This window comes from Mycobacterium sp., assembly GCF_965230835.1.
Classification (GTDB): Bacteria; Actinomycetota; Actinomycetes; order Mycobacteriales; family Mycobacteriaceae; genus Mycobacterium.
Window position 1 is genome coordinate 1,672,253 of sequence record NZ_CBDDLW010000002.1, and the last position, 115,343, is coordinate 1,787,595.

At 62.7% G+C, this 115,343-nt stretch carries 104 protein-coding genes and 11 pseudogenes (2 of these 115 running past the window's edge); 41 read left to right on the plus strand and 74 right to left on the minus strand.

Features of this window, described 5'->3' with window-relative positions; translation table 11 throughout:
* From ccsB to hemL, 6 genes are all read right to left on the minus strand, one after another.
* Positions 1-652, minus strand: partial view of a c-type cytochrome biogenesis protein CcsB gene (gene ccsB / locus ACO07W_RS08185; protein WP_421842276.1) — the 5' portion only. It extends 326 nt beyond the left edge of the window; the window shows 652 of its 978 coding nt (coding positions 1-652); its start codon is at positions 650-652; the stop codon falls past the left edge of the window.
* A complete protein-coding gene (gene resB / locus ACO07W_RS08190; protein WP_421845873.1) occupies positions 649-2,253 on the minus strand; it encodes a cytochrome c biogenesis protein ResB in 1,605 nt (534 codons plus the stop codon). The genes ccsB and resB overlap by 4 nt, the downstream gene beginning before the upstream one ends.
* Before the next feature lie 113 nt (positions 2,254-2,366).
* Positions 2,367-3,143 (minus strand): cytochrome c biogenesis CcdA family protein, encoded by a 777-nt coding sequence (locus ACO07W_RS08195; RefSeq protein ID WP_421842278.1) that lies wholly within the window; start codon positions 3,141-3,143, stop codon positions 2,367-2,369.
* A complete protein-coding gene (locus ACO07W_RS08200; RefSeq protein ID WP_421842280.1) occupies positions 3,140-3,778 on the minus strand; it encodes a TlpA disulfide reductase family protein in 639 nt (212 codons plus the stop codon). Before ACO07W_RS08200 ends, ACO07W_RS08195 begins: the two co-directional genes overlap by 4 nt.
* On the minus strand, positions 3,775-4,383 hold the full coding sequence (locus tag ACO07W_RS08205) for a histidine phosphatase family protein (protein ID WP_421842282.1): 609 nt from the start codon (positions 4,381-4,383) through the stop codon (positions 3,775-3,777). Before ACO07W_RS08205 ends, ACO07W_RS08200 begins: the two co-directional genes overlap by 4 nt.
* Positions 4,383-5,747 carry a glutamate-1-semialdehyde 2,1-aminomutase gene (gene hemL / locus ACO07W_RS08210; RefSeq protein ID WP_421842284.1) on the minus strand — a complete coding sequence of 455 codons (1,365 nt, stop codon included), beginning with the start codon at positions 5,745-5,747 and terminating at the stop codon, positions 4,383-4,385. Before hemL ends, ACO07W_RS08205 begins: the two co-directional genes overlap by 1 nt.
* Positions 5,748-5,942: 195 nt before the next feature.
* Between hemL and ACO07W_RS08215 the strand changes: the two genes are divergently transcribed.
* Positions 5,943-6,338, plus strand: coding sequence for a nitroreductase family deazaflavin-dependent oxidoreductase (locus ACO07W_RS08215; RefSeq protein ID WP_421842286.1), 396 nt, complete (start codon positions 5,943-5,945; stop codon positions 6,336-6,338).
* A gap of 36 nt (positions 6,339-6,374) precedes the next feature.
* Here ACO07W_RS08215 and ACO07W_RS08220 read toward each other — a convergent pair whose 3' ends face one another.
* Together ACO07W_RS08220 and ACO07W_RS08225 are read right to left on the minus strand one after the other, a co-directional pair.
* Positions 6,375-7,850 (minus strand): multicopper oxidase family protein, encoded by a 1,476-nt coding sequence (locus tag ACO07W_RS08220; RefSeq protein ID WP_421842288.1) that lies wholly within the window; start codon positions 7,848-7,850, stop codon positions 6,375-6,377.
* Between the two features lie 130 nt (positions 7,851-7,980).
* Complete coding sequence (locus ACO07W_RS08225; RefSeq protein ID WP_421842290.1) at positions 7,981-8,751, minus strand: ArsR family transcriptional regulator; 771 nt, start codon at positions 8,749-8,751, stop codon at positions 7,981-7,983.
* Between the two features lie 86 nt (positions 8,752-8,837).
* Here ACO07W_RS08225 and ACO07W_RS08230 point away from each other — a divergent pair, with 86 nt between their 5' ends.
* Positions 8,838-10,154: an APC family permease gene (locus ACO07W_RS08230; protein ID WP_421842292.1), complete on the plus strand. Its 1,317-nt coding sequence runs from the start codon at positions 8,838-8,840 to the stop codon at positions 10,152-10,154.
* 58 nt (positions 10,155-10,212) lie between these two features.
* Here the strand turns inward: ACO07W_RS08230 and ACO07W_RS08235 are convergent, their stop codons facing one another.
* From ACO07W_RS08235 to ACO07W_RS08260, 6 genes are all read right to left on the minus strand, one after another.
* On the minus strand, positions 10,213-11,067 hold the full coding sequence (locus tag ACO07W_RS08235; RefSeq protein WP_421842294.1) for a cytochrome c biogenesis CcdA family protein: 855 nt from the start codon (positions 11,065-11,067) through the stop codon (positions 10,213-10,215).
* Positions 11,064-11,600 (minus strand): redoxin domain-containing protein, encoded by a 537-nt coding sequence (locus tag ACO07W_RS08240; protein WP_421842296.1) that lies wholly within the window; start codon positions 11,598-11,600, stop codon positions 11,064-11,066. The genes ACO07W_RS08235 and ACO07W_RS08240 overlap by 4 nt, the downstream gene beginning before the upstream one ends.
* Positions 11,597-12,175, minus strand: a complete 579-nt coding sequence (locus ACO07W_RS08245) for a peroxiredoxin-like family protein (protein WP_421842298.1) — start codon at positions 12,173-12,175, stop codon at positions 11,597-11,599. Before ACO07W_RS08245 ends, ACO07W_RS08240 begins: the two co-directional genes overlap by 4 nt.
* 188 nt (positions 12,176-12,363) lie before the next feature.
* Positions 12,364-13,683 (minus strand): MFS transporter, encoded by a 1,320-nt coding sequence (locus ACO07W_RS08250; RefSeq protein WP_421842300.1) that lies wholly within the window; start codon positions 13,681-13,683, stop codon positions 12,364-12,366.
* Between the two features lie 127 nt (positions 13,684-13,810).
* Positions 13,811-14,104 carry a glutaredoxin family protein gene (locus ACO07W_RS08255; protein WP_421842302.1) on the minus strand — a complete coding sequence of 98 codons (294 nt, stop codon included), beginning with the start codon at positions 14,102-14,104 and terminating at the stop codon, positions 13,811-13,813.
* Between the two features lie 225 nt (positions 14,105-14,329).
* Positions 14,330-15,211, minus strand: coding sequence for a haloalkane dehalogenase (locus tag ACO07W_RS08260; RefSeq protein WP_421842304.1), 882 nt, complete (start codon positions 15,209-15,211; stop codon positions 14,330-14,332).
* 98 nt (positions 15,212-15,309) lie between these two features.
* On the opposite strand from ACO07W_RS08260, the gene ACO07W_RS08265 reads away from it, so the two are divergent.
* Together ACO07W_RS08265 and ACO07W_RS08270 are read left to right on the plus strand one after the other, a co-directional pair.
* A complete protein-coding gene (locus ACO07W_RS08265) occupies positions 15,310-15,921 on the plus strand; it encodes a TetR/AcrR family transcriptional regulator (RefSeq protein WP_421842306.1) in 612 nt (203 codons plus the stop codon).
* A gap of 45 nt (positions 15,922-15,966) precedes the next feature.
* Positions 15,967-16,701, plus strand: a complete 735-nt coding sequence (locus ACO07W_RS08270) for a haloacid dehalogenase type II (RefSeq protein ID WP_421842308.1) — start codon at positions 15,967-15,969, stop codon at positions 16,699-16,701.
* A gap of 157 nt (positions 16,702-16,858) precedes the next feature.
* Here ACO07W_RS08270 and ACO07W_RS08275 read toward each other — a convergent pair.
* The 5 genes and pseudogenes from ACO07W_RS08275 to ACO07W_RS08295 all read right to left on the minus strand — a co-directional run bounded on the left by ACO07W_RS08275 (position 16,859) and on the right by ACO07W_RS08295 (position 21,807).
* Positions 16,859-18,752 (minus strand): annotated as a pseudogene (locus ACO07W_RS08275) (PE family protein).
* Positions 18,753-18,856: 104 nt separating this feature from the next.
* Positions 18,857-18,943: pseudogene (locus tag ACO07W_RS08280) on the minus strand (type VII secretion protein EsxI); the annotation flags it as partial.
* Between the two features lie 14 nt (positions 18,944-18,957).
* Positions 18,958-20,186, minus strand: a protein-coding gene (locus ACO07W_RS08285; protein WP_421840068.1) for an IS3 family transposase whose coding sequence is annotated in 2 segments (ribosomal slippage) — positions 18,958-19,871 and positions 19,871-20,186 — 1,230 coding nt in all. Because the reading frame shifts where the segments join, the coding sequence is not laid out codon by codon here.
* A gap of 154 nt (positions 20,187-20,340) precedes the next feature.
* The gene (locus ACO07W_RS08290; RefSeq protein WP_421845874.1) at positions 20,341-20,637 is read right to left on the minus strand and encodes a WXG100 family type VII secretion target; all 297 of its coding nucleotides are present in this window, start codon (positions 20,635-20,637) and stop codon (positions 20,341-20,343) included.
* Positions 20,638-20,739: 102 nt separating this feature from the next.
* Positions 20,740-21,807, minus strand: a complete 1,068-nt coding sequence (locus ACO07W_RS08295) for a PPE family protein (protein WP_421842310.1) — start codon at positions 21,805-21,807, stop codon at positions 20,740-20,742.
* A gap of 410 nt (positions 21,808-22,217) precedes the next feature.
* Between ACO07W_RS08295 and ACO07W_RS08300 the strand changes: the two genes are divergently transcribed.
* Positions 22,218-23,414 carry an acyl-CoA dehydrogenase family protein gene (locus ACO07W_RS08300; RefSeq protein WP_421842312.1) on the plus strand — a complete coding sequence of 399 codons (1,197 nt, stop codon included), beginning with the start codon at positions 22,218-22,220 and terminating at the stop codon, positions 23,412-23,414.
* A 147-nt stretch (positions 23,415-23,561) separates the two neighbouring features.
* Here the strand turns inward: ACO07W_RS08300 and ACO07W_RS08305 are convergent, their stop codons facing one another.
* From ACO07W_RS08305 to ACO07W_RS08345, 9 genes and pseudogenes are all read right to left on the minus strand, one after another.
* Positions 23,562-24,284, minus strand: a complete 723-nt coding sequence (locus ACO07W_RS08305) for a TetR/AcrR family transcriptional regulator (RefSeq protein ID WP_421842314.1) — start codon at positions 24,282-24,284, stop codon at positions 23,562-23,564.
* A gap of 390 nt (positions 24,285-24,674) precedes the next feature.
* Positions 24,675-26,075: an amino acid permease gene (locus ACO07W_RS08310; RefSeq protein ID WP_421845875.1), complete on the minus strand. Its 1,401-nt coding sequence runs from the start codon at positions 26,073-26,075 to the stop codon at positions 24,675-24,677.
* A gap of 402 nt (positions 26,076-26,477) precedes the next feature.
* Positions 26,478-27,209, minus strand: a pseudogene (locus tag ACO07W_RS08315) (SAM-dependent methyltransferase); the annotation flags it as partial.
* Positions 27,195-27,929: pseudogene (locus tag ACO07W_RS08320) on the minus strand (class I SAM-dependent methyltransferase); the annotation flags it as partial. The pseudogenes ACO07W_RS08320 and ACO07W_RS08315, both read right to left, overlap by 15 nt.
* A gap of 489 nt (positions 27,930-28,418) precedes the next feature.
* Positions 28,419-29,696 carry an MFS transporter gene (locus ACO07W_RS08325; RefSeq protein WP_421842316.1) on the minus strand — a complete coding sequence of 426 codons (1,278 nt, stop codon included), beginning with the start codon at positions 29,694-29,696 and terminating at the stop codon, positions 28,419-28,421.
* 85 nt (positions 29,697-29,781) lie between these two features.
* Positions 29,782-30,588: an SDR family NAD(P)-dependent oxidoreductase gene (locus ACO07W_RS08330; protein ID WP_421839996.1), complete on the minus strand. Its 807-nt coding sequence runs from the start codon at positions 30,586-30,588 to the stop codon at positions 29,782-29,784.
* Between the two features lie 49 nt (positions 30,589-30,637).
* On the minus strand, positions 30,638-31,975 hold the full coding sequence (locus tag ACO07W_RS08335) for an IS256 family transposase (RefSeq protein WP_421840121.1): 1,338 nt from the start codon (positions 31,973-31,975) through the stop codon (positions 30,638-30,640).
* Between the two features lie 87 nt (positions 31,976-32,062).
* Positions 32,063-32,194 carry a hypothetical protein gene (locus ACO07W_RS08340; protein WP_421846177.1) on the minus strand — a complete coding sequence of 44 codons (132 nt, stop codon included), beginning with the start codon at positions 32,192-32,194 and terminating at the stop codon, positions 32,063-32,065.
* Between the two features lie 32 nt (positions 32,195-32,226).
* Entirely contained in the window at positions 32,227-33,372 is a 1,146-nt protein-coding gene (locus tag ACO07W_RS08345; protein WP_421842318.1) for an LLM class flavin-dependent oxidoreductase, read from the minus strand.
* A gap of 202 nt (positions 33,373-33,574) precedes the next feature.
* On the opposite strand from ACO07W_RS08345, the gene ACO07W_RS08350 reads away from it, so the two are divergent.
* Positions 33,575-34,444, plus strand: coding sequence for an alpha/beta hydrolase (locus tag ACO07W_RS08350; protein ID WP_421842320.1), 870 nt, complete (start codon positions 33,575-33,577; stop codon positions 34,442-34,444).
* A 58-nt stretch (positions 34,445-34,502) separates the two neighbouring features.
* A pseudogene (locus ACO07W_RS08355) lies at positions 34,503-36,684 on the plus strand (acyltransferase family protein).
* 201 nt (positions 36,685-36,885) lie between these two features.
* Here ACO07W_RS08355 and ACO07W_RS08360 read toward each other — a convergent pair.
* The 7 genes from ACO07W_RS08360 to ACO07W_RS08390 all read right to left on the minus strand — a co-directional run bounded on the left by ACO07W_RS08360 (position 36,886) and on the right by ACO07W_RS08390 (position 43,257).
* Positions 36,886-37,152 (minus strand): hypothetical protein, encoded by a 267-nt coding sequence (locus ACO07W_RS08360; protein WP_421842322.1) that lies wholly within the window; start codon positions 37,150-37,152, stop codon positions 36,886-36,888.
* Positions 37,149-37,694, minus strand: a complete 546-nt coding sequence (locus ACO07W_RS08365; RefSeq protein ID WP_421845876.1) for a DUF3093 domain-containing protein — start codon at positions 37,692-37,694, stop codon at positions 37,149-37,151. Before ACO07W_RS08365 ends, ACO07W_RS08360 begins: the two co-directional genes overlap by 4 nt.
* A gap of 36 nt (positions 37,695-37,730) precedes the next feature.
* Positions 37,731-38,720: a porphobilinogen synthase gene (hemB, locus tag ACO07W_RS08370; protein ID WP_421845877.1), complete on the minus strand. Its 990-nt coding sequence runs from the start codon at positions 38,718-38,720 to the stop codon at positions 37,731-37,733.
* 38 nt (positions 38,721-38,758) lie between these two features.
* The gene (locus tag ACO07W_RS08375) at positions 38,759-40,453 is read right to left on the minus strand and encodes a uroporphyrinogen-III synthase (protein WP_421845878.1); all 1,695 of its coding nucleotides are present in this window, start codon (positions 40,451-40,453) and stop codon (positions 38,759-38,761) included.
* 16 nt (positions 40,454-40,469) lie between these two features.
* The gene (gene hemC / locus ACO07W_RS08380) at positions 40,470-41,432 is read right to left on the minus strand and encodes a hydroxymethylbilane synthase (protein ID WP_421845879.1); all 963 of its coding nucleotides are present in this window, start codon (positions 41,430-41,432) and stop codon (positions 40,470-40,472) included.
* Between the two features lie 12 nt (positions 41,433-41,444).
* Positions 41,445-42,848: a glutamyl-tRNA reductase gene (locus ACO07W_RS08385; RefSeq protein ID WP_421842324.1), complete on the minus strand. Its 1,404-nt coding sequence runs from the start codon at positions 42,846-42,848 to the stop codon at positions 41,445-41,447.
* A 142-nt stretch (positions 42,849-42,990) separates the two neighbouring features.
* Positions 42,991-43,257 carry a glutaredoxin family protein gene (locus ACO07W_RS08390; RefSeq protein WP_421842327.1) on the minus strand — a complete coding sequence of 89 codons (267 nt, stop codon included), beginning with the start codon at positions 43,255-43,257 and terminating at the stop codon, positions 42,991-42,993.
* Positions 43,258-43,473: 216 nt separating this feature from the next.
* Here ACO07W_RS08390 and ACO07W_RS08395 point away from each other — a divergent pair, with 216 nt between their 5' ends.
* Genes ACO07W_RS08395 through ACO07W_RS08405 form a run of 3 tightly spaced genes read left to right on the plus strand, consistent with a single transcriptional unit; the run spans position 43,474 to position 45,875 of the window.
* On the plus strand, positions 43,474-44,403 hold the full coding sequence (locus tag ACO07W_RS08395) for an HAD family hydrolase (RefSeq protein WP_421842329.1): 930 nt from the start codon (positions 43,474-43,476) through the stop codon (positions 44,401-44,403).
* Positions 44,404-44,449: 46 nt separating this feature from the next.
* Positions 44,450-44,950, plus strand: coding sequence for an FAS1-like dehydratase domain-containing protein (locus ACO07W_RS08400; protein ID WP_421842331.1), 501 nt, complete (start codon positions 44,450-44,452; stop codon positions 44,948-44,950).
* Positions 44,951-44,972: 22 nt separating this feature from the next.
* A complete protein-coding gene (locus ACO07W_RS08405; protein ID WP_421845880.1) occupies positions 44,973-45,875 on the plus strand; it encodes a cyclopropane mycolic acid synthase family methyltransferase in 903 nt (300 codons plus the stop codon).
* 154 nt (positions 45,876-46,029) lie between these two features.
* On the opposite strand, the gene ACO07W_RS08410 is transcribed toward ACO07W_RS08405, so the two are convergent.
* The 9 genes from ACO07W_RS08410 to ACO07W_RS08450 all read right to left on the minus strand — a co-directional run bounded on the left by ACO07W_RS08410 (position 46,030) and on the right by ACO07W_RS08450 (position 53,737).
* On the minus strand, positions 46,030-47,097 hold the full coding sequence (locus tag ACO07W_RS08410) for a lysophospholipid acyltransferase family protein (protein ID WP_421842333.1): 1,068 nt from the start codon (positions 47,095-47,097) through the stop codon (positions 46,030-46,032).
* Positions 47,098-47,102: 5 nt separating this feature from the next.
* Positions 47,103-48,224 (minus strand): SDR family oxidoreductase, encoded by a 1,122-nt coding sequence (locus tag ACO07W_RS08415; protein WP_421842335.1) that lies wholly within the window; start codon positions 48,222-48,224, stop codon positions 47,103-47,105.
* Positions 48,225-48,317: 93 nt separating this feature from the next.
* Entirely contained in the window at positions 48,318-48,419 is a 102-nt protein-coding gene (locus ACO07W_RS08420) for a 30S ribosomal protein bS22 (RefSeq protein WP_003402602.1), read from the minus strand.
* A gap of 213 nt (positions 48,420-48,632) precedes the next feature.
* Positions 48,633-48,893 (minus strand): cell division/environmental response transcriptional regulator, encoded by a 261-nt coding sequence (locus tag ACO07W_RS08425; RefSeq protein ID WP_421842338.1) that lies wholly within the window; start codon positions 48,891-48,893, stop codon positions 48,633-48,635.
* Between the two features lie 140 nt (positions 48,894-49,033).
* Positions 49,034-49,909 (minus strand): pyrroline-5-carboxylate reductase, encoded by an 876-nt coding sequence (gene proC, locus ACO07W_RS08430; protein WP_421842340.1) that lies wholly within the window; start codon positions 49,907-49,909, stop codon positions 49,034-49,036.
* A 27-nt stretch (positions 49,910-49,936) separates the two neighbouring features.
* Positions 49,937-50,806, minus strand: a complete 870-nt coding sequence (locus tag ACO07W_RS08435) for a thioesterase family protein (protein ID WP_421842342.1) — start codon at positions 50,804-50,806, stop codon at positions 49,937-49,939.
* Between the two features lie 44 nt (positions 50,807-50,850).
* Complete coding sequence (locus ACO07W_RS08440; RefSeq protein ID WP_421842344.1) at positions 50,851-51,693, minus strand: sugar phosphate isomerase/epimerase family protein; 843 nt, start codon at positions 51,691-51,693, stop codon at positions 50,851-50,853.
* A gap of 17 nt (positions 51,694-51,710) precedes the next feature.
* Entirely contained in the window at positions 51,711-52,721 is a 1,011-nt protein-coding gene (locus ACO07W_RS08445; protein ID WP_421842346.1) for a hypothetical protein, read from the minus strand.
* Complete coding sequence (locus ACO07W_RS08450; protein ID WP_421842348.1) at positions 52,718-53,737, minus strand: hypothetical protein; 1,020 nt, start codon at positions 53,735-53,737, stop codon at positions 52,718-52,720. Before ACO07W_RS08450 ends, ACO07W_RS08445 begins: the two co-directional genes overlap by 4 nt.
* A 145-nt stretch (positions 53,738-53,882) precedes the next feature.
* Between ACO07W_RS08450 and ACO07W_RS08455 the strand changes: the two genes are divergently transcribed.
* A complete protein-coding gene (locus ACO07W_RS08455; RefSeq protein WP_421845881.1) occupies positions 53,883-54,659 on the plus strand; it encodes a hypothetical protein in 777 nt (258 codons plus the stop codon).
* A 249-nt stretch (positions 54,660-54,908) separates the two neighbouring features.
* Here ACO07W_RS08455 and regX read toward each other — a convergent pair whose 3' ends face one another.
* The 7 genes from regX to ACO07W_RS08490 form a co-directional block, all read right to left on the minus strand.
* Positions 54,909-55,592 carry a two-component sensory transduction protein RegX gene (regX, locus tag ACO07W_RS08460; RefSeq protein ID WP_421842350.1) on the minus strand — a complete coding sequence of 228 codons (684 nt, stop codon included), beginning with the start codon at positions 55,590-55,592 and terminating at the stop codon, positions 54,909-54,911.
* A gap of 49 nt (positions 55,593-55,641) precedes the next feature.
* Positions 55,642-56,862 (minus strand): sensor histidine kinase, encoded by a 1,221-nt coding sequence (locus ACO07W_RS08465; RefSeq protein ID WP_421842352.1) that lies wholly within the window; start codon positions 56,860-56,862, stop codon positions 55,642-55,644.
* Positions 56,863-56,972: 110 nt separating this feature from the next.
* A complete protein-coding gene (ltrA, locus tag ACO07W_RS08470; RefSeq protein WP_421840437.1) occupies positions 56,973-58,475 on the minus strand; it encodes a group II intron reverse transcriptase/maturase in 1,503 nt (500 codons plus the stop codon).
* 548 nt (positions 58,476-59,023) lie between these two features.
* Positions 59,024-59,779 (minus strand): phosphoglyceromutase, encoded by a 756-nt coding sequence (locus tag ACO07W_RS08475; RefSeq protein WP_421845882.1) that lies wholly within the window; start codon positions 59,777-59,779, stop codon positions 59,024-59,026.
* A 182-nt stretch (positions 59,780-59,961) separates the two neighbouring features.
* Positions 59,962-60,513, minus strand: a complete 552-nt coding sequence (locus ACO07W_RS08480) for a YbjN domain-containing protein (protein ID WP_421842354.1) — start codon at positions 60,511-60,513, stop codon at positions 59,962-59,964.
* Positions 60,510-61,910: a D-inositol-3-phosphate glycosyltransferase gene (gene mshA, locus ACO07W_RS08485; RefSeq protein WP_421845883.1), complete on the minus strand. Its 1,401-nt coding sequence runs from the start codon at positions 61,908-61,910 to the stop codon at positions 60,510-60,512. The genes ACO07W_RS08480 and mshA overlap by 4 nt, the downstream gene beginning before the upstream one ends.
* 77 nt (positions 61,911-61,987) lie before the next feature.
* Complete coding sequence (locus tag ACO07W_RS08490; protein WP_421842356.1) at positions 61,988-63,316, minus strand: ROK family protein; 1,329 nt, start codon at positions 63,314-63,316, stop codon at positions 61,988-61,990.
* A 177-nt stretch (positions 63,317-63,493) separates the two neighbouring features.
* On the opposite strand from ACO07W_RS08490, the gene ACO07W_RS08495 reads away from it, so the two are divergent.
* Complete coding sequence (locus tag ACO07W_RS08495) at positions 63,494-64,255, plus strand: SDR family NAD(P)-dependent oxidoreductase (RefSeq protein WP_421842358.1); 762 nt, start codon at positions 63,494-63,496, stop codon at positions 64,253-64,255.
* On the opposite strand, the pseudogene ACO07W_RS08500 reads toward ACO07W_RS08495, so the two are convergent.
* Positions 64,230-65,593 (minus strand): annotated as a pseudogene (locus ACO07W_RS08500) (L,D-transpeptidase). The gene ACO07W_RS08495 and the pseudogene ACO07W_RS08500 overlap by 26 nt on opposite strands.
* Before the next feature lie 19 nt (positions 65,594-65,612).
* Positions 65,613-66,734, minus strand: a complete 1,122-nt coding sequence (locus ACO07W_RS08505; RefSeq protein WP_421842360.1) for a UDP-N-acetylmuramate dehydrogenase — start codon at positions 66,732-66,734, stop codon at positions 65,613-65,615.
* A gap of 26 nt (positions 66,735-66,760) precedes the next feature.
* On the opposite strand from ACO07W_RS08505, the gene ACO07W_RS08510 reads away from it, so the two are divergent.
* From ACO07W_RS08510 to ACO07W_RS08520, 3 genes are all read left to right on the plus strand, one after another.
* Entirely contained in the window at positions 66,761-67,285 is a 525-nt protein-coding gene (locus ACO07W_RS08510) for a DUF2505 domain-containing protein (protein ID WP_421842362.1), read from the plus strand.
* Between the two features lie 96 nt (positions 67,286-67,381).
* Positions 67,382-68,224: a carbon-nitrogen hydrolase family protein gene (locus ACO07W_RS08515; protein ID WP_421842364.1), complete on the plus strand. Its 843-nt coding sequence runs from the start codon at positions 67,382-67,384 to the stop codon at positions 68,222-68,224.
* On the plus strand, positions 68,221-69,270 hold the full coding sequence (locus tag ACO07W_RS08520) for an LmeA family phospholipid-binding protein (protein ID WP_421842366.1): 1,050 nt from the start codon (positions 68,221-68,223) through the stop codon (positions 69,268-69,270). The genes ACO07W_RS08515 and ACO07W_RS08520 overlap by 4 nt, the downstream gene beginning before the upstream one ends.
* Positions 69,271-69,293: 23 nt before the next feature.
* Here ACO07W_RS08520 and deoC read toward each other — a convergent pair whose 3' ends face one another.
* The 5 genes from deoC to ACO07W_RS08545 form a co-directional block, all read right to left on the minus strand.
* Positions 69,294-69,980 carry a deoxyribose-phosphate aldolase gene (gene deoC, locus ACO07W_RS08525; protein WP_421842368.1) on the minus strand — a complete coding sequence of 229 codons (687 nt, stop codon included), beginning with the start codon at positions 69,978-69,980 and terminating at the stop codon, positions 69,294-69,296.
* A gap of 101 nt (positions 69,981-70,081) precedes the next feature.
* Positions 70,082-70,369, minus strand: a complete 288-nt coding sequence (locus ACO07W_RS08530) for a DUF2516 family protein (protein WP_421842370.1) — start codon at positions 70,367-70,369, stop codon at positions 70,082-70,084.
* An 81-nt stretch (positions 70,370-70,450) separates the two neighbouring features.
* Positions 70,451-71,071: a heparin-binding hemagglutinin gene (locus ACO07W_RS08535; RefSeq protein ID WP_421842372.1), complete on the minus strand. Its 621-nt coding sequence runs from the start codon at positions 71,069-71,071 to the stop codon at positions 70,451-70,453.
* 362 nt (positions 71,072-71,433) lie between these two features.
* Positions 71,434-71,841, minus strand: coding sequence for a helix-turn-helix domain-containing protein (locus tag ACO07W_RS08540; RefSeq protein ID WP_421842374.1), 408 nt, complete (start codon positions 71,839-71,841; stop codon positions 71,434-71,436).
* Positions 71,842-71,928: 87 nt separating this feature from the next.
* Positions 71,929-73,299: a DUF445 domain-containing protein gene (locus ACO07W_RS08545; protein ID WP_421842376.1), complete on the minus strand. Its 1,371-nt coding sequence runs from the start codon at positions 73,297-73,299 to the stop codon at positions 71,929-71,931.
* A 170-nt stretch (positions 73,300-73,469) separates the two neighbouring features.
* Between ACO07W_RS08545 and istA the strand changes: the two genes are divergently transcribed.
* The 3 genes from istA (at position 73,470) to ACO07W_RS08560 (ending at position 76,317) form a co-directional block, all read left to right on the plus strand.
* A complete protein-coding gene (gene istA, locus ACO07W_RS08550) occupies positions 73,470-74,705 on the plus strand; it encodes an IS21 family transposase (protein WP_421839994.1) in 1,236 nt (411 codons plus the stop codon).
* Positions 74,705-75,496, plus strand: a complete 792-nt coding sequence (gene istB / locus ACO07W_RS08555) for an IS21-like element helper ATPase IstB (protein WP_421839995.1) — start codon at positions 74,705-74,707, stop codon at positions 75,494-75,496. The genes istA and istB overlap by 1 nt, the downstream gene beginning before the upstream one ends.
* A 122-nt stretch (positions 75,497-75,618) precedes the next feature.
* The gene (locus tag ACO07W_RS08560; RefSeq protein ID WP_421842378.1) at positions 75,619-76,317 is read left to right on the plus strand and encodes a TetR/AcrR family transcriptional regulator; all 699 of its coding nucleotides are present in this window, start codon (positions 75,619-75,621) and stop codon (positions 76,315-76,317) included.
* A gap of 288 nt (positions 76,318-76,605) precedes the next feature.
* Here ACO07W_RS08560 and ACO07W_RS08565 read toward each other — a convergent pair whose 3' ends face one another.
* Complete coding sequence (locus tag ACO07W_RS08565) at positions 76,606-77,880, minus strand: IS256 family transposase (RefSeq protein WP_421840071.1); 1,275 nt, start codon at positions 77,878-77,880, stop codon at positions 76,606-76,608.
* A 166-nt stretch (positions 77,881-78,046) separates the two neighbouring features.
* Here ACO07W_RS08565 and pcaA (ACO07W_RS08570) point away from each other — a divergent pair.
* The 3 genes and pseudogenes from pcaA (ACO07W_RS08570) to pcaA (ACO07W_RS08580) all read left to right on the plus strand — a co-directional run.
* A pseudogene (pcaA, locus tag ACO07W_RS08570) lies at positions 78,047-78,301 on the plus strand (cyclopropane mycolic acid synthase PcaA); the annotation flags it as partial.
* 55 nt (positions 78,302-78,356) lie between these two features.
* Positions 78,357-79,501 (plus strand): IS3 family transposase gene (locus tag ACO07W_RS08575; protein ID WP_421840069.1). Its coding sequence is split into 2 segments (ribosomal slippage): positions 78,357-78,624 and positions 78,624-79,501, totalling 1,146 coding nucleotides; the frame shifts between segments, so codons are not numbered across the junction.
* Positions 79,502-79,552: 51 nt separating this feature from the next.
* Positions 79,553-80,197 (plus strand): annotated as a pseudogene (gene pcaA, locus ACO07W_RS08580) (cyclopropane mycolic acid synthase PcaA); the annotation flags it as partial.
* A gap of 168 nt (positions 80,198-80,365) precedes the next feature.
* On the opposite strand, the gene ACO07W_RS08585 reads toward pcaA (ACO07W_RS08580), so the two are convergent.
* The 4 genes and pseudogenes from ACO07W_RS08585 to ACO07W_RS08600 all read right to left on the minus strand — a co-directional run.
* Positions 80,366-81,226 carry a cyclopropane mycolic acid synthase family methyltransferase gene (locus ACO07W_RS08585; protein ID WP_421842380.1) on the minus strand — a complete coding sequence of 287 codons (861 nt, stop codon included), beginning with the start codon at positions 81,224-81,226 and terminating at the stop codon, positions 80,366-80,368.
* A gap of 103 nt (positions 81,227-81,329) precedes the next feature.
* Complete coding sequence (locus ACO07W_RS08590) at positions 81,330-82,193, minus strand: 3-hydroxybutyryl-CoA dehydrogenase (RefSeq protein WP_421842382.1); 864 nt, start codon at positions 82,191-82,193, stop codon at positions 81,330-81,332.
* A gap of 127 nt (positions 82,194-82,320) precedes the next feature.
* Positions 82,321-83,607 (minus strand): isocitrate lyase, encoded by a 1,287-nt coding sequence (gene aceA / locus ACO07W_RS08595; protein ID WP_421842384.1) that lies wholly within the window; start codon positions 83,605-83,607, stop codon positions 82,321-82,323.
* Positions 83,608-83,899: 292 nt separating this feature from the next.
* Positions 83,900-84,580: pseudogene (locus tag ACO07W_RS08600) on the minus strand (acyl-ACP thioesterase domain-containing protein); the annotation flags it as partial.
* 110 nt (positions 84,581-84,690) lie between these two features.
* Here ACO07W_RS08600 and ACO07W_RS08605 point away from each other — a divergent pair.
* On the plus strand, positions 84,691-85,965 hold the full coding sequence (locus ACO07W_RS08605) for an IS256 family transposase (RefSeq protein WP_421840071.1): 1,275 nt from the start codon (positions 84,691-84,693) through the stop codon (positions 85,963-85,965).
* 52 nt (positions 85,966-86,017) lie between these two features.
* Here ACO07W_RS08605 and ACO07W_RS08610 read toward each other — a convergent pair.
* Positions 86,018-86,161, minus strand: a pseudogene (locus ACO07W_RS08610) (acyl-[acyl-carrier-protein] thioesterase); the annotation flags it as partial.
* Positions 86,162-86,323: 162 nt separating this feature from the next.
* On the opposite strand from ACO07W_RS08610, the gene ramB reads away from it, so the two are divergent.
* Both ramB and ACO07W_RS08620 read left to right on the plus strand, forming a co-directional pair.
* Positions 86,324-87,739, plus strand: a complete 1,416-nt coding sequence (gene ramB, locus ACO07W_RS08615; protein ID WP_421842386.1) for an acetate metabolism transcriptional regulator RamB — start codon at positions 86,324-86,326, stop codon at positions 87,737-87,739.
* 5 nt (positions 87,740-87,744) lie between these two features.
* The gene (locus ACO07W_RS08620; RefSeq protein WP_421845884.1) at positions 87,745-88,320 is read left to right on the plus strand and encodes a carboxymuconolactone decarboxylase family protein; all 576 of its coding nucleotides are present in this window, start codon (positions 87,745-87,747) and stop codon (positions 88,318-88,320) included.
* A 21-nt stretch (positions 88,321-88,341) separates the two neighbouring features.
* On the opposite strand, the gene ACO07W_RS08625 is transcribed toward ACO07W_RS08620, so the two are convergent.
* The 6 genes from ACO07W_RS08625 to ACO07W_RS08650 form a co-directional block, all read right to left on the minus strand.
* Positions 88,342-88,626, minus strand: a complete 285-nt coding sequence (locus ACO07W_RS08625) for a hypothetical protein (protein WP_421842388.1) — start codon at positions 88,624-88,626, stop codon at positions 88,342-88,344.
* Positions 88,627-88,633: 7 nt separating this feature from the next.
* On the minus strand, positions 88,634-90,028 hold the full coding sequence (gene lpdA, locus ACO07W_RS08630) for a dihydrolipoyl dehydrogenase (protein ID WP_421842390.1): 1,395 nt from the start codon (positions 90,026-90,028) through the stop codon (positions 88,634-88,636).
* 154 nt (positions 90,029-90,182) lie between these two features.
* Positions 90,183-90,740, minus strand: coding sequence for a hypothetical protein (locus tag ACO07W_RS08635; protein ID WP_421842392.1), 558 nt, complete (start codon positions 90,738-90,740; stop codon positions 90,183-90,185).
* Positions 90,733-91,011, minus strand: coding sequence for a putative holin (locus ACO07W_RS08640; protein ID WP_421842394.1), 279 nt, complete (start codon positions 91,009-91,011; stop codon positions 90,733-90,735). The genes ACO07W_RS08635 and ACO07W_RS08640 overlap by 8 nt, the downstream gene beginning before the upstream one ends.
* Positions 91,012-91,031: 20 nt before the next feature.
* Entirely contained in the window at positions 91,032-91,571 is a 540-nt protein-coding gene (locus ACO07W_RS08645) for a DUF779 domain-containing protein (protein ID WP_421842396.1), read from the minus strand.
* A complete protein-coding gene (locus ACO07W_RS08650) occupies positions 91,571-93,094 on the minus strand; it encodes an aldehyde dehydrogenase family protein (RefSeq protein ID WP_421842398.1) in 1,524 nt (507 codons plus the stop codon). The genes ACO07W_RS08645 and ACO07W_RS08650 overlap by 1 nt, the downstream gene beginning before the upstream one ends.
* 65 nt (positions 93,095-93,159) lie before the next feature.
* On the opposite strand from ACO07W_RS08650, the pseudogene ACO07W_RS08655 reads away from it, so the two are divergent.
* The 14 genes and pseudogenes from ACO07W_RS08655 to ACO07W_RS08720 all read left to right on the plus strand — a co-directional run bounded on the left by ACO07W_RS08655 (position 93,160) and on the right by ACO07W_RS08720 (position 108,778).
* Positions 93,160-95,214, plus strand: a pseudogene (locus ACO07W_RS08655) (prolyl oligopeptidase family serine peptidase).
* 31 nt (positions 95,215-95,245) lie between these two features.
* On the plus strand, positions 95,246-96,157 hold the full coding sequence (locus tag ACO07W_RS08660) for a crotonase/enoyl-CoA hydratase family protein (RefSeq protein WP_421842400.1): 912 nt from the start codon (positions 95,246-95,248) through the stop codon (positions 96,155-96,157).
* Positions 96,158-96,222: 65 nt separating this feature from the next.
* Positions 96,223-96,681, plus strand: coding sequence for a DUF5078 domain-containing protein (locus ACO07W_RS08665; RefSeq protein WP_421845885.1), 459 nt, complete (start codon positions 96,223-96,225; stop codon positions 96,679-96,681).
* A 778-nt stretch (positions 96,682-97,459) separates the two neighbouring features.
* Positions 97,460-97,759 (plus strand): AarF/UbiB family protein, encoded by a 300-nt coding sequence (locus tag ACO07W_RS08670; protein ID WP_421845886.1) that lies wholly within the window; start codon positions 97,460-97,462, stop codon positions 97,757-97,759.
* A 74-nt stretch (positions 97,760-97,833) separates the two neighbouring features.
* Positions 97,834-98,706, plus strand: a complete 873-nt coding sequence (locus tag ACO07W_RS08675; RefSeq protein ID WP_421842402.1) for an AfsR/SARP family transcriptional regulator — start codon at positions 97,834-97,836, stop codon at positions 98,704-98,706.
* Between the two features lie 518 nt (positions 98,707-99,224).
* The gene (locus ACO07W_RS08680) at positions 99,225-99,647 is read left to right on the plus strand and encodes an MmpS family protein (protein ID WP_421842404.1); all 423 of its coding nucleotides are present in this window, start codon (positions 99,225-99,227) and stop codon (positions 99,645-99,647) included.
* Positions 99,644-102,517 (plus strand): RND family transporter, encoded by a 2,874-nt coding sequence (locus tag ACO07W_RS08685; protein WP_421842406.1) that lies wholly within the window; start codon positions 99,644-99,646, stop codon positions 102,515-102,517. The genes ACO07W_RS08680 and ACO07W_RS08685 overlap by 4 nt, the downstream gene beginning before the upstream one ends.
* Positions 102,518-102,699: 182 nt before the next feature.
* Positions 102,700-104,004: an NAD(P)/FAD-dependent oxidoreductase gene (locus ACO07W_RS08690; protein ID WP_421842408.1), complete on the plus strand. Its 1,305-nt coding sequence runs from the start codon at positions 102,700-102,702 to the stop codon at positions 104,002-104,004.
* Positions 103,998-104,696, plus strand: coding sequence for a DUF1365 domain-containing protein (locus tag ACO07W_RS08695; RefSeq protein WP_421842410.1), 699 nt, complete (start codon positions 103,998-104,000; stop codon positions 104,694-104,696). Before ACO07W_RS08690 ends, ACO07W_RS08695 begins: the two co-directional genes overlap by 7 nt.
* A complete protein-coding gene (locus tag ACO07W_RS08700) occupies positions 104,693-105,976 on the plus strand; it encodes a class I SAM-dependent methyltransferase (RefSeq protein ID WP_421842412.1) in 1,284 nt (427 codons plus the stop codon). Before ACO07W_RS08695 ends, ACO07W_RS08700 begins: the two co-directional genes overlap by 4 nt.
* 23 nt (positions 105,977-105,999) lie before the next feature.
* Positions 106,000-106,764, plus strand: coding sequence for a DUF1295 domain-containing protein (locus ACO07W_RS08705; RefSeq protein ID WP_421845887.1), 765 nt, complete (start codon positions 106,000-106,002; stop codon positions 106,762-106,764).
* A 48-nt stretch (positions 106,765-106,812) separates the two neighbouring features.
* The gene (locus ACO07W_RS08710) at positions 106,813-107,376 is read left to right on the plus strand and encodes a sigma-70 family RNA polymerase sigma factor (RefSeq protein WP_421842414.1); all 564 of its coding nucleotides are present in this window, start codon (positions 106,813-106,815) and stop codon (positions 107,374-107,376) included.
* Positions 107,373-108,068 (plus strand): anti-sigma factor, encoded by a 696-nt coding sequence (locus ACO07W_RS08715; RefSeq protein WP_421842416.1) that lies wholly within the window; start codon positions 107,373-107,375, stop codon positions 108,066-108,068. The genes ACO07W_RS08710 and ACO07W_RS08715 overlap by 4 nt, the downstream gene beginning before the upstream one ends.
* A gap of 65 nt (positions 108,069-108,133) precedes the next feature.
* Complete coding sequence (locus ACO07W_RS08720) at positions 108,134-108,778, plus strand: LpqN/LpqT family lipoprotein (RefSeq protein WP_421842418.1); 645 nt, start codon at positions 108,134-108,136, stop codon at positions 108,776-108,778.
* Positions 108,779-108,839: 61 nt separating this feature from the next.
* On the opposite strand, the gene ACO07W_RS08725 is transcribed toward ACO07W_RS08720, so the two are convergent.
* From ACO07W_RS08725 to ACO07W_RS08735, 3 genes are read right to left on the minus strand one after another with little or no spacing between them, the layout of a single operon-like run.
* Positions 108,840-109,691 (minus strand): hypothetical protein, encoded by an 852-nt coding sequence (locus ACO07W_RS08725; protein WP_421842420.1) that lies wholly within the window; start codon positions 109,689-109,691, stop codon positions 108,840-108,842.
* A 29-nt stretch (positions 109,692-109,720) separates the two neighbouring features.
* Complete coding sequence (locus ACO07W_RS08730) at positions 109,721-110,245, minus strand: mycothiol transferase (protein ID WP_421842422.1); 525 nt, start codon at positions 110,243-110,245, stop codon at positions 109,721-109,723.
* Between the two features lie 35 nt (positions 110,246-110,280).
* Positions 110,281-110,649 carry a VOC family protein gene (locus ACO07W_RS08735; RefSeq protein WP_421842424.1) on the minus strand — a complete coding sequence of 123 codons (369 nt, stop codon included), beginning with the start codon at positions 110,647-110,649 and terminating at the stop codon, positions 110,281-110,283.
* A 46-nt stretch (positions 110,650-110,695) separates the two neighbouring features.
* On the opposite strand from ACO07W_RS08735, the gene ACO07W_RS08740 reads away from it, so the two are divergent.
* The 3 genes from ACO07W_RS08740 (at position 110,696) to ACO07W_RS08750 (ending at position 114,536) form a co-directional block, all read left to right on the plus strand.
* On the plus strand, positions 110,696-112,447 hold the full coding sequence (locus ACO07W_RS08740; protein WP_421842426.1) for an N-acyl-D-amino-acid deacylase family protein: 1,752 nt from the start codon (positions 110,696-110,698) through the stop codon (positions 112,445-112,447).
* Positions 112,448-112,542: 95 nt separating this feature from the next.
* Positions 112,543-114,042, plus strand: coding sequence for a PPE family protein (locus tag ACO07W_RS08745; protein ID WP_421842428.1), 1,500 nt, complete (start codon positions 112,543-112,545; stop codon positions 114,040-114,042).
* Between the two features lie 50 nt (positions 114,043-114,092).
* Positions 114,093-114,536, plus strand: coding sequence for a pyridoxamine 5'-phosphate oxidase family protein (locus tag ACO07W_RS08750; protein WP_421842430.1), 444 nt, complete (start codon positions 114,093-114,095; stop codon positions 114,534-114,536).
* A gap of 64 nt (positions 114,537-114,600) precedes the next feature.
* Here ACO07W_RS08750 and groL read toward each other — a convergent pair whose 3' ends face one another.
* A protein-coding gene (groL, locus tag ACO07W_RS08755) for a chaperonin GroEL (protein ID WP_421842432.1) crosses the window boundary here: on the minus strand, positions 114,601-115,343 show its end. 883 nt of this gene lie beyond the right edge of the window; 743 of the gene's 1,626 nt are visible here — the last part of the coding sequence; its start codon lies beyond the right edge, outside the window; it ends in the stop codon at positions 114,601-114,603.

The window sequence follows — 115,343 nt, forward strand, 5'->3', positions numbered from 1 at the left end:
GCACCACGCGGGCCAGCGTGCTCGACCTTCCGGGCTCACCCAGCGATGATGTCCGCACCAGGAACAGGATGCTCGCGATGCCCGCGACCAGAAACACCCCCGAACCGAGGCTCACCACCGAGACGTGAATCGGCAGCCAATAGGACTGCAGCGCCGGCATCACCGGCGCAGCATTGGCATAGAGCCAGTGTCCAGACACTGCCAACAGGATCAGCACCGGGACCAGCAGGAAAACCCATAGCGACCGGTACTGCGGGCGGCGCAATGCAATCGCACCAGCCGACAACCCGAACAGACAAGTCAGATTGATGAACTCGTACATGTTGCCCCAAGGTGCCCGCATTGTGGCCAAGCCACGCAACACGACGCACCCCAGTAGCAAGCCGATACCCAGATAGATCACCGCTAGCCCGGCCCGACCAACCCGCTCATCGAACGACCGCTGGGAAGCTTCCACCACGATGCCAGGGGTGCTGCTGTCGGCAGCTACCGATGCGGCGGGCACCAGTTCACGCTCAACTACTTTGCGGCCACCGACATTCGCCAGCTCGAAGGCCAGCAGCAGCAAAGCGACTACCAGGGCGATCACGGCTGAGGTGAATGCCAAGTCCGAGTAACCGGCCAGACCGATGTTGATGTTCGCGGTGTTCATCTGACGTCCACCTGAGAGCTCCTTCTGGACTCTGGGGATACCCGGACCGCCGTCTCGCCTACGCCGGCCTCGCCGAGCCCGGCGAGCAACCGCTCGGTTAGCCGCTCGAACTCGTCGCCCCACCCGGAGTTGTCGGTGCGTGCCAGGCCACCCAACTCGACGTTCACCGTACCCGCGGTTTCTGCGGCCCGCTCGGGCCCTGCTGAAAAGCGGACCCACACCCGGCGGCGCCGCACCAGCAGTGAAACCACCAGGCCAACCATCATGGTGGCGGCGAAGGCCAGCACCCAGATCTGACCTGGGTCATGGGAGACCTGAAGATTGACGAACGGCACCGCGCCGTCGAAACGAACAACCGTCCCGGCCGCTGGGCCCGCGTCAAGCCGAACCTGCTCACCGGCGCGCAGATTGACCCGTTTTTCCTTGGTCAGCCGACCTTGCTGAATAAGCCGGGGATCCAGCGTGAACAGCGATTGCGGCCGACCACTGTCCAACCCAGTGTCGCCGCGATAAATGTCGATAGCCACCGCGGGCGCATTGAGCGCCGGGAACCGTGAGGACAATAAGGTGCCGTCCAGTTGCTCGGTCGGCGCGAGCAGGCCCTGAATCGCGATCTCATGCTCACGACGCTGATCGGGGTCGGGATAACTGCCGGAGGGCGGGTCGATTCGCACTACTCCCGACGACAACAACGTCTGTGGGTTGTCGGGGCGCCACTGCACAGTCGAGGTGCGAATCTGACCATCTGGGAACGTCACTGTGAAAGTGGGTGCGTATCCGTGGCCTTGCAGGTACACACGATCGCCGCCGACCCGCAGCGGGTGGTTAACCTCGAGCCGGCCCGGCCGCCAGCTGTTTGCAAGAAGATCGTCGCCGGCCTGATAGTCGATTTCGGCGGCGAACGAGGTCGCTTGCCCCGAGGGCAGGTAGTGCGCCGAAAAATCGTTGACCCGGATGCAGATGGGATGCAGCGAGGTGCCATCAACGGTGTTACCGGCTCGGAAAGAGTCGAAGGCAGCCGGCGACGCTGAGCAAAAGCCCGGGCCGCCGTCTGCGATGACGATCACGTTGCCCTCGTAGCCAAACAACTTGCCGACCGCCACCGCGATGAGGAGACCGAGTAACGAGAAGTGGAAAACGAGGTTGCCGAATTCGCGCAGGTAGCCCTTTTCGGCCGATACCTCGACGACGCCGTTCTGCTCCCGTATGGCGGTGCGCCAGCCGCGTAGCCGGCCCGGTATCACGGTAGCCATGCGGCTCAGGTCGGCTGGATCGGCGAGAACCTCTGAGCGCGCGTACTTGGGGAGGCGGGCCAGGTTTCGCGGAGCAGCCACCGGCGTTGCGCGCAGGCTTCGAGCGTGCTGGATCATCCGCGGAGTCAGGCAACCGACCAGGGACACGAACAGCAACGCGTAGACAGCGGTAAACCAGAAGCTCGAGAACACGTCGAAAGCTTGCAGCTCATCGAGCCATGGTCCGATCACCGGGTGCGCGGCCAGGTACTCGTCGACTTTTCCGACGTTGAGGCTGCGCTGCGGCAGCAGCGCACCTGGTATCGCGCCAAGCGCCAGCAGAAATAGCAGCACCAGCGCAGTACCCATCGAAGTCAAACTGCGCCAGGTGTTGCGTCCCTTTTGCGCGAGAAGACGCAATACCACCCAGATCCGGGTCGTTTGTCCCGATTCAGCGTCTGCTCGCACCTCAAACTGGGTACTCAAATCGGCAACCTAACATCGCTCACAAACACATCCCGCAGCCACGAGACGAAGTCGTTCCACACCCCGGTTACCAGCCCGACACCGACGGCGATAAGCAAGGCGCCGCCAAAGATCTGGATGGACCTGGTGTGCCGACGAAGCCAGCCGAGACCCGCCACCGCGCGCGCCGAGCCGAAAGCCAGCAGTACGAACGGGATGCCCAAGCCCATACAGTAGGCAATCACCAACACGATTCCACGCGCCACGTTGGCGCCGTCGGTTGCCGAAGCAACGGTGATGACCCCAGTCAACGTCGGCCCCAAACACGGTGTCCAGCCCAGTGCGAACACCGCGCCCAGCACGGGTGCCCCCGCTACCGTCGTCAACTGTCGTGGCGTGAGCCTGGCTTGGCGTTGGAGCACCGGGACGAAGCCGACGAACACCAGGCCCATGACGATCGTCAGCGCACCTCCCACCCGCTGCAACATCAGTTGATTGGTAATCAGTGTGGTGGTCATCCCCAGAACGGCAACGGTGCCGAGCACGAACACCATGGTGAACCCGGCCACGAACAACGCCGCTGATCCGGTCACCCGCCACCGGGACGCCAGCGAAACCTGCCCCGAGGCTGGCCGCTCATCGTCGACGCCAACGACGGCGGCCAGATACGACAGATAACCCGGCACCAACGGCACCACGCAGGGCGAAGCAAAGGACACTAGGCCGGCGAGCAGGCACACCGCCACTGCCACCAGCAGCGGCCCTGCCGCGGCGATGTCGGCGAACCCGCTCATTGCGGTCGCGGCCGGGACTGGCCCCCGGGTTCTTTCCCAGGAGCCTCGGCTGCCACCCGCTCGACCACTGGCTGCAGGTCTTCGGCCAGCAGTTCACGCAGGAACACAGCTGCGACCCGGTGTCGGCGATCTAGCACCAGCGTGGATGGAATCACCGTGGTCGGATACTTGCCGCCGAAAGCGATCAGGGTGCGCATCGCGGGGTCGTATATCGATGGGAACGACACGTGCCGATCATCGACGAAATCCTGGGCGGCCTGGCGGTTGTTGTCACGCACGTCGATCCCGAGGAATGACACCCCAGAGGTGCGGGTGGCCTCGTACACTCGCTGCAGCTGGGTGACCTCGGCGCGGCAGGGCCCACACCACTGCCCCCACACGTTGATGACGACGACCTGCCCGGCAAATCCGTCGAGTGAGAGCGTGTGAGCCGGCTCCATCAGGTCCGGCCCAGACAGCGGGCCGGGGCGGCCACGCTTTTCGGGCGGATCGTAGAAGAGGTCGGTTTTGCCGCCGGGCGAGACGAATTCGAAGGTTCCGCCCTGGGCGACGGCATCACGCCCGGAGCATCCGGCGAGTAGCCCTGTAGACAGGGCCATCACCGCCCCAGCCATTATCAGCCGACGCATCGTCATTCGCCCGCCGGTCGCGAATACACCACGTCGACAAGGCGGTCGCCGTCGTATACCAGCGACGTCACTGACGCTAGCTCGCATTCGCGGCGGCGCGGATCGTGCCAGAGCCGCTTGCCGGTCAGGTGCAACCGCAGCGTCCACACCGGCAGCTGGTGGCTGACGCACACCGCCTCGTGGCCCGCAGCACGCACACGCGCCTTGTCCACCGCAGTGGACATGCGGTCCGCGATCTGGCGGTAGGGCTCACCCCACGACGGCGTAAAAGGGTTGCGCAGGTGCCACCAAAACCGGGGATCGCGCCAGGCTCCGTCGCCAGGGCCCACCCGCTGGCCCTCGAACATGTTGGCCGACTCGATCAGGTCAGGATCGGTGTCCACCAGCAGGTTGTGCCGGGCGGCGATGGGCGCGGCGGTCTCCTGGGCTCGCTGCAGCGGGGAGGCGATCACCGCTGCGATGTCGCGGTCGGCCAGCGCGTCGGCGACCGCGGCCGCCTGTACCGCGCCGGTATCGGACAGGCGGAACCCAGGAAGCCGACCGTAGAGGATGCCAGTGGGGTTGAAAACCTCTCCGTGCCGCATCACATGTATCCGGGTTTCTTCGGCCATCAGGACTCCTCCCGGGCCGCTTGGGCCGCGGCCCGGGCTGCAGCCGGCAAGGCATCGGCGACCCGGTCGAAAGCGTGACCGTCGAGAGCGGACGAAACGAACCACGCCTCGAAACCGCTGCACGGCGGGTAGACACCTGCGTCCAACAGGGCGTGAAAAAACGCCGGATAGCGCCAGGTCTCGCTGCTTCGCGCCGATGCGAAATCGATGACTGGTGTCTCGCCGAAAAATACGCCGAGCATGTTGCCTGCCCGTGGAATCTGATGCGGTACGCCGGCATCCACCAATGCCTCGGACAGAAGCCCGGCGAGGCGGTCAGCGTTGGTGTGCAGCGCCGCGTAGACCTCGTCGTCGGCAGCGCGCAGCGTTGCCAATCCGGCAGCCATCGCGACCGGATTACCCGACAGCGTGCCAGCTTGGTAGACCGGCCCCAACGGAGCCAACCGCTCCATCACCTCAGCGCGCCCACCGAACGCGGCGGCCGGCAGCCCACCGCTCATCACCTTGCCGAACGTGAACAAGTCAGCGGCAACCGGATCTATTCCATACCAACCACTTCGGCTGACTCGGAAGCCCGTCATCACCTCGTCGACGATCAGCAGCGCTTGGTACTCGGCCGTGATCGCGCGCAGCGAAGCGTTGTAGCCGGGTGCGGGTGGAACGACTCCCATATTTCCAGGACTCGCCTCGGTGATCACGGCGGCGATCTGGTCGCCGAACCTGGCGAACGTCTGCCGCACAGCATCGATGTCGTTGTAGGGCAACACGATTGTGTCCGCCGCTGCCGCTCCGGTGATCCCGGGAGAAGATGGCAAGCCCAGCGTAGCCACCCCTGAACCGGCGTCGACGAGTAATGCGTCCACATGCCCGTGGTAGCAGCCGGCGAACTTGACAATCTTGGACCGGCCGGTGAACCCGCGGGCCAGCCGAATCGCGCTCATTGTGGCTTCGGTGCCGGAGTTCACCATCCGTATCCGTTCCACGGGTGCCATCCGGCCAATGATCTCGGCGGCCAGTTCAGTCTCCGCCGGTGTCGGCGCCCCAAACGACAATCCTGAGGAAGCGGCTTTGGCGACCGCGTCGACGACCGCCGAGTGCGCATGGCCAAGGATCATCGGACCCCACGAGCACACGAGGTCGACGTAGCGGTTGCCATCGACGTCAGTGAGCCAGCAGCCGCTCGCTTCAGTGATGAAGCGGGGGGGCCCACCGACCGCGCTAAATGCACGTACCGGGGAATTCACCCCGCCCGGAATTACTGCACAGGCCTTCTCGAAGAGCTCCGCGGATACGCGGCCCGATGGCTTCCCGGAGGCTTTGCCACATGCGACCGCCTGCGCGGTCGCCTCGTCAGTCCTGCCCATGACCACCAGTGTTCCAGCCGGTGCGACCCAGTCGACTACAGGGTGTAATACCGAGCTGCAAATCCAATCACGTCCGTTTGGCCCAGCGGAGCGATGTCCGGGAACGTCACAGCTGCACACGCCTGCGTCGATCCCGGGGCTTCGCGAGCTGCCGTACGGCCCACACAGACGATGTCGAACTGGTTTGATATTGGCATGCAGCTACCGCAATGGCTGGCCCGGTTCAACCGGCACGTCACCAACCCCATTCAGCGGCTTTGGGCTGGCTGGCTCCCGGGGTTCGCGATTCTCGAGCACATCGGGCGACGATCCGGCAAACGCTACCGCACACCGTTGAACGTGTTTAGCGCCGAGGTCGACGCGCAGCCCGCACTGGCGATCCTGCTGACTTACGGCCCCGACCGAGACTGGCTCAAGAACATCAATGCGGCCCAAGGAGGACGAATACGGCGCCACGGCAGGACTTTTGGCGTCAGCAATCCGGTGGTCTTGACGAAGGCAGAAGCCGGGCAGCACGTCAATAAGTGGTTGCGGCCGGTCTTCGTCAAGCTGCCATTCAACCAGGCAGTGCTGCTCACCAAGACAGACTGATCAAGAGCCGCGATCTCTCACCTCCTCCGGCGGGGCTTACCCGGTGTTCAGCAACGCCATGAATCCGTAGTCCATGTGGAGTTGCTGGTGACAATGCAGCAATGACAAACCGGGCTGGTCAGCGACAAAATCGACATCCATGGTCTGGTAGCCACCGAGCATCGCGACGTCTTTACGAACTCCTGCCGTCGGCGTTCCGGCAACGTGGGTGATCTCGAAGCTGTGCCGGTGCAGGTGCATGGGGTGTATGTCGTCGCTCGCATTGCGAAACCGCAGTCGGCAAAGCTCATTACGCTGCAGATCGAACACAGGTTCATTGGTATCCATCGAGAACGGTGTGCCGTTCATCGTCCACACGTTGAAACCGTTGTCCGCGGCGTTGCGCTTCTCGATCAGGAGTTCGATGGTGCGATCCGGTGTGGACGCCGGAGGTGAGCTAGCCGCAGCGAAGATCCGATAGTCCCAGATATAGGCCGGCGGCGCCGACCACTGTGGGTCACCGCCGCGCCCGGCGTATTCAACCACAACACCCATGCCGGCCCGCCGATCGTCGTCGGAAAGGTCGCCGAGTACCCACACACCCGGATTTGCCATCGTCACCATCGCCGAGATCCGCTCAGCGGCGCCGAGCCACAGCACCGGCACTGGCGCGGGATTGGGCACCGGATTGCCGTCCAACGCGATCACGGTGAACACATGCCCAGGTAACGCCAAGCTGCGGGCCTCGGTGGCGCTGCCATTGAGTACATGGAACAGCACCCGCTGCCCGGTTCGCACCCGAATCGGGTCGCCGTGACCTAGCACACGCCCGTTTATCGCGAACGCCCTATAGCCCACTTCAAACCCGTGTGGCCTGCCCTGCGCCAGCTCAGCCTTCATCGCCGCCTCGCCCTTGGCCCGCAAAGCAGGATCCTGTTCACCCGCGAGAAAGTCGCCAGCCATGTCGCCGCCGCTACTGAGCATCGGCCCAAATTCTTTGAGGGTCAGAAAAATTTCCTGATCGTAGGCGCCGGGGTTGTCACGAGGTTCGATATAGACCGGACCGACCAGCCCGCTGTACTGGCCGAGCGACAGATCTGCCCCGGAAACCACGTGGGTGTGATAGAACCTAAAGCCCGCAGGGCCGGGCACGAACGAGATGCGCCGCATTCCGTGCGCGGGGATGTACGGGGTGCCCTCCTCGGCGGAACCGTCGACATCAACGGGTAGCCGCTGACCGTGCCAGTGCAACTGCTCGGGGGTATCGGTGTCGTTGTGGATATCGACCCGAGTCCGCTGTCCTTCTTTGAGCCGCAGAAGCGGACCGGGAAACTGACCGTTGTAGGTCCGGGTCGACTCGATCCTATTCGGCGCCAATTCCACAGCACCGGTGCCAATCCGCAGCGTGTAGTCCGGCTTGCCGTTGGGCGGTGACGGCCGCGAGCAGGCTCCTGCAACGGCACTCCCGCCGCCCGCAGCGACCATCGCCGCTAGCCCGCTGTACTTGAATAGATCACGTCGACCTAGAGGCATCCTGCATCTGCTTTCTCGATTGGGCACTTCTACGGACCTGTGCAGTAGCGGCGCTTTGGTCGGGAGTGAACGAGCGACGGCCCCGTAACTTTGGGCACCCTTGAGTTCAGTTGGTGCAACGTGCGCACAGTCAGCCCTGCCCACCGCGGCACGCGAGAACGGGCAGCCAATAGTGGATACGCGCATCCAGTTCCTTAGCCGCACAGCGGAATTTCGGATATGTCGCCTGGCCACTATCAGCGGCCGCGGACGGATCAACAACACTCCAATGAATTGCCACAGCCGAACCATGGTCGGCGGGAACCTCACGAACCTTGTCGCACAACGTGATCACATAGTCGAAAGTCCGCCCCGCAACTGCACTGATCGGTTGGGGGCGGCGGTCACCGAGATCGATTCCGTACTCCTCGCGCATCACGCGTACAGCGTGCGGATGCAGCCGCGGCTTGGGATGACTTCCCGCGCTGGCAACTCGGACGCAACCGCCGCTGTGGTGGTGCAGCAGCGCTTCGGCCATCGGCGAGCGCGCGCCGTTGCCGGTACACAGAAACAGCACCGATCCGCCTGAAGCATTGGCCGTGTTCGTGGCGGGAGCCAATGCCGGATGCAGTGCGGTCGCGGCGTCACCGAAGGCGTCCGCGCAACGAGCCAGTTCCAGGCAGTAGTAGCTATCGCGGCCATCGAAACTGCTGCGGCGCGCGCCAACCAGCCCGGCCGAGCGCAGCAACCGCAGGTGATAGGAGACCAAGTTTTGGGGTTTATCGACGACAGCCGCCAATTCCCGGACACGGTGATCGCCAACCGCAAGAGCCGACAGCAGCGCCCAGCGCAATGGATGCGAAGCCATCTGTATAAGCAGCGGCACTCCGGACTCATCGGCCTCTTCAGCCGTCGACACCATGCCCGGTACAATACATCAAATCAGATTGATGTATTTTCCGGACGCAATCCACCTACGTTGCCGCGTCATGAGCCCGAGGAGACTTTGTGCCCGACCAGGAACCCGCAAAGACCTCGGAATCCATCGAAGTCCCCGATGAGCTGCGGCGACACCTCGGGGTTCCGGACGCGGTGATCATCGGGCTGGGGTCGATGATCGGTGCGGGAATTTTCGCTGCACTGGCTCCGGCAGCGCACGCAGCCGGAGCCGGGCTGCTGCTGGGACTAGCCGCGGCGGCCATTGTCGCCTACTGCAACGCCACCTCATCGGCGCGGCTCGCGGCACGCTACCCCGCATCCGGCGGCACCTACGTATACGGCCGGATGCGGCTGGGCGATTTCTGGGGGTATCTAGCCGGATGGGCATTCGTCGTCGGCAAGACCGCCTCGTGCGCAGCTATGGCCCTGACAGTCGGTTGGTATGCCTGGCCAACACACGCTCATGCGGTGGCTGTCGCCGCGGTGTTGGCATTGACCGCGGTGAACTACGCGGGAGTGAAAAAGTCGGCCTGGCTCACCCGCGCCATCGTCGCGGTGGTGCTCGCGGTGCTGGCCGCCGTTGTGGTCGCCACATCTACCTCCAGCACAGTGAGCGCGAATCACCTCCACCTGACAGGCATCTCCCTGAGTGGGACACTCCAAGCCGCTGGACTGCTATTTTTTGCCTTCGCCGGCTTTGCGCGGATCGCCACGCTCGGCGAGGAAGTCCGCGATCCTGCACGCACCATCCCACGAGCCATCCCATTGGCGTTGGGGATCACCTTGGCCGTGTATGCCATTGTGGCCGTGACGGTATTGGGCGTACTCGGACCACAACAACTCGCCAACGCCGTGGCGCCACTGTCGGATGCCGTGCGGGTTTCGGGGTCGAGCTGGTTGGTGCCCGTGGTTCGAGTCGGCGCGGCAATCGCTTCGCTCGGCTCCTTGCTCGCATTGATCCTCGGGGTCTCGCGCACCATCTTGGCCATGGCGCGAGACCACCACCTTCCGCACTCTTTGGCAGCCGTACACCCGAAATTCACGGTGCCCCATCGAGCCGAGCTGCTTATCGCCGCTGTGGTGGCGGTAGGGGCCGCAACGATGGATGTCCGTGCCACGATCGGCTTTTCCTCATTCGGAGTGCTGATCTACTACGCGATCACCAACGCTGCGGCTTTCACGCTGCGCCCGCATGAAGGTCGCCCTATGCGCCTGATCCCGATAGTCGGGCTCGCCGGCTGCGCCATCTTGGCATTCGCCTTACCCTTGTCGTCCGTGCTGTCTGGGACCGGGATCCTGGGCATCGGCATTGCTGCCTATGCACTGCGACACAACCTCACCGCAAAAGGCCGCGAAAAGAATCGACCTGCGCGGCGACGAACCTGACTAACGTCAAAGCAGGAGACCAACTGGGCTGCCGCGACAACCACGGTCGAATCACCCACTATCCGCGATAGGCACGGCGGCGTGCGATGAGACGCCAAATGAGCCCAATCGCAGCCAACGCCACGAGCGCGGCCAGCATTGGCCAAAAACCCAGGGTTTCGACCTGGCGCGACAGCCAACCCTGCACTGTGGCAGCGCCCTCGATGATCGGATCATCGGGACTGCCGCCGGCGAAGTACAGCCGTATTTCGTAGTAGCCGTAATAGGTGACATAGAGCCCCGTCAACAACACCACAACGCCGGCAATGCGCCCAACCTGCGGCAGAATTCGGCGCAGCGCCCCGGCGGATGTAGAGCCTGCCAACGCGACCGTCAGCGCAGCCACCCCAACGGTTACCGTCATGCCACTCGCGTACGCGACGAATGCCAGCACTCCGGTGAGTATCGATCCTTGTTTGAACGTCAAACTGATCATCGCGAGAAACGGCCCAATCGTGCACGACAGGGACGCGATCGCATAGCCCACGCCGTAGCCAAACATCGAACGCAGTTGCGCCGTCGGCGCTCCGCGAGACAGCTTCGGCATGATGACAGTCACGTCCTTGCCAGCAATCAGCCACGCCCCCAGCCCCACCAGCACGACACCGATAAGCACGGTAGCGAACGGCAGGTACTTCTGCGCCGAGGCGATCAGTGGGGAGATCAACAACCCAAAAATCCCGAAGACCGTGATGAATCCGGCTGACATGGCAATCGTGGCCGCACCGGCACGGGCGAGCGCCATCGAGCGCGAGGAGTCCATGCTGTCTCCGGCGATCACCAGACCCAGATAGCCCGGCAGAAACGCGAAGCCGCACGGATTCAGCGCGGCAACCAGCCCCGCTCCCAGCGCAAACCCAATGGTGTCGATCAACGGCCGGACAAATCCGTTACCCGCCGCGACAGCTCAGACTTCGACATTGGTCCTGTAACGACGTCGATGCCGCCGTCTGGCTGGACGAACGCAAACGCGGGTTGCTGAGTAACGCCGAATTTCGCCCACACGGCCCCGTCGGAGTCGACCAGCTGAGTAAATGCCTTCACCGGGGACTTGTCGACGAACTCCTGAATCGCAGGCACCTCGTCCAGTCCCGCCACTCCAACGAAGGTCACTTTCGGGTTCCCGGCCGCGACCTGGCCGACCATTGGCGCCTCACGCTGACAGGTCGGACACCAGGGCGCCCAAAACCACAGCACGGCGGACTTACCCAGCAGGTCGGCGCCCTGGAAGTCCTGCCCACCAAGGGTCTTCGCACTGAACTGCAGCTGCGCGGGGACACTCCCAGAATCGTGCGAAGCGACCGACGCGTCATGGGCGGCTGCTGACGTAGGCCCCGAATTCGTCGAACATGCGGTGACGAGCACTAATGCAACAGCAAGCGCAGCGATCCACCGGAGCCGGATCACGAGTCGGTCTTGCTGTCAGAGGAACTCTGCAGTTCCAGTAGCTGGTCCACCGACCACTGGTCGTCGGCGTGACTGCCGTAATGGGCAGCGACCACCGTTCCGTCAGGGTCGATGAGAAAGTCGGCCGGCAACCCGAGATGCGTTGTACCGTCCGAAAGGCCCACTCCCGAGTAGTTGGGGTCGCCCCGGTGGCGGCGAGCAGAGGCGAACCCGCGAACAGCGGCCGACCACGAGCGGGGATCGATGATCGCGCGCAAACCTTTCGCTACCCCGAAATTGCGGTATTGAACCATGTCAGGGTCGGCAAAAACGGTAAATGGTAGGGAAGCCTGGTAGCCGCGCAACTCTTCGGCCGGGGAGTGGAAGAACACCATCTCGGTAATACCGGCGTCTGCGACTTCCTGATGACGCTCGGAAAAGCTGCGAAGATGCAGGTGGCAGATAGGGCAACCGGAAAAACGACGAAACTGCAGGTGCGTCCTACCCTGCGGGGCAGGAATCTCTACCGATCGGCCGTCGATGGCCTCCAGGCGCCGCGTCGGAACGGTTGCGCCGCTAGATAATTGGGTACCCATACCCCCTACCGTACAGTGCATTGACGCTGCGGCTCCGACCCGTCTGTCAGCCCGCACCATGACCGCCGATCATCATGGGTGATAGCGAAAGCAGAGCTCAGCACACAGCGCTCTTGCACGTAGCATCGACCTGGACTGTTCGTGGCCCCGCGCGGTGCAGCTCTATCGGATGGTGTCGGCCACGCACCTCAGCGCAATGCGGCACGTCGGATCAGGGTCGCGGCGACAGGAACAACGGCCCCGGTCAACGCCAAGGAGGCGGCGAGCAGCAACAAGCTGGGGGTGAAGCTACCGGTAGCGTCCTTGAGCGCGCCGGTGGCGTAGGGACCGAGGAAACTCGCAAGGCTGCTGATGGCATTGATAGCGGCGATGCCTGCCGCGGCCGCGGCGCCGGACAGGAAGGTGGCGGGCAGGCTCCAAAAGACGGGGAGCGCGGCGAAGACACATGCCGCTGTAACGGTGACACCGACAAGAAGCAGTTGCCCAGAGCCGGCGGCCACTACAGCGAACAGGACCGCGGCACCCGCTAACGCGGGGAACAGCAGGTGTCGGGTCCGTTCGGCGGCCCGGTCAGAGTGACGACTCCACCCCATCATGGCGAGCGCGGACACGGCATAGCACACGGCAACCAGCCAGCCGACTGAGGAGATGCTGCTCCCAGGACGTAATCCCTTGATGAGCGAGGGCAAGAAGAACTGCAACGAGTACAAACTGAAGTACAAACCGGCGTTCACCAAGGCCAAGACCAGGACGCGCGGATCCGTCAGGGCTGCAGCGAAAGGGCGGCGAATGTGGCGGTCGGACGCCGGCTGTGCGGGGGTGTCGTCGGCCAGCTGCCCAATCAGCCAGGCCTGCTCGGCACTGGTCAGCCAGCGCGCTTCGCGGGGGGTGTTGGGCAGCACCTTCGCAACGAGCAGGCCCAGTCCGACCGTCGGGAGACCTTCAGCGAGAAACATGGTTCGCCAGCCAGGCAAGCCGCCCAACCCGGCATGCTCGACGAGCAGGGCTGACAACGGGGCACCAATGGTATTGGCCAGGGGAATCGCCAGGAGAAACAACGCTACCTTGCGGGCTCTTTCCCGGGCGGGGAACCAATGCCCGAGGTAGCAAATCGCGGCCGGGTAGAAGCCGGCCTCGGCGACACCCAGGACCAGCCGCTGAGCGTAGAGGCTATGCGGGCCAATCACGAGAGCGCCGGCAGCCGAGCAGCATCCCCAGACGATCAGCAGTACTGTCATCCAGCGGCGCATACCGACCCGGTGGAACATCCAGTTGCTCGGCACCTGGAACAACAGGTAGCCGAGGAAGAAGACGCCCGAGGCGAACCCGTACATCGTCATGGTCAAGCCAAGGTCTGCGTTCATCGTCAGGGCGGCAACCCCAATGTTGACCCGGTCGATGAAGCTCATCAGGTACATACCGATCAGGAGCGGCATCAACCGCCAGGTGACCTTACGCAGTACCCGCTCGCCGACGGCTTCCGATCTTGGCTTCTGGGTGACCGTCATCCCCGCCCCTGGTCGTCGCTGCTGATGTGCCCGGTCTACCGGAGAGTATGGCGACGCCCCGGCGAAACACGCCGATATTCCCTATTCAACGCTGCAACCGTTACGTGAGCCGGGGTTCGATATGCGGTCAGCGCCTCCATCTGCTCCACCAACGCGCCGGCGGCTGCCCGCCGGCTGCGGCCAGCACCTGCCGCGCGCTGGGATTTACCATCGCGCGGTCGCCGATGAAGACCGTTGGCACGGTCTCGTTCCCGTCAGCGACCGAACGCACGCGTGCGGCAGCCTCGGGATCCTCGCGGATGTTGATCTCCCGGAGTTTGACGCCACTGCGCCGAAGCGGGCGAAGCAGCATCCGGCAGTGCGGACAGCCGGGTCGCCAATACACCTCGACCAATGGGTCTGCGTCTGATGGCTGATTCATCGTGCCCCTCTTTTTACTCGCTGCCGCCGAGCCCTGGCACACCGGCTACCGACAACCGGATGTGAGGTTGTCTCGCACTGACGCTAATCCTCATGCCGTCGCAGGTGCACTCGCATCAATGGTGGAGCCGCGACGACGAAATCCCAAACGGCTGGCCAGCCTGCTCGCCACAGCACACGCAACACTGTGAGCGCTCTGGCAGGGCGATACCGAGTACACCGCGGCTCAGTCGATTGTGACGAGCCAATCTGCAACTGCCCGGCCGATCTCATGCGGACTGTCCTCTTGGATGAAGTGACTGCCCGGCACGGTCACCTCGGTCAGGTTGGCCCAACTGCGGCAAAACTCGCGCTGCGCCCCGGTGAGAATCGCACCCGGATCAGCGTTGATGAACAGCTTCGGAAAGTCTGCCGCCGACAGCCACTCCGCGTAGTCGGCGACGATCTGGTGTACATCAGCGGGTTCGCCCTCGATCGGGATCTCCCGCGGCCAGGTAAGGGTCGGCCGGCGATGCTCCGGGATGATGAACGGGCGTCGGTACTCGTCGTGCTCACCGGGCGAAAGGTCGCGCAAGACTGAACTGGGCAGGACAGCTTCGACAAACAAGTTCTTCTCGATGACCATCTGTTCACCGGCATCGGAGCGGAACGCTCGGAAGATCTGCGCTGCGGCCTCCGGCCACTCGTCCCAGGTGACCGGCCGCACGATGGCTTCCATGAACGCGATGCCCCCGATCCGGTCGCGGTGGCGGTTGGCCCAGTCGAAACCGAGGGCCGAGCCCCAGTCGTGGATGACGAAAACCACGTCGTCGCCGAGGTCGAGTTGATTGAGCAGCCCGTCAAGGTAGCGGCGATGTTCGATGAAACGGTAGCTGTGGGGACCAGTGTCGTCGAGCTTGTCCGAGTCCCCTTGGCCAATCAGGTCAGGCGCGATACAGCGAGCACGCCGAGCCACGTGCGGGATGACGTTTCGCCACAGGTACGACGAGGTCGGGTTGCCGTGCAGGAAGACAACCGAGCGCCCTTCACCGGTTTCGTGGAACGCCATTCGCTTGCCGTCAACCATGCAGTACCGCTTGGTGAGCGGGGTGGGATCGATCGCGGTCATCCAGGCCTCCTGCAGCTAATCGTGGACCACCGACACATTATGTAGCGTTTGTTATCATTGTCAATGGGTCCGCAGTACGCGCAGCCTAAGGAGCGCAGATGGCTCGTCCCCCGAAGTTCGACGATGAGGAGATCCTCGCCCGCGCCATGACCGCGATCTGGCGACGCGGTTGGTCGGCTACCTCGATCCGCGACCTGGAGCACGAACTCAACCTCAAAGCGCCGGCCATATACCGCCGTTTCGGCAGCAAAGACGGCCTCGCGCGTGCAGTGTTGGAGCGCTACATCGAGCAGGTGGTACGTCGCCGACTCCGTCGCTATCTTCCCGGCAGCGGCGACCCGATTTCCAACGTGCACGCCTTCTTCGAGAGCGCCGTTTCGCCGCCTTCGGCCGACGAGCCGTTGGCCGGCTGCCTACTCACCACGATGTCTTTCGACGTGCGCCGGCTCGACCCCGCACTCACCGACGTGGTCGCGGCGGGACTAGCCGAGATCGAGGACGCACTTCGGACCGAACTCGAGCGGGCCGCAGTCGATCACCGCCTCGCCGGCGACACCGACGCCGTCTTCGCCGCACTGGCCCTGGCATGGCAAGGGCTGATGGTGCGTGCTCGCGCCGGCTCGCCGCCTGCCGAGCTGCAGGCGCTAGCGCGGGCCGCAGTAGATCTGGTGGCGCCTTATGGCGCGGCTGGGCCACCGGGGAGCCGGTAAACGAGCTCACTCCTTCGGACTCTCAGGTTGTGCTTGGCGCCAGTCATGCGACCCTTATCGGACGAACCCGTGCAAGAGGAGCCGTTCTTGGTTCACCGCCCACAGACTGTCGCATTCGACGTCGTCGAGACATTGATGAACCTTGAACCGATGCGCGGCCACCTCGCCGAGATCGGAGTTCCCGGCTCGGCTCTCGAGCACTGGTATGACCGGACGCTGCGCGACGGCATGGCACTGACACTCACTGGCGATTACAAGCCGTTCTCTGCTGCCGCGGAGTCGGCGCTGCGAATCATCGGAGGAGATCGCCTAAGCGACGGCGACGTGGAACGCGTCCTTGATGGATTCGCAACACTGCCAGCCCAACCTGACGCCGAACCCGCCATGGCGGCCCTCGCCAATGCCGGGCTGTCGATCGTGTGCCTGACCAACGGGGCCCGCGAGACCACCGAGGCGTTCCTCAATCGCAACGGGCTGGACCGGTTCGTTGAACAGGTACTCAGCGTCACCGCGGTTGGGACGTGGAAGCCGCACCCTGCGGTGTACGAGTACGCCCTGTCGAAGACGCGCCTTCCCGCACATGATGTGGCGCTGATTGCCGTGCACGCCTTTGATTGCCACGGGGCGAACGCCGCCGGGCTCACGACCGGCTGGTCTGCACGCCTGGAGAAGCACTACTCGGAGATCTTCACGCGCGCCGATGTGATCGGCGACAACCTGGTCGATGTGGCCGGCAAGTTGCTCGACTTGCCCGCACGAGCACCGGTGCCGCCAACATAGTCGATCCGGCTGGTTGCAGCCGTGTACCCGGGCTAGGACTATGCGAGTTACCCTAGCCACCAGCAGGACCAAAACAGAACGGCCGCAAGATTTTTCGAGGCCGTCCTATTCAATTGGCTGACGTCATCGCACAGTGGCGGTCCGGATCACCCAGGGCCTAACTCGACCCGCTTGCGCCGCTTCGGCCCAACAGAGCACCACCGGTACCGCCGGCGCCACCGGTGCCGGGGCCCCCAAACGCGATGCCGGCGTTACCGCCGTTACCACCGTTGCCGATAAGAACGGCATTTCCGCCGGCGCCACCGTTGCCAGCGTCGACTCCGCCGGCGCCGCCGGCGCCACCATTGCCAAACAGCCCTGCGGTTCCGCCGGCCCCTCCGGCCCCACCATTTTGGCCAGAACTGGTACTCGGTCCACCTCCTCCGACGCCGCCACCACCACCGTTGCCGAACAACGCGCCGGCGTCTCCCCCAGCGCCGCCGTCGCCGCCGTCGCCAATGGTGACGCTGCCTCCAGTACCACCTGCGCCGCCAGACCCGACCAGCCCGGCGGTGCCGCCGGCCCCTCCAGCTCCGCCAGCGCCAGCACCGCCGCCACCACCCGCACCGCCGGCACCACCATTCCGGGTCAACCCGGCGTCACCGCCACCGCCGCCGAATCCTCCATCACCGCGGAGGCCACCGAACCCGCCGGAACCGCCTACCCCGCCGTTGCCAAACAGCAATCCCGCATCGCCGCCATCACCGCCAGACCCGCCTGCTCCAGATTCGGTCGAGCTGCTGTTGACCCCGCCGAGCCCACCAGCTCCTCCGCTGCCCCCCAAGAATCCTGCATCTCCACCAGCACCGCCGGAACCGCCGACCCCAGAGTCGCTGTTGTTGACTCCACCGACTCCACCGGCCCCTCCGTTGCCGAATAGCCAGCCGCCACTACCACCGGACCCACCGACCCCACCGTCGCCCATCCCGTCGCTCAAGCCGCTCAAACCGGCAGCCCCGCCGGCCCCACCATTGCCAAACAACCAACCCCCAGTACCACCAGCTCCACCATCCCCACCGCCGCCAAGGCCAGCAGCGGCCGAGCCTCCGATACCACCAGTGCCGCCAGTCCCACCCAGCCAGCCACCGTTTCCACCGGCACCACCGACCCCACCGTCGACCCCGTCACCACTGCCCAGCCCACCGGCACCGCCAGAGCCGCCGGTACCGAACAACAAACCGGCGCTGCCACCAGCTCCACCGGCCGAGCCGCCGAACTGACCGCCGTCGCCGCCGGCACCACCAGCGCCGAACAGCAAACCGCCCTTGCCACCAACACCACCGACTCCACCGGAGAATCCGCCGCCACCGGCGGCTCCGCCGTTTCCGAAGAGTCCGGCAGCTCCGCCGGCCCCACCGTTACCGCCAAAGGCACCGCCCGCCGCGCCGGCTCCGCCGTTTCCGAAGAGCAAGCCGCCGCGACCGCCGGCCCCACCAACCCCAGCAGAACCACCCGCTGCGGCCGCACCGCCGGGCCCCACCGCTACCGCCGTTACCGAACAGACCCGCAGCACCACCAGCGCCGCCATTTTGACCGACCCCGCCAGAGCCACCGTTGCCGCCATTGCCGATCAAAAAACCCCCGGCACCACCATTGGCCCCGGTTCCAGCAAGCCCATCAGCACCGTCACCAATCAACGGCCGCCCAAACAACGCATTCGTCGGCGCGTTAACAACGTTCAAAAAATGCTGCTGAAGACTATCGAACTGGGTAGCCAAATACTGCTGCACATTGGCGAACTCAGCCTCTAAATACCGCAGCCCATCACCTTGGATGGTCTGCACAAACCGCTCATGAAAACTCGCCGCCTGCGCACTCAGGACCTGAAACTGCTGAGCATGAGCACTAAACACCGCCGCCAACGCCGCAGACACCTCATCACCAGCAGCCGGAACCACCTCAGTAGTAGGCACCGCCGCAACAGCATTGGCCGAACTGATCACCGACCCAAGACCAGCCAAATCACCAGCAGCCGCCGTCAACTCATCAGGAACAACAGACACAAACGACACAAACCCCAGCCCCTTCCCACCAACTCAACGACCCATCCGCAACCAACACCGCACCCACAACGACCGAGCACACACCACATCGCACGCAGCCGCGGCGACACCCGCTAAGCCCAGCTAGACCCAACCGCGGAATCAGTACTGGCCATGTTGTTTCCGGCGGACTGCACCGGGGCTTGACCCCTTGGGTTGGACACGGGATTTGTGGTTAGGCGGCTTGGGGCAGCGTAGCGGATAGGTGGGTCCTCTCGTAGGTGGCGGGGCTGAGCTGGTTGCAGTAGGAGTGGCGTCGTGTGGTGTTGTAGCGGGCCAGCCAGCGAAAGACCTCGCGTCGGCAGGTGGGGGCGTCGTCCCAGCTGTGTCGGTCTTGGAGGACCTCGCGTTTGAGGGCGGCGTTGACCGATTCAGCCAGGGCGTTGTCGGCGCTCGATCCGATAGCGCCCATGGACTGGGTGACCCCCAACCGGGTACACAGTTTCGCGAAATCCTGTGACGTGTACTGGCGTCCGTGGTCACTGTGGAATACCGCACCACCCAGACTGCCCCGTAGCGCCTCGGCGGCCTTGAGGGCATCTTCGACCAGTTCGGTGCGCATATGCTCTGCGATCGCCCACCCAGTGATCCGCCGAGACCAGCAGTCGATGACGGTGGCCAGATACAGGTTAGCGCCGCTAGCCAGCGGCAAGTACGTGATGTCCCCAACGTATCTCTTGTTGGATTCAGAAGCGGTGAAATCTCGTTTAAGCAGGTCAGGATATTTCTGTGTGGTTTTATCTGGTCTGGTTGTGCGGACACGGCGGCGGCACCGATACCCAGCGATCCCCGCTACGCGCATGACTCGGGCTACTCGCTTGTGGTTGACCCGCTCAGTATCAGCAACACCGTCGTTGAGTTCAGCGGTGATCCGCGGGCACCCATAGGTGTTGTCCTGATCATGTATTGCGCGAATACGCTCGGCCAACACCGCATCAGCAGCGGTTTGAGCTGCCCGCGTGGCTGCTGCCTGACACCAGGTGTAAAACGATGATCGAGCGATCTCGACGACCTGGCATAGCCGCTTCACCTCGAAGGCGTGTCGGTGATCGGCAACGAACTGAAAGCGACTCACCAGTTCGTCTCCCCAGCGAAATACTTGGCCGCCGACCGCAAAATGTCCCGCTCGGTGGCCAGCCGGGTCTTCTCGGCACGCAACGCCTGGTTCTCAGCATGGAGCCGTGCCACCGCTTGTTCGGGGGTCTCGCCACCCGGGGCCCCTACGGCAACCGAACCGGGTTTACGGTGCCGAATCGGCACACCGTGGGCCTTGCACCACGCCGATAACGTTGGGTCGCTCAAGCCAAGCTCAGCAGCGATCATGCTGATCGTCGCACCAGCGGTATCCCGATACAACGCAACCGCATCCCGCTTGAACTCATCAGGGTAACTTTTCCTTGCCATAGGGGTGGATCATCTCGCTTCCCCCAGGAACATCCTGGGATTCAGCGTGTCCAACCCAAGGGGTCAAGCCCCGATAGTTGATAGTCAACGAACCTATTCTCCTTCACTGATAGATAGAAATGATGTGCAGCAACGATTTTTATCGCGCTACGGGTTAGCTTCCGAGGATTTGCTGTGAAGCCTGTTCTTGCTGTTCATAGCGGTTCGCATCGCGAACCAGACCGTCACGGACCCCGTGCAACATGGTCACGATGTTGCGAAACGCCGAATTCATCTGCCCCATTGTGTCCAACGAGGTCGCCGAAGCCGTCCCACTCCAGCCCGCACCGGCAATATTCTGCGACGAAGCCCACATCTTGCGCGCCTCGTCTTCAACCACTTGGGCGTGAAGCTCAAACCGGCCCGCAACATCCCGCATCGCGTGCGGGTCGGTTAAAAAACGTGCAGCCATAATTCCAATCTCCTTATACCCAGATCCATACTTAGATTCGCCGAAATGAAACGTCTTACCGAAGATGATTTGCATTGCCGGCTGCTGCCGCCGGCAGACGGGTCAGACGATCTGCGGCATCACACTGGGCCGAGACGACACCACCTGGACACCGCCGACACCTGCGCCCTCGACACGTCCAGCCGCCCCCGCAGCACCCGCAGCTCCGGCGGCCGGGGCACCCATCGGCATACCCATCGGCACCGCACCGGCAGCGGGCACACCAGCACCAGGCACCCCGGCACCGGGCACACTGCCCACCGGCCCAGTCGAACCAGCCAAACCCGCTTGGGCTGAAGCACCCCAACTCGGCGGCACCGACAACGCCCGCACCGTGTGGGCTTGCCCCACACCAGCCGACACCGCCCCCAAACCAGCCGGAACACCGAGCCCCGACACCGCCCCACCAGCAGCCGGACTCGCCGCAATCGGCACCCCGGCACCACCAGACCCACCACTCAACAACGACATCAACGGCGAAATCGCATACCCAGCCGGCGTCGCCACCAACGGCGCCACCGACGCCGCCGCCGACACCACCTGCGACCCCAACCCCGCCGACGTCCCACCAGCCGCTGCCGCCGGCTCCCCCGCAGCCGCACCCGACATCACCGCCTGCAACGGCGCAGCTGGTGTCAACGACGAAACCACCGCAGCCGCACCCGACTCATAGCCGGTCATCGCACCCACATCCTGCGCCCACATCTGCTCATAGACCGCTTCGGTCGCAGCAATCGCCGGCGTGTTTTGCCCCAACACATTCGTGGTCACCAACGCCTGCATCTGTCCACGATTAGCCACCACCGCCCCCGGATGCACCGTAGCCGTCTGCGCAGCCTCAAACACAGCCGCCGCATCCGAGGCCTGCCCAGCAGCCTGGCGCGCACGCCCAGCCGCCGCACTCAACCACTGCACATACGGAGCCGCCGCCACCGTCATCGCCACCGACGCCGGACCCGACCACCACCCACTGGCCAACCCCGACGTCACCGACCCAAACGACTCCGCGGCCGCACTCAACTCCGCAGACAACCCCTCCCAAGCCGCCGCAGCAGCCAACATCGGAGCAACCCCCGCACCCGAAAACATCCGCGCCGAATTAACCTCCGGCGGCAAAAACGCAAACTCCATCACAACCACACACCCCCAAAAAACCCGCAACCATCCATCAACCTGAGCCTTTCCTGCTAAAAGACTGGGTGCCACCTGTGTTAAAGCTGAGGGGCCTCACCGTAACACCAAACCCCATGCGTCCCGCAAGAGTCAGATGTAACAGCTAGATGCCCCATGTAACACGTGAATGTCATGCAACCGGCGCGCCATGTCGCGCAGACCGTCGCATTTGCCGAACGCCCAACACCACCAGACGGTTCACCAGAAGACACATGACGAACACCACACGCCCCGTCGTCCGCACCGGCCACATCTAGAGTAACACTCCACATTGGTTGCAAAGTCGGGCCCAACTACAGTAAGAACTGGAGCACCACTCCGTCCGTACGACTAAACCAGGAGTCGGTCCAATCATGGGAGCAACCGCGATGCCATCAACTACGCCACCGACCAGATGCGATTCGTTCGATCTACCCGCAACCCATGCACAGCTCAAATCCGATGCTGACGAGGTCGCCGCGCAGTTTGCCCCGCGGGCGCGAGAAATCCGCCAGCACCTCCTCGATCACGGTGAGCTGTACCCGCAGTTGTGGGCCGCATTCCGCGAACGCGGCTGGCCCGCCCTGCTCATACCGAAGCAGTACGGCGGCACCGAAGGCGGGCTGCTTGGGTTGACACTGGCACTCGAGGCATTCGCCCGGCACAACATCGTGCTCTGGACACCCGTGATGACCTCAGCAGTTGCCTACGCGATCAGTGTCGTCGGCCCGGAACCTGCGCAGCAGGCCTGGCTGCCACGGGTAGCGGATGGGCGTGCCTTCTTTGCGATGGCTGCCACCGAAGCGCACTCGGGACACAACCTTTTTCGCTCCAACACGGAGATCCGCCGGGACCGGGACCACTTCGTGGTCACCGGGGTGAAGAACATCACTTCAGCACTGGACGCCAGCGACATGGTGCTCGTGCTCGGCCGGTCATCGTCTGCTGAACACGTCCAGCAACGGGGCTACACGAGCGTCTTAGTTGACCCGCGCGCCCGCGGCGCGACGATGGTCGAACTCCCGATGCGCCATCGAGAAGGAGTCAAGCAGTACCAGCTGCAGCTCGAAGGCGTCCGCATGCCATACGAGAACCTAATCGGGCATGACGGCCAAGGCCTATTGACGCTGTGGCCCTTTACTCATGCCGAGCGCGTTCTGACCTCCGCCCTGTGCCTCGGTTTGGCCGACTATGCCATCGCGCGGAGCGTGACGCGCGCCAACGACCGAGTCATCGCCGGGTCATCACCGATAGGATGCTACCAGGCCATCAGCCATCCCCTCGCTGGGTTGTACGCGCGTCTAGCATCGGTCAGACTCCTGGTCTACCGCACCGCGGCACGCGTCGACGTCAGCGCCGAGACATCAGCTGGAGAGGCCAACATGGCGAAGCTGATGGCTTCTGATCTCGTATACGACGCCGTGAACCACGCCATGCAGGTTTTCGGGGTCGACGCATGGGACGAACGAAACGGCTGGCTCGACGCCTTCCTCGATGCACGGTTGTCGCGATCAGCGCCAGTCAGCAACGAATTCGCGCTCAACTACATCGCCACCCACATGCTAGGAATGCCCCACCAGCAATGATGCTGGTTATCGGTGCCCAGCATCCCGGGAGATGCTTCCAGCGATATCGGCTGCGCCGCAATGAAATTCATCGACCCGTCAATAGCCGCAGCACGGCACTATCCAGCCTTCGACAAAGCTTGTCAGGCCCAGTGCCGAAAAGATCGGTCACTTCTCGGTGGCGCAAACAGAACTGACAGTGGTCAATGCGGTCACCGCTTGACCTTCGGCGACAACGTCGCCGTCCTCGGTCGTCAGCGTGAGCGTGATTTGTCCCGTGGTGGGCTGCCGGCGTGCCGGCGCACTCCCCGCCATGGGGCTACCGCTGAGGCCAGCGACTGCTGCGTCGATCAGTTGATCTGCATAACTCACCAAAAGACCACTGACTTGACCGGCCAGCCAGCGCTGGGCGACAGCATGAACAGGGCCGTTAATGATTGCAACAACGATCATCATCGGCAGATCGCGAACTTCGCCGCTGGCGATGAACGGCGCCAACCACTCCCGATAAGCGTCAGCGAGATCGTTGTTCAACCGACGCAGTTCGCTGCCGGCCGCTGTGGACCAGTCCAGCTGCCCCTGAGAGTAGAGGAACCGCGCCCAGTGCGGGTTAGCCTCGATCCAGAGCAGCAAGTTACGAACTATCCCGTCGACGCTGTCGCGCAGGCTCGCGGGTTGATTGTCCAGCACGGCCCAATATCCGCGCTGCACTTCTCGCATGGCTTCCAGGTATAAGGCCTCGATAATCGATTCCTTGTTCGGAAAATGATGAAACAACGAACCGTTGGAGACACCGCTACGGTCGCGAATCCACGCTACGGAGGTGCGATCGCACCCAGCCTCGTTAAAGCAGTCCAGTGCAGCTTGCAGAACACGCTCACGAGTACCCACCTAGCCAGAGTAACGTTGCGGACAGATAGCGTAGTGGGACTAACTGCCACCAACAGCGGCTGGCGCCCATCGCCCCGCCTGATACTGCGTCCACGTTCCTCGTCGCGAAATGCAGCGGCAGTGACGACATGAACACGAAATCGCAGCTCGATCGAGAACAGCCACGTGAAGTCAACGGCCGTAACTGGTGCAGAACTCGAATTCACCAGCGTGCACCGTAAACCGCATCCATGAACTCGACACCTCGATGCGCAACACCCAGGTCGTTTTCGTGACGACGAGCAGGGACCAGTCGGCACCTGGGGCCGGTAGCCGAGCGCAGCTAGCTTCCCCTGGTGCCAATCCCGCGACGCGCGACTTTACGACCAGCTGCACCAGACGACGACCACGTCAGCCAGTAGAAACATGCGGGCGACCTTGCCGGCCGGCGCCCCGGAGCTTCGAACTCGATTGACGCCCCCGCCACCACTTGGCAACGAAATACAGGACAAGCACGACCGCCCAAGACAACAGACTCAGCCAGAACTGGGTACGCGCAGCTTGGTCGAATGCCATCTGCGCCAGGATCCCGACGATGCCCACGACCGAAAGTACTGACAGGACCGGAAAGAACCATATCCGCACCCGCAGCATTTCCGGCGAGGTTCGACGACGCAGCACGATCTGCGAAAGCGAAATCAGCAGGTACACAAACAATATGACGGCACCGGATGCGTTCAGCAGGAAGGCGAACACTGTGTCGGGCGCGACCCAAGCCACAATTACGCACGCGAAACCCACCAGCGACGAGCACATGATGGCGATGTACGGAACCCCGCGTCGACTGACCCGCACCAGCTGTGTCGGCGCCTCTCCTCGTGCGGCAAGCACAAACAGCATGCGGGACGCGGTGTAGAGGCCGGAGTTCAGACAAGAAAGCACCGCCGTGAGAACGACTGCATTCATGATGTGATCCGCACCGGGAATACTCATCTGCTTCAACGCGGCGACATAAGGCGAAGCACCGGGCTCAATAGAATTCCATGGCAGAATCACGACAAGCAGCAAGATCGAACCAACGAAGAAAATCGCGATGCGGGCAGCGACTACTTCGGTTGCCCGCTGGACCGCTCGCCGCGGGTTCGGAGTTTCAGCGGCAGCGATGGTGGCAATCTCGGCGCCCGTCATGGAGAAGATCACCACCACAACGGCTGCGAAGACGCCCCCGACGCCGTGTGGGAAGAATCCGCCATGCGCGTGGAGGTTTCCGAAGTCCGCATCGCGGTCTGGCCACAACCCCAGGACGTACAGTGCGCCAGCACCTAGGAAAACCAAAATTGCCGCGACCTTGATTCCGGCGAACCAAAACTCGAATTCACCGAAGGAACCCACCGAAAACAAATTGATCGCGGTCATCAGCACCATCAGGATCAGCGAAAGTAGCCATACCGGAGCATGGAACCAATAGGTGATGACTTTCCCGCCGGCGACCGCCTCGAAGCCGACCACGATCACCCAGAAGTACCAGTAGAGCCAGCCGACCGAAAACCCCGCCCACTCGCCCAGCGCCTTTCGGGCGTAATCGGCAAATGATCCTGTCGACGGGTTCGCGGCGGCCATCTCACCGAGCATCCGCATAACCAAAACGACCAATGCGCCGCACAGCGCGTACGCGAGAACCGCCGCGGGGCCCGTCGCACGGATAACCACACCCGATCCGACGAACAGCCCAGCCCCGATGACCCCGCCGATAGCGATCATATTGAGCTGACGCTGCGACAGGCCCTGACGCAGTCGCGACGTGGTAACTATGGCACCTGCCTTCCGGTCAAGCCGCGGTCAACACGCTGTTCCGCGCTCGTTGCCGGCACTCGGTTGTCTCACCTTCCGACAGTCGCCCGGCGCAGAACTGACCCGCTGACGACTAAGCTGCAGGCGGCGCCGGATCTCGCGGCACCGCCTGCAGCTTCATGCCGGTCAGTTGGGCTTGCGGAAATGTTGAATGCCCCAGGCCAGGTGCCCACTGTCGGCGGCATCCACCCAGTTCTTCAGGCCAACCAGCATTTTGTCGAGATACTCCGGTGAGGATTCCTGCTCGAGCTCGGGGCGCCGAGCCTCGAGTTCTTCACGCACGCGATCGTAGTGAGTTCGCAAGTAGTGAACGAGGTCAGTTTGGTCGAGGACCTCGAAACCGACTGAAAACGCCACCTCACGATAAAAGCGCATCGAACCCAGATCAGCCAGGTTCAGCCGGTCGTAGACCGGCTGAAGCACCCCGTCGGGCACGTCGTCGGCCTGCATTGGATCGGTGAAGACCAATTCACCGCCAGGCTTCAAAACGCGGAAGGCTTCCTCGAGCACCTTACGGCGATCTGAGGCGTGCAGAATCGCATCCTGTGACCAGACGACGTCATAGGTGGAGTCGGCCACCGGGACGTTGTCGAAGCTGCCATGAATGACCCGGATCTTCGACTCAAGTCCAGCGCGACGGTTCTTCTCGCGGTTGGTCTGGTTTTGCGCGTCAGAGATGTTGACACAGGTGACCGTGCAGCCGTGCTGCGTCGCAAGTCGCCGCGCCGACCCCCCGTAGCCAGACCCAAGGTCCAACACCGAGGTTGCCGCATCGAGATTCGAAAGCCGGCGACTCATGCGGTCAACGGTCTCGATGCTGGCCGCGCGGATGTCACTTGTCTCCCCGTAGCAGCCGACATGGATATCCTCGCCGCCCCAGATCATCGAGTAGAACGCATCCGCGTCGCCGCTGTCGTAATAGGCTTCGGATTCGGCCTTGGGCCTGGAGCCGACTTCTGCAGTCGTTGGCCCGTCGGTTCCCTGGCCTACCAGCGACTTCTCCGCCACATGGACGAAGAAGTCGGGTTCACTGTCCTCGTATGTTGCCTGGAAATCGCCGTATGTGCGTACCGTTTCGAAGCCCGCTTCGTGCATCAAACGCCGCACATAGGACTTCCGAAGCGGAAACATATTCAATGTGTATTCGGAGCCATCCGGGAAAGTGTATTTGAATCGCGCAAGACCTTCGTCGACATATTCCGGCTCAGCCGATACTCGATCACCACAGTAATAGTATTTGTGTTTCGACTTGAAGCCGTGGTCGAGTATCTCATCATAGTTTCGCTGGTCAAGAATCAAGATTCCGTCGTGCCGCAATGCCGCATAGAACTCGGCCAGAGCCCGACGTCGATCGCGCTCATTGTGCAAATGAGTGAATGAGTTACCCAGGCAAATAATGGCATCGTACTTGCCGTGGATGTCCCGGTTCAGCTGCCGCCAGTCAGCCTGGACAGTTCTCAGGATGAGACCACGCTTGGTGCCGTTGTCAAAAGCCTGTGCCAGCATAGCTGCCGAACCATCGGCGCTGGTCACGTCGAAACCCGACTCGGTCAGGCGAACCGAATGGAAGCCCGTACCCGTGGCCACATCGAGAATGTGCTGCTTGCCCCGTGCACGCAGGACATCGACGAAGAACCGGCCCTCGGAATCTGCCCGAGCATCCCAGTCAATTAATTCGTCCCATTTCTCGACAAAACTCATAACGTATTCGGCGCGATAAAGACCAGTCTCACGGTCGGACAAAGGGTCATCGCCGTACACCTGGTCGTGTAATCGAAGTTCCTCATTGTTCCGAGTTGTGGACAAAATCGACATCTAACCTCTCTGTTCTATCCGCCCACGCACAGTCACACAGACTTGCCCGGCGCGCGGTGTTCCAGTCGTCCAGGAACACACCTATGCCCACCCGCGGGCCCGGGGCGAACTCACAACTACGGTGCATCCCGTCGAGCGAGGAACGACGCCTTCTAGCTTGAGCCGCGAACGTGCGTTTCCTAAGACGCGGCCCAAAACTGTGGCCACGCGGCTCGTCGCTCCCACACCGCGCTACAGTCTAGTCGCTGCGACCATCGCTTCGTCTAGGTGTCGGCGCTTGGCGGAGAAACCAGTGGCCAGCGAGCTGACCGCTGACGACACGCCGGCCGAGCACCCACTGAAATCAGGGTTCGTACTCGACGCCGCTTCTCGATCGAGAAATCCCACGGCAGACCAAGTGTCGCGACCGTCGCCACTAGGCGGGCCGAAGCGCTGCCGGCGGTCCAGTCGTGTCGAGCCAAGCTGACGTATTCAGAACCCAGATTCAGCTCATAATTGCAGGTCGCGGGAGCGAATCAACGCGGTCGCCAACAGGCTTACCACCGCAGTCGCAACCAAGTACCCGCATGCCGCCCACGGCGCGCCTCCGAGTGCGGCGATCAGCGTGGTGAGAATCAACGGAGTGACCCCGGACGCGTACACGCCCGAGAGTTGGTAAACGAACGACAAACCCGTGTAACGGACGCGGGTAGGAAACAGCGCCGAATACAAGGTGCCCTGCACACCGTAAAACAGTGCGTGCACGACACCGAAAACTATGATCATCGCTAGCCCAAACCAGACCAGGCTCCTGGTACCGAACGCTGCGAATACCGGGAAGGCGGCAGCTCCGTAGCAAGCCACACCGGTTAGATACACCTGCCGCGCGCCGAAACGGTCTGCTAGTGCTCCTGAAACGGGCAACAGTGCCGCCATGAGCAGCGCCGCGATGGTGACCGCTAGCAAGACTGACACCCTATTGAGACCCAACGTGCCCGTCGCGTAGCTGATCGCGAAGACGCCCCAGGCGTTGAATGCGGAACCCTCCGCCCACCGCGACAGCAGCCCGAGCACGGTGTTGCGCCTCGTACGGGGTTCCCGCAAAATCTCCCGAATGGGCGCGGTGGATGAGGCCTCTAGATCTTGCAACTGCCGAAAAGCCGGTGTTTCTTCAACCCGCAACCGCACCGCGATGCCGACCGCGACCAACCCAAGACTCAGCAGGAAGCCCAGACGCCAACCGTAGGCGAGGAACGAATCCGGCCCTAGAACGAGCTGCAGGATCGCAAATACGCCGGTCCCTAGCGCCAAGCCGAGCGCCAACCCGATCTGCGGGACGGCGCCGAACCGACCCCGTTGGTGCGCCGGGCTGTGCTCGACGGCCAACAACATCGCGCCTGCCCACTCACCACCCAGCGCAAATCCCTGCAGCAGACGCAAGGCCAGCAGCAGCACCGGTGCCCAAAGCCCAACCTGTGCGGCCGTGGGCAAGACCCCCATCAACGCTGTCGCGCCACCCATGATGAGCATGGTCAACGCCAGGCTGCGTTTACGGCCAACCCGATCCCCGATATGCCCGAACACCAACCCGCCGATCGGGCGCATGACGAATCCGACGGCGAAAGTCGCGAAAGCGAGCAGAGTGCCCACCAAAGAACTTTCGCCGGGGAAGAACACCCTGTTGAATACCAGACCGGCCGCAGTGGCGTAGAGAAAAAAGTCGTACCACTCGGCTGCGTCCAGATGCCGGTGTAAAAGGCAGGGCCAGTTTCGCTCCGCTGTTAGCATACGGGCGTCTGGTTCGGCGGCAGGTCGATTCGCGGGTTGGGGGTTGTACGGGCCGGTCGTGGTTCGTGCGCCGGCGATGTTTGGGCTATGAGGGCGCTGGTGGTTGTTTCTGCGTGGTCGAGGTGGCGACCGCAGGCGATTCGGGACGCTGACCAGTGGCGCGACGCGATGCCGCGGTGATGAGGGTGCGCTGCCAGTCGGGTGGGACCGCAGCGAAGATTCCGCGGTCGATAGTGGCCAGCGCCTGTGCAGCGACCTCGGCGGGGTCGATGCCGTCGGTGGACATGCCTGTCGAGACCAGGGCGGGGCAGATCATGCTCACGCCGATCGGCGTGTCGGCCAGTGCCAGCGCGGTGTGTTCGGCCACGGCCACGACGGCGTGCTTGGAGGGTCCGTAAGCGCCGCCGCTGGGAAAGGTCAGCACCCCAGCCAATGAGCCGGTGATCAGGATGTGCGCGGGCTGGTTCGCGGCCAGCAGTCTGGGTACGAACGCACGCAAGCCGTTGACAACGCCACCGACGTTGACCGCGAACACCCTGTTCCAGTCAGGAGCGGCCACTTCCCACGGAGCACCAAAGCTCCTACCGGTGATTCCGGCGTTCAGGCACACGACCCGGGCGTCGCCGGCGGCTTCAGCGAGCGATTCGACCGCATCCGGCATGGCAACGTCAGTGGGAACCGCTTGTGCCCCCAGTGACTGCGAAACTTCGCTCAATGTGACGGTGTCGATGTCGGCGAGCACGAGGTTGGCTCCACGGTCGGCCAGTGCATGCGCCAACGCGCGCCCGATGCCACTAGCTGCGCCGGTCACCACCGCTGTCATCCCATTCAGATCCACATTGTGCAGGCTATCGACCACGGCCACGCCGCCGTGGCAAACGGTTTCCCTCACCTCCCCTTACTGGGACCGGGTGGGCGTCGTCACGCGTGCGTGCGCCTCGCTACGCCGTGGCGGAGACGGGATCTGCCTGGCCGGTAGGTGCTTGACTTTGAGGCGGTCGCAGTTGGCGGGGTGAGTCGAGCAGGGATCGGCGTAGGTCTTGCAGCAGTCGGGTGCCGACCGGTGTCATGGTGAGGCCGCGCCAACCGGCCGAGGCGCGGTCGAGCACGGCCCACACCAGGCTGATGGCGCTGGTCTCGCCGGGGAATCGGCCAATGACCTTGGTCCGTCGCTTAGTTTCTCCAAAGGAGCGCTCAATGAAATTTGAGTGCCGAACGCGGCCATGGTGTTCAACCGGAAACCGCAGATAGGCGGTCAGCCCTGCTTTGTCGGTGAGCAGGATCCGCATAGCCGCCGGGTAGAGGTCGGAGTATTTAGCGGCGAACGCCTCGATCCGCTTGTCGACGATCTCAACCAGCTGCGGTCCCGGCTCGATACCCAGGCCGGTGGTATCAAAAATCGCCCAGTATCCGTCACGGACCTCGACTTGCATCCCGGTGGGGATCTTCGCAAGCACGTTGCGAAGGCGATGAATAAGACATCTCTGGCGCAACGCTTTTGGGTAGATTTGTTCGATGGCTGCGATCAGTCCCTTGGCGCCGTCAGAGACGATCAGCAGCGGAGTGGCAAGACCGCGTTCGCGCAGGTCGGTCAGGAAGTCGGACCACGCGTCGGTGGACTCTCCGGTCCCGGGTGACAATCCGACGAACACGGGTTTGCCCTCGGTGGTGACGCCCCAGGCGGCGAGCACAGGCTCGGCCGGCGACCCGGGATGCATCCGAAAGAAACTGGCGTCCAAAAACAGGTAGTCCAGAGCGATCTCACCGAGTGGGCGACGAGCCCACGCCTGGTATTCGGCCCGGATCGCCTTACAGACTTCCGAAACCGCGGACTTGGAGATCGCCGCCTGATCGCCGAGCGCTTCAGCGAGGGTGGCCTTGACATCCCGGACGGACAGGCCGCGGATGAACGAGGCGATCACCAGCGTTTCCAGGGCGTTGGTTTTCGTCACATGCTTACCGAACAGCCGAGAGGCGAACGCTTGCATGGTGCCACGCAGTTTCGGCCGCTCCAAGGTGACCGCACCTGTGGTGGTCTTGATGGTCACCGGCCGATATCCGTTGCGCGAACCGCCGTTAGCGTCGGCACAGGCGGCGGTACGTTGGTAGCGTTCACGACCGAGGAACTCGGTGACCTCAGCCTCCAGGGCCGCCTGCATCAGTAGCTGGGCGCCGAGGCGGGCGATTTCTTCAAGGATTTCAGGCAGTTCCCGATCCTCGGCGAACAGGGCGTCGATTTTGGTGCGGATACGGTCGGTCGCTGATACGCGGACAGGCACGGGCGTGACTCCTTCTTCGCAGACTTGCAGGTCGTGAAGCGGAACCTACGCGCGTGCTCCCTATTTACACCGGATCCCGGACACGACCTACCACTCCACGGTGGTGCCCAGCAGGCTTGCCGCAACGACAATGCGTAGGCGCCGGGACCGCTGGTGCCCGGATTCCCCATCTCCCCCAGCAGCTACCAGCGCAGCTTCGCTCAACGTGACTGTTGTCATCCCACCGCCAGGTAGCGCAACCGCCATCGGGTTTACTGCGCCGAGGCGACCGCAAACGGGGCTACGGCTTGCGGTTTTGACGCCTGGTTCGGGCGTCTCCACAAACCCCGGCGTTCAAGCAGCGGCAATACACCCTCACCGAACCAGTAGGCCTCTTCGACGTGCGGATATCCCGACAAGATGAAGTGGGAAATACCCAACTCCGAGTATTCGACCAGCCTTTCGGCTACCTCGGCATGTGAGCCGACCAGGGCGGTGCCAGCGCCACCGCGCACCAAGCCCACGCCAGCCCACAGATTCGGCGCTACCGTAAGCCGGCTGGTGCCGCCACCGTGCAACTCGAGCATGCGACGCTGCCCTTCCGATTCGCTGCGCGCCAAGTTCGCCTGCACCCGTTCGACCTCGGCCGGGTCAACACCGGCCAGCAGCCGGTCAGCCTCCGCCCAGGCCTGTTCGGAGGTGTCCCGGCTGATTACGTGGATCCGCAAGCCGTACTGGAGAACGCGGCCGCCAGCTGCCGCCAGGCCGCGGATCCAATCCAATTTCTGGCGGACCGCATCCAACGGCTCCCCCCAAGTGAGATAGACATCGGAGTGTCTGGCCGCCACCGGCCCGGCGGGTCCGGAGGAACCACCGAAGAAAACCTCAGGAACCGGGTCAGGCCGATTGTTCAATAGGGCACCCTCGACCCGGATGTGCTCTCCTGCAAAAGTCACTGGCGCATCGGAGTCCCATAGCCGCCGAACGACATGCAAGAACTCATCAGTTCGGGCGTACCTCGACTGCTTGTTTAGAAAATCCCCGTAGGCCTGCTGCTCATGTGGTTCGCCGCCGGTGACGACATTGAGAAGCAGCCGACCGCCTGAGTGCCGCTGGAAGGTTCCGGCCATCTGAGCAGCCAGGGTGGGACTGGTCAGCCCGGGACGGACCGCGACCAAGAATTTCAATGTTTCGGTGTCTTCGACCAGCATCGCCGTCGTCAGCCAAGCGTCCTCGCACCACAAACCGGTGGGCGTAAGCACCGCCTCGAAACCGTTGGTTTCGGCGGCCCCACAAATTTGACGCAGGTAACGTAACGTCGCGGGCCGGTCGCCGGACATTGCCGTGCCGTGCCCGCCGGGCATCAGGTTGCGAGAATCTCCGTACGTCGGCAGGAACCAATGAAATGCCAGGCTCATACGCCCCCTCCTTCCACACCGCTTCCGGTGCGGTGCTCAATACCCGGATCGTGCGGGACCATGGCCGAGCGCGCGAGAGTTGAAACCGGCGAGATTGCTTTTACTTGGCTGAACATGCGCACGTGGTGCCTGCCAGCCTAGATTGTCACGATTGGCCATTGCACGGCGTGGCTGTGCCGGCGAAGCCGGTGGGAGCGGCATTATGACGCTCGTGCCTGACCTGACTCGCCGTTCTGTGCTGCGAATGGGCGTCGGCGCCGGCGCGAGCACCGCCGGCGTGTGGGCTTTGAACGCCATGCTGGATCCGCTCAAGCTACACGCGGCGCCACCGCACGCTCCCGCCCCCTTCGAACCGCCTACCGCGGGCAGCAGCTTGCCCAACAAGCTTTCCGGGTCGTTTATCTCAGCGGCCCGGGGAGGTATCAAAACAAACTGGGTGATCGCCCTGCCGCCCAAGAAGACCGCGTTTTTACGTCCGGTCATCGCCCTGCACGGCAAGAGCGGCAACGCGAACATGATGCTAGACCTCGGTGTCGAGGACGCGCTTGCCCAACTCGCCGACGAGGGCCGCCCACCATTTGCTGTGGTCGGTGTCGACGGCGGCGATACCTACTGGCACCGGCGGGCTTCCGGCGAGGATTCCGGCGCCATGGTGCTTGAAGAGCTGCTACCGATGCTTTCCTCGATGGGTATGGACACCTCCCGAGTAGGGTTCATGGGATGGTCGATGGGGGGATACGGCGCGCTACGCCTTGGCGCCCGGCTGGGTCCGGCACGCACCGCCGGGATCTGCGCGGTGAGCCCAGCGCTATTCACTTCATTCACCGGCAGCGCCCCCGGGGCGTTCGACAGCTACGACGACTGGGTACGACACAGCGTGTCGGGCCTGCCCGCGTTGTCCTCGATCCCGCTGCGCGTGGATTGCGGCACCAGCGACCGCTTTTATTTCGCCACGCGCCAGTTCGTTAACCAGCTGCACAAGCCGCCGGCAGGCAGCTTCTCGGCGGGCGGTCACGACGTGTCGTACTGGCGCAAGCAACTGCCCGGCGAGTTGGCCTGGATGGCTTCCTAACGAAGCGAGAGGCGACGTCGTTGAGCCAGGTTCTGGAAAACCACTGCCAACGAAGTCGATGACATTCCGGCAAGAAGACACCGTCAGCCGCTGCCGCGAAGCGGCGGGTGACACGCAACGCGTTGTGGGGACCGGGTTCCGCCCGGACGTCGAGGGCTTGCGCGCCGTGGCGGTCCTTGCGGTCGTGTGCTACCACGCCGAACTACCCGGCGCTACTGGGGGCTTCACCGGCGTCGATGTCTTCTTCGTGATCTCCGGATTCCTCATCACCGGGTTGCTCTGGCGTGAGGTAATCGCTTCGAATACCGTTCGGCTCAGCCGCTTCTACGGCTCCCGAGCCCGCCGCCTGTTGCCCGCTGCAGCCACGGTCGGTGTCGTTACCGCGATCACCGCTGCGGTCGTACTGCCCCCGTTGCAGGCGCGAAACGTCCTTGTGGATGGCATAGCCAGCGCCGTATACGTAGGTAACTACCGGTTCGCCGTGCAGGGCACCGACTACCTAGGCGCCGACTTCGGGCCGTCTCCGTTCCAGCACTATTGGTCGCTTGGCGTTGAGGAGCAATTTTCACCTGGTTTGGCCAGTGCTGATCATCGGTACAGCATGGCTCGTCCAACGTGTCCGGCGCGGCCGGCTCGTCCAGAGTGGCGCCACGGCCACACCCTTTGCGATAGTGCTCACGCTGGTCGCCGCGGCCTCTCTAGCTACCGCGGTGATCTGGACCCGCACGTCGCCCCCCTGGGCCTTCTTCACACTGCCAAGCCGCGCCTGGGAGCTAGCCGCCGGCGGTCTGGTCGCACTCTCGATCCGCCAATGGCGGCAGCTGCCAAGACTGCCCGCGGCGATCGCCGGGTGGGGAGGCTTGGTGCTGATCCTGCTGACCTGCACGCAGCTGGGCTCGCACACCCCCTACCCGGGTACGGCAGCCCTGCTACCCGTACTAGGCACCACCCTGGTCATCGGCGGCGGTAGTGTCACCGGCAGCTTGGGACCCGGTCGAGTGCTATGCCGGCCGGCGATGCGGGCGATTGGCCGGGTGTCGTATTCCTGGTACCTCTGGCACTGGCCAGTGCTTGTGCTCATGCCGCCGTTATTGGGTGAGCCGGCGGGCCTACCGGGCCGGCTCGCCGCAACTGTCGTCTCGGCTGGATTCGCAGTAATCACGATGTATCTGGTCGAGCATCCCGGCCGATTTGCGGCTGCCCTGCGCCGTTCGGCGAAGGCTAGCCTGACCCTGGCTGCAGTCGCCAGCGGTGCAACGGCATGTGCGTGCGCATTGCTGTTGACGGTGATAACCGTGCCCGTCGGTCACGGAGCCGCCGCTCCGCATGCCACCATCGCGGCGCTGCCGGCCACCGATCCCACCGCAGATCCGCTGGACGCAGCGGTCCAGCAGGCTTTCGCGCAGGTGCGCGAAGCAGTTGTCGAGTCTGCCGGCCCGCGGGCGGTCCCATCGAACCTGACCCCGCCGCTGGGGGAAGTATCAACAGACAAAGCGGCCGTGTTCGTCAACGGCTGCATGCGCTCATGGCTTGACATCGGACAAGACGAATGTGCGGCGGGTGACACCGCCTCACCCACGACCGTGGCCCTGATCGGAGACTCGCATGCCGCCATGTGGGACCCCGCATTCCAGCAGATCGCCGAACGACGACGCTGGCGGCTAGAAACCCTGGCGAAGGTGACCTGCCCGCTCCAGGATCTGCCGATAATCAGCCCATACCTTGGCCGCAGATACTCCGAGTGCGAGCAGTGGCGAGGCCAGATCATCGAACGATTGCGAGCAGAGCGACCAAAACTGGTGGTGTTGAGTATGAGCCGGCGCTACCACGCGGACTTCAGCTTCGCGTCGTACGACCCGGCCTGGATCGATACTCTGAAGCAGACAGTCACTGAGCTGCACGGTATCGGCGCGGTCGTGCTCGTCCTGGGGCCAGTCGCGGATCCGCAACAGCTGGTGCCTAGCTGCCTTTCGACGCACCTCGACAACGCCTCCGTCTGCGCACCGCCCCGGAACGTAGCAGCCAACGAAGACGGCATCGCCGCTGAACGAGCGGCGACAAATGCCGGCGGTGGACACTACGCAGACTTGACAGACCTGTTTTGCACCCCGGATCGCTGCCCGGTAATCGTCGGCAACACCGTGGTGTTCCGAGATGACAATCACCTGACAGCCCAGTACGCACAACTACTCGCACCTGCTATTGGCGCACTGGCCGATCGCGCCCTATCCAGCAGCTGAATTCGCCATCGAAATATCGGCGAATGAACCATACGGCGACGTCGAACGTGCTATGAATAGAACAGTTTTGGAGGTTTGAAATGAGTCCGATGCTGGTAGTTGTTCTTTCAGCGTCAATGTCTCTTGCCGGGATTGGCCTAGTTCAATTGCAAGCGCGACTTGAGCGTTGGGATTACGAACGGCACGCCGAAGACTAAGTCCTCAATCGCTTTGCGCGCCAATTGAATTGTGTTGAGCACTCCGTAGCCGGCCCGCGCCCAGTACCGCAAGCACCCCGGCGACTGTCGCCAGCAAAAGAGTCAACATGAGCAGCTGCGGGTCGTAGACCACCGAAGTCGTGGCCTGCAGGCCGTCGGCGACCGGCGCGACAGCGACCACAGAACGCGTCCGCGACCAGCTCACCACAGCGCCCACGAGCGCCGCACCGGCCAAGGCAAGCTCTGCCAGCGCCCGGTAGCGGGCGATCATTGCGGCGCACCTGCGTCGCCGCCGAAGTCGGCGACATCTGGTTCGTCAGGACCGACCCGTTCCTGAACCAGCGGAGTCAGAGCCGCACGCAGGTCACGGTGTCGACGCGCCCATGCCTGGGCCGTTCGGCCCTCGGTGAGCCTCAAACCGATGCCCACCCGACGCCGCGGCACACCAACCAGTTCGCCGAGTGTCCGTGCCGACTGCCACTTTTCCAGAGGTTTCCCAGACGCCACCGAATTCTCGGCCTCCGGGAAAACCTTGACGATCTCGACTATCGGGACCGTCTCAGTGCCCTGCCGCAGAATTTCTTCGGTGAGCTCGACGGAGGTGTGGATCCGCGCCGCCTTCACTTGTATTGCCACAAATGTCGAAACCAGCACCAAGAAAATCAACGGAGTCAACAGCTGCACCTCAGCGCCGCTGGACTTTTGGACCAGGATCAGCGTCACCGCGGCGAGGGGGCCCGCAAGCACCCAGAGCCAACTGGCGCCCGGCTCGGAAAACAGAGGCTGTGGTGGGGTTTCCCTCGCTGATGTCATGTGACGCCTCATCGTGTAATTGTCATAGATGGCCTGTCACGAAAGCCACATCGCCGCATCCGCGGCCCAATAGGTGAGCACGATGCCGGCTCCGGCTCGCCTGATGCTGGTCAACGCCTCCAGCACAACGGCACGTTCATCGATCCAATCATTGGCCGCCGCCGCACAGATCATGGCGTACTCCCCCGACACTTGGTATGCGGCAACCGGGACTGGCGAGATCTCAGCAGCCGCAGCGACGATGTCCAGGTAGCCCAATGCGGGTTTGACCATCACGATGTCGGCGCCTTCGTCGAGATCCAGCTGGATTTCGCGCAATGCTTCGGCAACGTTGCCGGGCTCCTGCTGATAGGTCCGCCGGTCGCCAGACAGACTGGAACCGACCGCCTCCCGGAACGGACTGTAAAACGCCGACGCAAACTTCGCGGCGTAAGCCAGGATCACCGCGTCGGAGTAGCCGGCAGCGTCTAAACCGTCGCGGATCGCGCCCACCTGGCCGTCCATCATCCCGCTCGGCCCGACCACGTGCGCACCGCATTCCGCTTGCGCCACAGCAAGTTCTACGTAGCGCGCCAAGGTGGCGTCGTTGTCGACTCTGCCGGACTCGTCCAAGACGCCGCAGTGCCCGTGATCAGTGAATTCGTCCAAGCAGGTGTCAGCCATCAACACCGTGGCATCACCGAGGTCCTTCGCCAGGTCACGCAGGGCGAGGTTGAGGATGCCATCGCGGTCCGTACCAGCCGAGCCGATACTGTCCTTGTCGTGGTCACGGGGCACGCCGAACAACATCAGTCCGCCCACTCCCGCGTTGACGGCGCGTTCGGCCGCGCTGCGCAATGAATCCCGAGTGTGTTGCACCACGCCCGGCATCGCCGCGATCGGTCGTGGTTCGTCAATCCCATCGGCGACAAACATCGGCAACACCAGATGCCGAGGTTCTAATGAGGTTTGCGCAACCAATCGCCGCATAGCGGGGGTGGAGCGGAGCCGCCGTGGCCGCTGCCGAGGGTAGCCGCCGACTCGCATCGAACGGCGATCCGCTGCACCCGCACTTGCGATCGCCACTAGCGTCGGCGGCTCTTCTTGCGCGGAGGAGGCAGCGCCCCTTCAGCACGCAGCCGGGCGGCGTGTTCGGCCAGCCCATCAACTAGCGGGCCTACTGCTGCAGTGTCAGGTTGGACATCCACCCGCAAGCCGAACTCAGCGGCCGTCTCGGCGGTCTTAGGACCGATGCAGGCGATTATGGTTCGCGCGTGTGGCTTACCGGCGATCCCGACCAAGTTTCGCACCGTCGAACTCGAAGTGAAGCAGACTGCGTCGAAGCCTCCGGTCTTGATCATTTCGCGGGTGCTCGCCGGCGGCGGAGCGGCACGAACGGTCCGGTAGGCGGTGACGTCCTCAATCTCCCAACCGCGCTCACGCAATCCCTCGGCGAGCGTCTCGGTGGCGATGTCAGCACGTGGCAGCAAAACCCGATTCACCGGGTCGAAGATGCTGTCATAGGGCGGGAATTCGTCGAGCAGACCGATTGAGGACTGTTCCCCGGACGGCACAAGCTCAGGACTGATGCCAAAAGCCCGGACCCTGTCGGCGGTCGACTCCCCCACACACGCGATCTTCACCCCGGAGAATGCACGGGCATCGAGACCAAATTCGCCGAACTTCTCCCACACCGCACGCACCGCGTTGGTGGAAGTGAAAACCACCCACTGGAATCGACCATCCACCAAGCCTTTAACCGCACGTTCCATCTGTGCAGGGCTGCGTGGCGGCTCCACGGCGATGGTTGGTACCTCCATCGGCAATGCGCCATATGACGCCAACCGCTCACTCATCTCGCCGGCCTGGTCCTTGGTGCGCGGTACCAACACGGTCCAGCCGTACAGCGCCCGGCTTTCCCACCAATTCAATTTCGCCCGGCTGGCCACCGTCTTACCAATGGTCACTATGAGCGGCCCGGCCAGGGCAGCCGCAGGGTCGCTGCCGCCGAGGAGAGCAGGGTCGGTCAGACCCCGCAGCGTGGACTCGACGGAACGTTGCTGGCAGGTGGTGCCCTGCGCAGTCACCACGCACGGAGTGGACTCGGCCAGCTCGTGGTGGATCAGCGCGTTGGCTGCGTCAGCCAGATCCGATGCGGTTGCCTGCAGAATCAACGGCCCGGGCGCCGCGGCCAGCGCCTCCCAGTCGACGCCCTCGACTTCAGCGCGCACGTCGGCAACGGTGTGCGAAGAGCCCAGCGGCAATCCCGCATAGGTCGGAACCGCACTGGTCGCGGCCAGTCCGGGCACGATCTCCATGCGCAGGTGCGTCCGCGAGACGGCATTCACCTCGGCGATGACCGCATCCGCTGACAGCGGGTCACCGGCCACGAGCCGCACCACGTCGACACCCGAGCGCGCCTCTGCGGCCAGCATCTTGGCCACGTCGGCGGGATCACCAAGCACAGGTCGGATGTCGGGACCACTCGGCACTACCGTGGGCGCCGCCGGTGAGGTGCTCGCTGCTGCGTCAGCGTTGTCGGTCGCCGCCTCGCCAAGTGCTGGGTCTGCCGGCGCTGGCTCGGCCGGCGCGGGGCCGGAAACAGGCGGCAGATCCTTACCGATCAGCGCGAGCACCGGCTCAGGTACGTCGGGATCGGTGAACACCACGGCGGCGTTGGCCAAAACCGTGGCAGCCCGTGTCATGAGCAGACCGGGATCCCCCGGACCAGAACCCACGAAAGTGATGCGGCCCGGTCTCGGCTTGCGCCCTCGCGTCATCATTGTCGCTCCCACGTCACTCGCCCTCTACTTCGCTACCCCGCACGGGGTTCGCCCGCGCTTCCCCCAGCAGCTCTCGGGCGCCCAGTTCGAACAACTCCGCGGCCACCGAGAGCCCTAGCTCCCGTGCTCGACCGCAAGTGCCGATGCCGGACGCTCGGATCACTGCTGATCCGTCCAGCGCCGCCACACATCCGCGTAGCGACAACTCGTCGAAGACATGGCCTTCCTCATCGATCGACTCGACCACCTCGGCGATCGCGCCCACCGGTGCGGAGCAACCCGCCTCCAGTTCGGCGAGCAGAGTCCGCTCTGCGGTGACCGCGGTACGCGTGTCAGCGTGGTCTAACTCCGCCAACACTGCCGACAACCGGTCTGCATCCGACCGGCACTCGACCGCGAGCGCGCCTTGTCCCGGTGCGGGCAACATCTGCACCGGTTCGAGCGTCTCGGTGACATCGTCGAGGCGACCGAGCCTGGCCAGACCGGCTCGAGCCACCACGATGGCGTCAAGGTCACCACCACTTACCCTGTTCAACCTGGTATCTAGGTTGCCTCGTAGGGGGCGGATTTCCAAACCGAGACCCAATGCTCTAAGCTGTGCCCCCCGCCGCGGGGAAGATGTGCCCACCAGCGAGCCGGCCGGCAGTTCACCCAGCACCAGCCCATCGCGGGCGACGAGCGCGTCGCGGGGGTCATTTCGCTCGGGTATCGCAGCCACCGTGAGCCTCGGGTCGTCGGCGGTGGGCAAATCCTTGTGCGAATGCACAGCCACATCAACACGGCCGTCCTTGATGGCCTCACGCAACGCGGTAGTGAAGACACCCACCCCGAGACTGGCGATCGGCGCGGATGATCTGTCGCCTACGGTGCTGATGGTCACCAACTCGGCGGGGTGACCATTGGCGATCAGGGCGTCTCTGACAGTGGCCGCCTGGGTGGTGGCCAGCAAGCTGCCACGGGTGCCTATCCGGATCACGTGGGTCAATCGCTACTCGGTGGACAGCTTCGGGTCATCCTGCGACCTGCCTGCACTATGGCGGCCCCCCGCGTCGAATCCGCCTGGCACTAAGGGTAATTCACCAGCAGTTGCAACAGCGTCGACAGCAGTCTGATCCAGTTCGAATAGCTCCCGCAGCGCCTCCGCGTAGCTATTGCCACCGGGCGCACTGGCAAGCTGCTTGATACGCACCGTGGGTGCGTGGAGCAGCTTGTCCACCACCCGCCGCACGGTACGGGCCACCTCTTCACGGTGTGCGCCTTCAAGTCCGGGTAACCGATTGTCCAGCCGCAGCAACTCAGCCTCGACTACATCAGCGGCCCGCTGCCGCAGCGCTGTCACCGTCGGGGTCACCTCGGCCCTACGCTGCCCCACCAAATAGTTGGCGACTTCAGATGAGACGATGTGGCGGGCTGCGGCAACATCGGAAGCCGCCACATGAGCAGACGGCTCGTGCTGCACCCGGTCCACATCGACGAACCCGACGCCGGGCAGTCCGGCCACGGCTGGATCGACGTCACGCGGCATCCCAAGGTCGCATATCACCAGCGGTTGAGCCGTTTCGTCGCGCTTGGCTGCGGCCAGCGCGTGATGTACATGAGCCAACGAAACCACGGGCGTCACCGCCCCAGTGCAGCTGACCACCACGTCGGCATCGGACAGCGCCTCCGCAAGGCAGTCAAGAGACAGGGCGTGGGCCGTCACCCCCGTCGCACGTATCTTGCGAACCAATCGCAATGCCCTAGAGGACGACCGGTTCAGGACGCTGACATGCCCGATGCCGGCTCCGGTCAGGTGGGCCGCCGACAGCGCGCCCATCGCGCCCGCTCCGACCACTACGGCGGACTTGCCTGCCAAGCCACCCAACTTGCGCTCCGCCATTTCCAGGGCGACTGACACCACCGAGGCACCGGCGGCATCAATAGCCGTCTCGGAGTGGACTCGTTTGCCAACCGACAGTGCCCTCTGGGCAAGCTCGTGCAATACCCGGCCTACAGTGTGGTTGGCCTCCGCAGCCGCGTAGGCGCGGCGCACCTGACCGAGCACCTGTCGTTCGCCGACGACGGCCGAATCCAGACCACTAGCAACGGCGAACAAGTGCTCGACGGCCGCCTCGCTGTAGCGGACGTAAGCGTGTCGAGTCAGATCGCCCATCGATATGTGGGCATATTCGGATAACACCTGCCCGATAGCAGATAGTCCACCGTGGAAAGCCTCCACCACGGCGTAGACCTCGACCCGGTTGCACGTCGACAGGACCATCGCCTCAGTCACCAGAGGCGACTGCAGCACTTGGTCGACAATCTTGAGTTGATCCGACTCATCGATGCTGAGTTGTTCCAGGACCGAAACCGGCGCACTACGGTGCGAAACCCCGAAGAGCAGGATGCTCACGGCAGCATCACCTAGCCAGCTCCCTTGCTTCCTCTGCTTTCCTCAGTACGCGAACTGTTGTCCACGGTAGACGTTAAGCAGGTGGGCTACCAAATGACAGCCACCGGTACCGATTGCTCACAAGGCACTTTCGCCTGCACCATCAAGCCAGGTCAGCACGAAGCCTGGCCTCGTCGACCTCCCAATAGCTGTGTTCTCGGCCATCAAGCAGGATCACCGGCAGACGGTCGCCGAACTCGGCCCGCAGGCCCGAGTTGCCGGTCGATGCCGCAGCGTCGACATCGACCGTCGCCAGATCGAAGCCCAGCTCACCGGCCAGGTCGACCAGCTGAGCGCGTACTCGAACGCAGATCGAACACCCGTCGCGGGTCAGCAACTCCACCCGAGGCCTGCTCGAACGCTGACTCATACCCCCAAGTGTGGCATCGGTTCGTCCGGGCTCACCGGGTCCGGTGAACCACTTAGATGGCACAGCAGCAACCGCTGGCCACGCCGCGACCTCCCACGCCGGGTCAGGCAGGTAAACCCGACGAACGCGGGTGCCCGATAGGGTGATGGCGGCCGCTGCATCGGCCACCGGCCCGGCACGCCAACCAGCCGGGCACGCCGATTTAGGAGGTTTCTCATGGCTTCCTCTGACCCGGCCAACGGGGATGACCCGGGCAGAGCTGACCACGCAGGTCGCAATGCCCCGGAGTCGCTGGCCGAAAATGCCAGTGCCGAACGTGCGCTTGACGATATGCACGCTGAGGCCACCCGCACCCTCGGCGCTCCGCAGCCGCCGATCGACCTGACCGCTGCCGCGTTCTTCGATGTGGATAACACCCTGGTACAGGGCTCTTCGGCGGTACATTTCGGCCGTGGCCTGGCCGCTCGCGACTACTTCACCTATCGCGACGTGCTCGGATTCGTTTACGCCCAGGCCAAGTTTCAACTGCTCGGCAAGGAGAACAGCGACGATGTCGCTGCCGGCCGACGCAAAGCGCTCGCCTTCATCGAGGGCCGGTCGGTCGCGGAGCTAACAGCATTAGGCGAAGACATCTATGACGAGATCATTGCCGACAAAATTTGGCCCGGGACACGAGAGCTCACTCAGATGCACCTCGATGCCGGCCAGCAGGTGTGGCTGATCACCGCTACGCCATACGAGCTAGCCGCGACCATCGCCCGCCGGCTCGGCCTGACCGGGGCGCTCGGAACCGTTGCCGAATCAATTGATGGGGTGTTCACCGGCCGGTTGGCCGGCGAGATCCTGCACGGCACGGGCAAAGCGCACGCGGTTCGCTCACTGGCCATCAGGGAGGGCCTCAACCTCAAACGCTGCACCGCCTATTCCGACAGCTACAACGACGTACCCATGCTCTCTTTGGTGGGGACTGCAGTCGCCATCAACCCTGACGCCTCGTTGCGCAGCCTGGCCCGTGAACGGGGATGGGAGATCCGCGACTTCCGCACCGCCCGCAAAGCCGCTCGGATCGGGGTACCGTCCGCCCTGGCGCTCGGCGCGGCCGGCGGCGCGTTGGCCGCTCTAGCATCGCGACGGCAATCACGCTGATAGGCTGCGCCGCTGAGCATCCATTCGAGCGGAGAGCGGCAGCGAAATGACAGTTCCCGAAGAAGCAAAAGGACTCATCGGTAAGCACTACCGGCAGGAGGATCATTTTCAGGTCGGGCGCGAGAAAATCCGCGAGTTCGCTGCGGCGGTCCAAGACGACCATCCGACGCACTATCGTCAGGAAGCGGCCGCAGAAGCTGGTTACTCCGCGCTACTGGCCCCGCTGACGTTCGTGGCTATTGCCGGGCGACGGGTACAGCTAGAGATCTTTACCAGATTTAACATCCCGATCAATATCGCGAGGGTCTTCCATCGCGATCAAAAATTCCGCTTTCACCGGCCAATCGTTGCCGGCGACAAATTGCACTTCGACACCTATCTTGATTCCGTCATCCAGTCTCACGGCACCGTGATCGCCGAAATCCGCAGCGAAGTCACCGACGCCGACGGAGAACCCGTGATCAGCAGTGTGGTCACCATGCTAGGAGAAGCGGCCCACCAGGACGCCGACACCGAGGCTACCGTGGCCGCGATTGCGTCCATTTGACCAGCGAACTATGGTCGGCACAATGAGCAATCGCGGTGAAAATCCGGGGCAGCTATCGCCGCCCGTCGAGGCCGTTCAGTCGCACTACGACCGATCCAACGAGTTCTTCAAGCTTTTTCTCGACCCATCGATGACCTACAGCTGCGCGTACTTCGAGCGCGACGACATGACGCTGGAAGAGGCCCAGCGCGCCAAACGCGAACTGGCCCTGGGCAAGCTGGGTTTGCAGCCCGGTATGACACTGCTCGACATCGGCTGCGGCTGGGGCTCGACGATGAGGCACGCGATCGAAGAGTATGACGTCAACGTCATCGGCCTGACGCTGAGCGAGAATCAGCTGGCTCACGACGTGCAAAAGTTCGCCGAGATGGACAGCCCTCGATCAAAAGTTGTGCGGTTACAGGGCTGGGAGCAGTTCGATGAGCCGGTAGATCGCATCGTCTCGCTCGGCGCTTTCGAGCATTTCGCCGACGGCGCCGGCGACGCCGGATACGAACGCTACGCCAGCTTCTTCAAGATGTGTTACAACGTGCTGCCCGACGACGGCGTGATGCTGCTACACACGATCGTGGTGCCCACGGCCGCGGAAGCCAAGGAGCGCAACCTACCGACGACGATGAGCTTGCTCCGGTTCATCCGGTTCATCCTGACCGAGATCTTTCCCGGTGGGAAGTTGCCTCAGATCTCCCAAGTCGATCGATACGCGACCGAGGCAGGGTTCAAGATCAGCCGCCACCATATGATCGGATCGAATTACGTTCCCACGCTCAACGCTTGGGCCAAGGCGCTTGAAGCGCGAAAAGACGAGGCCATCGCACTGCAGGGCCAAGAAGTTTATGACATCTACATGCATTATCTGACCGGCTGCTCCGACCTGTTCCGCGACGGCTACACCGACGTCTGCCAGTTCACTATGGTCAAGTAGTGAAACGCCCGCCCGCTGCAGCTACCAGCCGCTTTTAGCTGACGTTGTTTGCAGCAGAAGTTCCCGCCAGTCCGTCCGCGCGGGGTTTCGGTGGGTCGCTAACCCAGCAATGCGCCAACCGCGGATCGTCTCGACGAAAGAAAACGACGACGCCTCAGCCAAAGAAAACGTTACGCCGGCCAGCCAAAAGTCGGTAGAGCGTCTGTTGGATCGTCTCGCGCACCTGGTCGGTCAGCTCAAAAGTAACCATCGGGTCATCAGCGTCGGTAGCCGTGTAACCGGTGGTGTAGATCGGCTCCCCGAACGCGATACGCCATTTCGATGGCAGCGGCACCATGCCCACTGGACCAGCCAATGGGAACAACGGCGTGATTGGAAAATAGGGCATGCCGAACAACCGCGCCAACAGCTTGACGTCGGTCAGCATCGGATAGATCTCTTCGGAGCCGATGATGGAACAGGGCACAATCGGGGTCTTGGTACGCAACGCCGCAGACACGAAGCCTCCGCGGCCGAACCGCTGTAACCGATAACGGTCCTCGAACCGCTTGCCCAAGCCCTTGTAGCCCTCCGGGAAGACGGCGGTGAGCTCTCCGGCGTTCAACAGGTGGTGCGCGTCGGTCGTGCAGGCCATGGTGTGCCCCGCCTTACGGGCGGCCGCGCCGACCACAGGGAGATCAAAAACCATGTCGGCAGCCAGTAACCGCAAGTCCCGATGCGCCGGGTGCTCGTCATGCACCGCCACTGAGAGCATCAGCCCGTCGAACGGCAGAACCCCGGCATGATTAGCGACCAACAGCGCCGCGCCATCACTCGGGATATTCTCGACACCGGTGACTTCGACCCGGAACCACGACTTGAAGAAAAACCTCAGCAAAGGCCGGACAATAGCATTATTGAAGTGCGGATCGAACCCGAATTCGTCGACGCTGTAGTCGCCGGTGAGCCGTTGTCGCAGGAACGCGGCAACCGCAGCCACGTGCTGGGCAAGATCGTTTAACGGCGCCGGGGTCGACGATGCCGCGTCCGCGACACGCCGGTGCTCATCAATCTCACGAACAACAGCGGCAATTTGCTCGGCTGAAGCCCTGCCGGCCGGATCGGTGAGCAACGATGGATGCTGACGCGATGCGTCCGGTCGCTGGCCGGCACGCCGACGCCCCCCTACCCGACCCCGATCAGTGTGCAGTGGAATGACATTCGCTCTGGTTTCACCCGCCACGATATCTACCTGACCCCACCCCACGGAATTAGTTTTTGGTTGCCCCAGCGCTGCGCTAACGCTATGGCGCGACCTTCCCAGGAGCGTACCCGATGTGGGTCGATAATGGGAGTGAGGCCGCGGCCGCGCAGGTAGTCGTCGAATGCCTCTGCCGTGGTCCACTTCGGCCGATAGCCGAGTTCAGATTGCATTCTGGTGGTATCCATCAGCCGGCCATGGCTTAAATAGTCGAATTGCTCGCGACTAATTTCGAGGTTGCGATTCGCTCGCCTTAGCGAATCAAGTGCCCACACCCCGAACCCGGGTACCGGCACCGGAATCCGGCCAGCCCGTCGGATGGCTTGCGACAGCATGATGATTCCACTAGCGCCAATATTGAAGGTGCCCGCGCGGCCGGCCATCGCCGCGCGCTCCAGCGCCCCCAAGGCATCCTGCTCGTGCAGCAACTGCAATCGAGCATCGCGGCCGAACATCGTCGGCACCAACGGCAACGCCAAATACCGCGAAAGCGTCGTATCCATCGCCGGGCCGATCATGTTACCCAGCCTCAGAATGGTCACCGCGATATCAGGCCGTCGTCGACCCAGCCCACGCGCATAAGACTCGATATCGAGACTGTCCTTGGCAAAACCCTCCCGGAACGGCCGGCGGCTTGTGCTGTCCTCGGTGAAAACCACCGGATCGTAGGGACTCGATCCGTAAACCTCCGAGGTCGACTTCAGCACCACGCGGCGCACCGCGGGCGCATTCTGACAGGCCGCGAACAATTGCATCGCGCCCATGACGTTGAGCTCCTTCAACGCCGCGCTGCCACCGGACCGCGGCGCATAGGAGGCGGCCGCAGCATGCACGACCGTGTCGACTTCGCCGTTGCGGATTACTTTGGCGATAAACGGATTGCGAATATCAGCGCGAACGAACTCGGCTCGCCCCATCCGTCGCAGCATGTCCTTGCTCGGCGCGATCGCGTCCACCGCGATGACCGAGTTAATCAACGGGTTCTGCGCAAGCCGAGCGGTCAGGTAGCCACCCAGAAAACGGCAGGCACCAGTTACCAGGACAACCTTGGGGTAATGCACATTGTCGCCGCCTGCGCCGGCGCCGTCCCGGCCATTCGACGAATCCACCCAGACAAGCGCCTACCGACCCGGGCAGCTTAGCGAGGCGGCGAAACAGAAGCGTTACAGGCAGGAGACAGTACGCGGCGACGCTGCCGAGGCCTACTTGCCGAGTTTTCTGCGTTGCACCCGGGTGCGACGCAGCAGCTTGCGATGCTTTTTCTTCGACATGCGCTTGCGCCGCTTCTTAATTACTGAACCCATATGCTCCGCTATCTAACCCGTGACCGGCTTCTTTGCAAGACTGCAAAATGACCTCGTCACCTTACCCGGCTGGCCACGCCGAACACCAAACCGGCGCCCTGTGACCTCTTCCTGGCCGCGACAAACCCACCCGGCGCCTGGCCAGGCAGCACAGACTCCGGGCGCACCGACGCTCGGTTCCCGTTGCGACCTGCTACACAGCTTGGCGGCCGACTAGCCAGCGTCGAAAAACGACGTCTCCAGCATGTCGTGGACAGCCTTGGCATGCACCCGGAAGGACCGGCCAACCCGGACGGCGGGCAGTTCGCCGTTGTGCACCAGCCGATACACCGTCATCTTGGAGACCCGCATCAGCGCCGCCACCTCAGCAACGGTGAGAAACTGCGCTCCGGCCTGCTGGCCCTCGGCTGAACTGGTCTCGCGTGCCGATTTCCCTGCAGAATCCCGGGCCGACGGCCCGTTCGTAGACGTCATTGCAACCCAATCATGTCAGGCACACGCAACCCCAGCGGCTTCCCCTCCGCTGGCACCCACGCATGCATACAATGAGGAGAATAGCGGGACTAGTGGGGTTACTGGTACTGGTGGGGGATAATCAGTTCAAAATTCTTGAATTATTCCGGTGTAATTCTTAGCTGCTCAGAGCGGCTTTTGGCGGCCTGAACAGCAGCGTCGACCGCAACCCGAAACCCCCCACGTTCGAGCTCGCGCAGCGCCGCCGCCGTGGTTCCACCGGGAGAAGTAATCGAGGCCCGCAATTGTGCCGCCGAGAAATCCACTCGCGGTCCCGGCGGATCACCCTCGACTGGACGGCGATCTTGATCCATCCGCTCCAACAGCATTGCCGCCGACCCAGCCATCGTCTGAGCAATCAGGTCAGCGGCCACGTCCCGGCTCAAACCCACCGCAACACCGGCATCCACCATAGCCTCGACCAGCAGGTAGAAATATGCTGGACCCGAGCCAGATACCGCGGTCACCGCATCCAATTGCGCCTCGGGAACGGTAAGCACGCCGCCCACCGAGCCGAACAGGGCAGACACCTCGTCAAGCTGTTCTTCTGCCACAAAACGGCCCTTAGCCAGTGCGGTGACGCCCGCGCCCACCAACGCCGCCGCATTGGGCATCGCCCGAACAACTGGTGCACCGGCTGGCAGCTTGGATTCGAAGTAGGTGATCGGGACGCCGGCTGCGACGGTGACGAATACCTGCTCAGCGCTGTCGTGCTCAGCCGCGGCGGCCGCACGCGCTAAATCCGCCATCACCGCCTCCACATCAGCGGGCTTCACGGCTACCACGACAAACGTCGCATTCTCTACCGCTTCGGTCACCGATGTCACCAAAACCGAATACGTCTGCGACAGGTACCTGGCACGATCGGGCATCCGTTCTGCCACCACCAGGTCTTTGACCTGCCGTCCGGCCCGCAGCAGGCCCGACAACAGCGCCTCGCCAATGCTGCCGCCGCCAACGATAGCGATTCTTGCCATGCCGGAAAGCATTGCAGACGCCTAGGTTTATCCGCGCTCCCGGGCAGGCACCAACGCAAGCTGACGCGACTGCACCACGATTCGGCCAGCGCTATCGACCACGATGTGGTCCTCGTCGAACCATTGCTGTCCGATCTCCATACAGGTGCACACAACACGCAGCCAACCATCGACCGGCAAGACCCGGAGGAAAGCGGTGAACTGAACCGTAGGCGCCCAGCCGGTACGGTCCACGGCAAAGGTGACCGGAGCCGACAAGTCCGCACACATGAGCGCGAACAACGCATCCGGAGCTACACCACGCGGGCGAGCCCACATCTGAATCACTGGCGCTCGGCCGTCCCACCTGTCCCCTGCGGGCTCCAGGGTCGACAGCACCGGCCGGATATCACAGCCCTCGCTCAGGTGCACCAGTCCGGCGAGCCGGTGTCCGGGTCCAACCGGGGCCACGTCGGTGGGCGGCTCCGGCGCCATCAACTCAAGAACCGGATTCACCGACAACAGCGGACCGCCCCGGCTAGCTCGATCAGCATCATCAGCCAGAAGGAAATGATCCGGCTCGCCTAGAGTGACCACAGCATGCACCGCGGTGCGGTCGCCCTGGTTGAGCTCGACATCGACCACGCTGATCCGGCGGCCACGCTTGCGGATGGACACCACCACGCGCATCGCTCCCGGTTCGGGCGCCCACAAGAAGTTCGCCGCAACCGCGACCGGCTGCATTCGCCCCTCTCCGCAAGCTGTCCGTGCGGCATTGGCACAGAGCGCCACCATCGCACCTCCGTGCACCTTGGGGCCCACAGTCCAATGCCGATTCAGCTCACCCTCAAACACCAGACCAGTGGCTTGGGCCTCGACCTCGCGCAGCGCCATCGCGCTCGTAAACAGCGGATTCATGGTTGACCAGGGCTTTCTGGGGCTTCCTGAGGCTTCCGAAACGATCAACGCAGCAAATGCGTGCGGGCGAACTGCAACGATTCGTCAAGCATGGCTTCGCGCTCGGCTGCTGAGCGCGCTCCAGATGTTGACACTTCGAGCACCACGTGGCCAGCGAAACCACCCGTCGCCAGCGCCTCACACACCTCGACGGTGGGTTGCGTGCCACGCCCAGGCACCAGATGCTCGTCAGCAGGCAACCCGCTGCCGTCACACAAGTGCAGATGCACCAGCCCCGAGCCCATCCGTCGTGCCATATCCAGCGAATCGGTGCCTGCGGTCGCAGTGTGCGACAGATCCAGCGTGTAATGCGCGTGGTCACCGTCCAGCGGGTCGTAGGACGGGGCGAAGGCCGAAATCGCCGGACCGGGCCCGCCACCACGCCTACGCATCCGTTCGCGCGACTGGCCGGCGCCAAAGAAACGATCCGCCCGGAAAGGAAACATATTTTCCACAGCGACCAACACGTCGCTGGATGCTTCCAGAGCGGCAACCTGGTCGCTGAATCCCTCGGCGTAGCGCCGTTGCCATCGGAACGGCGGATGCACCACTACTGTCTGCGCACCCAATTCCTCGGCGGCACGGACACTGCGGTCCAGCTTCAGGATCGGGTTTGAGCCCCACACCCGCTGCGAGATCAGCAGGCAAGGTGCATGTACCGACAACACCGGAACACGGAAACGCCTCGACAATTTCTTGATCGCGTTGATGTCTTGGCTGACCGACTCACTCCAAACCATCAACTCGACACCGTCGTAGCCAAGCCTGGCCGCGTACTCGAACGCGGCCTCGGCCCGTAACGGGTACACCGAGGCCGTCGACAAACCGACTTTGATTGCTGGGCGCACTGGCAGTGTGACGGCGCCTAGCTCGATTGCAACAAGGCTAGCGGTCCCAGCGTGACCAGCGCACCTACCGCAACTGCGATCAACGTACTACCGATATCCTCCGTCTTGCGGACAACCCGCACCGCGACCACCAAACCAAGGATGACCAACACCGACAAGACCAGCGCCACAATGCTGTTCCACCGCCAGAGCTGATCAAAAGCAACGTAAAGCCCGGCACCAAATACAACCGCCAGCATCGACTGCAACACGACCGCACTGCCGCGCCACAGCGCCGCAAGCTTATCCGGAGTCAGACCAAAATCCTGCTCGTCACCGGCAAGATCACTATCGATTTCGACATCGTCTTCGCCGAGTTCCGCCCCTCGCCGTCGCGCAACCTCGTCGGCGATGGACTGCCCGCCGAACAAAGTTCGTACCGAGGTCGGTTTTGTGGGCTGTAAACGGGAACGCGGGTGCGCGGAATCCTTTTTCGCTGCCCCGGGCGCGCCAGCCTCGGCGTCCGCATCAACGGACACATCGTCGTAGTGCTCCACCGGATCCGGACTCATATGCTCGGCACCGGACGGCGACTCATCGAGTTCTGTGCCGCTTTGTTCGGTGAAGCGCGGAGGGCGCGGATACTCGCTACGCTCGGGCCCGGTTCTGCGTCGAGCCTGATGAGGAGACTTGGGCCAGCGCGGCTGGGGCTCAAGCAAGTACGCGGCCTTGGCAGAAACTTCGGGCGGTCGTCCGGCGACCCGTTCAGGGGGCGATGGTGGGGGCTCCGGATCGGCAACCTGGCTTCGCCCGTCGGCCGGCCCGAATTCCTTCGGCGGCCGAAGTTCTGTGTCGTGCTGCTCGTCGTCACGGACGATCGGAATTTCACCGGTCAGCTCGGCAACCGTGACCGCATCGCTGTCGCCGCGCCGACGGCGCCTGCGTCGAGTGCTCGCTGGAGCACCCGCGGCCTCATTCCTCGCCAGCAACTCAGCGACCGAGATCTGCTGGGTATTTGAACTCTCCGCCTCGGAGTTGGGTTCCGTCATGGTTTGTTGCCTCTCGATCGGTTGGCCGCCTTCCGATCAGCTACCTGTACTCCAGCATCCCGCACCGACGTCTCAACGAGAGCGGTTCCGTCGGCTTCGCTGTCAAGTTTGCGCAAGATAAGACCTTCCCGCAGTGCCCACGGACAGATATCCACGGTTTCTATCGACAGCGCTCGCATGCTCGCTTCCGCCACCAAGGCGCCCGCCACAATCTGGGGCGCTCGCTCGGTGCTGACTCCTTCCAGTTCCGCACGGTCAACCGCCGTCATCCTAGAGATAAATGCGATGAGTTGCCGCAGACCGTTGGCGGTCAGGGTCCTTTTCACCCGTGGCCCAGCTGCCGAGGGCGCCGCACCGGTGAGCCGCCCCAACGAGCGAAACGTTTTAGACGTCGCCACAGCGAGGTCGGGACTACCCGCTTCCAGGACGGTCGCGCTAGCCTCGGCTAGCTCGGCATCCAGCCAATCACGAAGCATCGCTACCCGACGCCGCCCCGGCGGATCTTCGGGTAGCCACTCGCGGGTCAACCGGCCGGCGCCTAACGGTAGCGACAACGCGACCGCAGGCTCCTCGTCGACACCGCTGGACAGCTCCAGGGAACCACCGCCGATGTCGAGGTTAATGATGCGGCCTGCGCTCCACCCGTACCAGCGGCGGACCGCGAGAAAAGTCAACCGCGACTCGTCGACGCCCCGCAGCACCTGCAACTCGACGCCCGCCTCCACGCGCACCCGCGCCAGCACATCTTCGGAATTCTCGGCGTCTCGAACCGCGGACGTGGCAAAGGCCATCAACTCAGAGCATCCGGAACTCACCGCGATCTTGGCGAACTCGTCAATCGTCGACACCAACTTGTCTGCACCACGCTTGGTGATCTTGCCGGAGCTGTCAGTGGCCTCGGCGAGCCGCAGCGTGGCCTTCGTCGAACTCATCGGCGTCGGATGCCCGCCCCGGTGGGCATCCACCACCAGCAGGTGGACCGTGTTGCTCCCCACGTCTAGCACGCCCAATCGCACGAAAGACAACCTAGTCCGGGGACCACACGCGGCGTGCAGCGACCCGCGCCGGAGTCTGGTATCGCCGCCGGTCGTTTATATCGCAACGAAGAATCGACGTCAGCAGTCGTGGTCTAACGTTGAGTGCGTGGAAAACACCCGCGAGATGTCGGCACACCTTGGGCATGAAGTCGAGCTGGATTTCGCCCGCGAGTGGGTGGAATTCTACGACCCCGATAATCACGAACATCTGATCGCGGCCGACCTCACCTGGTTGCTGTCACGATGGACATGTGTGTTCGGCACATCAGCCTGCCAAGGCACAGTCGCGGGTCGACCGCACGATGGCTGTTGCTCACACGGTGCGTTCTTGTCCGACGACGACGACCGTGCCCGGTTGGACGACGCGGTACAAAAGCTGACCGACGACGACTGGCAATTCCGCGCGAAAGGTCTGGGCCGCAAAGGCTACCTGGAACTCGACGAGCATGACAGCCAATCCCAACTTCGCACCCGGAGACACAAGGACGCGTGCATTTTCTTGAATCGTCCTGGGTTTGCCGCCGGCACTGGATGCGCACTACACAGCAAAGCCCTCAAGCTTGGTGTGCCACCACTAACCATGAAGCCGGACGTCTGCTGGCAACTTCCCATCCGGCGCAGCCAGGAATGGGTGACCCGGCCCGACGGCACGGAAATCCTCAAAACCACAGTCACCGAGTACGACCGCCGCGGATGGGGCTCGGGCGGCGCAGACCTGCACTGGTACTGCACGGGCGACCCGGCCGCCCATACCGGCGCCAAACAGGTGTGGGAGAGTCTCGCCGACGAACTCGCGGAACTACTGGGCACGAAGGCATACGCGGAACTCGCGGCAATGTGCAAGCGCCGCAGCGAATTGCAGCTCATTGCCGTACACCCCGCGACACGGGCCGCCACCTAGCGCGGCACGATTGCGCGGAACAAGCGCCAGGCTCGACGGGTTTCTCGCTCTCCGGGTAGGCCGCCGCCAACCGTGTACAGCGCACTCGTCTCCTGGTACGCCTCAATACTCGGGGCGGCTCGCGCGCACCGCGGTGGTGACTACCGGAAAACCGCCACCATCGTGTCGGTGCTTTCGCAGACACCAGTGAAGAATATGCTCGCGGCCACCGAAACCGTGCTCAAACCAGCCCTATAACGGCCCCGACGATCAGCCCTCGAGCTTGTAGCCAAGCCCCCGTACCGTCACCAAATGCACCGGGTTCGCCGGGTCAGCCTCGATCTTGGACCTCAAACGTTTGACGTGAACATCGAGTGTCTTGGTGTCGCCAACGTAGTCCGCGCCCCAGACCCGGTCGATCAGCTGGCCGCGGGTCAGCACCCGTCCGCTGTTGCGCATCAGGTATTCCAACAAGTCGAACTCTTTGAGCGGCAGTGTAATGGCGCCGCCGTTGACCGAGACAACGTGACGTTCGACATCCATGCGTACTGGGCCTGATTCCAGCACTCCGTCACTTATTTCGGAGTCGTCATCGCCCCCGCGGCGAAGCACCGCCCGAATCCGGGCCATCAGTTCACGAGCCGAATAAGGTTTGGTCACGTAGTCGTCGGCGCCCAGCTCCAGGCCCACAACCTTGTCGATCTCACTGTCGCGGGCCGTCACCATGATGACCGGAACGCTGGACCGCGCACGCAGTTGCTTGCATACTTCGGTTCCCGACATCCCGGGCAACATCAGATCAAGCAACACGATGTCGGCACCAGCGCGGTCAAACTCGGCTAACGCCGACGTACCATCGGCCACCACAGTGGCCTCGAAGCCCTCTTTGCGTAGGAGGAACGCCAGCGGGTCAGCTAGCGACTCCTCGTCCTCCACGATCAGCACGCTGGTCATTTACGCCACTCCTCCCCATCGCTTCGCTCTGCATCGTCGTCAGCGCTGGTCATCGACTCAACTCTTCCTCTCGTTGTGGCCTGTTGGGCCGCTGATCGCGACCGCGCGATTGCTCGGGTTGTTCGTTATTCCCTTGACCCGCCGGAATCGACAAAGTGAAAGTCGATCCCGTTCCCGGCTTGCTCCACACGCCGATACTGCCGTTGTGGTTAGCCGCCACGTGTTTGACGATGGCCAACCCCAACCCGCTACCTCCCGTAGCCCGCGAGCGCGCCTTGTCCCCCCTGAAGAATCGCTCGAAGACCCGCTCCTGGTCCTCTAGCGCGATCCCGATGCCCCGGTCGGTGACGGCGATCTCGATGTTGCTACCCCGGCGACGACGACTGATCGACACCGGCGACCCGGGTGGCGAATATGCGATCGCATTAGAAACCAGATTGGCCAGCGCGGTGACTAGTAGCGTCGGGTCTCCCTGCACCCGCAATCCGCTGGGCTCGTCGGTGCGGACCTCTATCGCCGCGTTTTCAGCGGCCACCTTATGTCGTGAAATCGCCTCGGAAACAACGGTGTCCACATCGATGTCAGTCACGTTAGGCAACCGCTCGGCACCCTGCAGTCGTGACAGCTCAATCAACTCGGCGACCATGTCCCCTAGTCTGTTCGCCTCAATGAGCACCTTCTCCGCGAACCGCCGAACGGTGTCAGATTCATCCGCCGAAGCCAGCAGGGCTTCTGCAAGTAGGGCCATGGCTCCAACCGGCGTCTTGAGCTCGTGGCTGACGTTGGCCACGAAATCACGCCTGGTCGCTTCCATCCGCGCGTAATCCGACTGGTCGTGCACGAAGACCACAGCGAAGCGACGGTCTTCTTCGCTCAGCAACCGAGCTTGCCCATGCACAGATAGTCCAGACCGGCCGGCCGGGCGCTTACTGGGCTGCAGATCGAATTCGACGTCTTCACCGCCCAGCGCCTGTTGGGCTGCCCGCCACGCCTGGTCGTCGAGCTGCCGGTCGCGCACCAAGCCCAGCTCTTTAGCGCGGTCGTTGAGGTATACGACGTCACGGTGAGTATCGACCACTGCCACACCTAGCGGCATCAAAGCGACGGTGCGTTGCAACATCTGCGACACGGTGATCCCCGCCCACTCGGTGGTCACCCGTTGACGGCGCTCCGCAACCCGTGACGCCAGTCGGCTTCCAGCCGCGACACCTACCGCTAATGCCAGCACGCACAAAACCCCGGCCAGCAACAGCGCCGAGAACACACTCATTGGTAGTCAGGGGCGCAGTTCCCGCGTTGCGGGCCTGTTTCCCCATTCCCCTTTCAATCCGTGCGTGCGGTTTTCCCGCACACGGCTTACCGATGATCTTCTGGACATGGTTACGCGGCCTTCGGGTATTGGATGGTGCCGCGAAGCCGGTGCAGGCCGTGTTCGTTAAACCACTGTTCGGTCCATTGATCGGCTTGACCAGCACGCAGGTTACGGCCACGCTTTGCCACCATTAGGCGAAACAACCGCCACCACACATACCCGTCGATCTGCCCGAACTTGACCGCGGCGTTGCCAGTACGAAAGTAGTTACCCCAGCCCCGCAGGATCGGATTCAACGACACGATTATCGTCCGAATGTCCAGACCTGCGCGCGAGCGCCCAGTCAGGCCACGAACCTTCTCACGTAGTCGTTTCATCGCTGCGCGGCTCGGCCAACGGTGCAGGTAGTAACGCACGATCCGGCGCTGCTCCCACAACCGCCCCGACATGCGCGCCCGGAAGTGACAGCCCAGGAAATCCAAGCCCTCACGGCCGTCCCGCAGATCGATTACCTTCGTTTTATTCGGATGTAGCCGCAATCCCAGCCCAGCCAGGATTTCTCCAACCAAGACCAAGGCGTGCTCGGCTTGTGCCGCACTGCGGCACAACACCACACCATCATCGGCGTAGCGCACCAACTCACCCACCGCGCGGCGGGTCAGTTCGGTATCGAGCACATGCAAGAAGATGTTGGCCAAAAGCGGGGAAATAACCCCGCCCTGCGGGGTGCCAGCGACCGTCCGCTGGGCCACCCCATCAACCAACACTCCTGCCTGCAGCCACAGACGCAGCAGTTTGAGCACCCGACGATCCGACACCCGCCTGGCCACCTGTTCCAGCAGGCGGTCATGGTCGATCTCGCCGAAGAAATCAGCGATATCAAACTCGACCACAAACACCTGACCCGCGATGAAGCCGGTACGCAACCGCTCCATCGCCTGAGTAGCCGAACGCCTCGGACGAAACCCATACGAGCACGACAAGAAGTCCGCCTCGAAAACAGGCTCCAACACGATCTTGGCAGCCGCCTGGGCCACCCGGTCTCGAACCGTGGGAATCCCCAACGGCCGCTTACCGCCACGGGGTTTAGCGATCTCCACCCGGCGTGTCAACGCCGGACGGTACACACCCCGGCGCAGGTCCTGACGTAACTCACGCAACATGCGGTCCACGCCATAGTCCTGCACCGCAGCCACGGTGACACGATCCACCCCAGCCGCACCCTTGTTCCTCAACACCCGCTCCCACGCCTCCCACAAGACGTCACCCCTGTAGATACGGTCATACAGGGCGTGGAAACGCCGACCCTCAGACTGCTTGGCCGCAGTCCATAGCGCGCGTTGCAGTTGTCGCACTTTCACCGGCGACGCCTGCAACGGCTCGTCGTCGGCTACGACAGGCCATAGCCTGCCGGGGTGGTTGGACCGAGACACCTCGGTCATGCCCTCACGCTTACCTCCGTCACGCGCGTGATCAAAGTTGGGGTCCTTTCCTCCCGGCGCGTTATGTTGCACGCCGATCAGCGGTACTACGACCCCATCGGACTCCCGCTGCCCTCCACGAGATTTCACCATCGGCTTATACCCGCGGTCTTTGCCCGACGCAGGCTGAGCAGACGGGTCTCTCCTGTTCCGAACCAGACTATGTGCACGTGCCGCCTCCCATACCCCGGAAAGACCCGGTGAGCTAACCCCGGACCAGGGCTCACCAGACATGGCCTTCGCCGTGATATGAGCGGCTCGGCTCTCCCGTTGTGAATCTGACGAGGCTGCAGAGTTCGCTTGACGCTACGGCCCGCGCACTTGCTCCCTCCGAAGAGGCTTTCGACACCCCGCTCAGCCCGCCGTGTCTCCACAACGAACCGGGGCCTGCTACCCGGCGCTCCGGTACCTACCGAGACGGGACTCCCACCCGCTAGCCCAATCCAACTTTCAGGACGCACCACACCAAAAATCCTACAAATTAGGTGAACGCTGCCCTAGCGGAGCAAGGCCAAAATCGGACAAGTCACACGCTACGCCACAGGAGTTCGGCTGCCGTTCACGTGATGTTTGGCAAATAGAGTCCCGGCGATCGTATGAGGAGCCACCAGTTGCGTTGGGGCGTCCATAGCGGGCAACTATGCGCGCCCCTGGCTGGCAACCGCGGCAGCGCCAGCAGCAGCCGCATCTGGGTCCAGGTAGGTACCGCCTCGCACCAGCGGCCGCAGCGCAGAATCCAGGTCGTAACGCAGTGGAACACCGGTCGGAATGTTTAGTCCGACGACCTCGTCGTCAGACATCTGGTCGAGGTATTTGACCAGAGCGCGCAAAGAATTGCCGTGCGCACCGATCAGCACTGTCTTGCCTGCACGCAGATCTGGGACGATGACGTCAGTAAAGTACGGCAGAAACCTTTCGACCACGTCGGCAAGGCATTCCGCTAGAGGGCCGCCGTCAATATTCGCGTAACGCGGGTCGGCGTCCTGGCTGAACTCACTGCCCTTCTCGATCGGAGGTGGCGGAGTGGCGTAGCCGCGCCGCCAGGACATGAACTGAACTTCACCGTAGCGAGCCTGCGTCTCCGCTTTATCCAGCCCCTGAAGCGCACCGTAGTGACGTTCGTTGAGCCGCCAACTGCGGCGCACCGGAATCCACAGCCGGTCGGCGGCATCCAGCGCCAAATGAGCGGTGGTGATCGCGCGCCGCAAAAGCGACGTGTGAAGCACGTCAGGCAGCAGGTTGTGTTCTGCCAGCAGTTCGCCGCTTCGCACCGCTTCCGCGCGCCCCTTCTCGGTCAGCCCGACGTCGACCCAACCTGTGAACAGGTTGCGAGCATTCCAATCGCTCTCGCCGTGGCGAAGCAGCACCAGCGTGGCTGTGTTTCCTTGTTGCATCCGGACTAGCCTCTCATCGAAGTACGGCATCGATCCTGTTCGTCATCAATCATCGTCGCCGGGCCCACCTAACCGCCCGCCTCCTCCTCATCACACGGCGCGCTCTGCATCGTCGCCGGGCCCACCTAACCGCCCGCCTCCTCCTCATCACACGGCGCGCTCTGCATCGTCGCCGGGCCCACCTAACCGCCCGCCTCCTCCTCATCACACGGCGCGCTCTGCATCGTCGCCGGGCGAAGGTGAGCGAACGCCTGCAGGTTCTGCAGCGACTCGCCGCGAGATATCCGCCACTCCCACTCTTTCTGGATCGACGACCGAAAACCCAACTCCAGCAGTGTGTTGAAGTCCGAATCCACCGCCTCAAGTACCTGGCCGAGCACCCGGTCGACTTCATCGGCGTTAACCGACGCCAGCGACATACGACCCACAAGGTAGATGTCGCCGACATTATCCAGCGTGTAGGCGACGCCATAAAGCCGGCGGTTGCGCTTGAGTAGGAACCGATAGACGCCCTCGTTGTTCTCATCGGGCCTACGACACACGAACGCCTCAACTCGCACCGAATGGGCGCCAATGCTCAAAACAGTGCTGGTCTTGAGCTTGCGCTCGCCGGGTAACTCCACAATCAGTCCTGGCGGGACGCCAGTGAGCTTTGAGTACGTCAGCTCATTGACATCGAGCACATCCTCGATGAGCCGCTGCACGGTATGCGGTGTCCGCGGGGACGATGTCACGCACCCACCCCGCGGCGCCGCGACCACCGGCGAGGCTTGCGCACCGCCCCGAGGTCCGATACCAAGTCTCCCCGGTGCGCGCGCGAAGAAGCGAAGCCGGCGATCGCACGACGGTAGCTGTCCAACAGTGCGTCAATGGTGTTTTCCCAGGAGAACGTCGCCGCATGCATGACCGCCGCACGGCTCATTGCCCGTCCTTGCGGGCCGGTTCGCAGCCGCAGCAGACGATCGATGGCATCCGCCCACTGATTGACTTCGTGTCCGTAAACCAGAACACCCGTGGCCCCGTCGCGCACCGCCACCGGTAGCCCCCCGACTGCGGCCGCTGCAACAGGGGTCCCACACGCCTGCGCCTCAATGGCAACCAAGCCGAACGATTCGGAATAGCTCGGTACCGCAACCAAGTCAGCGGCTTGGAACACGGTGGCCAGATCGATCCGAGACTGCGGCGGCAAAAAGGTCACCCGCGCTGAAATGCCTAACTTCTCGGCGAGCCGCGCCAATCCGTCCGGCGATGCCAGACCACTCCCCGACGGCCCTCCCGCGACGATAATACGCACCCCCGGCAGCTTCGCCGCGGCTCGTAGCACAATGTCAGGTGCTTTCAGCGGCTGGATTCGGCCAACGAAGGCCACCACAGGCTCGTCAGACGGGAGGTCCAACGCGGCGCGGGCGGCGCTCTGGTCACCTGGGCGGAACACATCCAGATCGACACCAGGGTGGACTATGTCGATTGCCGCCGGATCTGCGCGATGAATCGAAACCAGTTGTTTCGCCTCATCCTCGGTGTTGACGATAAGCCGATCCGCCTCATCGACGACCTGCTGCTCACCAACCATGCGCAGCTGCGGTTCCGGCGAATCGGGTGAACCGCCGTCTGCTAGCGCTGCATTCTTCACCGCCGCCAGCGTGTGCGCAGTGTGCACCAACGGCACGGCCCAGCGATCGCGGGCGAGCCAGCCGACCTGACCGGACAGCCAGTAGTGCGAGTGCACAATGTCGTAATAGCCCGGCTCGTGCGCCGCCTCAGCGCGCAACACTCCGGCTGCGAAAGCGCACAGCTGGGTAGGCAGGTCGTACTTATCCAGACCTTCGAACGGCCCAGCCACAACATTGCGGACCACCACTCCCGGCGCAACCCGCACGATTGGCGGATCTGCGGACGCGGTCGCCCTAGTGAAGATCTCCACTTCGATACCCCGGCGAGCCAGATTCAGCGCGCTCTGCAGCACGTACACGTTCATTCCGCCGGCATCACCGGTACCCGGCTGGGCGAGCGGCGAGGTGTGTACCGCCAACAACGCCACCCGGCGTGGGTCACTTGCTACCGAACCGTCCAGATGCGATGGCCCCGCTGCTGCTCGAACCGGCCGACCCACCTCGTCGCCCGGCAGCAGGAATACGTCATTGTGGCGCACCCTGTCATCTTTGCAGGACCGAACCTAGCGCGCGGACGCCGCACGTCAGGAGCCCCTCAGGCAAAGGCCTCCGGTGCCGTATCGGGTCGGCGAGAACGCAATGCCCCGGACCGCCGCATCGCAACCAGTGGATCGGCGTAGAGCCCGCTCAACGACACGATGCCTGCCCCGGCCTCCTGCACCCGGTTGCCGAAAACGGTGACGCGAATGTCGCGCGGCGCCAACACTGAGCGCGCGGCGAAGGATTCCTCAACGTGTTCCATCGCTTCGGGGTACTCAGTGAACGCCTGACCACCGACCACCAGCTCATCCGGATTGAGAAGGTCCCGCAGCAATGCAACCGACTCGCCAAGAACCCGTGCCCGCTCCACCAGCAAATCTCTAGCCTGCTGGTTCCCCGAGCGCGCCACCCGCAGCAGGTCGGCAATTGCGCTGGCGGACCCACCTATTCCGGTCGACGGAGCGACGCCCGGCAAAATCCGCAGCCGCCGCGCAGCCGCCAGCAACGCCTCGTCACTCACGGTGGACTCCAACTGCCCGGTACCACCGAGCAGCTCCGAGTGAACTGGCAACGGCGCGATAGTGCCAGGGCCGCTGGCGGGACAGTGCACACGCCCACCGATCACTAGTGCATATCCGACGGTCTCGCGCGCGTAGACGTAGAGGATCGTTGGGGAGCTCGGTGCCAGCCGCCGCGTTCCTAGCAGCAATTCAGCACCGGCCATAGCATCAACGTGGGATGCCACCGACACCGGCAATCCCAGCGCGTCGGCCAGCACCGGCCCCACTGGGGCCTGCCGCCAGCCCAGTCGCGAATGATCGACGTAGCCGGTGACACCGTCGACAGCCCCACCAATCGACACGCCGACCCGCAGCGCACGGCGCCGATGCCAGCGCTGTAGATAGCGACGGGCGCTGTCGGCCAGCGATGTCAGTGCAGCCCCTGCTGCATTGCGCGGAGTGGGGGTCTCGACCGTGTCGAGCGTGCGTCCGAAAAGGTCAGAGGCCACGATGCTGGTGATACGAGCACCGATGTGAATACCCAACGTCACGAACGGTTCGTGGTTAACCTCTACGGGCACCCGCGGGCGCCCGATCGCTCCGGAAACGGCTAAGTCTGCGCGCTCACGCAACAGGCCGGCCTCCAGCAAGGCGATGACCTGTCGGTTCACCGTCGCGATGCTCAGTGATGTCACGTCGGCGATGACGTCGCGACCGACCGGACCACGCAACCGTACGGCCCGGAAGACCGACGCAGCCGCAGAGTCAGACAAATGCAGCGACGCGGGCACGACCTGGCGGTGCGACCGTGGCCGGCCGGATTTACCCGGTGTACGCACGGGTATTCGACTGGGCGAACGGGGGGTGAGCGTAGACGAATGCACTGGTGTCCTTGTCCGAGTTGCGGTGGCCGTTTTTAGCCACACCTGCCGATTGCTCTGGGTCAGGCGCAACAAAGCGCACGGCAACAACACAGGCCCGCGAAAAGAATCGCGGTCGATGTGTCGGACAAGGCGTTGCGGTACACACCGAGAATTTAGCACGTTTACTAGAGTGGCCGGATGACCACAATCGGCGGGCAGAAAAGAGTGGCCGTCGTCACCGGCGCTAGTTCCGGAATAGGTGAGGCAGCTACCAGAACCCTTGCTGAACAGGGGTTCCACGTGGTCGCGGTCGCACGCAGGTCGGACCGCGTGGCAGCGATCGCCGACGAGACCGGAGGCACCGCGATTGTGGCCGACATCACCGACAACCGGGCCATCGCGGCGCTAGCAGACCGATTGGACCGGGTTGATGTGCTGGTCAACAACGCTGGCGGTGCCAAGGGCCTGGAGTTCGTCGCCGATACGGAGCTGGAGAACTGGCGCTGGATGTACGAGACCAACGTGCTGGGCACCCTTCAGGTGACACGCGCGCTGTTGCCGAAGCTGATCGCCTCGGGCGACGGCCTGATCGTCACCGTGACCTCGATTGCTGCGCTGGAGGTGTACGACGGCGGCGCTGGATACACGGCGGCCAAGCATGCGCAAGCCGCGCTGCACCGCACACTGCGCGGCGAGCTGCTTGGAAAGCCCGTCCGACTCACCGAAATCGCCCCGGGGGCGGTCGAGACGGAATTCTCGCTTGTCCGCTTCGACGGCGACCGACAGCGCGCAGACGCGGTCTACGCCGGAATGACGCCGCTGGTAGCCGACGATATCGCCGAGGTGATTGGGTTCGTGGCCTCGCGGCCTTCACACGTTAACCTGGATCAGATCGTCATCAAGCCGCGCGACCAAGCATCAGCCACCCGCAAAGCTAGCCACCCGGACGCGCGCTCGTAGTAGGCACGGCCGGCAAGACGGGAGACTCCGCGGGCGTGCCAGGCGCAGTCACCTGGATCTGTGTACCCGGCGCCGACTCCGGCGGAGGCAGCGCCGACATCGACACCCAGGTATCCCAGTCCACAGCCCAGTCCCAGATGTCGCCGTCGGAGTAGGACAGCTCAATCGAGCTGCCAGTCACCTCAACCGGATCCCCGTAGAGCGCCGTGTTGTAGTACTCGCGAGCATCGCTGGTTGACAGATTGATGCAGCCATTGGTCACGTTGGTGTTGCCCTGCGCGCCAGCGCTGAGCGGATTTGCGTGAATGAACTCGCCGTTGTTGGAGATCCGAACCGCCCAGCGTTCGTGTACGTTGCTGTACCCCGCAGCCGGATTCGACATGTAAAAGTCGGAGTACTTCTCGCTGACTACGTGGACACCGTTTCGCGTGACGTTGCGAGCTACGTCGCCCTCGCCGTAGCTGCAGGGGAAATCCATGATGACGCCGGCATCGGTGACGACCTGGATACGGTGGGATGTTACTTCGGCCTTGACCACCTGACGGCGGCCAACCTTGAAATTCAACGAAATGTCCTCGGCGCCGTACGCGCCGTCACCGAACTCGACGCCGTAGAGCTTGGCGTCGACGTTCACAGCGGTTCCAGCCGGGTAGTACTCGCGGGGACGCCAGTGCACGCGAGCGCCCTGCGCCTCATCGGGCAGCCAGGCCCAACTGCCTTCGACGGGCGGATCGGTGGTGACAGTCAGCGCCTGCTCGACGGTAGCCTTGTCACTGATCGGCGAATCGAACTGCAAGATGACGGGCGCCGCAACTCCGACGGTCTGGCCGTCTGCCAGCTGGAATCCACCGCCGATGGTCTCCGACGGTGTCACAGTGGTGAACTTGCCAACCACCGGGAACGCTTTGCCGTCGTGGCCGACGACCGAACCGCTCCAGGTATAGGTCGCGTCGTAGCCCAACGGCTCAGTGATCGTGTAGACGCTGCGGTCCTGGCTGTAGCGGCCCGCGACGATCTTGCCAGCCGGATTGGTCAGTGCGACCCGCTGGAACCAGCCATCGCCGACCTCGACACTGATCGGCGCGGTAGGAACCACGTCGCCAACCTCATCGGCCGGCCGGAAGGTCAACCTGGGCGCCGCGGGTAGCTTCTTGTCCGATTGCTTGGCGACGTTGCTGGCGCAAGCAGCCAGCACGTTCGGCGCAAGCACCCCAACCCCAAGGGCCGCCAGAACCAACCGCCGGTTAACCGACGCCCGGGTACTGGATGCGTTCACGTATGTAAAGATACCGGGCGAAACGCTATGTCCTGTGCCACGATTACCAGCAACACGGGCATTCCAGCCTAGAAATTGCAGCTATAGGCCACACCCAACCAGAATCGGCTCGGGCTTCAATGTGATACCAAACACATCACGAACCCCGTCGCGAACCGTGCGAGCCAATGCCATCACATCTTCGGCGGTGGCTCCACCGCGATTTGTCAGCGCGAGCGCGTGCTTGGTGGATAGCCGGCAAGGGGCTTCAGCACCACCCGTACCATCGTGGCCTGGCAACGGATACCCCTTTCCGAAGCCCGCCCGCTCGACCAACCAACCGGCAGCCAACTTGACGCCGTCCGGTGCCCGATAGTGCGGCACCGGCCCATCTATCGCCCTCTCCATCTTCGATGCCAACCGAGCGTAGACATCTTTGGCGACCACGGGGTTGGTGAAGAATGACCCCACGCTCCAGGTGTCGTGGTCGGATGCATCGAGCACCATGCCCTTGCCGGCCCTTAGCGCCAGCACCGCCTCGCGGACTTCCCACGGATCGGCTCGCTCACCGTCGGCCACACCTAGCGCAGCCGTCAACTCGCCGTAGCGCAACGGAGCGCTGCGACCCGACGGATCCAGCGCGAACTCGACTTCGAGGACTACAGCCCGCATCTGAAGCCCCGAGGCGGCTTGCTTGAGCACACTAGTGCGATAACCGAAGTGCAATTCGCCGGCAGGGACCCAGCGGGGCGCGCCGGTGCGCAGGTCCAAAAGCCGGACCCGGGTAATGGTGTCGGACACTTCGGCGCCGTACGCCCCCACGTTCTGCACCGGAGTGGCACCCGCCGATCCCGGGATGCCGGATAGACATTCCAGCCCGCCCAGACCATGTTCGATGGCTGCGATCACAACGTCGTCCCAAACCGCGCCTGCCTCTGCCCGGATTCGGTTGCCGTCGACGGTGACGCCACGATTAGCCAACCGCACCACAGTCAGATCCGTGAGTGCCTCGGCGATCACCAGGTTCGAACCGCCGGCCAGCACCAGTGGACGGTCACCGCCAGGGCCGGCGTCCGCGTCGAGCTCGCGCAGCACCGCGACCACTTGATCGATGTCAGTGCAGGTTATGACGCGTCGTGCGACCGGTCCGATCCGCAGAGTAGTCAGCGGGGCCAGCGGCACCAACTCGGCGACATGCGCACCGGCGAAGAATGAACCGACCACGGCCCGTAACGGTAGCCTGACCTGCTATGCCGCGTTCATTCGACATGTCGGCCGACTACGAGGGCAGCGTCGAGGAGGTCCACAGGGCGTTTGGCGAAGCAGAGTATTGGCAGGCCAGGCTGGGCGTTTCGCCTGTCGACGTGGCGACGCTCGATTCGATGCGAATCGGCGGCGAGTCCGGCGACGACGGCACCATCCAGGTGGTCACCCTCCAGTTGATGCATAGCCATAATCTGCCCGGCCTGGTGACGCAGTTGCACCGGGGCGACCTCTGCGTCCGGCGCGAGGAAAACTGGGGTCCAGTCACTAATGGCGCCGCCACGGCGTCGATCGCGGGATCCATCCTCGACGCTCCGGTGAACCTTACCGGCACCGCGGTGCTCGCTCCGGTCGCCGAATCGGGTATCGCACGGCTTACCCTGCGAGTCACGGTCCACGTGCGCGTTCCGATCATCGGCGGAAAGCTGGAGAAGATCATTGGCACCCAATTGGCCGACCTCGTGACCGCGGAGCAACACTTCACTACGAGTTGGATTGCAAACAACACCTAGGTGCACGCGCACACGGTGCAACCAGTTTCTCGGCTGCCCGCCCCTCCCCCGGCGCCGCAACAAGCGCGCATGGTTGCCACGCCTAAGCTGGCATCCATGCGAATCGCCCTGGCGCAAATCCTCAGCGGCACCGAGCCTTCTGCGAATCTGCGGCTGGTAAGACGATACGCCGACATGGCCGCCGACGCAGGCGCGGAACTAGTGGTGTTTCCCGAAGCGACGATGTGCAGGTTCGGCGTCCCATTGAGGCCGATCGCTGAGCCTATTGACGGGCCATGGGCAGACGGTGTCCGACAGATCGCGAACGGGGCCAACATCGCGGTAATCGCCGGAATGTTCACTCCCGCCGACGACAGGCGGGTGACAAACACGCTGATCGCGGCAGGGCCAGGTGTACCAAACCAACCCAACGACCAGTACGACAAGATCCATCTCTACGACGCGTTCGGCTTCACCGAATCTCGCACCGTCGCGCCTGGGCACCAACCGGTAGTGATCACAATCGGCGGCGTCCGAGTGGGCTTGACCATTTGCTATGACATTCGCTTTCCAGCGCTCTACACCGAACTAGCCCGCCGCGGGGCCCAGCTGATCGCCGTCTGCGCGTCCTGGGGATCCGGCCCCGGCAAACTCGATCAATGGACTTTGCTCGCCAGAGCCCGGGCACTGGACTCGATGTGCTACCTCGCCGCGGCCGGTCAAGCTAACCCAGGCGAAGCCCTCACCTCTTCGGCCGCCGACCGACACGCGCCGACCGGGGTCGGCGGCAGCCTGGTGTGCTCACCGTTTGGCAAAGTGGTCGCGTCGGCTGGCCCAGACCCGGAATTGGTGATCGCCGACATCGACGTCGGCGAGGTGGCCGCCGCTCGTGAGAGCATCGCGGTGCTGGACAACTGCTCGAGCTTTGCTCAGGTTGATAAGGCAGAATCGAGTGGGTGACCAACCCGCAAGGACCCCCGAGCGAAGGCCCATCAGTATGGGCGCGTCCTGGCGACGAAGGCCCGCTAGCTCAGCCCCCGAAACCCGGTGAGGCCTCGACCGAGCGGCTTCGTCCAAACGAGCCTGCAACGGGTGGCACCGACGAATCTCAACCTCTGACTGGCGATTCGGCACCCCAAAACGAGCCATCGCCTGCAACCCATACCGAGGCACAGCGAGCTGGACACCGACGCCCGCCCGGTCCGTCCACCGGCAAGACGACTCAGCTTGCTGCGCCGGAAGAAGATTCAGCACCGGTGCAAGCCAAACGACGCTTTCTTCGCGACCCGCTGACTCTGTTCCTGGTCATGATTATCGTGGTTTCGCTGGCCCTCGCCGGGCTGATCGGCGGCGAACTTTATGCCCGCCACGTTGCCAACAGTAAGGTCGCCCAGGCTGTGGCGTGCGTGGTCAGGGACCAAGCCACCGCATCGTTTGGTGTGGCGCCGCTGCTACTTTGGCAGGTCGCAACGCGCCATTTCACCAACATTTCCGTGGAAACTGCCGGCAACCAGATCCGCGGCGCCAAAGGGATGAAAGTCCAAATCGCTATCCAGAACGTACAGCTCAAGTCGAGCCCCAGCTCCAAAGGCACCATCGGCGCCCTGGACGCCAGCATCACCTGGTCTGCTGAAGGCATTAGGGAATCGGTTCAAAACGCGATTCCGGTTCTGGGCGCGTTCGTTACGAGCAGCGTGGTCACTCACCCAACCGACGGGACCATCGAACTGAAGGGCATGCTCAACGACATCGTCGCTAAGCCGGTTGTGACCGGCAACGGCGTGGCGCTGCAGATCGTCACCTTCAATACCCTGGGCTTCTCGCTGCCAAAAGAGACCGTGCAATCGACACTCGACGAATTCACTTCTGCCCTCACCAGAAATTACCCGCTGGGTATTCACGCCGACAGCGTTCAAGTCACCTCGACTGGCGTGGTAAGCCACTTCTCCACCCACAACGCCGCCATCCCCACTGGCGTCCAGGACCCCTGCTTCGCCCAGATCTGACGCGGGACGACGTCGGGGCTGGGTCAGGCGTGTCCGAGCCCGTCCAGCACCGCTTGTGTGCTAGACAGGCCCAGTCTGGTGGCGCCAGCGTCCAGCATGGCCACCGCATCGGCCGCGGTGCGGATGCCGCCGCTGGCCTTGACTCCGACCCGCCCGCCGACCGTAGCGGCCATCACCTCAACCGCACGTACCGTTGCCCCGCCCGCTGGATGAAAACCCGTTGAAGTCTTAACGAAATCCGCACCGGCGTCATGCGCAGCGCGACATGCGCTCACCAGCGTGTCGGTGTTTCCGTGGCCCAATAGCACCGCGGACTCCACAATCACCTTGAGCACGGACCCGACGGTAGCGCCACGCACCGTCTCGATGTCGGACCGGACCGCGTCGAAGTCTCCGGCCAACGCGGCACCGACGTCGATGACCATGTCAATCTCCGCTGCGCCGGATGCTATCGCTGCGGCCGCCTCGCGGGCCTTAACCGAGGGCACATGCTTGCCCGAAGGGAAACCCGCGACCGTGGCGACAACGACACCCGCACCGCCAGCATCAGCCGCGATCGACACCATCGACGGCGAAACGCACACCGCATAGACCTCGAGTTCAGTGGCTTCGACGACCAAAGCTGCCACGTCAGCAGGGGTTGCTTCGGGTTTGAGCAAGGTGTGGTCGACCAAAGCTGCCAGTTCCCGCCGGGTCGGTCGGTGCGGCACTAGAGCCACCCTCCGTCACGGTCGCATACCGCTGCGGCCATCGCGAAGGCGTCGACGATCGGTCGCCCCGCCGGCGCGGTCACTCGGGCCTTCATTACTCGCTAACGCGACTTACCCTGAATTTCGAGCAGCTTGGGCCGAACGTCGACCAGGTATACACCCGCGGCGCATGCGGCTATCGCCATCCCGAGGACCCCGAAAACGAAGCCCAGGATTGAGGTCAACGCTACGGCCAGACCAAGGATCAGCAGCCACACCGGCTTGGTCAGCTTGTCAGCGGCGGTATAGGCGTCCGGCCTCTGCAGCGCCGCGTGGACAAACGAGTACACCGCCGTCACCAGCACGGCGATCTGCAGGGCCAACATGACATAACCCACGATGAGGTTCACGAGTCAATGCTATGCGGCTTCTGTCCAAAACGTCGACTCCGAGTCGCCCGATGGGCGACTCGGAGTCTGCAGTAGCAACTGCTACTTCTGGGTGACCTTCTTGGCAGCGGCCTTCTTAGCAGGCGCTTTCTTAGCCGCGGCCTTCTTCGCCGGAGCCGGGGCCGAAGCCGGAGCCGGAGCCTTCTTGGCCGGAGCCGGCTCTTTCTTGGCCGGAGCCTTCTGCGGCAAATCGATACCGACCAACTTGGCGGCACGCTCGCCAACGGCGCGGGTCTGAGTTGCAACCGTGCCCAGCGCCTCCTGAGTCAGCTCAACCGCCTGATCCACATAGCCCTCAGCACGCGCCGAAGCGTCCTCTAAACCTGGCTGGCTCAACAGTCGCTCGAGGGCCGCCTCACCGCGCTCGACGAGCTCGTTGTACCGCTCGGTAGCTGCCTCCAGGTAGCCTTCGGCAGCCTTGCGCAGCTCGTCACCAGTGAATCGCTCGCGAAGCTCGGTGAACTGCTCGGGCAGGTCCTCCTGCAGCTTGGTCAGACGAGCTCGGCTCTCTTCCACCCGGCTGCGGGTGTCTGTACGAGTCTCCTCGGCACGATCACGCAGACCATTAATCAGGTCGTTGACAGTGGCCAAAGCCAAGTCGGCCGCACCGAGAGCAGCAAGCAACGGCGCCTTGAGGTCGTCGACGTTCGCGTTCTCAACCATGGATCTTCCTTTCTTTGTTTTCGTTATCGGCGTTATTGCGTATTTGATGTGACTTTTCGGGTATTCGTCGACCCTCCTGCAAAGACTCATCGAGAACCGTGAATCAACAGGGGCACGCGAGGTGCGGCGGACCTCCTGATTTGTCGGGTCGATTGTCGATCGAATTCAGGTCAATTGCTCTGCCAGGTGGAAGTTCAACCGGCCGGCGAGCCCTCTTGCAAAGCAGATGGGCCTGTCTGCTGGGGCCGACCCTGGCTGTCGTTGGCCTAGAGGTTGCGACGTCATACACGTGACGGCGAAAACCCGTATCCAGCAATTCAGCTCGTGCCGCTTGCGACGGTGATACCGGCCGACGGGGCTAACTAATCGTCAATTTCGGATGGGTTCAGCGACTCCTCACGGGTGGATTCGTTTTGATGAGTAAATGACGCGTATATGTCGAGCAGAACCTGCTTCTGGCGTTCGGTAATCGCCGTGTCGGTGATGATGGCGTCACGTACTTGGCTGGTCTCGCTTGCCTCGAGGATCCCGGCCCGAACGTAGAGAACCTCGGCGGAGACCCGCAACGCCTTGGCAATCTGACTCAGGACGTCCGCGGACGGCTTGCGCAATCCGCGCTCGACTTGGCTGAGGTAAGGGTTGCTGACACCGGATCGCTCAGCCAGCTGCCGCATCGAGACCTGGGCCGTCTCACGCTGCGCCCGGATGAAACTTCCGATGTCGGAGGCCGCAGTCGACATTTTGGCGGCCAGCTTGTCTTCGGGCGGCATGGGTACACTCCTCACCAGGGATAGCCCTGTTGACGAGTACTAGCGTACGGCCGGGTGCTTGCTTTTGCAAGCACTTGTTAGCATTGGTCAGAACAACAGCTGTGCGATGGCATAGATCGCAACCCCAGCCAACGCCCCCACCACGGTGCCGTTGATCCGAATGAACTGTAGGTCGCGACCGACGTGTAGCTCGATGCGGCGGCTGGCTTCTTCAGCGTCCCAACGCTCGATCGTCTCCGTGATAACCGCAGTGATCTCCACGCCATACTGCGAAACCAGATGCTGCGCAGCTCGTACGACCCAGTTGTCGACCTTGTCGCGCAGCTCGCCGTCGTCGCGTAGCGATTCCCCGATGCGGATCACCGTATCGGCGATGCGGGTACGCAATGTGCTGGACGGATCGTCGACGCCCTCGAGCACCAGGCGTTTCAGCGTCTGCCACGCCGTCGCGGCAGCATCGGCTATCTCCTCGCGCGCCATTAGCTCCTCTTTGATCGCTTCGGCGCGCGCGATGGTCACCTGATCGTGCTGCAGATCGTCGGCGAATTCGAAGAGAAATCGGGTAGCCGATCGCCGCAGCTCGTGGTCTGGGTTGCGCCGCACCTTATCGGTGAAGTCCATCAACTCACGGTGGATCCGCTCACCGACGAGGTGGTCGACGAATCGCGGTGACCAGGTGGGCGAGTCTCGCTCGACCACCCGCTGGATGACCACTCCAGCGTTCAGCGACCACTGAAACGCCCGATCGGCCAGCAACTGGATCAGCGCCTCCTGTCGGTTCTCTACCACAAGGGTCGCCAACACCCGACCCACCGGAGGTCCCCACCGCGGTTCGGCGATACGGCGCATAATCGTCCGGTCGATCACCTGCTGGACGTCCTCGTCGCGCAACAACTCCACTAGCACCCGTAGCACCGTCGCCGTCTCCGCGGCCACCCGCTGGGCGTGCGCGGCCTCCGACAGCCACTTACCCAACCGGCCGGGCACGTGAGCGTCCCTGAGCTTGGTCGCGACGACCGGCGCAGACAAAAAGTTCTCCCGAACAAACGTTCCCAGCCCCTCGCCCAGCTGGTCTTTCTTACGCTTGATGATCGCAGTGTGCGGGATCGGAATGCCCAGCGGATGTTTAAAGAGCGCAGTCACGGCGAACCAGTCCGCCAAGGCACCTACCATGCCGGCTTCAGCAGCCGCACCGGCGTAGCTCACCCAAACGTCGGTAACGCCGTGGGCCTGTCCCCATCGACAAGCTAGAAACACTCCGGTTGCGCCTACCAGAAAGCTCAAAGCCACGATTTTCATCCGACGCAGCGCCACCCGACGCTCGGTGTCCGCCTTTGGATCGGCCCCGGCGAATGATTCCGCCCAGGACGCGCGAGTCCCATTGGCTGCGACCGATCGCCTCCAGAAGCCCAGGCCAGGCGGTGGGGAGCCCGACGCGCCGACTCTGTGTGCCACCACACCATCATCCGCTATAGGCAGGACCGGTTAATGTGACGACACTGCTTGGGCGCCCCACACGGATGCGGTGGATGCGCCTGTCGGCGGCAACTGAATACTGACCAGTGGGCGGCAATTGAAAATTGACCAGCTTCCTAGAGTGCCTTGGCTATGTGTCAAGGAGGAGGCAGGTGTTGAACGTGGAGGATTGGGCTGAGATTCGCCGGTTGCGCCGGTCGGAGCAGTTGCCGATTGCCGAGATTGCGCGGGTGATGGGTATTTCGCGGAATACGGTGAAGTCGGCGTTGGCTTCTGATGGGCCGCCGAAGTATCGGCGTGCGGTGAGGGGTTCTGTTGCTGATGAGGCCGAGCCGCGGATTCGGGAGTTGTTGGCGGCCTATCCGCGGATGCCGGCGACGGTGATTGCTGAGCGGATCGGTTGGTCGTATTCGATCCGCACACTGAGTGGGCGGGTGCGTGAGTTACGGCCACTGTATTTGGCGCCGGATCCGGTGTCACGGACGACGTATGTGGCCGGTGAGGTCGGGCAGTGTGACTTCTGGTTTCCCGATGTTGTGGTGCCGGTGGGGTATGGCCAGGTTCGTAGGGCGGCGACGTTACCGGTGTTGACCATGGTGTGTGGGTATTCACGGTGGGCTTCGGCGCTGTTGATTCCGACACGCGCTGCCGAAGACTTGTATGCCGGTTGGTGGCAGCATCTTTCGACGTTGGGTGCGGTTCCACGGGTGTTGGTGTGGGATGGTGAGGGCGCGGTCGGGCGGTGGCGGGCACGCCGACCAGAGTTGACCCCGGCATGTCAGGCTTTCCGCGGGACCTTGGCCACCACGGTAGGGATCTGTAAACCCGCTGATCCTGAGGCCAAGGGTCTGGTTGAACGGTTCCATGACTATTTGGAGCGGGCGTTTTTGCCGGGGCGGGTGTTTGGCTCCCCAGCCGATTTCAACATCCAGTTGCAGGCCTGGCTGGTGGGGGCCAACCACCGCCAGCATCGGGTGCTGGGATGCCGGCCAGCAGATCGCATCGCCGCCGATACCGCAGCGATGCTGGCATTGCCGCCGGTTGGGCCCAGCATCGGATGGCGACGCTCAACGCGGTTGCCTCGCGATCATTACGTGCGCCTCGACAGCAACGATTACTCGGTGCATCCGGCCGCGATCGGCCGCCGTATCGAGATCATCGCAGATCTAAACCGGGTGCGGGTCTGGTGTGACGGCACGCTGGTCGCCGACCACGACCGGATCTGGGCCAAACATCAAACGATCAGCGATCCCGAACATGTCCAGGCCGCGAAACTGCTGCGGCGCAAACGGCTCGAGGTTGTTGGTCCACCGCATCACGTGGAGGTCGAACAACGCCGTCTCGCTGATTACGACGCCTTGTTGGGCCTTGACGGGCCGGTGGCGTGATGGCTGCCAAGACCGCGACCAGCAGCCGTGATGTCACCGCCGAGCTGGCGTATCTGACCCGGGTGTTGAAAGCCCCGACGCTGCGTGAGGCCATCGAACGTCTCGCTGAGCGCGCCCGAACCGAAGCGTGGAGCTATGAAGAATTCCTCGCGGCGTGTCTGCAGCGTGAGGTGTCGGCTCGGGAATCTCACGGCGGCGAAGGGCGCATCCGCGCTGCCCGCTTCCCATCACGTAAATCGTTGGAAGAGTTCGACTTCGATCATGCCCGCGGTCTCAAACGCGACATCATCGCCCATCTGGGCACCCTGGACTTCGTCACCGCTAAAGACAACGTGGTGTTCCTCGGCCCACCAGGGACCGGCAAGACCCACCTGGCGATCGGGATTGCGATGCGCGCTTGTCAAGCAGGTCACCGCGTTGCGTTCGCGACCGCTTCGCAATGGGTTGATCGTCTTGCTCGCGCCCATCACAACAGCACCCTGCAAGCCGAATTGGCGCGGCTGGCCCGCTACCCCCTGCTGGTTGTCGATGAAGTCGGCTACATCCCGTTTGAACCCGAAGCCGCCAATCTGTTCTTCCAACTCGTGTCGTCGCGTTACGAACGGGCCAGTCTCATCGTCACCTCGAATAAGCCCTTCGGGCGGTGGGGCGAAGTGTTCGGCGACGACGTAGTCGCCGCCGCCATGATCGACCGACTCGTCCATCACGCCGAAGTCATCGCCCTCAAAGGAGACAGCTACCGCATCAAAGACCGAGACCTCGGCCACACCACCACAGCCGAGGACCAATGAAACCAAGCTGGTCAATTTTCGATTGCCGAAACCTGATCAGTTTTCACTTGCCGTTGACATGCGCCAGACGAGCTCCCGAGGACCGTAGTATTTAAGGACGTAGTGAATGGGAACCGGCGACAGTGGCAGAGCATATCCCGACTAGGACAATGAAGACTGACGGTCGCAAGCGACGCTGGCACCAGCACAAGGTGGAGCGGCGTAACGAGTTGGTGGACGGGACGATCGAGGCTATTCGCCGTCAAAGCCGCTTCCTCAGCATGGACGAAATAGCAGCGGAGATCGGGGTCTCCAAAACGGTGCTGTACCGCTACTTCGTCGACAAGAACGAGCTCACGACCGCCGTGATGATGCGCTTCGCGCAAACCACGTTGATCCCGAATATGGCCGCGGCGCTGTCTTCGAACCTGGACGGCTACGACTTGGCCCGCGAAATCATCCGGGTCTACGTGGAAACTGTGGCCTCCGAACCTGAACCGTACGGCTTCGTGATGGCCAACAGCTCGGGCAGCAAGAGCAAAGTAATCGCGGACTCCGAACGGATCATCGCCCGCATGATCGCCGTGATGCTGCGCCGCCGCATGCAGGAAGCAGGGATGGACACCGGCGGTGTGGAACCGTGGGCGTATCTGATTGTCGGCGGCGTGCAGCTCGCCACCCACTCGTGGATGTCAGATCCGCGGATGAGCAGCGACGAGCTGATCGACTACCTGACAATGTTCAGCTGGAGCGCACTGTGTGGGATCGTCGAAGCGGCCGGATCGCTGGACAAGTTTAGGGAGCAGCCGCACCCGTCGCCGATCGTGCCGCCTCGGGAGTGACGCGAGCACCAGAATTTTTCACCCTGGCCAATGAGATACACCGCCCGGACCCAGGTCGATACGCATCAGGCGCTTGGCCTTTGGAACCCCCAGACGCGGTGCACTATGACGCACGTCGCGAACCTCGACGCTCTCGTTAATCAGCATCTCAGGCCCGCAAACGCCAGAAGGCCGCACAGCAGATAACATGCAAAGCATCCGCTGGGTGAACGCACCGGCGCAAGCGCCGCGCCGGTGGCGTCTTAGGACTGGTGTAAAAACGCTGGGCGCATGTTCCTGGTGGTCATGTTACGCGGCGGTGGTGTCGGTCGTGGTTGTTGTGGTGGGGGGATGCAGTGGGCGGGGTGGCTCGAGCAGTTGGTGGCGTAGTTCTTGGAGGTGGCGGCTGGTCGCTGATGTTTGGGTGACTCCGCGCCAGCCGCGGCTGGCGCGGTCGAGGACGGCCCATACCAGCGACAGACAGCTGGTTTCGCCGGGTAGGCGGCCGATGACCTTGACCCGGCGACGGGATTCTCCGAAGGTGCGTTCGATGAGGTTGGAATGGCGGATGCGTGTCCAGTGTTGGCGGGGGAAGCGCAAATGCACGCTCAGCGAGGCGAAGTCGTTGGCCAGGCAAGCGACCGCGGCTGGGTAGAGCCCGCGGTATGTGGTGGTGAACTCCTCGGCGCGGCGGGTGGCTTCATCCACGGCCTGCTGGCCGGGTGGCTGGTCAATGTCATCGAAGATCGACCAGAACGCGGCTTTGATCTCGTCCTGGACCGCGACAGGTGTCTTGGCGATGACGTTACGGCAGCGATGGATCAGACACCGCTGACGCAGGCTTGCCGGAAACGTGGTCTCCCATGCGGCGATCAGGCCCGGCGCCCCGTCGGAGATGCCCAGTAGCGGCGGGCGTAGTCCCCGGTTCCTCAGGTCAGCCAAGAAGTCGGCCCACGCATCAGCCGACTCCGCTGCGGCTGGGGCCAGCCCAATAAACAGGGGCTTGCCGTCGGTGCAGATGCCCCAGGCGGCCAGCACCGGCTCGGCCGGGGCGTTGGGATGCATCCGAAAGTTCGAGGCATCCAAGAACAGGTAGTCCAACACCAGCTCATCAAGGCGTCGAGACGACCACGCAGCGAACTCGTCTTTGATGGCCGCACAAATCCGGCTCACCGTCGAGCGCGACAACGCCGCCTGCGAGCCCAGCACCTCGGCCAACGCGGCCTCGATGTCGCGATCCGACAAACCGCGCACCCATCCCGAAATCACCAACGCCTCCAGAGCGTGGGTGCGCGTCACCCCGGCACCGAATAGCCGCGAACAGAACCGCTCGTCGGTGTCGCGTAGTTTCGGGCGGCATAATTCGACCGAGCCCATCGTGGTCTTCACCGTCGCCGGCGGTTGATACCCATTGCGGTACCCGCCCGGGCCGTCCTGAACCCGACGCTGGTGACGGGCTCGGCCCAACACTGCTTCTACCTCGGCCTCCACGGCGACCTGAAACACCAGACGCACCGATAACCGCCCGACCTCCTCCAAAATCTCGGTCAACGGCCGCTCGGTCGCGGCGAACAACTGATCCATCTCAACACGCACACGCTCAATCGGCGATACTCGCTTGGTCACGGGCGTAGCCCCTCCTTCATAGCTTTCGTCGGTTGCGACGGAACCTACGCCCGTGACCATTTACACCAGCGATGAGACGCGACCGCCGCGCCAATCCTGGGACATGAGAAAGGCTCAAAACGGGATGCCCGTACAGCTCACGCCGCATTTTGAGAACGTCCAATCCCACTACGATCTGTCTGACGACTTCTTTCGGCTGTTCCTAGACCCCACCCAGACCTACAGCTGCGCATACTTCGAACGTGACGACATGACGCTGGAGGAAGCGCAGATCGCCAAGGTCGACCTGGCGTTAGGAAAGCTAAACCTTGAGCCGGGTATGACGTTGTTGGATATCGGTTGCGGCTGGGGTGCCACTGGCGTGTTCCCCGTGAATGAGTCCAGCTTGTTTTAGAGTCTCGTGGCCCTAAACGTGGGCTGGAAGGGACAAGGAAATGGCTGGTCGTAAGAGGTATGCCGCCGAAGACATTGTGCGCAAGCTGCGCCGAGCTGATGAGCTGGCCGCCGGCGGCAGCTCCGGTGAGCAGATCGCTGCCGAGCTGGGGGTATCGGCGGCCACCCTGTACAACTGGCGCCGAGCCTACGGGGGAATGGATCTCGATGCGGCCCGCGAGCTCAAGGAACTGCGCGAGCAAAACGGGCGGCTCAAACGGCTGTTGGCCGAGGCCGAGCTCGTCAAAGACGCCCTACGTGAGGTGGCCAAGGGAAAATTTTGAGCCCAGCCGCCAAACGCCGCGCCGTGGACATGCTCACAGAAGTCAAGGGCATCTCAGAACGGTTGGCGTGCCAAGCGGTTGGGCTGGCCCGCTCAACCTACCGACGTGTCCGTATCGACCAGACCCCGGCGGACCCGGATGCCGATCTGCGGGCCTGGCTGCGTTCCTACGCCCGCAAACACCCCTGTCACGGGTTTCGCCGTGCGTGGTCGGCGTTGCGCTACGACGAGCATCACCAGGTCAACAAGAAGAAGATCCACCGGCTGTGGCGCCAAGAGGGACTGCAAGTCGCCGTCCGCTCCCCACGCAAACGTGGTGGTGTGCCCTCAGTGCCGCCGATCATCGCCGATGCCCCCAAGGTGGTGTGGGCGCTGGATTTTCAGTTTGACTCCACTATCGACGGCAGGTCGGTCAAGATCGCCTCGATGCTCGATGAGCACACTCGCGAGTCGCTGCTGGACATGACCGCACGCTCCATCACCGCCGAGGCGCTGGTCGACGAGCTCGAGCGAGTGTTCACCACTGCCGGGGGTCCGCCCACGGTGCTGCGCATGGACAACGGGCCGGAGCTGATTTCTCAAGCGTTGCAGCAGTTTTGCGACGGAAAAGTCGGGCTGACCTATATCCCCCCAGGTCAGCCCTGGAAAAACCCCTACATTGAATCCTTTAACAGCCGCTTACGAAAGGAGTGTCTGAACCGCAACTACTGGACTGACCTGCTCGAAGCCAAGGTGGTGATCAGCGATTTCAAACACGAGCACAACCACCGCCACCGCCACTCATCGCTGGGTTATCGCACTCCGGCCGAATACGCTGCCCAATGCAGCCACACCCATCACCCCATAGCCTGCGACATCAACTAAAATCCAGATCAACAACAACCTGGCTCTAATTCCAGGTGGACCCGATATCGGGGACCAGCCACCACCATGAAGCGCGCCATCGAGAAATACGATGTCGATGTTGTCGGTCTGACGTTGTCCGAGAACCAGGCCGCCCACGTACAGAAGATGTTCGACGCGATGGACACCCCTCGTTCCAGGCGGGTGCTGCTGGAGGGCTGGGAGAAGTTTCAAGAGCCAGTCGACCGCATCGTCTCAATCGGAGCGTTCGAACACTTCGGCCACCAGCGCTACCACCATTTTTTCGAGGTTGCCAATCGCGCATTGCCTGCTGACGGGGTGATGTTGCTGCACACCATCGTGCGCCCCACGTTTCGGGAAGCCCGGCAAAAAGGGCTGCCGCTGACCCACGAACTGGTCCACTTCGTCAAATTCATCCTGGCCGAGATATTCCCGGGCGGCTGGCTGCCGTCAATCCCCACAGTCCAAGAGCACGCCGAAAAAACCGGTTTCAATGTCACTCGGGTCCACTCATTACAGCTGCACTACGCGAAGACCCTGGACGTGTGGGCCGCGACACTCGAATCCAATAAGGACCAGGCTATAGCGATACAGTCCCAGAAGGTCTACGACCGGTACATGAAGTACCTGACCGGCTGCGCGGATCTGTTTCGCCAGGGATACACCGACATCGCTCAGTTCACACTGGAAAAATAACCTGCCTATTGCGGCACACCATGGGCAGCCGCAGACCCTGCGCGAACGGACACGCCGAAGCTTAGTGCCGTCGGCCGCGACCTATTGCGACCAAAACTACGACATCAAGCGACATCAAGTCGCCGCTTTGACGGCATCGTATGATGCCGCAGATGAGTCTTTGCTTCGTTACTTCGTCAGAGTGAATTGCCCAATGTTGGCGATGCCCTTACGGAAGAAGTTCTCGCACCCGGTCAGATAGTGGATATAGCGGTCGTAGACCTCTTCAGACTGGATGGCGATAGCCTGCTCGCGCGCAGCCTCAAGATTGGCTGCCCAGATGTTCAGTGTTCGCGCGTAGTGCTCTTGCAGCAGTTGCACCCGCTCCATTGAAAACCCAGCGGCTTGCGCAAAATTGAAAATGTCTTCCTGCGCCGGTAACTGTCCGCCAGGAAAAATCTCCTGGCCGATAAAGCGCATGAATCGGACATCTCTCATCGTCAACGAGACACCGCGCTCATGCTGCTGCTTCTGGGTATACGTCAAAATCGTGTGTAACAGCATCCGACCGTCAGCGGGAAGGATGTCGTAAGCGCGGTCAAAGAACGCTGCATAGCGCTCCTTCTTGAATGCCTCGAAGGCTCCGATCGTAACGATCCGATCGACCTTGTCCTCGAATTCTTCCCAGCCTTGCAGGCGAACCTCGAACTTGCGCTCGGTAGGGATCTTCGCCAGTCGCTTCTTGCTGTAGTCAAACTGATTGCGACTAAGCGTGATGCCGATGACGTTAACGTCGTAAAGCTCGATCGCGCGCTGCAGAGCGCCACCCCACCCACAGCCAATGTCGAGCAGCGTCATACCAGGTTCAAGGTTCAGCTTCCCGAGGGCCAAGTCAAACTTCGCGTTCGATGCCTCTTCAAGCGTCATATCATCACGCTTGAAGTACGCACAGGTGTACGCCATTGTGGGGTCTAGAAATAGCGCAAAAAATTCATCAGAAACATCATAGATAGATTGCGACTCTTCATAAAACGGCCTCAACTGGGTCATACTTGGTCGATACCTCTCATCTGTTGATCGCGGAAATACTACCCGACTCGAACAACGCATCTCACACACGATCCCGCAGCTAGACGCCGCGGCCACCAACGCCTCAGTACGTGTAGAAACCCTGGCCCGATTTCTTTCCCAACTGACCCGCCTCAACCATCCGCAACAACAGGGGCGGCGGCGCGCAATGCGGCTCCTTGAATTCCTCGAACATTTTGTCCGCTATCAGCTTGAGGGTGTCCAATCCCACAAGATCAGACAGCCGCAGCGGCCCCATCGGGTGCGACAGCCCGGCGACAACTGCCTTGTCAACGTCTTCGACGGTGGCAAACCCGGTCTCGACCATGCGGATCGCGGACAGGAGATACGGCACCAGGAGCGCATTCACCACAAACCCCGACCGATCAGAACAGCGCACTACCTGTTTGCCAAGCACTGCACTGGCAAACTCCTCGGCGCGAGCCGCAGCAGCTCCGTCGGTAACAAGCGTGGTAACCAACTCGACCAGCGGCAGCACCGGGACCGGATTGAAGAAGTGCAAACCAATAACCCGTGCCGGGTTCTTGGTGGCTGCAGCGATCTTCATGATCGGGATACTCGAGGTGTTCGACGCCAACACAGCAGCAGGATCGGCGACAATCCCGTCGAGTTCGGCAAAGATACCGGACTTGACTGATTCGTCTTCGACGATGGCCTCGATCACAAGCTGCCGATCGGCCAAAGCATTCAAGTCGGAGGTAAACGTCAATTTGGCAAGTGCACGATCCCGCTCACGCTCGGTCACCTTGCCCGCGCTGACACCGCGATCCAGCGACTTCGCAATGCGATTACGCCCGGCGGTGGCCAATGCCTCAGTGGCCTCAAACACCACCACTTCGACGCCAGCACGCGCAGAAACCTCAGCGATACCGGCCCCCATTTGCCCAGCCCCGACAACCCCTACTCGCTGGATCGGTGAGTCGCTCACTACTTGCTCTCTCTTCTCGAGTCGTATTGTCAGGCACAGCAGTAGGCCCCGCCCAGGTTGGCCGGGCGGGGCCTACGCTATCAACTTGTCATCGGGCCGCCGAGCGCGAAGCCCTGCGAAAAGTCTCTCAGTGAAACTGCCCCTCTTCGGTAGAGCCGGTCAGCGCAGTAGTCGATGAACTCGGGTCGACCGTGGTGGCGATCCGGTCAAAGTAGCCGGCACCGACCTCGCGCTGGTGCTTGGTTGCCGTGTAGCCACGCTCCTCCGCCGCGAACTCACGCTCCTGCAACTCCACATATGCGCTCATCTGGTTACGCGCGTAGCCGTAGGCCAGATCGAACATCGAGTAGTTCAGCGCGTGGAATCCAGCCAGCGTGATGAACTGGAACTTGAATCCCATTGCAGCAAGCTCTTTCTGGAACTTCGCAATGGTGCTGTCATCGAGGTGCTTGCGCCAGTTGAACGACGGCGAGCAGTTGTAGGCAAGCATCTGGTCCGGGTAGGCGGCCTTAACAGCCTCGGAAAACTTGCGAGCGATCTCGAGATCCGGGGTGCCGGTCTCCATCCAGATCAAGTCGGCGAACGGCGCATAGGCCTTTGCTCGCGCAATGCACGGCTCGATGCCATTCTTGGTTCGGTAGAAACCTTCCCGGGTGCGCTCACCGGTGATGAACGGCTGATCGCGATCGTCGACGTCGGAGGTGATCAACGTCGCCGCTTCGGCATCAGTGCGCGCGATTACCACGGTCGGCACGTCACAAACATCGGCGGCCAGTCGAGCCGACGTAAGCGTGCGGATGTGCTGCTGTGTTGGGATCAGCACCTTGCCGCCCAGGTGGCCACACTTCTTCTCGGAGGCCAATTGATCCTCCCAGTGCGACCCCGCGACACCCGCGGCAATCATCGCTTTCTGCAGTTCGAAGACGTTGAGCGCGCCGCCGAAACCAGCCTCACCATCAGCCACAATCGGCGCCAACCAGTTGTCCACCGAAGTATCGCCTTCCACCTTGGCGATCTGGTCGGCGCGCTGCAGCGCGTTGTTGATCCGACGAACGACTTGCGGCACCGAGTTAGCCGGGTAAAGGCTTTGGTCGGGATAAGTTTGACCAGACAGGTTGGCGTCGCCGGCAACCTGCCACCCCGACAGGTAGATGGCCTTCAGACCCGCTCGAACTTGCTGGACGGCCATGTTGCCAGTCAGAGCGCCCAGCGCGTTGACCCACTCCAGGTCGCGCAGTTCCTCCCACAGCACCTCCGCGCCACGGCGAGCAAGGGTGTGCTCCTCGACCACACTGCCCTGTAGGGCTACCACGTCGGCGGCGGTGTACGTGCGAGTGACGCCTTGCCAGCGCGGACTGGTGTCCCAGTCGTGCTGGATTTGCTCCGCGCTCTTGGGGGTGCCAACGACAGACATTGGACTACTCCTTCATCGTGTTCACTGCTTTATTGCTTGCAGATGGTTGGAGCCGCTACATCTTGAGGCGGTTCCAACGACCCAACTTCACTGGTGTGCTAAGTCGACCATGGCACAGCTCGTTGATGCTGGTCCACCCATTTAACTTGCCAATTTCGCCAACGAAATTCGGCAGTTTTGCAAATTTTGCAAACCCGACGATCAACTGAACCGTTTCAGAAGCTACCCGCCAGTAACTACAACACGCAGGTCAACAAAGTAATTCGACGAAGCGGGCGACGCCGGGGCGCCGCTACAGATTGAAGAGCGCCGCGACGGCTTTCGCCTCGTCGCCAACCATGTATGTGAGCGTAATAACAGTGCGGTCGACAAGACCAGGACCGAACTGATCGGTCGAACCGGCCGGGTGAACATGGGAGACGATCTCCAACTTGTCGCCGAGCGCAACCGGCGCTCCATGCTCGATAGTGGTGCGCAACGGCCCCTGAAGCAGTTCAGGCCGAGAGGCCAGATACTCCTCAATCACGCTCCAATACACCGAGTTATTCATGTGATCGAACAAGTCGATATCGGTGACCCGTACGGGAAACTCGTGGATCTCAGATGCGTCATCTCGACTGCCAGGCTTCAAATAGCTCTTCCATCGCAACCGGTCAACGGAAGTGGTCTTGTACAACCCGGCCAAGAAGTCGTCGGCGATGCGCGCCGGCATCTCCGTTTCGCGGTTGATATTGATCCAGAATGCCTCGGATTCGATCAAACCCTCGCCGCGTTTGCCATCTATGCGAACCCGCATTTCGCACCATCGGTTCGAGGTGCCCGAACACCATCGCCGCAGCCGCAGCATGTCCTGGAACTCGATCGGTCGAACCAGGTCAATCATGGTCCGGCGAACGATCCACAGCGGGTGCGTCTGCTCGAACCCCATCTCGCGTAGCTGGTCCTGGCCAATGTCCTGGTCGCGTCTCATCGCTGGTGTAAATGGTCACGGGCGTAGGTTCCGTCGCAACCGACGAAAGCTATGAAGGAGGGGCTACGCCCGTGACCAAGCGAGTATCGCCGATTGAGCGTGTGCGTGTTGAGATGGATCAGTTGTTCGCCGCGACCGAGCGGCCGTTGACCGAGATTTTGGAGGAGGTCGGGCGGTTATCGGTGCGTCTGGTGTTTCAGGTCGCCGTGGAGGCCGAGGTAGAAGCAGTGTTGGGCCGAGCCCGTCACCAGCGTCGGGTTCAGGACGGCCCGGGCGGGTACCGCAATGGGTATCAACCGCCGGCGACGGTGAAGACCACGATGGGCTCGGTCGAATTATGCCGCCCGAAACTACGCGACACCGACGAGCGGTTCTGTTCGCGGCTATTCGGTGCCGGGGTGACGCGCACCCACGCTCTGGAGGCGTTGGTGATTTCGGGATGGGTGCGCGGTTTGTCGGATCGCGACATCGAGGCCGCGTTGGCCGAGGTGCTGGGCTCGCAGGCGGCGTTGTCGCGCTCGACGGTGAGCCGGATTTGTGCGGCCATCAAAGACGAGTTCGCTGCGTGGTCGTCTCGACGCCTTGATGAGCTGGTGTTGGACTACCTGTTCTTGGATGCCTCGAACTTTCGGATGCATCCCAACGCCCCGGCCGAGCCGGTGCTGGCCGCCTGGGGCATCTGCACCGACGGCAAGCCCCTGTTTATTGGGCTGGCCCCAGCCGCAGCGGAGTCGGCTGATGCGTGGGCCGACTTCTTGGCTGACCTGAGGAACCGGGGACTACGCCCGCCGCTACTGGGCATCTCCGACGGGGCGCCGGGCCTGATCGCCGCATGGGAGACCACGTTTCCGGCAAGCCTGCGTCAGCGGTGTCTGATCCATCGCTGCCGTAACGTCATCGCCAAGACACCTGTCGCGGTCCAGGACGAGATCAAAGCCGCGTTCTGGTCGATCTTCGATGACATTGACCAGCCACCCGGCCAGCAGGCCGTGGATGAAGCCACCCGCCGCGCCGAGGAGTTCACCACCACATACCGCGGGCTCTACCCAGCCGCGGTCGCTTGCCTGGCCAACGACTTCGCCTCGCTGAGCGTGCATTTGCGCTTCCCCCGCCAACACTGGACACGCATCCGCCATTCCAACCTCATCGAACGCACCTTCGGAGAATCCCGTCGCCGGGTCAAGGTCATCGGCCGCCTACCCGGCGAAACCAGCTGTCTGTCGCTGGTATGGGCCGTCCTCGACCGCGCCAGCCGCGGCTGGCGCGGAGTCACCCAAACATCAGCGACCAGCCGCCACCTCCAAGAACTACGCCACCAACTGCTCGAGCCACCCCGCCCACTGCATCCCCCCACCACAACAACCACGACCGACACCACCGCCGCGTAACATGACCACCAGGAACATGCGCCCAGCGTTTTTACACCAGTCCTAAGACGCCACCAATGTCCTGGATGTGCCGAGCACCTGCGTCTAGCCGGAGCCTGCCCGCGCGGTCGATATCGCCGACGCGCAGCGGCCATTCACGATCGAACACGTCAGGGTGACCGTCTGGCACCGGCATCAATTTTTTGTCCAGGCTCACGGCTTAGCTCCCATTTCCTCCTGGTCGATGGCCCAGCATTTGCCTCAGCTCGCCGATGCGAATCATGCCAATGCCGCTACCGAAATTCCAATCGAAACCCACCACGCCACTCTGCTAAATCTGCAAACTATGCCTTCGCAACCGCAGCGTACTCTGTGTTAAGTGTCCAAAACGTTCGTTGGCTCCCGCGTACGTCAACTGCGTAGCGAGCGTGGTTTCAGCCAGGCCGCCCTAGCCCAGATGCTGGAGATCTCGCCGAGCTACCTCAACCAGATCGAGCATGACGTACGTCCGCTCACGGTGGCCGTACTACTCCGGATCACCCAGGTGTTCGGCGTGGACGCAACCTTTTTCGCCTCCCACGACGACACCCGCCTGGTCGCCGAACTGCGCGAGGTGACTATGGACCGAGACCTCGACATCGACATCCCGCCGCCAGAAGTCGCCGAAATGGTCAGCACCCATCCAGCCCTCGCGCGCGCGGTGGTCAATCTGCATCGACGCTATCGAATCACCACCGCGCAGCTAGCCGCCGCCACCGAGGAGCGGTATACCGACGGCAGCGGTAGCGGGTCGATCACCATGCCGCACGAAGAGGTACGTGACTACTTCTACCAACGCCAGAACTACCTACACGAACTGGACACCGCAGCCGAAGATCTTACGATCCAGATGCGGATGCACCACGGTGACTTGGCCCGCGAATTGACCCGCCGCCTGGCCGAGGTGCACGGAGTCCGTATTAACAGGCGAATCGATCTCGGCGACACCGTGCTGCACCGATACGACCCTAGAACCAACACTTTGGAAATCAGCAACCATCTGTCGTGGGGCCAACAGGCATTCAAAATGGCAGCCGAACTCGCCTATCTGGAGTTCGGCGAGCTAATAGACAACCTGGTCGACGAAGGGAAGTTCACCAGCGACGAGTCTCGCACATTGGCACGTCTCGGGCTGGCCAATTACTTCGCCGCGGCGGCTGTGCTGCCATACCGTCAGTTCCACGACGTCGCCGAAAACTTCCATTACGACATCGAGCGGCTATCCGCGTTCTACTCGGTGAGCTACGAGACCATCGCCCACAGGCTGTCGACGCTGCAGCGCCCGTCCATGCGGGGCGTCCCCTTCTCGTTCGTCCGGGTCGACCGAGCCGGAAACATGTCAAAACGACAATCAGCCACCGGCTTTCATTTCTCCTCTAGCGGCGGGACCTGTCCACTGTGGAACGTCTACGAAACGTTCGCCAACCCGGGCAAGATCTTGGTGCAGATCGCCCAGATGCCTGACGGCCGCAACTACCTGTGGGTGGCCCGCACAGTCGAGCGTCGTGCGGCACGCTATGGTCAACCAGGTAAGACCTTCGCGATCGGGCTTGGCTGCGAACTTCGCCACGCGCACCGACTCGTCTACTCGGAAGGACTCGACTTGTCGGGGAACATCGCCACGCCGATCGGTTCAGGTTGCCGCGTCTGCGAACGCGACCGTTGCCCACAACGCGCATTTCCCGCCCTGGGGCGCGCACTCGACCTCGACGAACACCGCAGCACCGTGTCCCCATATTTGGTGAAACAACCGTGAGCGATATTCAAGCCGTCCCCGGCGGCCCAGTCGGTCGAATACCGTCGGGTCGGCTGCGCCAGCTCGGACCGATCAACTGGGCATTCGCGAAGGTCGGGGCACGAATACTGCGGGCACCGGAGATGCATCTGTTGACCACCCTCGGTCATCGTAGGTTCCTATTCTGGGCCTGGCTGATCTATAGCGGCCTATTGCTGCGAGGTCGTCTGCGACGTGTCGACACCGAGTTGGTGATCCTGCGAGTAGCACGGCTGCGGTCTTGCGAGTACGAGCTCCAACATCACCGCAACATGGCGCGCCGCGCAGGGCTGGATGCCCACACGCAAGCCACGATCCTCGCCTGGCCAGAGGTCCCTGAAGGGGACGGACCCCGAAAGGTGCTCAGCGCCCGGCAGCAGGCGCTGCTGGCGGCAACCGACGAATTGATCAAGGACCGTTCAATCACCAAGACCACGTGGGACCAGCTGGCAGTTCACCTCAGCCGGCGCCGCTTGATCGAGTTCTGCATGCTCGCAACCCAATACGACGGACTGGCCGCGACGATTAGCGCTCTCGAGATCCCCTTGGACTACCCGCGTTAAAGTCTGGCCTACCCGCGAAAGTCAAAAGTAGATGTCGGCCAGTACAGCCAACGTGAGCGCCACGGGAAGAATTGGCAGACCCAAGGCGAACGCTGCCCAAGAATAGTTGCCGCGCCGCCTCAGCCACACGACCCCCACCGCCGCGCAGACGGCGAGAGCGCCCGACAACAGCAACACCATTAAACTCCAGCGACTCACCGTCGTCAGCCCATCACCGATGGAAATGGCCACCAACCACCAGACGTAGCCCACAGCAACACCACCGACGCCACCCACGACGATCTCATTGATCTTGCTGGTCTTCACCGTTTGCTCAGAAGTTGATCATGTGGCCCGCTAGGCCATGGAAGCATTCTTGTAGCGCCTCTGACATTGTCGGATGGGTGTGTACGTTGCGCGCCAATTCGTTCGCCGTCAAGTCCCATTTCTGAGCCAACGTGAGCTCGGGCAGCAGCTCAGACACGTCATGACCAACCATGTGGCCGCCCAGCAGCTCGCCATACTTGGCGTCGGCCACAAGCTTGACGAAACCACTAGGGTCGCCCAGGCCGTGTGCCTTGGCGTTGGCGCTGAACGGGAACTTGGCGACCACGACGTCGTAGCCATCGTCGCGGGCCTGCTGCTCAGTCAAGCCGAAGCTGGCAACCTGCGGCTGGCAGAACGTAGCGCGCGGCAACATGCGGTAGTCCCCGAGAGCCGAAGTTTCTGCACCGGCAATGGTTTCAGCTGCCACAATTCCTTGAGCCTCGGCAACGTGAGCGAGCTGAAGCAGCCCGGTGACGTCGCCAATAGCGTAGATGTGCCTGACATTCGTGTGCATGTAGTCATCGATGCCGATGGCATTGCGTTCGGTCAGCGCAACTCCGGCCTTGTCTAATCCATAGCCATCGACGTTGGGCGCAAAGCCGATGGCCTGCAGCACCTTTTCGGCCCTGAGCTCCTCGGGCTTCCCGTCTTTGCTGACGGCTACCGTGACCTCGGAACCATCGTCGGAGATGGAGTCGACTTTGGTTCCGGTGAGAATCTTGACACCCAGTTTCTTGAACTGTCGCTCGATCTCCTTGGAGACCTCGGCGTCCTCGTTGGGCAACGCGCGCGGCAAGAATTCCACAATGGTCACGGCAACGCCGTAGTTCTTCAGCACGTAGCCGAACTCCATGCCGATGGCACCGGCTCCGGCGATGATGATCGATTTGGGCAACTCGCGGGACAGAATCTGTTCCTCGTAGGTCACCACGTTCGCCGACAACGACGTGCCCGGAACCAACCGGGTGCTGCTACCAGTGGCGATGATGGCGTTGTCGAACGTCACGTCTTGCACGCCACCATCGTTAAGATCCACCGACATCGCGTTGGAGCCGGTAAATCTGCCGTACCCGTGGATCTCGGTGATCTTGTTCTTCTTCATCAGATAGTGCACGCCGACCACGCGACCATCGGCCACCTTGCGGCTCCGGTCGAAGGCGATACCGTAGTCGAAAGTCGCCTCGCCACTGATGCCAAAAGTCTTGGCGTCCTTGGTGAAGATGTGGGCCAGTTCCGCATTGCGCAACAAGGCCTTGGAAGGAATACAGCCCACATTGAGGCAAACTCCGCCCCAATACTTCGGCTCGACAACTGCAGTGTTCAGACCGAGCTGTGCGGCACGAATGGCCGCGACGTATCCGCCAGGACCGGCTCCGAGAACAACGACGTCATAGTGAGTCACGGCCACTACCCTAGTGGCCCGGTGCATACCGACCTCAACAACGGGTATCGCCACACTCAGAATCTCGCACTGAGAACACCTGGCGCTCACGATGAGGCCGCGTGGGCGCACGCCGGGGTCACACCTCGCGTGCAGGAAAACGCGGAACAGCGAACTAATAGGGAATGATGCCGACTAGGCAGCGACTCATATGCTCGCAGTAGTAGTAGCCGTAGAGCGGCGCCGCGGCGGCGACCGCGGCAAACGGACCAGACATCACCGCAAACGACAGCGCAGTCAGCAGCGGCCTACCCTGCACCATCGCAAGCAGAAGGCCCCCCACCGTGCACGCGACGACATAGGCCAGGACCACAAACACAGGTAGCGTCTTGTCGATCGTGTGGAACCACCAGAAAAACAAGCCCAGCCCGACCAGCGCGGCGCCGATCCACACACTGAGAAGCACCAAAACCAACTTCCACCACTTTAGGTAGGTGTACCGGCTAGGCACGGTGACCGACTGCACCGACCCAGCCGCCTCGAGCTCTACGGCGTCGACGGTGTCCGACAGATCCTCCGGCTCCTCCGTCGACTCATCGGGATAGGGCCGCGACGCGGATTCCCCTGCCTGCTCCTCGCCCAGCGACAGAAACGGCTGCGAGTGTGTACCGGTGTCGAAGTCGGGCACGAATGGCTCAGTTCCCGGACTCGACGCAGGTTGTTCGTCAGCCACTAGAAACCACCTGAATCGCCACAAGCACACCCAACCAACCAGGCGCCACCGCAAGGATGAACGCGCCTACCGTCGTCACCCACCTGCGTCCAGAAAATAGGATCACCAACAACCCGACCACGCTGGGAATCCCGACCACCAGCGCGATGACGAGGTCGGGGCGGACGCGGGTGTGAACCAACACGCTGGACGCCACGCCCGCCAGTTGCCCAACCGCACTGCCAACCAGCATGGCACTCGCGATCAGCCACGCGCGTGGAAGAGGAATCACGTTAAAAAACTCTACTGCGGCTACGGCCTTCTAGCAGCGCATATATCCGGCGCGGCATCGCTGTCGTCAACATCGACCACGCCGCCTCGCGCCGATGGCCGCTCACCGCGCGCGTAGGAAGCCCCCGTGATCACCGGCACAGCCTGCAATAACGCCTTCTCGGCAGGGCTGAACACCCTGCCGCGGCTAAGGAACCGTACGCCCTCCGGCGCTTCCAGGCTAAACCCGCCGCCGCGGCCCGGCACCACGTCAATAATCAGTTGGGTGTGCTTTTCCCCCTGATAGTGAGCCTGATACTGCGGCCCCGAGATCCACACGGGAACACTGTCTGCGGCTGGCTCACTGCTCGCGCGGGGTCCAAGGTCGACCACTCCGAGCAAGACATCGCGGTCACCGACAAGGAAGTCGCCGATCGGGTAGCACATCGGCGACGACCCGTCGCAGCAGCCACCGGATTGATGGAACATCACTGGCCCGTGCCGATCCCACAACCGGGTCAGGACCGCGGCCGCGGTCGCGGTGATGACGACCCCGGCAGGAGTTTCCGGTGGAACTCGCATCAGAACAAGCCGAGCGCCTGGTCGGAATAAGACACCAACAGGTTCTTCGTCTGTTGGTAGTGATCAAGGGCCATCTTGTGAGTCTCGCGGCCGAAACCCGACTGCTTGTAGCCACCGAAGGCCGCGTGCGGCGGATAGACGTGGTAGCAGTTGACCCATACCCGACCGGCCTTGATATCGCGGCCAGCCCGGTAGGCAACATTGCCGTCCCGGCTCCACACGCCAGCTCCGAGGCCGTAGAGAGTGTCGTTAGCAATCTGCATCGCGTCGTCGTAGCCACCGAACGGCGTAACCGTTACCACCGGGCCAAAGATCTCCTCTTGGAAAACCCGCATGCTGTTCGAGCCGCTGAAGATCGTCGGCTGCATGTAGTAGCCGCCGGAAAGATCACCACCCAGCTCGGCGCGCTCGCCACCGGTGATCACCTTGGCGCCCTCCCCCTTGCCGATGTCGATGTAGGACAACACCTTTTCCAGCTGGTCGTTGGAGGCCTGGGAACCCAGCATGGTCTCGGTGTCCAACGGATCGCCCTGCCGAATCGCTTTGGTTCGGATTGCCGCCAACTCCAAGAACTCGTCGTGGATGTCGGCCTGGATCAGGCTGCGCGATGGGCAGGTACATACCTCGCCCTGATTGAGGGCGAACATGGTGAAGCCCTCCAGTGCCTTACTCTGGAAGTCGTCGTGCGCAGCCAGCACGTCGGAGAAGAAAATGTTGGGGCTCTTGCCACCAAGTTCCAAGGTGACTGGAATCAGGTTGTGCGAGGCATACTGCATGATCAGCCGCCCGGTGGTGGTTTCCCCGGTAAACGCGACTTTAGCGATCCGGTCGCTGGACGCCAGCGGCTTACCTGCTTCAACGCCAAATCCGTTGACCACGTTGACCACGCCGGCCGGCAATAGGTCACCGATCAACGACATCAGATAGAGCACCGAGGCTGGCGTCTGCTCGGCGGGCTTCAGCACCACCGTGTTGCCGGCCGCAAGCGCCGGTGCCAGTTTCCAGGCGCACATCAGGATCGGGAAATTCCACGGAATAATCTGCCCCACCACACCCAGCGGTTCGTGAAAGTGATAGGCCACCGTGTCTTCGTCGATCTGCGACAGCGAACCCTCCTGGGCGCGGATCGCTGCAGCAAAGTATCGGAAGTGATCAGCCGCCAGCGGAATGTCTGCGGTCAAAGCTTCCCGGATAGGTTTGCCGTTGTCCCAGACTTCAGCCACAGCCAACGAGGCAGTGTTTTGCTCGATGCGGTCAGCGATTTTGCTCAGGATTGCCGCTCGATCGGCCGGGGCGGTTTTACCCCAAGCCGGGGCCGCCGCGTGCGCGGCATCGAGCGCCTTCTCGATATCAGACTCGTCGGAACGCGGAATCTCGCAGAACGGTTGGCCGGTCACCGGCGTCGGGTTCTCGAAATACCGGCCGGCCGCCGGCGCGACCCATTGTCCCCCCACGAAGTTTCCGTAGCGGGATTCGTACGACATCAACGCACCGGCAGAACCCGGGCGGGCAAAGACAGTCATCGGTTCGGCCCCTCGTTCGATCACGTAATACGGCTCACACTACCGTCGAGACCACAATGGCTTCCATGACATCTCCGGCCGCCGACGACAGCCCTGCGCATGCCGCGGACCCGTACCTATGGCTCGAGGACGTAACCGGCGATGATGCACTGGATTGGGTGCGCGCGCGCAACGAACCGTCACTGACGATGTTCTGCGATGCCGAGTTCGAACATATGCGTAACGAAGCACTTGAGGTGCTCGATACAGAGACCCGAATCCCTTATGTTCGTCGGCGCGGCGAGCACCTCTACAACTTCTGGCGCGACGCGGCCAACCCGTGCGGGCTGTGGCGTCGCACCACCCTGGATAGCTATCGCACCGACTCCCCCGAGTGGGACGTACTGATCGACCTAGATGAGTTAAGTCGAGCCGACAATCGCAAATGGGTCTGGGCCGGCGCCGGCGTCATCGAACCCGACTACACACGTGCTCTCGTCGGTCTCTCCCCAGGAGGCTCCGATGCGTCCGTCGTGCGGGAGTTCGACATGTTGACACGCGAATTCGTCGTTGACGGGTTTGAGCTGCCCGAAGCCAAGTCCCAGATCGCCTGGGAAAACCTGGACACAGTCTTGGTGGGCACCGACTTCGGCGCGGATTCGCTCACCGAATCCGGCTACCCACGGATGATCAAGCGATGGCGCCGGGGCACCCCGCTCGGTGACGCGGAAACGGTGTTTGAGGGCGCCCGCACAGACGTCCAAGTCGTCGCATCGGTCGATCGAACGCCCGGCTTCGAACGCACGCTGCTGGTGCGAGCCCTCGACTTCTGGAACGACGAGGTTTACGAACTGCGCGGCTCCGAGCTAATCCGCATCAATGCCCCCACCGACGCGAGCGTGTCAGTTCACCGCGACTGGCTGCTAATCGAATTGCGTACCGATTGGACTGTGCACACCAACGCCAGCACCATCTTTCGGGCAGGCTCGTTGCTGGCCGCCAACTACGCCGATTTCCTGGCCGGCACAGCACAATTGCGGATCGTCTTCAGCCCCGACGCACACACCGCCCTGCACCAGTACATGTGGACGCGCGATCGTCTCCTCGTCGTAACGCTGGCTGACGTAGCCAGCCGGGTTGAGATAGCAACACCTGGCAAGTGGCACCGCCAGGCGATACCGGGTATCCCGGCCGCGACCAATACGGTCATTGTGAGCGCAGACAGCCACAGCGACGAGTTCTTCCTCGATTCCAGCGGATTCGACACTCCGTCGCGGCTGTTGCGCGGCACAGACGACGGCCAGCTCCACCAAATCAAGTCCGGACCGGAGTTCTTTGCTGCCGAAGACATTTCTGTGGCACAGCATTTCGCAATATCCTAGGATGGGACATCGATCCCGTACTTCGTCGTGCGACCCGGCGGATCCGACAGAACTGACAGACCGAGCCCCACACTGCTCAGCGGCTACGGCGGATTCGAAACGTCCAGGACGCCTGGATACGACGGCGTACTGGGCCGGCTGTGGCTGGCGCGCGGGGGAACCTACGCCTTGGCCAACATCCGCGGCGGCGGCGAATACGGGCCTAGCTGGCACACCCAGGCAATGCGAGAAGGCCGGCACAAAGTAGCCGAAGACTTCGCGGCCGTAGCCACTGATCTAGTGCGCCGCGGCATCACTACCGTCGGACGACTCGGCGCGCGAGGCGGCAGCAACGGTGGCCTGCTCATGGGCATCATGTTGACGAAATACCCGGAAAGATTCGGCGCGCTGGTCTGCGATGTGCCCTTGTTGGACATGAAGCGCTATCACCTGCTCCTAGCAGGTGCTTCGTGGATGGCGGAGTACGGCGACCCGGACAACCAGCACGACTGGGGGTTCATTTCCAAGTACTCTCCCTATCAAAATATTTCAGCGGAACAAAAGTACCCGCCCGTACTTATGACGACCTCTACCCGCGACGATCGAGTCCACCCCGGCCACGCTCGCAAGATGACCGCGGCTCTGGCGGCAGCGGGCCATCAAGTCTGGTACTACGAGAACATCGAAGGCGGTCATGCCGGCGCAGCCGACAACGAGCAGTTCGCTTTCAAAGCAGCGTTGAGTTATTCGTTCCTGCACCGGGCGCTGACCGACACTTGACCCACTACACAGAAATGACTTCACTCCTGCTATGGCCAATGACTTCGAGACGCTGCTGTACACAACGAACGGTGCGGTTGCCACCATCACGCTGAACCGGCCCGACGAACTCAATACCATCGTCCCGCCCATGCCCGACGAGATCGAGGCCGCGGTCGGTCGAGCGGAACGCGACCAAGAAATTAAAGTCATCGTGCTGCGGGGCGCCGGCCGCGCGTTCTCCGGTGGCTACAACTTCGCCGGCGGGATGCAGCACTGGCCCGGGAAAATAATGACCGACGGCCAGTGGGATCCAGGCAAGGACTTCGCCATGGTCACGGCCCGCGAGACCGGGGCCACGCCAAAGTTTATGGCCATCTGGCGGGCGTCTAAACCGGTGATCGCGCAAGTGCACGGCTGGTGCGTAGGCGGGGCCAGTGATTACGCGCTGTGCGCCGACATCGTGATCGCCAGCGACGACGCCGTGATCGGCACACCGTACAGCCGGATTTGGGGGGCCTACCTCACTGGCATGTGGCTATACCGGCTAAGCCTTGCCAAAGTGAAATGGCACGCGCTGACGGGTCGACCGCTCACTGGTGTACAGGCCGCTGAGATCGAGCTGATCAACGAGGCGGTTCCATTCGAACGGCTGGAGGCCCGCGTCGCCGAGATCGCCACCGAGCTGGCACAAATCCCGCTGTCGCAGTTGCGGGCACAGAAGCTGATCGTCAACCAGGCCTACGAGAACATGGGCCTGGCATCGACGCAGGTGCTCGGGGGCATCCTCGATGGTTTGATGCGCAACACCCCGGATGCGCTCGACTTCATCCAGACCGCGAAAACCCAAGGAGTGCGGGCCGCGGCGGAGCGCCGCGACGGACCGTTCGGCGACTACAGCCAGGCTCCGCCGGAGCTAAGGCCGGACCCCTCACACATCATCGTCCCTGATGGCGATAGCTAGTAAGATGGGCTATGAATCAGACGTCCGACACCCGCGCGGACACCGAAAGTGATACGGTGACCAATATGTTTCGGCTCAGTAGCCGCCTGCGTGCAGGCGTTGTTTTTCTCGCACTCGGATTCTCTGCCGTGGCGTTGCCGACGACGGCGGCCGCCGATTCCACCGATGACTACCCGATACCCCGCAGGATTATCGCGACCACCTGCGACGCGGAGCAGTACTTGGCCGCCGCGAGGGACACCAGTCCGATCTACTACCAGCGCTACATGATCGACAAGAGCAATAGGCCACCTGACATCCAGCAGGGAGCGGTGGACCGTATCCATTGGTTCTTCTCTCTGACTCCCGCCGGGCGCAGGCAGTACTCCGAGGACACTGCGACGAACATCTACTACGAGCAGATGGCGACGCACTGGGGCAACTGGGCCAAGATCTTCTTCAACAACAAGGGCGTGGTCGCAAAGGCCACCGAGGTTTGCAACCAATACCCCGCCGGCGACATGTCGGTGTGGGACTGGGTATAAGTCGAGAAGTTTCGGCCCAGCAACGATCCAACGTAATCGCGGCCTCCGGGCAGCAGCAGAGCACGCAGCACCGGACAGCCTGAAAGGCCTGAGCATCTGACTACCGATATGAGTGCAAACTTGCTGCGGTCGCCAGAACCACAGGCGCAGCGCTACGACGGTAGCCGGCATCATGAAAATGAGCGCATGCTCCGCGCGTCGAGCAATAGATCACCAGCGATCGTGCTGTTGACCGCCCGGTAATCTTCACATCGAGGTTGTAGTCGGATCTCACCGCGAGCAGAGCAGTCACAACTTTGGTGTCAGCGCAACGGCGCAGCCAACCGGGGATCCGGTTGGGGACCAACACGATTCAGCTCCAGAGCGGCTGCAAGGCGAGCCAGGTTCAGCGAGTGTCGCGCGGCCCAAAACCCAGAGACGGTCGTTCGCAGGCGTTCACCGTCGATCGTCGAAACAACCAACTAGGTCAGACGCGTCGTTTCGTGACCAGGAATTCTCAGATCGACACCGCTGACGCATTGACCCTGTCAAAGTGATCACTTATCCTGAATAAGGGATGACTTGACTGTTCCTGTTGGCTCGGGGTGAGCTTTCTATGCTTGATGAGAAAATGTCGGTACCGGGTGAACGGATGCCTCGGCTGGGCGAGAGTAGCCACTCACCCAGCCGAGGGCGGCATTACGAGCAGGCGGGCGACAGCGGCGCGACGGCGTGTTTTCACCAGCGCACCGCCGATCGCGTTCTCGTGGCGCACCAATAGGCTGGCCGGTTAATGCATATGATCGATATCGGCGCGGTTGGCAGCGGAGAATTCTTATTGCACCAGAAGGCACTGTCGCGCTTGCAGTTTCAAGTTCCAGCGATGGGCGCTGTGCTGACGTGTGAGATCTTGGGCGCCGAATTGGGAGACGCCGCAGCTCATTTCGCCGAACCCATGAGCGCGCCAGCGACAAACGCGTCGATTGCTCAGGTGCACCGCGTCACATCGGGTGATGGTCGCGAGGTCGCGGTCAAAATGCAGCATCCGGGTGTTGCTCGAGCGTTTCACGACTCTCTGAGCAACCAGTTCAGGCCCTGAAGCTAAAAGGCCGACTGCCGTCGGAGGGGTAGATAATGGTTCGCGATGGGGACTTGATGAGCACGGTTCACGGAATGACTATCCGATTGCTCGGGCCCGTTTGGCTCGGCACTGATCAAATTGAGAAACCCTTGCCGCCTAAAGTTCGTAAGGTACTGGCGGTGTTGGCGTTGCGAGCAGGATCGGTGGTCGCCAGCGACACCCTGATCGCCGAGTTGTGGGCCGACAGCCCGCCACGCAGTGCCATGGCGACCATGCAGACGTACATCTATCAACTGCGCACAGCGATTCGCGACCTGCACCCGGGCGACGTGGTAGTGACTGCGTCACCCGGCTATGTACTCCGCGACGAATCGATCAATATCGATCTAGCGCAGTTCCGCGCGCTCGCCGAACAGGCAAAGGCCGACTATGCCGAGTCCCCGGAACTGACTATCTCGATCGCACATCGCGCTCTGGAACTCGTTGAGGGCGAACCACTGCTGAACGTGCAGCTGGGCCAAGTCCTCAACGGAAGCGCTATCCGGCTACGAGAAGAGATCACGGCGCTGCGGCAGTTGGTGATTGAGGCCCAGGTAAAACTGTGTCGCTACCACGAGGCAGCACTCGAACTCCAGGAGTTATGTCTCCGGCACCCGTTCCGCGAACAGTATCACTACCAGCTAATGGAGGTACTGTCGCGGATCGGCCGCCGGGCTGAGGCTCTGGAAATATTCGCTGAGCTCAGCAGGAGACTCCGCAGCGAGCTAGGGATCGACCCGCCGCAGTCATTCCAGCGCCTGCATATGGAGATTCTCAACGGAATCGAATCCGAATCACGTGGGATCTGCTCTCAACACTGCGATTGCTTTTCAACGCCGATCGATTACTCCCCCGGCAATCCATCAGATCTCCGATCTCGTGGCCTCTCCATCGACAACAGAGCAGCCCCGCCGCAGTTGTCGTGAGCGCACCCCGAGCCGTGGGCACCGGCTTCAATAACCCGAATCGCCCCCCGCAGTCCCCAATCTCACAACCGTCGCCACCTCCTGCCGCTTCGGACACAGAGCCCATGCAGGCTATGGCGAGGCAAGCCAACCGAACGCGCAGACAAAGTCCGCACACTGCTGAAACCCGCGCGGTGGCGCACCCCCGCGAACAAGGCACACGGTCTGATTTGCAACTGGGTTGCGGGCGACGGCACCTTGCTTCGCACGCGATATGCGTTACCCTCGCCGCAAACCAACAGGCAACACACAGCCGGAATCGCGGCCATGATTTACTTAGGTAAGGCTTGGTTGCGCTTGTCGTCAAGGCGTCGCCGGCTCAAGGTTCCTCAAGCTGTCGCGAGATGATCGAGGTGGACCTGCCAGATCCATCGGGATCGACGCAGGGCGCAGCGCGGTGACCTGTAGTTGCACATGCCCGAGCGGACAAAGTACTGCCCGCCGGGAAACGCAGGCAAAGGGGATGTGAGATTTTTAGGGTGCTGGCGCGGGTTTGGATTCCGGTGGTCATCGTGGTGGTGCTCGTGGTCGGCGGGTTCACCGTCTATCGGATTCGGGGCTTCTTCGGCTCGGAAAAACGCGAGCTGTATTCAGACAGCAAACTTAGCGATAGCAAGCCATTCGATCCCAAACAGCTGACCTATGAGATTTTCGGTCCTCCTGGAACTATCGCGGACATCAGCTATTTCGACGTCAATTCCGAGCCGCAACAGGTAGATGACGCACCATTACCCTGGTCATTGCACATTACGACAACCTTGCCTGCAGTTATGGGCAATATCGTGGCCCAAGGGAATAGCGACAGCATTGGCTGCCGGATCATTGTCGACGGCAAGGTCAAAGCCGAGAGGGTCTCTCACCACGTCAACGCCTACACGTTCTGCTTGGTGAAGTCCGCGTGAACGCGAGCAGATTCACCGGCGATACCCACGCTGAACGTTCCCCGCTCGCCAGACTGATTCACCGGTTTTCGGTGCCCATCATCCTGTTCTGGCTGGCGGTTGTCGCTGCCCTCAGCATCTTCCTCCCCTCGCTGGAACAAATCGGGCGAGAGCGTTCGGTATCGCTGAGCCCGCAGAGCGCGCCGTCATTTGACGCAATGAAGCACATCGGCCATGCCTTCGATGAAGGGAATTCCGACAGTGCCGCGATGATCGTCTTGGAGGGTAATCAACCCCTCGGTGACGACGCCCACGAGTATTACAACGTTTTGATTCACAAGCTGAAGACCGATGTCGAACACGTGCAGAGCATCCAGGACTTCTGGGGGGATCCACTCACGGCAGCGGGTTCGCAAAGCAGCGACGGCAAGGCCGCAACCGTTCAGCTAAACCTCGCGGGCAACCAAGGCGAACCATTGGCAAACGAGTCCGTTGAGTCCGTTCGCAAGATCATCGCCGAGACACCCGCGCCGCCCGGCGTCAAAGCCTATGTCACCGGGCCCGCGGCCCTGGTTAGCGACATGAACCACAGCGGCGACAAATCGATGATCCGAATCACCGTGACCACAGTCGCGGTGATTCTAATCATGCTGCTTCTGGTGTACCGGTCCCCCATCACCGTCTTTCTGCTGCTGCTCACGGTGGGAATCGAATTGAGTGCGGCCCGCGGAGCCGTCGCGTTGCTCGGGCAAACCGCGCATGTTGGGCTATCCACATTTGCGGTTAACCTGATCACCTCGCTGGTGATCGCGGCCGGTACCGACTACGGCATATTCATCATTGGTAGATACCAAGAAGCCCGCCAGGCCGGCGAGGCCAGAGAAGCGGCCTACTACACCATGTATCGCGGGGTCGCCCACGTCATTTTGGGATCTGGGCTCACGATCGCTGGGGCGACGTTGTGCCTCAGCTTCGCTCGAATGCCTTACTTTCGAACCCTGGGCGTTCCCTGCGCGGTGGGGATGCTCACCGCAGTCGCGGTCGCGCTCACGCTGGGGCCGGCAGTCCTGACCGTCGGCAGCCGCTTCGGCCTATTCGACCCCAAGCGAATGCTGAAGGTTCGCGGCTGGCGGAGAGTGGGTACGGCAGTGGTCCGCTGGCCCGTTCCCATCCTTGCCGCCACAGTCTCCGTCGCACTCGTCGGGCTACTCGCCCTGCCCGGGTATAAGACCAGCTACAACGACCAGGAGTACCTACCCAGATTCATCCCGGCAAATCAGGGTTATGAAGCCGCGGGTCGCCATTTTTCTCAGGCCCGGATGAAGCCAGAGATTTTGATGATCGAATCAGATCACGATATGCGCAATCCAGCCGACTTCCTGATCCTGGACAGACTGGCCAAGGGAATCTTCCGCGTTCCGGGCATCTCTCGCGTGCAGGCAATAACCAGGCCCGAGGGCACGACGATGGACCACACCTCGATACCGTTTCAGATCAGCATGCAAAACGCCGGCCAGCTTCAGACCATGAAGTTCCAACGTGACCGGATGGACGACCTGTTGAAGCAGGCCAATGAAATGACTAAGACGATCGCGCTTATGGAGAGAATGCGCGACTTGATGACGAAAATGGCCGATAATACTCACCGAATGGTCGGCGACACTGAGCAGGTGCAAGAAATTACCGATGGTTTACGCGACCGCATCGCGAATTTTGATGACTTTTGGAGACCGATCCGGAATTATTTCTACTGGGAAAGACATTGCTATGATATACCGGTTTGCTGGTCTTTGAGATCGGTATTCGACGCCCTCGACGGGCTGGATCAGGTCAGCGAGAAACTACATATCTTGTTGGATGATCTGAAGAACTTCGATCAACTCGTGCCGCAGATGGTCGCCCAACTCCCGCCGATGATCGAAACCATGGCAAGTATGCGGACCATGATGCTGACAATGCACAGCACCATGAGCGGGATCTTCGATCAAATGGATGAGATAAGCGGCAACGCGACTGCGATGGGCAAAGCCTTCGACGCCGCGAAGAATGACGATTCTTTCTACCTACCACCGGAAGTTTTCAAGAATGCCGACTTCAAGCGCGCCATGAAGATGTTCCTGTCCGCGGACGGCCACGCGGCTCGCTTCATAATCTTGCATCGAGGAGACCCTTCATCCCCCGCTGGGATTGCCAGTATCGACAAGATACATACTGCTGCTGAGGAGTCGCTCAAAGGAACCCCCTTGGAGGACGCAAAAATCTACCTGGCCGGGACGGGGGCCGTTTTCAAAGACATCTCCGAGGGAGCCAAATGGGACTTATTTATCGCGGGCATATCTTCACTCTGCCTCATCTTCATTATCATGCTCATCATCACTCGCGCCTTTGTTGCGGCGGCCGTTATTGTGGGAACCGTGGCCGTTTCTTTGGGGGCTTCCTTCGGGCTTTCAGTGTTACTCTGGCAGCATATTCTTAAGTTCGAATTGCATTGGCTTGTACTCGCGATGTCCGTTATCGTTCTGCTCGCGGTGGGCTCCGACTACAACCTGCTCCTGGTATCCCGGTTCAAACAGGAAATTGGTGCCGGGTTAAAGACTGGCATCATCCGCGCGATGGGCGGCACTGGAAAAGTAGTCACGAACGCAGGCCTAGTGTTCGCGTTCACTATGGGGTCCATGGTCGTCAGCGATCTGAAGGTGATCGGCCAGGTAGGCACCACCATCGCGCTTGGCCTTTTATTCGACACATTGATCGTGCGCTCGTTCATGGTTCCGTCCATCGCTGCGCTGCTGGGACGCTGGTTCTGGTGGCCGATGCGAGTCCGTACCCGGCCAGCCCCGCTCCCAACAAGACCGGTCGAAACCCGGCCACTGGATCGGTCCTTCGCCTGAACCGACCGCATTAGGCGGCGCCCCGGCACCGAGGATCCGTTGGGCAACCCCACGACACCGCACCCGCATCGCGTGACTCGCGCCTATCGCTGCCTGCCGCCATGACCACCATGCGGTGGCCCTCGCGAGCACAATAGGCCCGCATCGCCCATCCGCACTGGCGCCAGCTACGAATAGTTGGTGTGGAACACGAATTTCCTTCGAGACGCTCAGTAGCGGTCATTGGCAGCGGCGTCGCCGGCCTCACCGCCGCCTACGCCTTATCCGGGCGCGATCGGGTCACCCTCTACGAGGCAGACGATCGGCTCGGCGGACATGCGCACACCCATTTTCTAGACAACGGTGACGGCAGCATGGTCGGTGTCGACTCAGCCTTCCTTGTGCACAACGACCGCACCTATCCAACACTGTGCCGATTGTTCAACGAACTCGGTGTAGCCACCCAGGAGTCGGATATGTCGATGTCGGTGCGAGCTGACGACATCGGACTCGAGTACGCCGGTGCCCTGGGAATCCGGGGACTATTCGCGTGCCGGCAGTCGCTGCGCCCCCGATATCTACTGATGCTCGCCGAGATCGTACGCTTCCACCGCGCTGCTTCTCGAATGCTTCGCGACGGATCCGACCGCGACCAGCAGACGCTGCAGACTTTCCTGAGCCGACACCGCTTCTCATCGTTCTTCATCGACTACTTCATCACGCCGTTGGTCGCGGCAGTCTGGTCCTGCGCAGGTGAGGATGCGTTGCGCTATCCGGCCAGATACCTGTTCGTCTTCCTCAGCCATCACGGCATGCTGACGGTCTTCGGTTCACCCACATGGCGAACGGTATCGGGAGGTTCGGCCAATTACGTAACGGCGATCGCCTCCCAGCTCCCTGAGGTATTGATTCACACACCGGTGCGTTCACTGCGGCGACTGCCAGGCGGGGTTCTCGTGCGAGCCGGCGCCAACGCACCGCGACTCTTCGATGCCGCCGTTGTCGCGGTCCACCCTGACCAGGCCCTGCTGTTGCTCGACGATCCGACACCACGCGAACAAGCGGTGCTGGGAGCGATTCCATACACGACTAACCTCGCTCAGCTGCACACCGATGAGTCGGTAATGCCCCGCCACCAAGCCGCCCGTGCATCCTGGAACTACCTAGTAACTCCGGACAACGAAAACGTCGTGGTCAGCTACGATATCAGCAGGCTCATGCGGATTCACGGCAACCAACGGTTTTTGGTCACCTTAGGCGGCCGCGACCGGGTTGATCCCCAATCAGTTCTAGCCAACATGACCTACAGCCACCCGCTTTACACGCCGGAATCGGTGGCAGCCCAAAGTTTGTTGCCGAGCCTGGATGACGATCGAGTGGTCTTCGCCGGCGCCTACCACGGCTGGGGGTTCCACGAGGACGGCGCCGCCTCGGGACTGCGTGCAGCTCGCCAACTCGGCGCCGACTGGCCGTCGGCAACCCGACGCGAGGCGGTGGCGAAGTGCTGACGCCGGCGATCTACCGCACCACGATTACCCACTCGCGACAAACCCCGGTACGGAACTCGTTCGAATACCGCAGCTACAGCTGGTATGTCGACGTCGACGAGCTGCCCCGGCTGCCCTGGTGGCTGCGGCCGTTCGCGCGGTTCAACGCCGACGACCACTTCGCTGATCCGCCGCAAGGCTCGCTGCGCGACCGGGTCGATGCTTTCTTCGCCGATCGCGAGATGACCGCGCCCGACGGCCGCATAACCGCTTTGTTGCAGGCCAGGGTGCTCGGATACGTCTTCAACCCATTGAGCGTCTTCTGGTGCCACGACCGCGACGGACAGGTTCGTCACGTCATCGCTGAGGTACACAACACCTACGGCGAGCGCCACGCTTACTTGCTGCCACCAGCTGACCTACCGGTAGCGGCGACCAAGAAATTTTACGTCTCACCGTTCTTTCACGTGGACGGCTATTACCTGGTCCAAGCACCGCAACCCGGCCAAGAGATCGACGTCACGGTGGCGCTGCACCATGACCGCCGGCCCGCGTTTGTCGCCAATTTGCGCGGCGAACGGCGTGCCGCGACGCCCAGACAAGTCGCGATCATGCAAATCATTTCACCGCTGGCGCCTTTGGTGGTGTCCGCACGAATCCGAATACAGGGGATAAAGTTGTGGCTACGACGAGTTCCGGTGGTGCCCCGATGAGCATCGAGGCTATCCAAAAGAGCGCGCCAGCAATCGATTCCGGTCACTGGCCGGCAGTGGCGACCGTACCGCCTGGGCCGCTGGCCGTGGCATCCGGATTTATCGCCGACCGGCTGCTGCGTCGCGCGGTCGCTCGCCTGCCATTGCGACTGATCTACCCGGACGGCGCAGAGATCAGCGCCACCGCATCGATCCCGGCAGCCGCTCAACCGACCCTCATGGTCCACCAGCCAGACGCACTCGCCCGACGGATCGGGCGCTACGGCCTGATCGGCTTCGGCGAGTCGTACATGGCCGGTGAATGGTCCTCGACAGACCTCACACAGGTCTTGACGGTACTCGCGGAATCGGTAGCTGACCTGGTTCCGCGTTGGCTGCACTGGCTCCGACCGATCGCGCCGGCCTTTCAACCAAGTTGGCGAGACCCAAGCCGCGAACAAGCGCGGCGCAACATCGCCGAACACTACGACTTGTCTAACAACCTGTTCGCCGAGTTCCTGGATGAGACGATGACATACTCGTCCGCGCTGTTCACCGACCTTCCGGCATCGTGGCCCGATCTGGCCGCAGCGCAACAACGCAAAATCGATCGGCTACTTGATATGGCCGGAGTTCAACATGGCAGCAGGGTCCTTGAGGTAGGCACCGGGTGGGGTGAGCTGTGTATCCGGGCAGCCGCACGAGGAGCACACGTGCGCTCGGTAACGTTGTCAGTCGAACAACAGCGGCTTGCGCAGCAACGAGTGGCCGCCGCCGGCCTGTCCCACCTGGTGCAGATCGATCTATGTGACTACCGCGATGTCACCGGATGCTATGACTCAGTGATCTCGGTCGAGATGATCGAAGCAGTGGGATATCGCTTGTGGCCGCAGTATTTCGGCATGATCGAGCGCCTGGTGCGTCCCGGCGGCCGCGCCGCGATCCAGGCCATCACCATGCCGCATGACCGTATGCTCGCCACGCGCAACACCCGAACCTGGATACAGAAGTACATCTTCCCAGGCGGACTTCTGCCTTCCACTAGCGCTATCGAACGAATCACTCAGCGCGACACCGACTTGCGCACGGTCGACATGACCTCGCTACGACCGCACTACGCCGAAACCTTGAGGCTGTGGCGTGAACGGTTCATGGGTCGACGAGACACGTTGGCAGGTTTGGGATTCGACGATGTATTCGCCAGGATGTGGGAGCTCTACCTGGCCTATTCGGAGGCCGGATTCCGGTCGGGCTATCTGGATGTATACCAGTGGACGTTCGAGCGGAAGGTAGTCCGGTGAACGGTGTCGGCATCGTGGCGGTAATGAGTTTTTCCGCGTTGGCGGTGGCCGTCGTGCATTCGGCCACGTTCGTGATCGGCCGACGGCTCGGCCGCTACAACGTCGTCGACGTTGCTTGGGGCTTGGGTTTTGTGGCCGTGGCCATCGTCTCGGCGCTGCTCGGCAGCGGCGACCCAACCCGCCGCTGGCTGTTGCTGGCGCTGGTCTCGATTTGGGGCTTGCGGCTCAGTTGGCATCTTTTCCGCAAGACGGCCGGCAAGGGGGAAGACCCCCGCTACGCCGACCTGCTGCGCGGCGCCACAGTGATCCAGGTGCTGGGAAAAGTGTTCCTCCTGCAGGCGTCGCTGACACTGTTCATTTCCTTCCCGCTACAGTTGTCCGCGAACAGCGGGCCGACACCAACACCGCTGCTGGCAGTTGCGATCGCGGGTTTGGCACTGTTTTTTGTCGGTGTCACCTTCGAAGCGACCGGCGACCGCCAGCTGCGAGTATTCAAGTCCGACCCCGCTAATCGCGGAGTCATCATGGACCGCGGCCTGTGGGCCTGGACGCGCCACCCCAACTATTTCGGCGACGCGTGCGTCTGGTGGGGTTTGTGGCTGATCACAGTCAACGGCTGGTTGTCGCTGGCCACGGTTGGCTCGCCGCTTCTGATGACCTACCTGCTGGTACGGGTGAGCGGCGCCCGGCGAACTGAGAGATATATGAAAGACCGTCCGGGTTTCGCGGCCTACCAGGACCGGACAGCATACTTTTTTCCCCGGCCACCGCGATTGGTGCAGCGCTGATGAACGGCGTGTCGGCTTCGTTGCCCACTGACGATAAGCTACCCATCGATGACCAAAACGTCGCAGCTGAGCAAAGACCTGGACGCACTGCTGCGCCGGGTCGCGCTTCGCGACAACGCCGCGTTCGCCGCCTTCTACGACCACACCAAGACTCGAGTGTATGGACTGGTGACCAGGGTGTTGCGTGATACCGGCTACAGCGAAGAAACCACTCAGGAGATCTATCTCGAAGTGTGGCGCAGCGCGCCGGAATTTGATTCCACCAAGGGCTCGGCCCTGGCCTGGCTGCTAACCATGGCACACCGGCGCGCTGTCGACAGGGTGCGTAGCGAGCAAGCCGGTAGCCAGCGCGAATCGCGCTACGGTGCCGCCAGCGTGGATCCGGCCGGTGACGTCGTCGCCGACTCGGCGATTGCCGGTGACGAGCGGCGCCGGGTGGCCGAATGCCTGGGTGCGTTGACCGACGCGCAGCGGCAATGCATCAGCTTGGCCTACTACGACGGGCTCACATATGCCGAAGTGTCACATCGGCTGGCCGCTAATTTGTCAACCATCAAATCACGCATGCGCGACGCGCTCCGCGGCCTGCGGAACTGCCTGGACGTGTCATGACCGAGCCAACCGACTTCGAATTGCTCGAGCTGGCGATCCCGTATGCCCTTCACGCGGTCTCGGACTCGGATCTGGCCGATATCGACAGACGGATTGAAGCTGCGCCCTCGGCGATCGCGACCGCCTTCAACGACGAGGTCCGCGCCGTTCGCCAGACGATGGCCGTGGTATCGGCGGCTACCGCGGTCGAACCGCCGGCGCAACTGCGCGCGACTTTGCTGGCTGCGGTGAAGCCAACCGTCGGAGAACAGTCACGCTGGCGAAGAACAGTGTTTGCCTCCGCAGCGGCTATCGCTGTGGGTCTGGTCGCGTTCGGCATCGGAGTGCTGACCCGCGCGACGCCAACACCGACAGTCGCCGAGCAAGTCCTGGCGGCTCCAGACGTTCAGACCGTCTCCGGCCCGCTCGGCACCGGAACCGCCACAGTGATGTTCTCCCGCGACCGCAATGCGGGTGTGCTGGTGATGAACGATGTGCCGCCCCCGTCTCCGGGCACGGTCTACCAGATGTGGCTGTTGGGCGGTCGAGGACCGACATCCGCCGGGACGATGGGGCCCGACGCAGTGTCCCCTTCCACCAAAGCGACGCTCGACGACCTTTCGAACTCGACGGCACTCGCGTTCACCGTGGAACCAGGTACCGGATCGCAACGGCCCACCGGCTCGGTGCTGGCCGAGTTACCGCTGCGCTGATCACGACCTCGTACGGTAAATTCGCCACAGCAGTAGGCGGGACAACGAAAGCCGGGTAGCCAGGCATGCGATTCATCCGAAACGTGTTGCAGGCATCGCTTCCACTAGCCGCGTTGTGTTTACTAACCGGCTGCAACACGGTAGTGGCGGGCACCGCGGTCCGCGCTCCGATGACCTCCGATCCGACGAGCGGTCATTGTCAGGAAGTTCCAGCACCGCTGATGTCGATCGAACAGCAGCGCACCAGTGAACCGAAGTTGCGGATCCCGCAGCCTCCCGGATGGCAGCGTCTGCGGCTGTTGGATTCCCAGCTCCTTCGCTATAGCAGCAGGAACGATGATCTCGCGGCGCGGGGCTTCGCGCCCACCGCCGTCGTGACTCTCGAATCGACACCGGGCACGACGACTGACCCGCAACAGCTCTTTGACCGAGAGAAAGCCGGATTGTCTAGGTTCGGGGCCACCAATCTCACCACCTCCAAGACCACGCTGTGTGGCTATCCCGCCGAGATCGTCAAATACACCGGCCCGCCGATGGGCAATATTCCAGCACGCAACGTGACCACGCTGGAGGTAGTGGCCGGCTTCGACGACACCACCTATGTGGCGACTCTGACCATCCAGTCCAGCGATCCGGACAATCCCACCTACGCACAGGATGCCAAGACCATCCTGACTGGGTTTCAAATACTGGCGCCCGACGCAGCGTAGCCATCAGGCTGTAATTTTCGGGAGGCAGCCGCAAATGCCGAAGCAATGTCGGCGACACACTCTAACCACTGTTCCGCAGGCCACCCAGCATCGCGACGAGCGCCCCACATACCACCAGCGCCGCACCTGCAGCCAGCGTCAGGCTGAACCATAGATGCACGCGGCCAACGGCATGGGTCACCAGTACTTCAGCGATCCGGCGGATGTCGCCGGTAGTCCGGTTCAAAGCATCGTCGATATAGCGGCTGCCAACTTCTACACCAGCCCACCCCGCCGCACCGACAAGTAGTGTGGACACACCAAGACTGCTCAATGCCCTGCCACGGCCACGCGCGGCCACCAGCGTGAGCATTCCGCAGCCGCCGCTCAAAACGATCACTCCGATCGTGAGCCAAGGACCCCAAACAGCGATACGGCTGAGTTCTCCCCGCTGCAGCGGCTGTGACGCCGACACACTTAGTGGCACCGTTAGCTTCGCGGGTGCTTCAACGTCGTACCTGCTTAAGATCTCTCGAAACGAGCTTTCTTTGAGCATTGGAGCGATGTCGACCACCCACTGATCACCGTCCTGACCACGGGGATCGGTGAACAACCATCGGTGCGCTGCCCGACTCGCCTGCGCGAACAGCGGCGGAAACGACCGGCCAGCGGTGAACGCAACCGCCGCATCGTGCACCGTCGAGCTGTCCACCGGGTAACGCTGCACGCCTTGATCGGCGATGAGCGCCATCGCCCAGGTGGTGAGCTCAGCGGCCACGGCCGACTGCAGCGCCGGATCGACCGCCGCTTCGCGCGCCATAGCAGCACAACCGTCCTCGTTGACGACATTCTGCTGCACCCATGCCACGGGCACCGCCACCGCCAGCCCCAGCGTGGTGGCGAGCCAGAACACTAACGCCGCAGCGAATCGCACGCCCTACAACCTCACCGAGTCGACGTCTATTACGCGATTCCTCGCAGGTAGGCCGCTTGACCGAGATGTTGGGCGCAGTCGTCGAAAATGCTGACCAATCGAGCGCTGGCGGTCACCGGCGGATCCCAGTTGGCATCCACGACACGCGACAACTCAACTGAGGTCAGGCCGGCGATGTAGGCACAAGTGAGATGATGAACCGCGTAATAGTAGGCCGACAGCAACTCGACAGGGGCCCGCACCTTGGCCACGTCTTGTTCGGTGTGGCCGTAGCCGGTGTCGTCGCGCGGCAAGTCCAGCCCGAACCTGTCCACCCAGCCGTCGCGGGTCCACACCTGTTCGACGCCAGCTATGTGAGCAACCTGAATGTCTTGTACCCGGGCACTGTGCCAGAGTAACCAGGCGATACTGTTTGCACCGGGAGTCGGCCGGTAGCAGGCGATCTCGTCGGTCAAACCGTCAGTCACTTCGTCGACGTGTTCGATCAGCCGGGTGAACGCATCGCGCAGCAACTCGTGGACAACGGCAACATCGGCGCCGTCAATGTTGGCCATACCCGCGACAGTACGGGAGCGCTACCGCTAAAACCCTAGGCACCGTGAAAGACCGCTTCGACATTGTTGCCATCCGGGTCTCGCACGAATGCGGCGAAGTAGCCAGGATGGTATTCGGGCCAACTCCGTGGCGCGTGTAGCGACTGCGCACCGAGCCCTACCGCCGCGTCGTGAAAAGCATGCACCACGTCTTCGGCGACGGCCGTGAACGCCACGTGAACTTCCCGATCGACACCCACGCCGGCGCCGTCGGAGAGCCAAAAAGCGGGCTTGCCGTCCCGTCCGTAGCCGACGGTATGGCCGAAATCCAGCTGCCGCGAGTAGCCCAGGACACCAAGCACCGTGTCATAGAACTCCCGCGATTTCGGATAGTCGGCGCAGCTAATACCCAAATGATCGATCACGCGACCATCGTGGCATGACCCACCGACACAGTCGTAGATTATCTAGATGACCTATGACCTTCTTATCCGCAATGGCACCATCGTGGACGGGCTGGGAGGTGAGCCATACGTCGGCGATGTTGCGGTGAAAGACGGCATCATTGCAGCGGTGGCCGCCGCCGGTAGCCGCAACGGCGAAGACCACCGCGCCAGTAAGGAAATCGAAGCGACCGGGCTCCTGGTCACCCCCGGCTTCATCGACCTACACACGCATTACGACGGCCAAGCAATCTGGTCGGACCGGTTAACGCCGTCTTCGGCCCATGGTGTCACCACAGTGGTGATGGGCAACTGCGGAGTTGGCTTCGCCCCCTGCCGTAAGGAAGACCACGACGTGCTCGTCGACGTTATGGCCGGAGTGGAGGATATTCCCGGCGTCGTCATGACCGACGGGTTGCCGTGGACCTGGGAAACGTTCCCCGAATACATGGATGCTCTGGCGGCGCGAAAACTTGATATCGATGTCGCCGCTTATCTTCCGCATTCCCCGCTGAGGGTCTATGTGATGGGCCAACGCGGCGCCGACCGTGAACCCGCTACCCCCGAGGACCTCGCGGCGATGCGGGCCCTAGCCAAAGAGGCGATGGAGATCGGAGCAATGGGCTTCGCGTCGTCACGGCTGACAATTCATAAAACCGAGAGTGGTTCGCCCATCCCTAGTTACGACGCCGCCCGCGAGGAGATCGAGGAGATCGCCAAAGGTGTCGTCGACGGCGGCGGCGGCCTGCTGCAATTCGTGCCGGACATGCCGGCCGGCGGCTACCAACCGGTGTTGCAGACGGTGTTCGACGTCGCTGAGAAAGTCGGGCTGCCAGTCACGTTTACGCTGGTCGTTGCCAATACCGGCGACCCGACCTGGCCCGACGCCATCACGATGGTCGAGGAGGCCAACAAGAGAGCGGGTTCCGAATCAGCCTTCACCGCGCAACTGCTTCCGCGTCCGATCGGACTGATCATCGGGTTGGAGTTGAGCGCCAACCCGTTCGTTCTCTACCCCAGCTACCGCGAGATTGCCCACTTGCCGCTGAAGCAACGGGTCGCTGAAATGCGCAAGCCCGAAGTCCGTGCTCGCATCCTGGCCGACCAACCTGGTGAAGGTCATCCAATCCTTTACGTTGCCCAAGCCTGGGATTGGATCTTCCCGCTGGATGACCCGCCGAACTATGAACCCGATCCGGCCACGAGCATCGCGGCGCGAGCGCGGGCTCGGGGCGTGAGCCCCATGGAGGAGGCCTACGACCGGCTGCTCGACGACGACGGCCGCGCCACGCTGCTGGTCGCAACCAGCAACCTGGAGAACAACTCGCTGGACACCGTTGGTGAGCTGCTGCATCGGGAGGACGTGGTGCTGGGGCTGGGCGATGGCGGCGCCCACTACGGAATGATCTGCGACGCCAGCTACACCACGTTCTTACTGGCCCACTGGGCGCGTGACCGTACGTCCGGGCAGTTCTCGGTGCCCGAGGCCGTTCGCGAGCTGACATCGGTACCGGCCCGCGTAGCCGGGTTGGCTGACCGCGGTCGCATCGCCGTCGGATACAAGGCAGACCTCAACGTTATCGACCACGCCGCACTTCGGCTGAACAAGCCAATGATTAGCTACGACCTGCCCGCCGGAGGGCGTCGCCTCGACCAGACCGCACAGGGCTACGTTGCGACCGTGGTGTCGGGCCAGGTGATCGCCGAGAACGGCGCACCCACGTCCGCCCGTCCGGGCAGGCTGGTCCGCGGCCAGCAGCTCGCGCCAACCTCCCGGTGAGGTAGTTGGGGCCAGTGTGAGCCCCATCCACACACCCTGATACCAGGTTGCTGATACGGCCACGGCAAACGCCGCTAGCAGGTATTTTGAGGCTCGTGACAAACCCGCATTATGCGTGGTTGCCGCCAGAGATCAATTCGGCATTAATGTTCGCGGGCCCTGGCGCGGGACCGCTGCTCGCGGCCGCCGCCGCCTGGAGCGGGCTGGCCGGCGACTTGATATCGTCGGTGACGTCATTCGGCTCTGTGACCTCGGAACTAACCAGCGGCACCTGGCTGGGTCCGTCGTCGGCGGCAATGCTCGCCGTCGCGACTCAATACATGGCATGGCTTACGGCGGCGGCAGCTCAAGCCGAACAGGCCGCCGAACAGGCTACGGCCACCGCGACCGCGTTTGAGGCGGCGATGGCGGCGATGGTCCAGCCTGCAGTTGTCGCTGCCAATCGTGGCCTGGTGCAGGTGTTAGCGGCTACGAACTGGTTGGGGCAGAACGCCCCGGCGATCATGGATATCGAGGCCGCATACGAGCAAATGTGGGCGCTGGATGTGGCGGCGATGACCGGCTACCACTTCGATGCATCAGCGGCCGCAGAACAACTGGCGCCCTGGCAACAAGTTCTGCGAAACCTCGGTATCGACATTAGTAAGAACGGCTTCAACCTGGGCTTTGGCAATACCGGCAGCGGAAACATCGGCAACAACAACGTCGGCAACTACAACCTGGGCAGCGGCAATACCGGCAGCGGCAATGTGGGTGTGGGAAACACCGGGAGCAGCAACCTGGGCAGCGGCAATACCGGCAGCGGAAACCTGGGCTTCGGCAACCTCGGCGACAGCAATATCGGGTTCGGCAACACCGGCAACAGCGCTTTCGGAATGGGCTTGACCGGTGATCACCAGGTCGGCTTCGGCGGCTTCAACTCGGGTTCGGACAACGTCGGGTTCGGCAACTCAGGTACCGGGAACACCGGCTTCTTCAACTCCGGCAGCGGCAATACCGGCATCGGCAATTCAGGCTCCCTCAACACTCGCCTAGGGAACTCGGGGATCGCCAACGCAGGCTTCGGCTATACCGGCACCATGAACTCGGGCTTTTGGCAGCCAGACGTATACGACTCCGCTATGGCGTCCCACGCGGACTCAGGCCTGGCAAGTGCGAGCAGCTACTCCACTGGCGGTTTGGGCACCGCCGCCATGAGCACGGGCATCCTCGCCTCCGCTATGGCGAACACGGGCGGCATCACACCCGGCCTCGCGAACGTCCTCAACTCCGGTCTGACCAGCGCGTCGGCCGCCTCCCCAACCGGCGCCCCCGGTAGCGGCTTTGAATCAGCCAACCCCAATACCGCCAGCTCTAATGCGGCCAGTAGCCCAGCTGCTAACCCGAGCCTGCGAAGCGCTGGCGCCGGTTATGGGGGCCTCGTCAATTCGGGCACCCAAGACTCCGTGCAACGCAGCACCGGTGCCCGCGAGCCAGGCACGGTCAGCTCAAGTCCGGCTGGCCAGACCATCCCGAAGTCGAACTTCTACCAGACGGGCAACCGCGATGGGGCTGAGCCCAGCGAGGACATCAAAGAGCCAGTCCGGACGGAGTAACGCGCTCACCCCTCCCCGACAGCACTGCCGTAGCACTTATCCTCGAATTCATGGGCGCTAAGAAGGTCGACCTCAAGCGACTGGCCGCTGCTTTGGACGACTACCGGTACGCCTATCTAATCACTGTCGATGATGACTACCGCGTCCACACTGTGACCGTCGAACCGGTACTGCGGGATCTCCCAGGCGGCCCCGAGGATGCGCGGGCGATCATCGATGTCGGGTCCATTGGGGGACGCACCCGCGACAACCTCGGCCGCCGCAGTAGCGTCACTCTGCTCTGGCCCCCGGGCGAGCCCGGGGGCTACTCGCTGATCGTCGACGGGCGCGCCCAGGCCTGCGATTCCAAGGCAGACGTGCAGCAGCTGCCCGCCGGATACGGTGTAGTGCCCACCCGAGCACTGCTGCATCGCGACGCCGCTCCAAACTCCCCCGCCGCCGCAAAAGGCTGCCTGCATGACTGCGTGGTGTTCTCCGAACCCTCCGGCCCCTAGAGCCGACACAAGAAAGCCCGGCCCCAACGGGACCGGGCTTTCTTGCTGTCGAATTCTTCCGGACTTAGAAGTCCATACCGCCCATGCCACCGGTTGGGTCTGCTGCAGGAGCAGCGGCCTTCTCCGGCTTGTCGGCAACAACGGCCTCAGTTGTCAGGAACAGCCCCGCAATAGAGGCGGCGTTCTGCAACGCAGAGCGCGTCACCTTGACCGGGTCGGCCACGCCAGCCGCGAGCAGATCCTCATATTCATCGGTCTGCGCGTTCAGGCCGCTGCCCGCTGGCAAGTTGCGCACCTTCTCGGCCACCACGCCGGGCTCCAGCCCAGAGTTGAACGCAATCTGCTTCAGCGGAGCTTCCAGCGCCACACCGACGATGTTCGCCCCGGTGGCCTCGTCACCAGACAGCTTCAGCTTGTCCAGCGCAGGAGCTGCATGCAGCAGAGCGACGCCGCCACCGGCGACGATGCCCTCCTCCACGGCGGCTTTGGCGTTACGCACCGCGTCCTCAATGCGGTGCTTGCGCTCCTTCAGCTCGACCTCGGTGGCGGCACCCGCTTTGATCACGGCTACACCGCCGGCCAACTTTGCCAGGCGTTCTTGCAGCTTCTCGCGGTCGTAATCGGAGTCGCTGTTCTCGATCTCAGCGCGGATCTGGCTGACCCTTCCGGCGATGGCGTCGGTGTCGCCAGCGCCCTCGACGATGGTGGTCTCGTCCTTGGTGATGACCACCTTCCGGGCCTTCCCCAGCAGCGCCAAGTCGGCGGTCTCCAGCGAGAGGCCGACCTCTTCACTGATGACCTGGCCGC

Bases quoted from the DNA above. Each gene is read 5' to 3' on its own strand.
- ACO07W_RS08375 (WP_421845878.1), bottom strand. From the start codon at position 40,453: ATGACGCGAGGGCGCAAGCCGAGACCGGGCCGCATCACTTTCGTGGGT.
- ACO07W_RS08730 (WP_421842422.1), bottom strand. From the start codon at position 110,245: ATGGCCAACATTGACGGCGCCGATGTTGCCGTTGTCCACGAGTTGCTG.
- ACO07W_RS08365 (WP_421845876.1), bottom strand. From the start codon at position 37,694: ATGACATCAGCGAGGGAAACCCCACCACAGCCTCTGTTTTCCGAGCCG.
- ACO07W_RS08245 (WP_421842298.1), bottom strand. From the start codon at position 12,175: ATGGGTACCCAATTATCTAGCGGCGCAACCGTTCCGACGCGGCGCCTG.
- ACO07W_RS08425 (WP_421842338.1), bottom strand. From the start codon at position 48,893: ATGACGTCTACGAACGGGCCGTCGGCCCGGGATTCTGCAGGGAAATCG.
- hemB (WP_421845877.1), bottom strand. From the start codon at position 38,720: ATGCGAGTCGGCGGCTACCCTCGGCAGCGGCCACGGCGGCTCCGCTCC.
- ACO07W_RS08510 (WP_421842362.1), top strand. From the start codon at position 66,761: ATGCCGCGTTCATTCGACATGTCGGCCGACTACGAGGGCAGCGTCGAG.
- ACO07W_RS08200 (WP_421842280.1), bottom strand. From the start codon at position 3,778: ATGACGATGCGTCGGCTGATAATGGCTGGGGCGGTGATGGCCCTGTCT.
- ACO07W_RS08345 (WP_421842318.1), bottom strand. From the start codon at position 33,372: ATGAGCCTGGCATTTCATTGGTTCCTGCCGACGTACGGAGATTCTCGC.
- ACO07W_RS08390 (WP_421842327.1), bottom strand. From the start codon at position 43,257: ATGAGTCAGCGTTCGAGCAGGCCTCGGGTGGAGTTGCTGACCCGCGAC.
- ACO07W_RS08350 (WP_421842320.1), top strand. From the start codon at position 33,575: ATGACGCTCGTGCCTGACCTGACTCGCCGTTCTGTGCTGCGAATGGGC.
- ACO07W_RS08225 (WP_421842290.1), bottom strand. From the start codon at position 8,751: ATGGTGTCGACGGCTGAAGAGGCCGATGAGTCCGGAGTGCCGCTGCTT.
- ACO07W_RS08395 (WP_421842329.1), top strand. From the start codon at position 43,474: ATGGCTTCCTCTGACCCGGCCAACGGGGATGACCCGGGCAGAGCTGAC.
- ACO07W_RS08405 (WP_421845880.1), top strand. From the start codon at position 44,973: ATGAGCAATCGCGGTGAAAATCCGGGGCAGCTATCGCCGCCCGTCGAG.
- ACO07W_RS08720 (WP_421842418.1), top strand. From the start codon at position 108,134: ATGCGATTCATCCGAAACGTGTTGCAGGCATCGCTTCCACTAGCCGCG.
- ACO07W_RS08270 (WP_421842308.1), top strand. From the start codon at position 15,967: ATGCGACCCTTATCGGACGAACCCGTGCAAGAGGAGCCGTTCTTGGTT.
- ACO07W_RS08325 (WP_421842316.1), bottom strand. From the start codon at position 29,696: ATGCTAACAGCGGAGCGAAACTGGCCCTGCCTTTTACACCGGCATCTG.
- ACO07W_RS08670 (WP_421845886.1), top strand. From the start codon at position 97,460: ATGATCGATATCGGCGCGGTTGGCAGCGGAGAATTCTTATTGCACCAG.
- ACO07W_RS08740 (WP_421842426.1), top strand. From the start codon at position 110,696: ATGACCTATGACCTTCTTATCCGCAATGGCACCATCGTGGACGGGCTG.
- regX (WP_421842350.1), bottom strand. From the start codon at position 55,592: ATGACCAGCGTGCTGATCGTGGAGGACGAGGAGTCGCTAGCTGACCCG.
- ACO07W_RS08515 (WP_421842364.1), top strand. From the start codon at position 67,382: ATGCGAATCGCCCTGGCGCAAATCCTCAGCGGCACCGAGCCTTCTGCG.
- ACO07W_RS08465 (WP_421842352.1), bottom strand. From the start codon at position 56,862: ATGAGTGTGTTCTCGGCGCTGTTGCTGGCCGGGGTTTTGTGCGTGCTG.
- ACO07W_RS08300 (WP_421842312.1), top strand. From the start codon at position 22,218: ATGCCATCAACTACGCCACCGACCAGATGCGATTCGTTCGATCTACCC.
- ACO07W_RS08195 (WP_421842278.1), bottom strand. From the start codon at position 3,143: ATGAGCGGGTTCGCCGACATCGCCGCGGCAGGGCCGCTGCTGGTGGCA.
- ACO07W_RS08675 (WP_421842402.1), top strand. From the start codon at position 97,834: ATGACTATCCGATTGCTCGGGCCCGTTTGGCTCGGCACTGATCAAATT.
- ACO07W_RS08710 (WP_421842414.1), top strand. From the start codon at position 106,813: ATGACCAAAACGTCGCAGCTGAGCAAAGACCTGGACGCACTGCTGCGC.
- ACO07W_RS08660 (WP_421842400.1), top strand. From the start codon at position 95,246: ATGGCCAATGACTTCGAGACGCTGCTGTACACAACGAACGGTGCGGTT.
- ACO07W_RS08705 (WP_421845887.1), top strand. From the start codon at position 106,000: ATGAGTTTTTCCGCGTTGGCGGTGGCCGTCGTGCATTCGGCCACGTTC.
- ACO07W_RS08205 (WP_421842282.1), bottom strand. From the start codon at position 4,383: ATGGCCGAAGAAACCCGGATACATGTGATGCGGCACGGAGAGGTTTTC.
- ACO07W_RS08360 (WP_421842322.1), bottom strand. From the start codon at position 37,152: ATGATCGCCCGCTACCGGGCGCTGGCAGAGCTTGCCTTGGCCGGTGCG.
- ACO07W_RS08250 (WP_421842300.1), bottom strand. From the start codon at position 13,683: ATGACGGTCACCCAGAAGCCAAGATCGGAAGCCGTCGGCGAGCGGGTA.
- ACO07W_RS08700 (WP_421842412.1), top strand. From the start codon at position 104,693: ATGAGCATCGAGGCTATCCAAAAGAGCGCGCCAGCAATCGATTCCGGT.
- ACO07W_RS08295 (WP_421842310.1), bottom strand. From the start codon at position 21,807: ATGGAGTTTGCGTTTTTGCCGCCGGAGGTTAATTCGGCGCGGATGTTT.
- ACO07W_RS08645 (WP_421842396.1), bottom strand. From the start codon at position 91,571: ATGCGAGTTCCACCGGAAACTCCTGCCGGGGTCGTCATCACCGCGACC.
- resB (WP_421845873.1), bottom strand. From the start codon at position 2,253: ATGGGTACTGCGCTGGTGCTGCTATTTCTGCTGGCGCTTGGCGCGATA.
- ACO07W_RS08715 (WP_421842416.1), top strand. From the start codon at position 107,373: ATGACCGAGCCAACCGACTTCGAATTGCTCGAGCTGGCGATCCCGTAT.
- ACO07W_RS08605 (WP_421840071.1), top strand. From the start codon at position 84,691: ATGGATCAGTTGTTCGCCGCGACCGAGCGGCCGTTGACCGAGATTTTG.
- istB (WP_421839995.1), top strand. From the start codon at position 74,705: ATGGCTGCCAAGACCGCGACCAGCAGCCGTGATGTCACCGCCGAGCTG.
- ACO07W_RS08650 (WP_421842398.1), bottom strand. From the start codon at position 93,094: ATGACTGTCTTTGCCCGCCCGGGTTCTGCCGGTGCGTTGATGTCGTAC.
- ACO07W_RS08420 (WP_003402602.1), bottom strand. From the start codon at position 48,419: ATGGGTTCAGTAATTAAGAAGCGGCGCAAGCGCATGTCGAAGAAAAAG.
- aceA (WP_421842384.1), bottom strand. From the start codon at position 83,607: ATGTCTGTCGTTGGCACCCCCAAGAGCGCGGAGCAAATCCAGCACGAC.
- proC (WP_421842340.1), bottom strand. From the start codon at position 49,909: ATGGCAAGAATCGCTATCGTTGGCGGCGGCAGCATTGGCGAGGCGCTG.
- ACO07W_RS08290 (WP_421845874.1), bottom strand. From the start codon at position 20,637: ATGGCTGCACGTTTTTTAACCGACCCGCACGCGATGCGGGATGTTGCG.
- ACO07W_RS08265 (WP_421842306.1), top strand. From the start codon at position 15,310: ATGGCTCGTCCCCCGAAGTTCGACGATGAGGAGATCCTCGCCCGCGCC.
- ACO07W_RS08255 (WP_421842302.1), bottom strand. From the start codon at position 14,104: ATGAATCAGCCATCAGACGCAGACCCATTGGTCGAGGTGTATTGGCGA.
- ACO07W_RS08260 (WP_421842304.1), bottom strand. From the start codon at position 15,211: ATGACCGCGATCGATCCCACCCCGCTCACCAAGCGGTACTGCATGGTT.
- ACO07W_RS08495 (WP_421842358.1), top strand. From the start codon at position 63,494: ATGACCACAATCGGCGGGCAGAAAAGAGTGGCCGTCGTCACCGGCGCT.
- ACO07W_RS08220 (WP_421842288.1), bottom strand. From the start codon at position 7,850: ATGCCTCTAGGTCGACGTGATCTATTCAAGTACAGCGGGCTAGCGGCG.
- hemL (WP_421842284.1), bottom strand. From the start codon at position 5,747: ATGGGCAGGACTGACGAGGCGACCGCGCAGGCGGTCGCATGTGGCAAA.
- ACO07W_RS08475 (WP_421845882.1), bottom strand. From the start codon at position 59,779: ATGCAACAAGGAAACACAGCCACGCTGGTGCTGCTTCGCCACGGCGAG.
- ACO07W_RS08400 (WP_421842331.1), top strand. From the start codon at position 44,450: ATGACAGTTCCCGAAGAAGCAAAAGGACTCATCGGTAAGCACTACCGG.
- ACO07W_RS08535 (WP_421842372.1), bottom strand. From the start codon at position 71,071: ATGGTTGAGAACGCGAACGTCGACGACCTCAAGGCGCCGTTGCTTGCT.
- ACO07W_RS08665 (WP_421845885.1), top strand. From the start codon at position 96,223: ATGTTTCGGCTCAGTAGCCGCCTGCGTGCAGGCGTTGTTTTTCTCGCA.
- ACO07W_RS08585 (WP_421842380.1), bottom strand. From the start codon at position 81,226: ATGACCCAGTTGAGGCCGTTTTATGAAGAGTCGCAATCTATCTATGAT.
- ACO07W_RS08455 (WP_421845881.1), top strand. From the start codon at position 53,883: ATGTCGGCACACCTTGGGCATGAAGTCGAGCTGGATTTCGCCCGCGAG.
- ACO07W_RS08435 (WP_421842342.1), bottom strand. From the start codon at position 50,806: ATGAATCCGCTGTTTACGAGCGCGATGGCGCTGCGCGAGGTCGAGGCC.
- ACO07W_RS08565 (WP_421840071.1), bottom strand. From the start codon at position 77,880: ATGGATCAGTTGTTCGCCGCGACCGAGCGGCCGTTGACCGAGATTTTG.
- ACO07W_RS08215 (WP_421842286.1), top strand. From the start codon at position 5,943: ATGCAGCTACCGCAATGGCTGGCCCGGTTCAACCGGCACGTCACCAAC.
- ACO07W_RS08750 (WP_421842430.1), top strand. From the start codon at position 114,093: ATGGGCGCTAAGAAGGTCGACCTCAAGCGACTGGCCGCTGCTTTGGAC.
- ACO07W_RS08445 (WP_421842346.1), bottom strand. From the start codon at position 52,721: ATGACGGAACCCAACTCCGAGGCGGAGAGTTCAAATACCCAGCAGATC.
- ACO07W_RS08340 (WP_421846177.1), bottom strand. From the start codon at position 32,194: ATGACAACAGTCACGTTGAGCGAAGCTGCGCTGGTAGCTGCTGGGGGA.
- ACO07W_RS08540 (WP_421842374.1), bottom strand. From the start codon at position 71,841: ATGCCGCCCGAAGACAAGCTGGCCGCCAAAATGTCGACTGCGGCCTCC.